Annotated in this window: 94 protein-coding genes and 2 pseudogenes (2 of these 96 running past the window's edge); 39 read left to right on the forward strand and 57 right to left on the reverse strand. The window is 69.5% G+C overall.

Annotation, left to right across the window (positions count from 1 at the left end; translation table 11 throughout):
* Both K7396_RS33985 and K7396_RS33990 read right to left on the reverse strand, forming a co-directional pair.
* A protein-coding gene (locus K7396_RS33985; protein ID WP_086715999.1) for an acyl-CoA carboxylase subunit beta crosses the window boundary here: on the reverse strand, positions 1 to 1,447 show its 5' portion. The gene continues 143 nt to the left of window position 1, outside the view; only the first 1,447 of its 1,590 coding nucleotides appear in the window; its start codon is at positions 1,445 to 1,447; its stop codon lies beyond the left edge, outside the window.
* 97 nt (positions 1,448 to 1,544) lie between these two features.
* Entirely contained in the window at positions 1,545 to 2,840 is a 1,296-nt protein-coding gene (locus K7396_RS33990; protein ID WP_158101084.1) for an AMP-binding protein, read from the reverse strand.
* Between the two features lie 986 nt (positions 2,841 to 3,826).
* Here K7396_RS33990 and K7396_RS33995 point away from each other — a divergent pair.
* Genes K7396_RS33995 through K7396_RS34015 form a run of 5 tightly spaced genes read left to right on the forward strand, consistent with a single transcriptional unit; the run spans position 3,827 to position 9,779 of the window.
* Positions 3,827 to 4,423, forward strand: coding sequence for a LysE family translocator (locus tag K7396_RS33995; RefSeq protein WP_223660308.1), 597 nt, complete (start codon positions 3,827 to 3,829; stop codon positions 4,421 to 4,423).
* On the forward strand, positions 4,423 to 4,746 hold the full coding sequence (locus tag K7396_RS34000; protein WP_086715966.1) for an acyl carrier protein: 324 nt from the start codon (positions 4,423 to 4,425) through the stop codon (positions 4,744 to 4,746). Before K7396_RS33995 ends, K7396_RS34000 begins: the two co-directional genes overlap by 1 nt.
* Positions 4,747 to 4,765: 19 nt before the next feature.
* Positions 4,766 to 6,157 carry a TrpB-like pyridoxal phosphate-dependent enzyme gene (locus K7396_RS34005; RefSeq protein WP_086715968.1) on the forward strand — a complete coding sequence of 464 codons (1,392 nt, stop codon included), beginning with the start codon at positions 4,766 to 4,768 and terminating at the stop codon, positions 6,155 to 6,157.
* A gap of 26 nt (positions 6,158 to 6,183) precedes the next feature.
* Positions 6,184 to 8,097 carry an FAD/NAD(P)-binding protein gene (locus K7396_RS34010; RefSeq protein WP_158101086.1) on the forward strand — a complete coding sequence of 638 codons (1,914 nt, stop codon included), beginning with the start codon at positions 6,184 to 6,186 and terminating at the stop codon, positions 8,095 to 8,097.
* A gap of 11 nt (positions 8,098 to 8,108) precedes the next feature.
* Entirely contained in the window at positions 8,109 to 9,779 is a 1,671-nt protein-coding gene (locus K7396_RS34015; protein ID WP_223660309.1) for an AMP-binding protein, read from the forward strand.
* An 85-nt stretch (positions 9,780 to 9,864) separates the two neighbouring features.
* Here K7396_RS34015 and K7396_RS34020 read toward each other — a convergent pair whose 3' ends face one another.
* The 5 genes from K7396_RS34020 to K7396_RS34040 are packed head-to-tail and all read right to left on the reverse strand — an operon-like array spanning position 9,865 to position 16,098.
* The gene (locus K7396_RS34020) at positions 9,865 to 10,413 is read right to left on the reverse strand and encodes a cysteine hydrolase family protein (protein WP_086715974.1); all 549 of its coding nucleotides are present in this window, start codon (positions 10,411 to 10,413) and stop codon (positions 9,865 to 9,867) included.
* Entirely contained in the window at positions 10,410 to 11,225 is an 816-nt protein-coding gene (locus K7396_RS34025) for an aminotransferase class IV (protein ID WP_086715976.1), read from the reverse strand. The genes K7396_RS34020 and K7396_RS34025 overlap by 4 nt, the downstream gene beginning before the upstream one ends.
* Entirely contained in the window at positions 11,219 to 12,694 is a 1,476-nt protein-coding gene (locus K7396_RS34030; RefSeq protein ID WP_174887022.1) for an AMP-binding protein, read from the reverse strand. The genes K7396_RS34025 and K7396_RS34030 overlap by 7 nt, the downstream gene beginning before the upstream one ends.
* The gene (pabB, locus tag K7396_RS34035; RefSeq protein ID WP_086715978.1) at positions 12,688 to 14,817 is read right to left on the reverse strand and encodes an aminodeoxychorismate synthase component I; all 2,130 of its coding nucleotides are present in this window, start codon (positions 14,815 to 14,817) and stop codon (positions 12,688 to 12,690) included. The genes K7396_RS34030 and pabB overlap by 7 nt, the downstream gene beginning before the upstream one ends.
* A 39-nt stretch (positions 14,818 to 14,856) precedes the next feature.
* Positions 14,857 to 16,098: a 3-deoxy-7-phosphoheptulonate synthase gene (locus K7396_RS34040; RefSeq protein ID WP_086715979.1), complete on the reverse strand. Its 1,242-nt coding sequence runs from the start codon at positions 16,096 to 16,098 to the stop codon at positions 14,857 to 14,859.
* Between the two features lie 375 nt (positions 16,099 to 16,473).
* Here K7396_RS34040 and asnB (K7396_RS34045) point away from each other — a divergent pair, with 375 nt between their 5' ends.
* The 5 genes from asnB (K7396_RS34045) to K7396_RS34065 all read left to right on the forward strand — a co-directional run bounded on the left by asnB (K7396_RS34045) (position 16,474) and on the right by K7396_RS34065 (position 22,333).
* On the forward strand, positions 16,474 to 18,309 hold the full coding sequence (gene asnB, locus K7396_RS34045) for an asparagine synthase (glutamine-hydrolyzing) (protein WP_086715982.1): 1,836 nt from the start codon (positions 16,474 to 16,476) through the stop codon (positions 18,307 to 18,309).
* Between the two features lie 15 nt (positions 18,310 to 18,324).
* Positions 18,325 to 19,026: a methyltransferase gene (locus K7396_RS34050; protein WP_223660310.1), complete on the forward strand. Its 702-nt coding sequence runs from the start codon at positions 18,325 to 18,327 to the stop codon at positions 19,024 to 19,026.
* 27 nt (positions 19,027 to 19,053) lie between these two features.
* Positions 19,054 to 19,995 (forward strand): diiron oxygenase, encoded by a 942-nt coding sequence (locus K7396_RS34055; protein ID WP_086715985.1) that lies wholly within the window; start codon positions 19,054 to 19,056, stop codon positions 19,993 to 19,995.
* Between the two features lie 91 nt (positions 19,996 to 20,086).
* Positions 20,087 to 20,614 carry a hypothetical protein gene (locus tag K7396_RS34060; protein WP_086715987.1) on the forward strand — a complete coding sequence of 176 codons (528 nt, stop codon included), beginning with the start codon at positions 20,087 to 20,089 and terminating at the stop codon, positions 20,612 to 20,614.
* Between the two features lie 663 nt (positions 20,615 to 21,277).
* On the forward strand, positions 21,278 to 22,333 hold the full coding sequence (locus K7396_RS34065; RefSeq protein ID WP_158101087.1) for a helix-turn-helix transcriptional regulator: 1,056 nt from the start codon (positions 21,278 to 21,280) through the stop codon (positions 22,331 to 22,333).
* A gap of 32 nt (positions 22,334 to 22,365) precedes the next feature.
* On the opposite strand, the gene K7396_RS34070 is transcribed toward K7396_RS34065, so the two are convergent.
* The 5 genes from K7396_RS34070 to K7396_RS34095 form a co-directional block, all read right to left on the reverse strand.
* Entirely contained in the window at positions 22,366 to 22,746 is a 381-nt protein-coding gene (locus K7396_RS34070) for a winged helix-turn-helix transcriptional regulator (RefSeq protein ID WP_086715991.1), read from the reverse strand.
* A gap of 35 nt (positions 22,747 to 22,781) precedes the next feature.
* Positions 22,782 to 28,799 carry a type I polyketide synthase gene (locus K7396_RS34075; protein ID WP_086715992.1) on the reverse strand — a complete coding sequence of 2,006 codons (6,018 nt, stop codon included), beginning with the start codon at positions 28,797 to 28,799 and terminating at the stop codon, positions 22,782 to 22,784.
* Positions 28,800 to 28,803: 4 nt separating this feature from the next.
* Complete coding sequence (locus K7396_RS34080) at positions 28,804 to 34,248, reverse strand: type I polyketide synthase (protein WP_223660311.1); 5,445 nt, start codon at positions 34,246 to 34,248, stop codon at positions 28,804 to 28,806.
* Positions 34,249 to 34,265: 17 nt separating this feature from the next.
* Positions 34,266 to 38,552 carry a type I polyketide synthase gene (locus K7396_RS34085; protein WP_223660312.1) on the reverse strand — a complete coding sequence of 1,429 codons (4,287 nt, stop codon included), beginning with the start codon at positions 38,550 to 38,552 and terminating at the stop codon, positions 34,266 to 34,268.
* 772 nt (positions 38,553 to 39,324) lie between these two features.
* Positions 39,325 to 39,951: an SAM-dependent methyltransferase gene (locus K7396_RS34095; RefSeq protein WP_086721934.1), complete on the reverse strand. Its 627-nt coding sequence runs from the start codon at positions 39,949 to 39,951 to the stop codon at positions 39,325 to 39,327.
* An 87-nt stretch (positions 39,952 to 40,038) separates the two neighbouring features.
* Between K7396_RS34095 and K7396_RS34100 the strand changes: the two genes are divergently transcribed.
* Entirely contained in the window at positions 40,039 to 40,665 is a 627-nt protein-coding gene (locus tag K7396_RS34100) for a helix-turn-helix domain-containing protein (RefSeq protein ID WP_086721933.1), read from the forward strand.
* Between the two features lie 49 nt (positions 40,666 to 40,714).
* Here the strand turns inward: K7396_RS34100 and K7396_RS34105 are convergent, their stop codons facing one another.
* The 6 genes and pseudogenes from K7396_RS34105 to K7396_RS34125 form a co-directional block, all read right to left on the reverse strand.
* The gene (locus K7396_RS34105) at positions 40,715 to 41,692 is read right to left on the reverse strand and encodes a helix-turn-helix transcriptional regulator (RefSeq protein WP_086721932.1); all 978 of its coding nucleotides are present in this window, start codon (positions 41,690 to 41,692) and stop codon (positions 40,715 to 40,717) included.
* Between the two features lie 157 nt (positions 41,693 to 41,849).
* On the reverse strand, positions 41,850 to 42,794 hold the full coding sequence (locus K7396_RS34110) for a VOC family protein (protein WP_086721931.1): 945 nt from the start codon (positions 42,792 to 42,794) through the stop codon (positions 41,850 to 41,852).
* A 41-nt stretch (positions 42,795 to 42,835) separates the two neighbouring features.
* Positions 42,836 to 43,963, reverse strand: coding sequence for an FAD-dependent monooxygenase (locus K7396_RS34115; protein ID WP_223660313.1), 1,128 nt, complete (start codon positions 43,961 to 43,963; stop codon positions 42,836 to 42,838).
* Between the two features lie 171 nt (positions 43,964 to 44,134).
* Positions 44,135 to 44,650 carry a flavin reductase family protein gene (locus K7396_RS36050; RefSeq protein WP_373866981.1) on the reverse strand — a complete coding sequence of 172 codons (516 nt, stop codon included), beginning with the start codon at positions 44,648 to 44,650 and terminating at the stop codon, positions 44,135 to 44,137.
* A pseudogene (locus K7396_RS34120) lies at positions 44,645 to 45,859 on the reverse strand (styrene monooxygenase/indole monooxygenase family protein); the annotation flags it as partial. The gene K7396_RS36050 and the pseudogene K7396_RS34120, both read right to left, overlap by 6 nt.
* A gap of 74 nt (positions 45,860 to 45,933) precedes the next feature.
* A complete protein-coding gene (locus K7396_RS34125; protein WP_152105279.1) occupies positions 45,934 to 47,154 on the reverse strand; it encodes a styrene monooxygenase/indole monooxygenase family protein in 1,221 nt (406 codons plus the stop codon).
* Positions 47,155 to 47,671: 517 nt separating this feature from the next.
* Between K7396_RS34125 and K7396_RS34130 the strand changes: the two genes are divergently transcribed.
* Positions 47,672 to 48,652: an AraC family transcriptional regulator gene (locus K7396_RS34130; RefSeq protein WP_152105280.1), complete on the forward strand. Its 981-nt coding sequence runs from the start codon at positions 47,672 to 47,674 to the stop codon at positions 48,650 to 48,652.
* Positions 48,653 to 48,686: 34 nt separating this feature from the next.
* Here the strand turns inward: K7396_RS34130 and K7396_RS34135 are convergent, their stop codons facing one another.
* Both K7396_RS34135 and K7396_RS34140 read right to left on the reverse strand, forming a co-directional pair.
* A complete protein-coding gene (locus K7396_RS34135) occupies positions 48,687 to 49,868 on the reverse strand; it encodes an acyl-CoA dehydrogenase family protein (RefSeq protein ID WP_086721643.1) in 1,182 nt (393 codons plus the stop codon).
* Between the two features lie 120 nt (positions 49,869 to 49,988).
* A complete protein-coding gene (locus K7396_RS34140; RefSeq protein ID WP_086721642.1) occupies positions 49,989 to 50,618 on the reverse strand; it encodes a GNAT family N-acetyltransferase in 630 nt (209 codons plus the stop codon).
* Positions 50,619 to 50,832: 214 nt separating this feature from the next.
* Between K7396_RS34140 and K7396_RS34145 the strand changes: the two genes are divergently transcribed.
* Together K7396_RS34145 and K7396_RS34150 are read left to right on the forward strand one after the other, a co-directional pair.
* Positions 50,833 to 51,861, forward strand: coding sequence for a S66 family peptidase (locus tag K7396_RS34145; protein WP_086721641.1), 1,029 nt, complete (start codon positions 50,833 to 50,835; stop codon positions 51,859 to 51,861).
* Positions 51,862 to 52,112: 251 nt separating this feature from the next.
* Entirely contained in the window at positions 52,113 to 52,928 is an 816-nt protein-coding gene (locus K7396_RS34150; protein ID WP_152105281.1) for an SDR family NAD(P)-dependent oxidoreductase, read from the forward strand.
* Between the two features lie 363 nt (positions 52,929 to 53,291).
* On the opposite strand, the gene K7396_RS34155 is transcribed toward K7396_RS34150, so the two are convergent.
* From K7396_RS34155 to K7396_RS34165, 3 genes are all read right to left on the reverse strand, one after another.
* A complete protein-coding gene (locus K7396_RS34155; protein ID WP_170314314.1) occupies positions 53,292 to 54,797 on the reverse strand; it encodes an IPT/TIG domain-containing protein in 1,506 nt (501 codons plus the stop codon).
* Positions 54,794 to 55,666, reverse strand: coding sequence for a YncE family protein (locus K7396_RS34160; RefSeq protein WP_086720741.1), 873 nt, complete (start codon positions 55,664 to 55,666; stop codon positions 54,794 to 54,796). The genes K7396_RS34155 and K7396_RS34160 overlap by 4 nt, the downstream gene beginning before the upstream one ends.
* A gap of 392 nt (positions 55,667 to 56,058) precedes the next feature.
* The gene (locus K7396_RS34165; protein ID WP_086720742.1) at positions 56,059 to 57,183 is read right to left on the reverse strand and encodes a homogentisate 1,2-dioxygenase; all 1,125 of its coding nucleotides are present in this window, start codon (positions 57,181 to 57,183) and stop codon (positions 56,059 to 56,061) included.
* Between the two features lie 208 nt (positions 57,184 to 57,391).
* On the opposite strand from K7396_RS34165, the gene K7396_RS34170 reads away from it, so the two are divergent.
* From K7396_RS34170 to K7396_RS34180, 3 genes are all read left to right on the forward strand, one after another.
* Entirely contained in the window at positions 57,392 to 58,348 is a 957-nt protein-coding gene (locus K7396_RS34170; protein WP_086720743.1) for a LysR family transcriptional regulator, read from the forward strand.
* 233 nt (positions 58,349 to 58,581) lie between these two features.
* The gene (locus K7396_RS34175) at positions 58,582 to 58,965 is read left to right on the forward strand and encodes a luciferase domain-containing protein (protein ID WP_086720744.1); all 384 of its coding nucleotides are present in this window, start codon (positions 58,582 to 58,584) and stop codon (positions 58,963 to 58,965) included.
* 40 nt (positions 58,966 to 59,005) lie between these two features.
* A complete protein-coding gene (locus K7396_RS34180; protein WP_086720745.1) occupies positions 59,006 to 59,221 on the forward strand; it encodes a three-helix bundle dimerization domain-containing protein in 216 nt (71 codons plus the stop codon).
* A 208-nt stretch (positions 59,222 to 59,429) separates the two neighbouring features.
* Here the strand turns inward: K7396_RS34180 and K7396_RS34185 are convergent, their stop codons facing one another.
* On the reverse strand, positions 59,430 to 60,008 hold the full coding sequence (locus K7396_RS34185) for a DM13 domain-containing protein (protein ID WP_223660314.1): 579 nt from the start codon (positions 60,006 to 60,008) through the stop codon (positions 59,430 to 59,432).
* A gap of 326 nt (positions 60,009 to 60,334) precedes the next feature.
* On the opposite strand from K7396_RS34185, the gene K7396_RS34190 reads away from it, so the two are divergent.
* A complete protein-coding gene (locus K7396_RS34190; protein WP_086720746.1) occupies positions 60,335 to 60,640 on the forward strand; it encodes a hypothetical protein in 306 nt (101 codons plus the stop codon).
* A gap of 91 nt (positions 60,641 to 60,731) precedes the next feature.
* Here the strand turns inward: K7396_RS34190 and K7396_RS34195 are convergent, their stop codons facing one another.
* The 3 genes from K7396_RS34195 to K7396_RS34205 all read right to left on the reverse strand — a co-directional run bounded on the left by K7396_RS34195 (position 60,732) and on the right by K7396_RS34205 (position 63,811).
* Complete coding sequence (locus K7396_RS34195; RefSeq protein ID WP_086720747.1) at positions 60,732 to 61,634, reverse strand: alpha/beta fold hydrolase; 903 nt, start codon at positions 61,632 to 61,634, stop codon at positions 60,732 to 60,734.
* 714 nt (positions 61,635 to 62,348) lie between these two features.
* A complete protein-coding gene (locus K7396_RS34200) occupies positions 62,349 to 62,588 on the reverse strand; it encodes a hypothetical protein (RefSeq protein WP_152105282.1) in 240 nt (79 codons plus the stop codon).
* An 83-nt stretch (positions 62,589 to 62,671) separates the two neighbouring features.
* Positions 62,672 to 63,811, reverse strand: a complete 1,140-nt coding sequence (locus tag K7396_RS34205; RefSeq protein ID WP_086720481.1) for an inorganic phosphate transporter — start codon at positions 63,809 to 63,811, stop codon at positions 62,672 to 62,674.
* 655 nt (positions 63,812 to 64,466) lie between these two features.
* Between K7396_RS34205 and K7396_RS34210 the strand changes: the two genes are divergently transcribed.
* A complete protein-coding gene (locus K7396_RS34210) occupies positions 64,467 to 65,009 on the forward strand; it encodes a DUF4232 domain-containing protein (protein WP_086720482.1) in 543 nt (180 codons plus the stop codon).
* Positions 65,010 to 65,254: 245 nt separating this feature from the next.
* Here K7396_RS34210 and K7396_RS34215 read toward each other — a convergent pair whose 3' ends face one another.
* The 4 genes from K7396_RS34215 to K7396_RS34230 form a co-directional block, all read right to left on the reverse strand.
* Complete coding sequence (locus tag K7396_RS34215) at positions 65,255 to 66,127, reverse strand: SAM-dependent methyltransferase (protein ID WP_425275740.1); 873 nt, start codon at positions 66,125 to 66,127, stop codon at positions 65,255 to 65,257.
* A 370-nt stretch (positions 66,128 to 66,497) separates the two neighbouring features.
* Positions 66,498 to 67,913 carry a DEAD/DEAH box helicase gene (locus K7396_RS34220; protein ID WP_152105283.1) on the reverse strand — a complete coding sequence of 472 codons (1,416 nt, stop codon included), beginning with the start codon at positions 67,911 to 67,913 and terminating at the stop codon, positions 66,498 to 66,500.
* 300 nt (positions 67,914 to 68,213) lie between these two features.
* Entirely contained in the window at positions 68,214 to 68,975 is a 762-nt protein-coding gene (locus tag K7396_RS34225; RefSeq protein ID WP_152105284.1) for an alpha/beta hydrolase family protein, read from the reverse strand.
* A gap of 120 nt (positions 68,976 to 69,095) precedes the next feature.
* On the reverse strand, positions 69,096 to 70,658 hold the full coding sequence (locus K7396_RS34230; RefSeq protein WP_152105285.1) for an FMN-binding glutamate synthase family protein: 1,563 nt from the start codon (positions 70,656 to 70,658) through the stop codon (positions 69,096 to 69,098).
* A 462-nt stretch (positions 70,659 to 71,120) separates the two neighbouring features.
* On the opposite strand from K7396_RS34230, the gene K7396_RS34235 reads away from it, so the two are divergent.
* On the forward strand, positions 71,121 to 71,555 hold the full coding sequence (locus tag K7396_RS34235; RefSeq protein WP_152105286.1) for a VOC family protein: 435 nt from the start codon (positions 71,121 to 71,123) through the stop codon (positions 71,553 to 71,555).
* Between the two features lie 153 nt (positions 71,556 to 71,708).
* Here K7396_RS34235 and K7396_RS34240 read toward each other — a convergent pair whose 3' ends face one another.
* Positions 71,709 to 72,440: a dienelactone hydrolase family protein gene (locus tag K7396_RS34240; protein WP_086721587.1), complete on the reverse strand. Its 732-nt coding sequence runs from the start codon at positions 72,438 to 72,440 to the stop codon at positions 71,709 to 71,711.
* A 235-nt stretch (positions 72,441 to 72,675) separates the two neighbouring features.
* Between K7396_RS34240 and K7396_RS34245 the strand changes: the two genes are divergently transcribed.
* The 4 genes from K7396_RS34245 (at position 72,676) to K7396_RS34260 (ending at position 76,424) form a co-directional block, all read left to right on the forward strand.
* On the forward strand, positions 72,676 to 72,909 hold the full coding sequence (locus K7396_RS34245; RefSeq protein WP_223660315.1) for an Lrp/AsnC ligand binding domain-containing protein: 234 nt from the start codon (positions 72,676 to 72,678) through the stop codon (positions 72,907 to 72,909).
* A gap of 544 nt (positions 72,910 to 73,453) precedes the next feature.
* Positions 73,454 to 74,527: an ABC transporter substrate-binding protein gene (locus tag K7396_RS34250; RefSeq protein WP_174887044.1), complete on the forward strand. Its 1,074-nt coding sequence runs from the start codon at positions 73,454 to 73,456 to the stop codon at positions 74,525 to 74,527.
* Between the two features lie 2 nt (positions 74,528 to 74,529).
* Entirely contained in the window at positions 74,530 to 75,612 is a 1,083-nt protein-coding gene (locus tag K7396_RS34255; protein WP_086721588.1) for a FecCD family ABC transporter permease, read from the forward strand.
* Positions 75,609 to 76,424 carry an ABC transporter ATP-binding protein gene (locus K7396_RS34260; protein ID WP_086721589.1) on the forward strand — a complete coding sequence of 272 codons (816 nt, stop codon included), beginning with the start codon at positions 75,609 to 75,611 and terminating at the stop codon, positions 76,422 to 76,424. Before K7396_RS34255 ends, K7396_RS34260 begins: the two co-directional genes overlap by 4 nt.
* A 69-nt stretch (positions 76,425 to 76,493) precedes the next feature.
* On the opposite strand, the gene K7396_RS34265 is transcribed toward K7396_RS34260, so the two are convergent.
* Positions 76,494 to 76,709: a heavy-metal-associated domain-containing protein gene (locus tag K7396_RS34265; protein ID WP_086721590.1), complete on the reverse strand. Its 216-nt coding sequence runs from the start codon at positions 76,707 to 76,709 to the stop codon at positions 76,494 to 76,496.
* Between the two features lie 220 nt (positions 76,710 to 76,929).
* Between K7396_RS34265 and K7396_RS34270 the strand changes: the two genes are divergently transcribed.
* The 5 genes from K7396_RS34270 (at position 76,930) to K7396_RS34290 (ending at position 82,446) form a co-directional block, all read left to right on the forward strand.
* Positions 76,930 to 78,393 carry an MFS transporter gene (locus K7396_RS34270; protein WP_223660316.1) on the forward strand — a complete coding sequence of 488 codons (1,464 nt, stop codon included), beginning with the start codon at positions 76,930 to 76,932 and terminating at the stop codon, positions 78,391 to 78,393.
* Between the two features lie 15 nt (positions 78,394 to 78,408).
* Positions 78,409 to 80,235, forward strand: a complete 1,827-nt coding sequence (gene asnB / locus K7396_RS34275) for an asparagine synthase (glutamine-hydrolyzing) (RefSeq protein WP_086721592.1) — start codon at positions 78,409 to 78,411, stop codon at positions 80,233 to 80,235.
* Positions 80,236 to 80,847: 612 nt separating this feature from the next.
* The gene (locus K7396_RS34280; RefSeq protein WP_143589281.1) at positions 80,848 to 81,057 is read left to right on the forward strand and encodes a hypothetical protein; all 210 of its coding nucleotides are present in this window, start codon (positions 80,848 to 80,850) and stop codon (positions 81,055 to 81,057) included.
* On the forward strand, positions 81,054 to 81,641 hold the full coding sequence (locus K7396_RS34285; RefSeq protein WP_223660317.1) for a sigma-70 family RNA polymerase sigma factor: 588 nt from the start codon (positions 81,054 to 81,056) through the stop codon (positions 81,639 to 81,641). Before K7396_RS34280 ends, K7396_RS34285 begins: the two co-directional genes overlap by 4 nt.
* A gap of 13 nt (positions 81,642 to 81,654) precedes the next feature.
* Positions 81,655 to 82,446 (forward strand): hypothetical protein, encoded by a 792-nt coding sequence (locus tag K7396_RS34290; protein WP_086721594.1) that lies wholly within the window; start codon positions 81,655 to 81,657, stop codon positions 82,444 to 82,446.
* 110 nt (positions 82,447 to 82,556) lie between these two features.
* Here the strand turns inward: K7396_RS34290 and K7396_RS34295 are convergent, their stop codons facing one another.
* The 6 genes from K7396_RS34295 to K7396_RS34320 form a co-directional block, all read right to left on the reverse strand.
* The gene (locus tag K7396_RS34295; protein WP_086721595.1) at positions 82,557 to 83,618 is read right to left on the reverse strand and encodes a zinc-dependent alcohol dehydrogenase family protein; all 1,062 of its coding nucleotides are present in this window, start codon (positions 83,616 to 83,618) and stop codon (positions 82,557 to 82,559) included.
* A gap of 265 nt (positions 83,619 to 83,883) precedes the next feature.
* Positions 83,884 to 84,990 (reverse strand): PP2C family protein-serine/threonine phosphatase, encoded by a 1,107-nt coding sequence (locus tag K7396_RS34300; RefSeq protein WP_152105295.1) that lies wholly within the window; start codon positions 84,988 to 84,990, stop codon positions 83,884 to 83,886.
* A 413-nt stretch (positions 84,991 to 85,403) separates the two neighbouring features.
* On the reverse strand, positions 85,404 to 86,303 hold the full coding sequence (locus tag K7396_RS34305) for an aldo/keto reductase (protein WP_086719910.1): 900 nt from the start codon (positions 86,301 to 86,303) through the stop codon (positions 85,404 to 85,406).
* A gap of 283 nt (positions 86,304 to 86,586) precedes the next feature.
* Positions 86,587 to 87,555, reverse strand: a complete 969-nt coding sequence (locus K7396_RS34310; protein ID WP_086719912.1) for an alpha/beta hydrolase — start codon at positions 87,553 to 87,555, stop codon at positions 86,587 to 86,589.
* A 265-nt stretch (positions 87,556 to 87,820) separates the two neighbouring features.
* A complete protein-coding gene (locus K7396_RS34315; protein ID WP_086719914.1) occupies positions 87,821 to 88,267 on the reverse strand; it encodes a cupin domain-containing protein in 447 nt (148 codons plus the stop codon).
* A 30-nt stretch (positions 88,268 to 88,297) separates the two neighbouring features.
* Entirely contained in the window at positions 88,298 to 89,029 is a 732-nt protein-coding gene (locus K7396_RS34320; protein ID WP_086719916.1) for an SDR family oxidoreductase, read from the reverse strand.
* Positions 89,030 to 89,297: 268 nt separating this feature from the next.
* On the opposite strand from K7396_RS34320, the gene K7396_RS34325 reads away from it, so the two are divergent.
* The gene (locus K7396_RS34325) at positions 89,298 to 90,296 is read left to right on the forward strand and encodes an NAD(P)H-dependent flavin oxidoreductase (protein WP_107421223.1); all 999 of its coding nucleotides are present in this window, start codon (positions 89,298 to 89,300) and stop codon (positions 90,294 to 90,296) included.
* Positions 90,297 to 90,377: 81 nt separating this feature from the next.
* On the opposite strand, the gene K7396_RS34330 is transcribed toward K7396_RS34325, so the two are convergent.
* The 6 genes from K7396_RS34330 to K7396_RS34350 all read right to left on the reverse strand — a co-directional run bounded on the left by K7396_RS34330 (position 90,378) and on the right by K7396_RS34350 (position 96,195).
* Positions 90,378 to 91,592 carry a cytochrome P450 gene (locus K7396_RS34330; protein ID WP_086719920.1) on the reverse strand — a complete coding sequence of 405 codons (1,215 nt, stop codon included), beginning with the start codon at positions 91,590 to 91,592 and terminating at the stop codon, positions 90,378 to 90,380.
* Between the two features lie 34 nt (positions 91,593 to 91,626).
* Complete coding sequence (locus K7396_RS34335) at positions 91,627 to 93,021, reverse strand: NAD(P)/FAD-dependent oxidoreductase (RefSeq protein ID WP_086719922.1); 1,395 nt, start codon at positions 93,019 to 93,021, stop codon at positions 91,627 to 91,629.
* A complete protein-coding gene (locus K7396_RS34340; protein WP_086719924.1) occupies positions 93,011 to 93,238 on the reverse strand; it encodes a ferredoxin in 228 nt (75 codons plus the stop codon). The genes K7396_RS34335 and K7396_RS34340 overlap by 11 nt, the downstream gene beginning before the upstream one ends.
* 868 nt (positions 93,239 to 94,106) lie before the next feature.
* On the reverse strand, positions 94,107 to 94,238 hold the full coding sequence (locus tag K7396_RS35770; protein WP_263295995.1) for a hypothetical protein: 132 nt from the start codon (positions 94,236 to 94,238) through the stop codon (positions 94,107 to 94,109).
* 168 nt (positions 94,239 to 94,406) lie between these two features.
* Positions 94,407 to 94,919 (reverse strand): hypothetical protein, encoded by a 513-nt coding sequence (locus tag K7396_RS34345; RefSeq protein ID WP_086719928.1) that lies wholly within the window; start codon positions 94,917 to 94,919, stop codon positions 94,407 to 94,409.
* Between the two features lie 313 nt (positions 94,920 to 95,232).
* Positions 95,233 to 96,195 carry an NAD(P)-dependent oxidoreductase gene (locus tag K7396_RS34350; RefSeq protein ID WP_223660318.1) on the reverse strand — a complete coding sequence of 321 codons (963 nt, stop codon included), beginning with the start codon at positions 96,193 to 96,195 and terminating at the stop codon, positions 95,233 to 95,235.
* Between the two features lie 364 nt (positions 96,196 to 96,559).
* Between K7396_RS34350 and K7396_RS34355 the strand changes: the two genes are divergently transcribed.
* Together K7396_RS34355 and K7396_RS34360 are read left to right on the forward strand one after the other, a co-directional pair.
* The gene (locus tag K7396_RS34355) at positions 96,560 to 96,742 is read left to right on the forward strand and encodes a hypothetical protein (protein WP_086715945.1); all 183 of its coding nucleotides are present in this window, start codon (positions 96,560 to 96,562) and stop codon (positions 96,740 to 96,742) included.
* 107 nt (positions 96,743 to 96,849) lie between these two features.
* Positions 96,850 to 97,347: a DUF1003 domain-containing protein gene (locus K7396_RS34360; protein ID WP_086715943.1), complete on the forward strand. Its 498-nt coding sequence runs from the start codon at positions 96,850 to 96,852 to the stop codon at positions 97,345 to 97,347.
* Positions 97,348 to 98,052: 705 nt separating this feature from the next.
* Here the strand turns inward: K7396_RS34360 and K7396_RS34370 are convergent.
* Entirely contained in the window at positions 98,053 to 98,991 is a 939-nt protein-coding gene (locus tag K7396_RS34370; RefSeq protein ID WP_086715941.1) for an alpha/beta fold hydrolase, read from the reverse strand.
* Between the two features lie 212 nt (positions 98,992 to 99,203).
* On the opposite strand from K7396_RS34370, the gene K7396_RS34375 reads away from it, so the two are divergent.
* Positions 99,204 to 99,788 carry a TetR/AcrR family transcriptional regulator gene (locus K7396_RS34375; protein WP_086715940.1) on the forward strand — a complete coding sequence of 195 codons (585 nt, stop codon included), beginning with the start codon at positions 99,204 to 99,206 and terminating at the stop codon, positions 99,786 to 99,788.
* Between the two features lie 534 nt (positions 99,789 to 100,322).
* Positions 100,323 to 101,030 (forward strand): peptidylprolyl isomerase, encoded by a 708-nt coding sequence (locus K7396_RS34380; protein WP_223660320.1) that lies wholly within the window; start codon positions 100,323 to 100,325, stop codon positions 101,028 to 101,030.
* A 105-nt stretch (positions 101,031 to 101,135) separates the two neighbouring features.
* Here K7396_RS34380 and K7396_RS34385 read toward each other — a convergent pair whose 3' ends face one another.
* The 7 genes and pseudogenes from K7396_RS34385 to K7396_RS34410 all read right to left on the reverse strand — a co-directional run bounded on the left by K7396_RS34385 (position 101,136) and on the right by K7396_RS34410 (position 107,298).
* Entirely contained in the window at positions 101,136 to 102,377 is a 1,242-nt protein-coding gene (locus K7396_RS34385) for a serine hydrolase domain-containing protein (protein WP_086715934.1), read from the reverse strand.
* Positions 102,378 to 102,878: 501 nt separating this feature from the next.
* Positions 102,879 to 102,998: a hypothetical protein gene (locus tag K7396_RS36055; protein WP_373866985.1), complete on the reverse strand. Its 120-nt coding sequence runs from the start codon at positions 102,996 to 102,998 to the stop codon at positions 102,879 to 102,881.
* Positions 102,999 to 103,029: 31 nt separating this feature from the next.
* Positions 103,030 to 103,404 carry a peptidase inhibitor family I36 protein gene (locus tag K7396_RS34395; RefSeq protein WP_086715931.1) on the reverse strand — a complete coding sequence of 125 codons (375 nt, stop codon included), beginning with the start codon at positions 103,402 to 103,404 and terminating at the stop codon, positions 103,030 to 103,032.
* Between the two features lie 262 nt (positions 103,405 to 103,666).
* Entirely contained in the window at positions 103,667 to 104,263 is a 597-nt protein-coding gene (locus tag K7396_RS34400) for an RICIN domain-containing protein (protein WP_223660321.1), read from the reverse strand.
* A gap of 189 nt (positions 104,264 to 104,452) precedes the next feature.
* Positions 104,453 to 104,995 (reverse strand): annotated as a pseudogene (locus tag K7396_RS36060) (helix-turn-helix domain-containing protein); the annotation flags it as partial.
* 215 nt (positions 104,996 to 105,210) lie between these two features.
* Positions 105,211 to 106,383, reverse strand: coding sequence for an MFS transporter (locus K7396_RS34405; protein ID WP_223660322.1), 1,173 nt, complete (start codon positions 106,381 to 106,383; stop codon positions 105,211 to 105,213).
* A 69-nt stretch (positions 106,384 to 106,452) separates the two neighbouring features.
* Complete coding sequence (locus K7396_RS34410) at positions 106,453 to 107,298, reverse strand: alpha/beta fold hydrolase (RefSeq protein WP_086715926.1); 846 nt, start codon at positions 107,296 to 107,298, stop codon at positions 106,453 to 106,455.
* A 117-nt stretch (positions 107,299 to 107,415) separates the two neighbouring features.
* On the opposite strand from K7396_RS34410, the gene K7396_RS34415 reads away from it, so the two are divergent.
* Together K7396_RS34415 and K7396_RS34425 are read left to right on the forward strand one after the other, a co-directional pair.
* A complete protein-coding gene (locus K7396_RS34415) occupies positions 107,416 to 108,348 on the forward strand; it encodes a LysR family transcriptional regulator (RefSeq protein WP_086715924.1) in 933 nt (310 codons plus the stop codon).
* 749 nt (positions 108,349 to 109,097) lie between these two features.
* Complete coding sequence (locus K7396_RS34425) at positions 109,098 to 110,723, forward strand: class I adenylate-forming enzyme family protein (protein ID WP_223660323.1); 1,626 nt, start codon at positions 109,098 to 109,100, stop codon at positions 110,721 to 110,723.
* Between the two features lie 36 nt (positions 110,724 to 110,759).
* Here the strand turns inward: K7396_RS34425 and K7396_RS34430 are convergent, their stop codons facing one another.
* Entirely contained in the window at positions 110,760 to 111,104 is a 345-nt protein-coding gene (locus K7396_RS34430; protein WP_174887047.1) for a DUF317 domain-containing protein, read from the reverse strand.
* Between the two features lie 296 nt (positions 111,105 to 111,400).
* Here K7396_RS34430 and K7396_RS34435 point away from each other — a divergent pair, with 296 nt between their 5' ends.
* From K7396_RS34435 to K7396_RS34445, 3 genes are all read left to right on the forward strand, one after another.
* Positions 111,401 to 111,538 carry a hypothetical protein gene (locus K7396_RS34435; protein WP_158101082.1) on the forward strand — a complete coding sequence of 46 codons (138 nt, stop codon included), beginning with the start codon at positions 111,401 to 111,403 and terminating at the stop codon, positions 111,536 to 111,538.
* Between the two features lie 471 nt (positions 111,539 to 112,009).
* The gene (locus K7396_RS34440; RefSeq protein WP_223659499.1) at positions 112,010 to 112,318 is read left to right on the forward strand and encodes a transposase; all 309 of its coding nucleotides are present in this window, start codon (positions 112,010 to 112,012) and stop codon (positions 112,316 to 112,318) included.
* Positions 112,315 to 113,187, forward strand: coding sequence for an IS3 family transposase (locus K7396_RS34445; RefSeq protein ID WP_107421206.1), 873 nt, complete (start codon positions 112,315 to 112,317; stop codon positions 113,185 to 113,187). Before K7396_RS34440 ends, K7396_RS34445 begins: the two co-directional genes overlap by 4 nt.
* Before the next feature lie 93 nt (positions 113,188 to 113,280).
* Here the strand turns inward: K7396_RS34445 and K7396_RS34450 are convergent, their stop codons facing one another.
* The 3 genes from K7396_RS34450 to K7396_RS34460 all read right to left on the reverse strand — a co-directional run.
* Positions 113,281 to 114,438 carry an FAD-dependent oxidoreductase gene (locus tag K7396_RS34450; protein WP_086718756.1) on the reverse strand — a complete coding sequence of 386 codons (1,158 nt, stop codon included), beginning with the start codon at positions 114,436 to 114,438 and terminating at the stop codon, positions 113,281 to 113,283.
* A gap of 233 nt (positions 114,439 to 114,671) precedes the next feature.
* A complete protein-coding gene (locus tag K7396_RS34455; protein ID WP_086718757.1) occupies positions 114,672 to 114,947 on the reverse strand; it encodes a helix-turn-helix domain-containing protein in 276 nt (91 codons plus the stop codon).
* Positions 114,947 to 115,343, reverse strand: the 3' portion of a protein-coding gene (locus tag K7396_RS34460; protein ID WP_086718758.1) for a DUF2975 domain-containing protein. The gene runs 95 nt beyond the window's last position; only the last 397 of its 492 coding nucleotides appear in the window; the start codon falls outside the window, past its right edge — the gene reads right to left on this strand; it ends in the stop codon at positions 114,947 to 114,949. The genes K7396_RS34455 and K7396_RS34460 overlap by 1 nt, the downstream gene beginning before the upstream one ends.

Below are 115,343 nucleotides of genomic sequence, written 5' to 3' on the forward strand. Positions count from 1 at the left end.
GGTGCATCAGCTCGGACCGGTACTCCTTGACCATCCGGGCCCGCATCGCCTCCGGGTCGTCGGCCTCCGCGATCTCCTTGCGGAAGATGACGTTGGCGGCACCCTCGGCGCCCATCACCGCGATCTCGTTCGTCGGCCAGGCGAAGGACAGATCCGCGCCCACGGAGCGGGAGTCCATGACGATGTAGGCGCCGCCGTAGGCCTTGCGCAGGATCAGCTGGATACGGGGAACCGTGGCGTTGCAGTACGCGTACAGCAGCTTGGCGCCGTGGCGGATGATGCCCCCGTGCTCCTGGCCGACGCCGGGCAGGAAGCCGGGCACGTCCAGCAGGGTCAGCAGCGGGATGTTGAAGGCGTCGCAGTGCTGCACGAAGCGGGCCGCCTTCTGCGAGGCGTGGACGTCCAGCACACCGGCGAGCGACCGGGGCTGGTTCGCGACGACGCCGACGACCTCCCCGCCGAGCCGGGCCAGCGCGCACACCACGTTCGTCGCCCAGCGCTCCTGGACCTCCAGGAACTCGCCGTCGTCGGCGATCTCCTCGATGACCTCGCAGACGTCGTACGGCTTCTTGCCGTCCGCCGGGACCAGGTCCAGCAGGCTCGCGCAGCGGCGGTCGGCCGGGTCGGTGGTGGGGACGGCGGGCGGGCGCTCCTGATTGTTGGCGGGCAGCAGCGACAGCAGATAGCGCACGTCGTCGAGACAGGTCTCCTCGTCGTCGTAGGAGAAGTGGGAGACACCGGAGATCTCGGCGTGGACATCGGCGCCGCCCAGGCCGTTCCGGGTGATCTTCTCGCCGGTCACGGCCCGGACGACATCGGGGCCGGTGATGAACATCTGCGAGGTGTCACGGACCATGAAGACGAAGTCGGTGAGTGCGGGGGAGTAGGCGGCACCGCCCGCGCACGGGCCGAGCATCACGGAGATCTGGGGGATGACGCCCGAGGCCCGGGTGTTGCGGTGGAAGATGCCGCCGTAGCCGGCCAGCGCCACCACACCCTCCTGGATGCGGGCCCCGGCACCGTCGTTGAGGGAGACGAGCGGGGCGCCGGCCGCGAGCGCCATGTCCATGATCTTGTGGATCTTGGCGGCATGGGACTCGCCCAGTGCGCCGCCGAAGATCCGGAAGTCGTGCGCGTAGACGAACACCGTCCGGCCGTGCACCAGCCCCCATCCCGTGATCTCGCCATCGGTGTACGGCCTGCGGGCCTCCATGCCGAACCCGCGGGCGCGGTGCCGGCGCAACGGCTCGACCTCGGTGAAGGACCCCTCGTCCAGCAACAGGCCGATCCGCTCGCGCGCGGTCAGCTTGCCCTTGGCGTGCTGCGCCTCGGTCGCCCGTTCGCCGGGCCCGCTGCGGGCCTGCTCGTGCAGGGAGGCGAGTTCGGCCACCCGCCCCCGGGCGTCGTCCGGTACTCGCTCGGCGGGACACTTCTCGCGGTAGGTCATCGGCAGCAGTTCCACCTCTCCACATCAGCGCTTTCCCGCACGTCCCCGCGCGTGCCTACGAGGTCCGCATACGTGCCCGCGGGATCCGCATACGTGCCTACGGGTTCCGCGGCCCCGCGGCGGGCGCCGGCACCGGGGCCGGACCGCGCAATTCCAGCGTGCCGTCGCGTCTCCAGCGTCCGAGCCGGCCCGAGGCCAGCACCGGGGCGGTGTCCTCGGCCAGGCAGGCCCCGTCGGCGCTGCGAATGCTGCCGTAGGGCAAGGCCGGTCCCGTGGCGCGGACTTCACCGGTCTGTCCGGTCGGTACGGGGCTCCCGTCGGGGGCCACCACCTGCACATGGACGCCGGGCACCGGACGGCTCGCCCCGGGATGCTCCGGCCGGGGCCTGCCGGGGCTGAACTTCTGGACCGTCCAGGGCATGGTGCCGTCCGCGGCGGCGAACTCCACCCACAGCGGCGCCCGGGGCAGCACCTCGGCGTGGCGGTCGATCACCGTACGCGGACAGGGGCCGCCGATCAGCACGGTCAGCCGCGGGGACGCCGGGCGGAAGTCCGCGGCGAGGGACTGCAGGAGCCGCGCGTACTCGTCCGGGCCGAAGACCGCGGCGGCATGGCGCTTCGGAGCCGGCGAGCAGGCGAAACCCCCGTCGGGGGACGGCACGTGGAGCGTGCCCCCGCACGCGAACGCCCACCACATGGCGGGCAGTGTCGCCGCGCGGACGGGAGGATGGTGCACGATCACCCCGTCGTGCGCACTGCCGGCCCGCCGGATCCTGGCGGTCAGCGCCAGTTGCCAGGCGCGGTGGTCGGTCAGATAGCCGCCGACCCCCTGGCGGTCCGCGTCGGAGACCAGCAGGTAGGCGGCCTCCGTATGTCCGGAGCGCGGCAGCGCGGGGTCCGGCCGCTGGGCGGCGATCCTGCTCCAGGTGGCCGGGTCGTCCAGCACCCAGGACATACAGCGATAGCTCCAGGCCGGGCGGGTCAGGGCGCTGCACAACACCACCCGCGCCCCGCTGACCTCGACGATCCGGTCGAGCCGCGCACCGCGCGACACCGCGGGGACGGGGACGCACACCCCTCCGGCCTTCAGCACCGCGAGCTGGCCCACGACCGCCTGCCGGTGGTCACCGCAGTGCACGATCACCGGGTCGCCCAACTGCACCCCACCGCGCACCAGAGCCGACGCCAACTGCCCGGCGCGGGCTTCGGCTTCACCGTAGGAGAGGTGGTGCTGCCCTTCCTGGACGGCTCTGGCCATCGGGAACCTGTGGGCCACGCTGGTGAACATGCCGTCAAGGGTGAGCGGCAGGGTCTGCGGCAACCGCCGCCGGTACGACCCCGGCTTCACCTGTCCGGGCCCGCTGCCGTCGGACAGTGTCTGCTGAGCGACCACGTCGTCCCCTTTTCGTGCCGGCCCGCGAAGGAACATCCGAGTGACGTCCGCGCGGAACTCCGGTGCGCGGTCGTGGCCCGACCCGGCGGCCTGCCTTCACCACAGCGGCCGGGAAGGCGCTTTCACCGGCCGCGGCGGAAACGGACCGGCCGGCGCGACCTCTGAGATCCGCGTTCCGGACGCCACGGCGGCGGTGTCCGTGTCAGCAGCAGTCCCTCCCACCGGGACGACCCCTCGGCCGATCGACAGCTTCGCCGCGCGTGGTGACTGCCGACAAGGCCGGGTGCGGGGAACTAGGAAAATTGCTGGTGTCCAGCCGCGCGGGACACGGACCGAGGGAGCGGCCGGCCTGCGGAACCCGCCCGCGCCCTGGCCGCCTGGTTCGTGGTCTCGGCGGTGCTCGGGGCGACGACGCATGCCCTCGGGCTGCCGCTCCACGGGGCGGCCGTGCGGCTGGTGCACCGCCGTACGCGCCGCGCCGAGGCGGCCGGTGGCGGCGCCACGGGGTAGTCGCCGGACCCGCCCGGGCCCGGCGCGACGAGCGCGCGAATCCGCCCGATCGCGGCCTTCTCCAAGAGGCTTAGAGTGCATTTCTCTTCGAAAGGTTCCACGAGAAGCGGAAATGTGGTGATGGACACGCCTGCGGCATATGAGCCAGGGCAGGTGCATGGCCGAATGTGCACTATCGGAGACGAGACTGCGACGTGGTGGGCCCGCCATCGCACCGCGGGGTGACCAAAATTGATTCTTACTGGCTCGTAACTATCCTCGAGGTTACCGGAATTTGTTTCCTCCGGCCCGTTGCCTGGGGTCATCCCAGCGGATAGCGTGCCAATGGTGGTGATCAAGATCCGGGGGGATTTCGAACCTTGGCGGGGGTCGTTTCGATTGGATGTACAAGCGTTGACTGAACCCTCCGGTCGAATGCCGACGGAAACTGTGGCGGCCTTATGGTGACTTGGGTTTTCGTCGCGACGGTTTTTGCAATGGTGGCCGCTCCGGGGCCGTCATTCATGGTGTTGGTGAACGAGACGCTCCGGTTTGGACGCGGGGCCGGGCTGGTGACCATTCTCGGCAGCAGTACCGGGCTGCTCATGTGGGCGGTGACCTCCGCCCTCGGGCTGGCCGCACTGACGCAGACCTCTCCGCTGGTGTTCACCACATTCAAGCTGGTCGGCGCCGCCTACCTCTGCTATCTCGCGGTGATGACGGTGCGCAACCGGCGGAAGTTCGGTCACCAGCCGGAACAGGTGCCCGAGGAGTACGGCGGCGCCGACCTGTGGCGGTCCTACCGTTCAGGGCTGGTCACCAGCGCGGCCAACCCCAAGATGGCCACCGTCTACCTGGCACTGATCCCGCAGTTCCTGCCGGCCGGCGGCGGTTCGCCCGCCGACGTGGTCACCCTGACCGCCGTCCAGATCATGATCAGCGCCGGCTGGTACGCCGTGGTGGTCACTCTGGTCGGCCTGGCGCGGCGGCTGCTGGCCATGCCGGTGATGCGGGTGGGACTGGCCTGGGTGAGCGGAGCGGTTCTGCTTCTGCTCGGACTGCGCACCGCGGTGATGACGGGGCCCATGGCCTGATGACGGGGCCCATCGCCCAGCGCAACAGTCGGAAAAGCGAAGAACTCCAGGGAAGAGAGATTGCCTTGACGTCTCCTGTGAAGGTTGACACCCGGGTGTGCGAGATCATCGCAGCCGCACTCGGACCGTCCGCGCCGGCCGAAATCAAACTTGATGACGAGTTGCGCGGGATCGGAATCGACTCGCTGACCATTCTTGAAATAGTCGTCCGGGTCGAGAAGGAATGTGGCATCACGATCGGTGACAGCGAGATATTCGAGGCCGCTTTGGCTCGGGTGGAAGATCTCGTGAAGCTGGTCCAGTCGCACGTGGAAAATTCCTAGAAACGAGGATCGGAAACGCATGGTGAATTCGGCTGAAGCCTCGCTGACCGCTGAAGAAATCGTTCCCACTCACTGGTACAACGTGCTGTCCGACCTCACCGGAGTCGAGGACGCGGCGAAGCTGCGCCAGGCAAGGCCGGAGGGCCGCGAGGGCGGTGGTACGGTCACCCCGCAGATCCCGCTGTCGATGTACCGGCAGAGCATGGGCCAGGAACGGTTCGTCGAGATCCCGCAGCCGGTGCGTGAGGAGTACCTGCGCTGGCGGCCGACCCCGCTGCACCGGGCACGCCGGCTGGAGCGGCTGCTCGACACCCCGGCCCGCATCTACTACAAGTACGAGGGCACCAACACCACCGGCAGCCACAAGCTGAACACCGCGCTGGCCCAGGCGTACTACTACAAGCAGGCCGGCATCACCAGCCTGACCACCGGCACCGGCGCCGGCCAGTGGGGTTCGGCCCTCGCCGTCGCCTGCCGCATCTTCGGCCTCGAATGCACCGTCTACATGTGCCGGGTCAGCTACGAGCAGAAGCCCTACCGCCGGATCATGATGGAGATGAACGGGGCCAAGGTCATCTCCAGCCCCAACGAGAACTCCGAGGCCGGCCGCGCCGCTCTGGCCCGTGACCCGAACACCGACGGCAGCCTGTCCATCGCCAACGCCGAGGCATTCGAGCACGCGCGCCAAGTGGAGCGCTGCAACCTCTCGGTGGGCAGCGGGGAGAACCACGTCCTGCTGCACCAGACCGTGATCGGGCAGGAGGCGGTCCGGCAGTTCCGTGCGATCGGCGACTTCCCGGACGTGGTGATCGGCTCGGTCGGCGCGGGCAGCAACTTCTCCGGCATCACTCTGCCGTTCTTCCACGAGAAGGTGCGCGAGGGCCTGGAGACCCGGTTCGTCGCGGTGGAACCGGAGGCGTGCCCGAAGCTCACCAAGGGCCGCTACGCCTGGGACTACAACGACTACACCGGCATCACGCCGATGACCAAGATGTACACCCTGGGACACACCTTCGTCTCCCCGGGCATCCACGCCGGCGGCCTGCGCTACCACGGCGCCGCCCCCTTGGTCAGCGCGATGTATCACCAGAAGCTGATCGAGGCGGTGGCCTACCCGCAGCGCCCGGTGTTCGAGGCAGGTCTCACCTTCGCCAACGAGGAGGGCATCATCCCGGCCCCCGAGTCGGCGCACGCCATCCGGGGCGCGATCGAAGAGGCGCTGCTGGCCAAGAAGGAGGGCAGGGAGAAGGCCATCCTGTTCAACCTCAGCGGCCACGGACTGCTCGACCTGTCGGCCTACCAGCAGTTCCTCAGCGGAAACATGACCGACATGGGGGCGTCGGACGAGTTGATCGCCTCATCGCTCGGACGCCTGCCCGCCATGGACGAGCCGGGCGCCGCTGCGCGCTGACGACGAGCCTAAAGAGGGGACAGGTCGTGCAACACCTGACCGACACGGTGCTGGACGTCGCAATCGTGGGCACCGGTCCGCGCGGGATCTCGGTCTTCGAGCGGATCGCGGCCCATCTGAGGGCCGGGACGGAGCCACCACGCATCAGAATCTGGCTGATCGACGCGGTGGAACTGGGAGCCGGCCGGATCTGGCGAACCGACCAGGAGACCAGCTTCCTGATGAACACCGTCGTCGGTGAGATCAGCATGTTCTCCGGGATCTTCGACGGCGAGCCGTCCCGGCCGGGCGCCGGCCTGTCCTTCCAGCAGTGGTTACCCACGCAGCCGGAACCGGAACTGGCCGGACTGGACCATGACGACTACGCACCCAGGTACGCCTACGGCCGGTACCTGCGGTATGTGTACGACTCGGTGGTGCGGTCCATGTCCGGGCTCGGCGAGGTCGTCGAAGTGGTCGGCAAGGTGACCTCGTTGCGGGACAACGGCAGCGGCTACGAACTCCGCCTCTCCACCGCGGACGACGAGCGCACCGTGGCCGTCGACGCGGTGGTGATCACCACCGGGCACGCCCCTGCGGAGCTGTCGGAGCACCAGTCCGAGCTGGCGCGGTTCGCACAGGAGAGGCCCGGACTCCGCTACCTCAGCGGGGATTCGGCCGCCGATCTGGACCTGCAGTCGATCCCGCCCGGCACCGAGGTCGGCGTCGTGGGGCTCGGCCTGTCCTTCTACGACATCCTGATGTCCTTCACCGTCGGCAGGGGCGGGAAGTTCAAGGTGAACGGTGACGGGGCCATGTGCTACGTCGCCAGCGGCAACGAACCCTCGGTGGTCGCGGGCTCGCGCAGCGGACTGCCGATCCGCTCGCGGGGCCGCAACCAGAAGGGGGTGACCGGCCGCGCCGCGCCGAAGTTCCTCACCTCCGCCGCCATCGGCCGGCTGCGCGAGCGCAACGCGGTGCAACGGGGCACCCCCGCCCTGGACTTCGACCGGGACGTGCTGTCCTTGCTGCAGGCCGAAATCAACTACGTCTACTACACCACCCAGGCACGGACCCAGCACGGTCCGGAACGTGCCGAGGCGGTCGGCGCCGAGCTGTGCGCACTCGGCCCGGAACCGGCGAAATGGCGCGAGGTGGTCGTGCGCCACGGACTGGAGGACGTGGAGCCGGTCGACCTGGACCAGCTCTCCAGACCCTTGCACTCCAGACGGTTCGACTCCGGTGCCGACGTGGTCGCCGAGGTGCGGCGCATCCTGCTCGCCGACATCACACAGGCCGGCCGGGGCAACGTGGACAGTCCGCTCAAGGCCGCGCTGGACGCCATCCGGGATTCCCGCGAAGTGCTGCGGCACGCCGTGGACTTCGGCGGCCTGACCCCGCGCTCCCACCGGGCCGACTTCCTCGGCCGGTTCGTCACGCGCACCTCGACCCTGTTCACCGGCCCGCCGCTGGAGCGCACCGCGCAGTTCCTGGCCCTCGTCGACGCCGGGGTGCTCGACGTGGCGGGGCCGGACGTGCTGCACGGATGCGACGCCGAAGCGGGCCGGTTCTTCCTGGAATCCCCCGCCGTCGAGGGCTCGCGCCGGCACTGCGACGTGCTCATCGACTCCCGGATCCCGACCGCGGGACTGATCCGCAACACCGATCCGCTGATGCGGCAGCTCGTCGAGGACCGGATGGCCGTCGACTTCGTGCACGCCGACAGCGAAGAGATGTTCGCCACCGGGGCACTGCACATCACCCCGGCCGAGCGCCGGGTGATCGCCGCCGACGGCCGGCCGCACCGGGCCCTCTACGCACTGGGCATCCCGACCGAGCGGGTGTGCTGGTTCACCCAGATCGGCAACGGCAGGCCGGGTGTGCACACCTCCTTCTCCAGGGACGCCGACGTGATAGCACTCAGCGTGCTGCGCCGGGCCGAGTCCCACACCTTCCAGTGATCGGGGACAAGTTGTCCGGGCAAGACGACGCGTACCGGGAGTTCCGCGCCGCGCGGGACCTCCTTCTGCACCACGCCGACGACCAGGACGCCGCGCGCAAGGCGTTCCGGTGGCCGCGGCCTCGGCACTTCAACTGGGCGACCGACTGGTTCGACCGGATCGCCGAGGGCAACGACCGGGTGGCGCTGCGCATCGTCGGCCAGGGGGAGCGGACCTTCCAGGAGCTCTCCCGGCGCTCCGACCAGGTCGCCGGCTGGCTGCTGTCGCGAGGCATCCGCCGGGGCGACGTGGTGATGCTGCTGATGGACAACCGGATCGAGCTGTGGGAGCTGATGCTCGCCCTGATCAAGATCCGGGCCGTGGTCGCGCCCGCGTTCATCACCATCTCGCCAGAGGAACTGCGCACCAGGATCGGCCGGGCCGGAGCCCGGCATGTGATCGCCGACCACCGGATCGCGTCAGGGCTCGCCGTGGACGGCCTCGGGACCAGGATCATCGTGGGCGGGGAGCGCGGGGGCTGGATCGACTTCGCCTCCTCGGCCGGGCACGAGGGCGGCTTCGTGCCGGAGGGGCCCACCGAGGCCGACGAGCCGCTGTTCTACTACTTCACCTCCGGCTCCACCTCACGGCCGAAGCTGGTGGTGCACACGCACGTCAGCTACGCGATCGGGCATCTGGCGAGCATGTACTGGAACGGGCTGAAGCCGGGGGACGTGCACCTCAACGTCTCCGCCCCGGCCTGGGCGAAGTACCCATGGAGTTCGCTGTTCGGGCCCTGGAACGCCGAGGCCACCGTGGTGTCCATGGACAGTGCCGACGCGACCCCGCAGCGGCTGCTGCAGGTGCTGAGCACCGGGGAGATCACCAGCTTCTGCGCGCCGCCCAGCATCTGGCGGGCACTGATCCGGACCGGGTTGCCCGACGGCCTGCCCGGATTGCGGCACGCGGTCAGCGTCGGCGAACCGCTCATGGGCGACGTGGTCGAACAGGTCCGCGGGCTGGCCGGGGTGACCGTCCGCAACGGGTTCGGACAGTCCGAGGTCACCGCCATGGCCGGGGTCACCGCCTCCTCCCCGGCGGACCCGGTCTCCATGGGCTACCCGCTCCCGGGCTACGAACTGGTGGTGGTCGGGCCCGGCACCGACGAGCCGGCCCAGGAGGGCGAGCTGTGCCTGAACCTGGCCGACGAGCCCGTCGGCATGATGCGCGGCTACCTCGACCCGGAGGACAACGCCACCAGCCACACCCCCGGCGGCCTCTACCGCACCGGTGACCTCGCCCGGTGGGACAGCGACGGCTCCCTGGTCTACCTCGGGCGCCGCAAGGATGTGTTCGAGGGACCGGACGGGGCACTGATCGCCCCGCTCGAACTGGAACACGTGCTGGTGCTGCACCCCGCCGTCGCCGAACTGTCCGTGGTACCGGTGTCCGAGGGCACGGCGCAGGTACCCAAGGCGTACGTGGTGCTCAGCGCCGGCTGGAACGCCAGCCGCGCCACCGCCGAGGCGCTCTTCGCGCACCTGCACAAGGGGCTGCCCGAGCCCAAGCGCGTGCGGTTCCTGGAGTTCGTGGACGACCTGCCCCGCACCGAATCGGGCAAGGTCCAGCGCGAGGCCGTCCGGCGGCTGCGCAGGTCCCGCAGCGTCGAGTTCGCCGCAGGACCGCCGGCCGCCCTGGCGTAGCCTCGCCGGTCATGGCCCGCCGTACGAGCTGTGGCCCTCCCGCGCTACCGGACCGACGGCAGCGCGGGAGGGCCACCTGCCCTCGTCAGACCGTCGCGGAGGAGTGGGCGGAGCCCAACAGGGCACTCACGGTCGTCAGCTGCTCCGCTCCGACCAGCCGTGCGGCAAGCGCGAGTCCCGCCTCGTGGGCCGCGTCGCCCGCGTACGTCCGACTCGCGTCCGTGACGATCCGCGGCCGGAAGCCCCGCTCGAAGGCGTCGACGGCCGTCTTCAGCACACACATCTCGGTCGCTATCCCGCAGATCACGAACTCCGTCCACCCGCGGCGCCGGACCAGCTGGTCCATCTCCTCGGTGAACGCGGAGTACCGGACCTTGTCCACCACGGCGAACGAGCGGGCGGCGTGGTCCGCGAGTCCGGGGATCAGCTCGTTCTCCGGAGCCGACCGGAAACCGGTCCAGTGCATGAGCCGCTCGTAGGGAGAACCCGGAGGGTTGAGGAACCGGGTGAAGACGACATCGCGCCCGGTGTGCTCCCAGCGCTCGACCAGGTCGACCACGGTGGGCACGACGGGTGCCGTCTCCGGCGTGATGAAGCCGTTCTGCATGTCGACGACCACCAGGACCTCGGTCATCGCCGCACCTCGCCGCTCTCGCCGGCCAGCCATTCCTGCCACTCGGGGGCGCGCAGGGCAGGCCCCGGCCATATCGATGTCCCCACCCAGGACCGCACCGGCCTGATGCCGTGCAGTGCGTTCACCAGCCACACCTCTTTTCCTGCCAGCTCTTCCACCGGTACCTGTCGCGGCGAGACCGGAACGCCGAGCCGCGCGGCCCGCTCCTGGATCACCGCCGTGGTGACTCCGCCCAGCACCGGCAGCTCCGGGGACGGAACGCAGAGCCGCTCCCCGTCCCACCACAGCACGCTCGCGTAGCCGGCCTCCAGCACCACGCCCGACTCCGTGGTGAGCAGCGCCTCCTGCGCGCCCCGCTCCACCGCTCGGTCGCGCAGCGCGCCGAGCGCGTCGAGGTCGGGCCCTTTCAGGCGCGGAGCCGTCCTGGGGTCGGCGGTGTCGGACACCCATACGCTCACCGGTCCGCCCCGTGACGGTGCCGGCCGGACCCGCAGACGCAGCTCGCCCGGCTCCCCGGCGGACAGCTCCACGCGCGGGAACCAGTCGCCGGACCGGGGGAGCGTGCCGAGGGCCGCCTGCCAGAACGCCGCGGCGGTCTCCTCTGACACGCTCCCCACCTCGGCGCAGCCCCGCAGGAAGCGCTGCCGGTGCAGGTCGACGCGGCGCACCCGGCCGTCGCTGAGCAGCCAGGAGTCGGCCAGGGACAACCGTGTCCCGGCCGTGGGGAGCGTCCCGTCCGCCGGCTGCAGGGAACCGTCCCGCCAGAGGAACGCCCGCTCCCCTCCCGGGGGCGGGCCCACGTCGCTCACCACTTCCCGGTTCTGAGGATGTGCCTGCGCAGCTTCCCGTTGGGCGTGCGGGGAAGCGCGTCCACCAGGTGCACGACGCGCGGGACCTTGTGGGGCGCGAGCCGTTCCCGGGCCAGGGCGACGAGTTCGGCGGGCAGCGAAGCGGGCCGGCCGTCCGGGTCACCGGGCACGATGAAGGCGTGCAGCTGGGTGACGCCCTGGGCATCCGCGAGCACGGTCACGCCTACCTCCTTCACCGCGGGATGGTCGCCCAGCGCGGCCTCCACTTCCAGCGGGGAGACCGTCACGCCGCCGACCATTTCCATGTCGTCGGCGCGCCCGACGTGCCGGTAGGACCCGTTCCTGCCCCGCACCACGCGGTCGTGGGTGGCGAGCCAGCCGTCCACCAGTGTCCGAGCCGTGTCCTGGGGCCGGTTGAGGTACTCCGTCATCAGCGTGGGACCGCTGACCCACAGGTCGCCCTCGACCTCGTCGGCAACCGGATCGCCTGCCTTGTCTCGCACGTCGAGCCGGTATCCGGGGACGGCGCGGCCGATCGTACCGGGCACGCGGGAGTCCACCCCGTTGGAACAGAACGCGTGGCCGACCTCGGTGGAGCCCAGTTGGTCCAGCACCGGCGCGGACAGGAACTCCGAGATCCGGCGGCCCAGGTCCGGACGCAGGTTCTCGCCGGCCGACACGGCGGCCCGGACGGTGGCGAACACGGCGGGGTCACCGCCGCTGATCAGGTTGGCGTAGGCGGACGGCACGGCGTAGAGGATCGTGACGCCGTGCCGTGCGATCGCCTCACGCACCGCCCCCGGCGTCTGCCGGTCGCCGAGCAGCACGACCGAGGAACCGGTGTACAGCGGGAAGGCGACGGCGTTCCCGAACCCGTAGGCGTAGAACAGCTTCGACAGGGACAGGCCGACGTCGTCCGGACCGATGTGGAAGAGCTCCTCGCCCACCGCACTCGCGTAGACGGCCACGTCCTGGTGTCGGTGCGGCACCCCCTTGGGGACACCCGTCGTCCCCGACGTGTACTGCACGTAGAGACGCGCGTCGGGGGCGACCGGCCGGGGCTCGGCGGCCGGTGCGTGTTCGGCCGCCGTCATCAGCGCCTCGACGTCCAGCACGGCGGTGCCGCCGAAGCCGCCCGCCCGTTGCGCCGTGGTCACCACGAGCGCTGCCTTGCAGTCGTCGACGATGAACCGGTGACCGTCGGCGGTCAGGTCGGGATTGACGAGGACGGCGGTCGCGCCGAGGACGGCGGTGCCGAGGAACGCGGTGAACCACCCGATCCCGTCGGGCAGCGCGACCACCACATGGTCGCCAGGCCGCACCCCGTGGTCCGCCAGAACCGTCGAGGCCCTGGCGGCCAGCTCGTGCACCTGCCCATGAGTCCAGCTGCGTTCGGCGGTGTGTACCGCGGGGCGGTCGAGCCAGCCCGATCGTGCGGCGCGCTCGGCCAGGTCGGCGGCTGTGTTCACCATCGTGCGGTCCTTGTCGGTTCGGTGTCCGGCAGCTCCGTCGGCTGCTCGGGCGTGGAGAACAGCGCACGGAGCGGCGCCGCGGCCTTGAGCAGCACCTCCGCGTACTCCTCGGCCGGGTCGGAATCCAGCACGATCGCTCCTCCGGCGCCGATGTGCATCATTCCGTCGGCGAAGACCACCGTGCGGATGACGATGTTCAGATCTGCCGTGCCGTTGCACGACAGGTAGCCCAGCGTCCCCGAGTAGACACCGCGGGCCTGCGGCTCCAACTCGTCGATGATCTCCATGGTCCGCAGCTTCGGCGCCCCGGTCATGGAACCGCCGGGGAAGCAGGCGCGCACACAGTCCACCGCGTCGGTTCCCGGCCGGAGCTTGCCGCGGACCGTCGAGACGAGCTGATGGACCGTCGGGTAGCTCTCGATCGCCATCAGCTTGGGCACGTGGACGCTGCCCACCTCGCAGACCTGTCCGAGGTCGTTGCGCAGCAGGTCGACGATCATGAGGTTCTCGGCCCGTGTCTTGGCGCTGTTGGCCAGTTCGAGCTTGAGCTCGGTGTCCTTCGCGGGCACGGCATGGCGCGGGGCCGTGCCCTTGATGGGCTTGGACTCCAGGATCCGCTGCCGGTCCAGCTTCAGGAACCGCTCGGGTGACGAACTCGCGATCTCCACGTCGCCCAGCCGCAGGAAGGAGGCGTACGGCGCCGGGTTGTACCTGCGCAGCCGCCGGTAGAAGTCGAAGGCGTCATCGACGGCCGGGAGTTCGGCGGCGGTGGTCAGGCAGATCTCGTAGCTCTCGCCGGCCACGAGCGCGTCCTTGCACCGTGCGATGTCGTCCAGGTACTGCTTCCGGTCCCGCATCAGCCACGGCTCGACCAGAGCCTCGTCCGTGGCCTGTGTGGTCACCAGCCGCACGGGTTCGGCGGGGGGAAGTTCGCGCAGGGAGGTGAGCGTGTCGTCGAGCCAGTGGTTGGCGGACAGTTCGCCCTCCACGCTGTTCTCGGCGAGGCACAGCAGGTAGGTCAGACAGTCGTGGTGGTCCACGACGACGATCCGGTCGGCGAACAGCCAGCCGGCGTCCGGTGTCCGGGCCTCGTGACGGTTGGGTGAACCGAGGCGGCCCTTGAGTTCGTAACCGAAGTAGCCGACGTAGCCGCAGGCGAAGTCGAACGGCAGCCCCGCCCGGTCGACCCGGCGCTGCTGGAGCCGGCCCTGAAGGTAGTCGAAGACGCTGCCGGGTACGCGGCGGGGGAGGTGGCCCTGCCGTTCGACGGTCACCACGTCCTCGGCGCTGTCGTAGCGCACGAACTCGGACAGCGGGCCGCTGCCGTCACCGAGGAAGGAGAAACGGCCACGCCCGGGGTCGGTCTGGGCACTGTCCAGCCAGAAGGCGTGCGAGGAGCCGGCGAACAGGTGGGAGAAGGCCGACTCGGTGTCCACGGTGGACTCGAAGAGGCTGACGTGCAGCCGGTACTCCGTGCTGTGCGGAAGTTCGGCCTCCGCCGCGGCCGGGCATGGCGGGCTGGTGACCGGCACCGGCCGCGACCGGTGTGCGATCGTGAGGTCACGGAAGTTGGCGAAGAGCTCCGTCCCGAATTCGGTGGCTATCGACTCGGGGTGGAACTGGACGCCCCACAGCGGCCGGTGCCGGTGCCTGAGGGCCATCAGGACGCCGTCCTCGGACCAGCCCACGCCTTCGAGCTCGTCCGGCAACGGTTCCCGCACGCACAGGGAGTGGTAGCGCACCGCGGTGAAATCCTGCGGCAGACCCCGGAAGAGATCCTGCCCGTTATGACGGACGGTCGTCAGATGGCCGTGTTTGGGAGCCGGAGCGGGCACCACCTCGGCCCGCGAGCCGAGCGCGATCCCCTGGTGCCCGAGACACACACCCAGCACCGGCACGGTCGCCTCGGCCAGCACGCGCGCGGAGATGCCGAAGTCCCGTTCCCTGCCGGGGTGTCCGGGCCCCGGGGAGATGACCACGTTGTCGAACGTGTCCCATTCCAGCGCGTCGCTTCCGGGCGCGTCGTTGCGCACCACCGTCGGCTCCTCGCCGTTGACGACGGCGAGCAACTGGAACAGGTTGTACGTGTAGGAGTCGTAATTGTCGATCAGCAGAGTCCTCATCGAGGCTGCTCCTCCCGAGCCAAGGGCCCGCCGTTCGGATCAGTGCCGGGCGGCCAGATCCGCCACCGCTTCGGTCACGTGCATCGCCTGCGTGGCGTTGAGGCGGGGATCGCACAGCGACCGGTAGCCGATGGCCACATCGCGTTCGTTGTCAGGGCCGCCGGGGCCGACACACTCGGTCACCTGGTCGCCGGTGACCTCCAGATGCACTCCACCGGGCCACTGGCCCGCGCGTCCCAGTACCTCGAAGAACCCGGTGAGTTCGTCGAGTACGTCCTTGGTGTGCCGGGTCTTGATCCCGTCGGAGGTGACGACTGTGTTGCCGTGCATGGGATCGCAGACCCAGGTCACCGGGTGGCCCGAACGGCGGGTCACCTCGACGAGCTCCGGAAGGCGTTCCCGGACCCGCCGCGCGCCGAGCCGGACGACCAGCGTGAGCCGCCCGGGCCGCCGGTCCGGATCGAGGCGCTCGCACAGCTCCAGCAGGTCCTCGCTGCGGATGCCGGCGCCGACCTTGCACGCGACCGGATTGATCACGGCCGACAGCAGGGCCACATGGGCCCAGTCGGGCTGCCTGGTCCGCTCGCCGATCCACGGCAGATGCGTCGAACCGGCGAACCACTCGCCGGTGACCGGGTCGAAACGGGTCAGGGGCTCCTCGTAGTCGAGTACCAGGGCCTCGTGGCTCGCCCACACGCGGTCCCGCCCCGTCGCGGCGTCGAGCCGGTGCAACCGGTCCAGCACCATACGAGCGGTCTGGTACGCGGCGAGCATACGAAAGGGATCGGCGCGCCTGCTTCGGGCGTCGGGCTCGGTGCCGTTGACCAGCAGGCCACGGAAGATCGGCAACACCGTCCCGTCCACCGTCTCCACGGGCTGCGACCGGGGTTTGGCGAACTGTCCCGCCACCCGCCCGACGGCCACCGCGGGAAGCTTCAGCCGGGCCGTGACGGCGTCGGCCATCCTGCCGATCAGCCGGTGATCGCTCTCGGCGCCGCGCACCGCGTGCCTGCCGAAGGGCTCCGCACAGGCCCCCGCCTGCAGCAGGAATGCCTCGCCGCGCTGCACCTGGGCCATGCGGACGAGCAGGTCTCTGGTCTCGTCGGCGCCGACCAGGGCCGGCAGGGCCGACAGCCGTCGGCGGACGGCGAGTGCGGTGACCGGGTCCGGCCAGTCGGGCTGTTGGGCGGCGGGCGGGGAGCCGGCGGTGGGCGACGTCTTTAACGTGGTCCTTTCCCGTGCATGGGACCGTTGTTCTCCGATGCGGGTCGAGATCGGCATAAGGCGTGCCACTATTCCCCTCTTCCTGCGTTTGAGCCTTGTGACGCAGGCCAAGATTATTTGAACATCCCGTTCAATACGGATTCAAGTAGGTACCTTGAGGTACGCGAAAGGCCGCGAGAGGCTTCACGTACGGGCGCGCATTGTGGGCGCGGGCACGCGTTAAAGGCCCGGTGACCTCCCAACCTGGTACTGGTACCACCTGGTTCGGCCAGGTCCACGCACCTTGAGGTACGTAGTTGTGCGGCTTCGCTCACGCAGGGTACTTTCCTCAGGTATAGCGTCCGCAATTGCGGAATTCCCGGTCGTGCGCAGGCCATCGCTCACATGGCGTTCCGAGGCCGGCGACCAGCGAACTTTTCAGGAGGACGGCAGATGTGCGGTGTTGCCGGATGGGTCAGTTTTCGCCAGGACCTCTCGCACGAGGAGAACATTCTCGCGGGAATGACCAACTCCATGACCTGCCGCGGCCCCGACGCTTCCGGGCAGTGGCTGTCGAGGCACGCCGCCCTCGGGCACCGCCGGCTGTCGATCATCGATCTGCCCGGTGGGACACAGCCCATGACGGTGGATACGCCCGGTGGCCCCGTCACCATGAGCTACAGCGGCGAGACCTACAATTTCGTCGAGCTGCGCGATGAACTGCGCAAGCGCGGACACACATTCCGCACCAGGAGCGACACCGAGGTCGTGCTGCGCGGATACCTCGAATGGGGTGCCGCAATCGCGGAACGCATGGTGGGAATGTGCGCCATCGCGATATGGGATTCCCGGTACGAGCGGCTCACTCTGATCAGGGACCGCATGGGTACCAAGCCCATGCACTACTCCCGGACCAAGGACGGCCTGCTCTTCGGGTCCGAGCCCAAGGCGATTCTCGCGCATCCTGACGCCAAGCCGGTCGTGGACATGGAGGGAATGCGTCAGCTCTTCAGCTTCTTCACCTCGTCCGAGAACGCGGTGTGGGCCGGCATGAAGGTGATGACGCCCGGGACGGTCATCGAGTTCGACCGCAACGGACTGCGCGAGCACACCTACTGGCAGCTGTCCGCCGAGGAGCACACCGACGACCTGGACACGACGGTGGCCCGGGTGCGGCAGATGGTCGAAGACAACGTGCGGCACGAGCTGGTCGCCGATGTGCCGCTGGGCCTGCTGCTCTCCGGCGGCCTCGACTCCAGTGCCCTGGCGGGAATCGCCAGCCGGCACCTGACCGCCAAGGGGGACCGGGCCCGCACCTTCTCGGTGGACTTCCCCGGCCAGAGCGAGAACTTCCAGCCCCACGAGATGGCCGACTCCGCCGACGCGCCCTACGCCAAGGAGATGGCCGCGCACATCGGTTCCGAGCACCACGACATCGTGCTCGACCACCGCCGGCTGTCCGACCCCGACCTCCGGCGGTCCGTGGTGGCGGCCTGGGACCTGCCCTGGGGCATGGGCGATATCAACGGCTCGATGTACCTGCTGTTCAAGGCCGTACGCGAGCATGTGACCGTGGCGCTCAGCGGCGAGGCCGCCGACGAGATCTTCGCCGGCCACGTCTGGCACCAGTCGAAGGCCGCGCGGTACGGCGGCACCTTCCCGTGGCACACCACCTGGCTCAAGCGGGTCGACTGCTCCGCCTACCTGACCGGCGAGTTCAACGCGGCGCTCGACTCCGACGCCTACACGGCCGACCGCTTCCAGGAGGCAACCGCACGGGTCCCGTACCTGGACGGCGAGGACGAGGAACAGCGCATGTACCGGCGGTCCCTCCACCTGGGGCTGAACCACTTCATGCGGGTGCTGGAGGACCGCGTCGACCGGATGGCGATGGCGGTGGGCCTGGAGACCCGGGTGCCGTTCTGCGACTACCGCCTGGCCCAGTACCTGTACAACGTGCCGTGGACGATGCAGACCTTCGACGGCAGGGAGAAGAGCCTGCTGCGCGCTTCCGTCAAGGACGTGGTGACCCCGTCCGTGGTGGAGCGCCGCAAGAGCCCCTACCCGTCCACCCAGGACACGCTGTACGTCGGCGCGCTGCAGGAGCAGGTCAAGATCCTGCTGAAGGAGCCGAGCAGCCCGGTGTTCGACCTGTTCGACCGGAGCAAGCTCGCCGAGGCGGCCGAGCTGTCGCCGCAGCAGATCGCCGGCGCCCCGCGCGCGGCTTTCGAGAAGGCCCTGGACCTGGCTGTGTGGTTCGAGATCCGTAACCCGGAACTGCGGTACTGACCCTACGGAGGAGCAGTGAGCGACGAGCTCAGTCTGACCCGGGGCTACAACCTGCTCCGGATGAACGCGGACACCGAGAACCGTGATTCCACCTTCACCTTGAGCGGCCGCGAATACGAGCTGCTGGAAGGGGTTTTCGCGCCGACCCTCTGCCCGTCCACGGAAATCTACGCGGACTGGCTTCCCTACCCTGCGGGCGGCAGCTTCCTGGAGATCGGGGCGGGAGCCGGCGTGATCTCCGTGACCGCGGCCCTCAGTGGTTGTGCCCGGGTGACCGCGCTGGACATCAACGAGCGGGCCGTGGAGAACACCGGACGGAACGTGGCGCGGCACGGCGTCGCCGACCGGGTGCAGGTGCTGCACAGCGACATGTACTCCGCACTGGACCGCCACGCACGCTTCGACCTGGTGTTCTGGAGCTCCAGCTTCATCGAGCCGTCGACGGGCTTCGCGCACGAGACGCCCCTGCACCACGCGATATTCGACCCCGGATACGCCATGCACAAGGAGTTCCTGCGGTCGGCGGCCGGCCATCTCGAACCAGGCGGCAGGCTCCTGCTCGGCTACAGCAACATGGGAAATCGCAAGCTGCTCGCCGAGGCGGCCGACAGCGCGGGACTGCGGTTCGAGCAGTTGCACGCGGCACCGCACCCTCAGCTCGCCGATGTCGAATACCAGTTGCTCGAGTTTCATGCGGCAGATCGGCCTGGGAGCTGACAACAGAATGGAGACGGGGCGGGTCCAGTGAACCGAACAGAAGAATCCGGCTACCGCTCACTGTTCAAACAGTGGGACAGCCGGTCCTGGGTGCGGTCGAAACCGCGCAGGAACGGAGCGTTCGCGAGCGGTTTGCACTACTTTTCCCCTGACCTGTGCCCGCTGCTCGCCCACCCCGAGGTCCGGGCAGCCCCGGCACAGGTCCGGGAGGAGATCCTGGTGCACTCCCTCTACGTGTACCTGGAGTTCACCGTTCAGCTGGAACTGGGGCCGGTGAACGAGACCTGTCTCCTGCTGCACTCACCGGACTTCTGCCCGTGGCTGCCCGCGGCGATGAAGGAAGACCTCCTGCGCATCTACACCGACGAGGCAGCGCACGCGGAGATGTCGCACACCCTGCTGGCCACGGTCCGGGACCACACCGGTGTGGAACCGGTTCTCCACCGGCCGTACTTCCTGCAGGAACTCTCCCGTCTGTACGCGGCGGAACTTCCGGTGTACCGGCCCCTGGTGAAGCTGTTCTTCTCCATCGTGTCCGAGACGCTGATCACCGGAAGTCTCACCAAGCTGCCGAAGGATCCCTCGGTGCAGCAGGCGGTACGGGAACTGGCCGCCGACCACGCGACGGACGAGGGCCTGCACCACGCCTACTTCCGGCGTCTGTTCAAGTCGCTGTGGCCGAAGATGCCGGCTCCGCTCCAGACCAAGATCGGAGCCCTGCTGCCCGAGATCATCCTGGCGTTCCTGCGACCGGACGAAGCCGCGATGACACGCACGCTCGCCGGCTACCCCGAGATCTTCGAAGACCCGGCGCGCGTGGTGGCCGAGACCGTGGAACTGCCACGGGTCCGCGGAAGCCTGGTCGACAACGCGGCCCCCACACTGAGAATGCTGGCCCAGGAAGGTGTGTTCTCCGACCCGGTGATCTCCGCAGCGTTCGACAAGCACGGTCTGCGCCAGCACGCATGACCCATCGGCCTCGGGCGTGCGGAGGGGGACAGGTGCCCCTCCGCGCCGGCAGGCACGTCGCCGTCCCGACCCGCAGAGGCAGGAGACCGTGGTGATCAACGACTACATACTCGCCCTACTGTCCGCACCCCCCGCGAATCCCATGGAGTTCGCCGACGGACAGCCGGCGCTGTGGATGGACAACTTGCGCAAGTGGCTCGACCGCGCGGCCGAACTCGACCACAGCTTCCGCTTCGACGAACCCGTACCGGACCAGGACAACCGACGGCTCCGTCTGAGGACCCGTCTGCCCCTCGCGTCCACCACGGACTTCGTGATCCACACGTCGGCCGGCTTCGACCGGCCCGGCCCCTCGTGGGCCGGTCCGGCGGATTGTGACCTCGTGGTCCACTTCCTGTGCATGACGGACCGGCCCGCCGCGCCGCAGTCCCCGCCGCGGGAGGACCCCTGCACGCCGTGGGCCGGTCGCGAGGGCCTCCTCGTCGTGGAGCCCCGGTGGGCGGCAGCCGTGCTCATGGCGCATGAGGCCCCGTTGTTCTGGGGTGCGTCAGCACGCGAGGAGAGCAAATCGCTGCTGGACAGCCCGCGTTCCGGCGCCGGCGGGGCGGGCGGCGCGTGAAGCGCGACCGTCCCCCTTCTTGACGGCCAGCCGCACCGCATCCCGCTTGCTCGGCCGCACGGGTCGGCCACCTCGCCTGCTCCCGGGCCTGTAGGGACAGCTCCCGCATCTGCGCGAACGAAGGTGCGCCGGCACGGCCCCTCCCGACCCGGCGCGATGAACTCCGCAAGCGCCGGACCATTCCCGCCTTCTCCCGCGGGCGCCCGGCAGCACTCGGCAGCAAAGGACGGGAAAACCCTGCCGTGTCATCGAGGAGAGAGCTTCGCTCCGCCTCTCCCCTTCGAGCACTTCGCGGCCCGCTGGAACCCCGCCGAACTCCACGGCGTCTTAGTCTCTTTGGCCCGCTATCGCACCCGCTGGCGACACGTCAAGAAAGCGCGCTCATGATCGTGTTACAGGCTCTGAGGAGGTGATAACGTTCCGAACTGTCGGGGGATTCTTCACACTTGGAGCAGGGTCATGCAAGTTTACCCTCATCGTATCCTTCCCGAGGCACGCCATACTGCGCCTGTGGATTGTCCCACCTGGCGGTGCATGCAGTCGTCGATGGAGAAATGGGCCGACGGCCAGCCCAGACAAGCATTAAATCTGGCCCGGGAAGCCGCACGCCGTGGAATTCACTGCACATCCGGTCCGGATGTCCCACTGCAGGCCCATATATGGATGGCCAGACTGGCCATTACCCTGCGTCAAAACAGTGAAGCCGAACGTAGTATTGCGGCCGCTGAGCGTTCCGCTGCGCTTTCCGGTAATCACCATCACCAAGCCGTTCTGGAACTTCTCCGAGCGGCTTTGAACTGGAACCGGGGACGCGTTTCCACGGCGCTCGAACAGGCGCAGGCCGTCCTGGCGGCTCCTGAGGAGACGTCGAAGAGCTGGAAACCGTACGCCCGTGTCCTCCTGGCCCTGGGCGCACTGAGACGGGCGGACCTGGGCACCGCCGGCGCGTATGTACGGCAGGCCGCGATGGACTGGGCACTCGGGAACACCTACGGCCCGGCCTGTGCGTGGATGGTGGTGCAGACAACCGAGGCGGAACACGGGGCGGAGGCGGCCGCTCCGCTGGTGGAGCAGGTCATCTCGCCGGGCCAGGACCGCGAAAGACTCCTGCTGGCGGACCCGGCGGCCGCGGCGTGGCTGACCCGCTTCATGGTGCGCCGCGACGGGAGAAGCGCCGAAGAGATCGCGGTCACCGCCCGGGCGCTCGCCACGCGGAGCGGGAACATGCCCGCGCTGGAGGCAGCCGCCCGCCACGCCGAGGGGCTCGTCCGCCGCAGTGCCGCGGATCTGCTCTTCGCCGCCGACCATCACCCCGACCCATGGGCCGCCGCCTCCGCCAGGGAGGACCTCGGAGTGCTGCTCGCCGCACAAGGGGCCTCGCAGCAGGCCATCACGGTGCTGGAACACGCCGCGACCGGGTACTTCACCGCGCAGTCCCCCCGGGACGTGGCCCGGCTCAAACGCCGGCTCCACCGGCTCGGCCGCACCCGCGACCAGGCGGACCGGCCCGAGGAGCCCGGCACGGGAATCCTCGGGCTGACGAAGACCGAGACCGCTGTGGCCGAGCTGGTCGCGCTCGGACTCTCCAACGCGCAGGCCGCCCAGAGGTTATTCATTTCCCGGCACACCGTGGCCCATCACCTGCGCAGCATCTTCAAGAAGCTCCGCATATCGTCCCGTGTCGAGCTTGCCCGAACCTGGATGGAAAGCTGCAGATAGAAACCCGGGAGCGGCGCTCCAGCGCCAGCACCCTACTCTCGCATGAATTCCATCTCCCGCTTCGTCCAGTCGAAGTCGCTCCGCGCATCGACTATTTTCTGCTCGTGCTCGTCAAGCCATTCCCGGACGCCGCCCACGAGTTGCAGCAGAGTCATTCCCAGCTCGGTCAGTTCATATCCGACCAATCTTCCGGTGGCATTCTTCGACGCAGTGAGGGGGCCTCTGACGTACCCGTCGCGCTGCAGCTTGTGAAGCGTCTCGATGAGCACCTTGTGGTTGATTCCCTCAAGGCGGCGGGTGAGTTCGTTGAACCGGCGCCTACCACCGTCTAATTCGGACATGACCTCAAGTGACCACCTTCCCGAAAGGGTACACAGGACTTCCTTGATGGGAATCTCCGTGCCGTTCTGCATCGGCGTTGATTCATGGATTGACTGTGTCACTGGGATCACCGCTTAGTGCTGTGTCGATCAGTTTTGTTCGCCCGGGAAGAAGGTTCTCGAAGCCAGTCCTCGACGAGGCCGGCTGCGCTGTCGCTGTGCTGTTCCAGCATCGTGAAGTGGTTGCCGGGAGCATCCAGCGCGACGTGCTCCAAGGGCCAGGAGGTCCGCCACTGACGTCCGTCCGCCTCCGTCTCCTGAGCCATCGGTTCCGATGCCCGCAGGAACAAGGTGGGCGTGTCGACGACGGTGGGCTTCCAGCCTTGGAACAGCCGCAGATACGCGCCCATCGCGGTCAGGCGGGTGTCGTCGACCGGCACCTGCACGTTGTCGCGCTCCAGGATCGCCGCCATCAACGCGGGGGCGATGGCGTCCTGGTCGTCACCGCCGGACAGATCGAGCACGTCCGCCAGGACCACCCCGGCCGCCGGCGTCCCCTGTGCCTCCAGGTGTGCGGCCAGCGCGTGCGCCAGAATGCCGCCGGTGGAATGACCGAACAGCACGAACGGCTCCGTGAGGCCGGCCGCGCCGAGCCCCGAGGCCAGTGCTTCCAGCACGGCCCGCTGAGTCGCCGGCACCTGCTCACCGCGGCCGAAGCCGGGCAGGGGCAGCGCCCACACCTCGCGCTCCCCACGGAACGGAGCGGCCAAGCGGGCGTACTGGTGCGGCCCGGAGACGGCCAGCATCGAGGGCACGCAGACCAGGGCAGGCCCACGGCCGCCTTCGCCGAGCCGGACCGGCCTGCTCACCACGCCGGTGTCGAAGGCGGGCCGGAACTGCGACATCTCGGTGAGCAGTGCCAGGAACGCGCCTGCCCTGCGGGTATCGGCGGCCTGCCGCAGCAGCGTGCCCATCAGGTCATCTGACGCCTCGGGGGCGGGCGCCCGCTCGGTGAGTTCATTGCGCAGGTGCCGGGCGAGTGCCCTCGGTGTGGAGTGGTCGAACAGCGCCGCCGGCGCGAGACGCAACCCGGTTGCCGCAGCCAGGCCGTTCCGCAGTTCGACGGTGGTCAGCGAATCGAAGCCCAGCTCGAGGAACTCGCGGTCGGCCGGGACCTCGTGCGTGGGGCCGTGTCCCAGAACCGTGCGGATGTGGGTGCGCAGCAGGTCCAGCAGCACCAGGTCCTGCTGGTCAGAGGGCCTTCCGGCCAGCTGGTCGGACAGGGACGGCCCCGCGCCGGCCGCGTCGGCCGCGACGGCCCGGCGCCCACGGGGGACCAGCCCCTTCAGCAGGGCGGGCGCCAGGACGTCGGTGTCATCGGCGCGCCGCACGGTGGCGAGGTCCAGCCGGATCGGCACCAGCACCGGTTTGCCCGCCGCCCGTGCCGCGTCGAACAGCGCGAGACCCTCCTCGTTGGACAGCGGCCGCACACCGGACCGGATCATCCGGCGAAGGTCGACGTCCGCGAGGTCCCGGGTCATCGCACCGCTCTGTTCCCACGGCCCCCAGGCGAGCGAGAGCGCCGGAAGACCGGAGGCGTGGCGCTGCTCCGCCAGGGCGTCCAGCATCGCGTTGGCGGCCGCGTAGCTGCCCTGGCCCGGTCCGCCGAAGACGCCCGCGGCCGAGGAGAACATCACGAACGCGGACAGATCGAGGTCCCGGGTCAGCTCGTGGAGGTGGAGGGCGCCGTCCACCTTGGGGCGCAGGACACGGCCGAGGTGCTCTTCGGTCAGCGCCGGGACGACCGCGTCGGCCAGCACCCCCGCGGTGTGCACGACGGCGGTGAGCGGCTGGTGCTCGGGCACAGCCCGGATCACCGCCGCAAGCGCCGCGGAATCGGCCACGTCGCAACGCACCTGGACGACGTGGGCGCCGAGCGCGGACAACTGCTCACCGAGCGCGCGGTCCGGTTCGCTTCTGCTGACGAGCAGCAGGTGGCGCATGCCGTGCTCGACTACGAGGTGCCTGGCCAGCAGCCTGGCCAGCGCCCCGTTGCCGCCGGTGATCAGCGTCGTGCCGTCACGGTCCCAGGCAGTCGCCTGCCCGAGGTCCCGCCCTGCCCTGGCCAGCCGGCGCGCGTGCGCCACACCGGCCCGGATCATCAGCTGCGGCTCGGCCGAGGCCAGCGCCGCCGGAACCGCGGTGACGGAGGCCCCGTGCTCGTCCACGTCGACCAGGCCGAACCTGCCGGGGTTCTCCGACTGGGCCGAACGCACCAGGCCCTGGACCGCGGCCGCGGCGAGGCCGGACCCGTCGTCCGCGCTCCGGGTGAGGAACACCAGGCGGGTGGCGGCGAGCCGCTCGTCGGCCGGCCACGCCTGGAGGAGAGCCAGCGTCTTGGCCAGCGCCGTCCGAGCGGAGTCCGCCCGCGATACCTCGACGACGGCCACCTCCGGCACCGCGAGCCCGGACCCGATCTCCGCGACCAGCGCGTCCAGATCGGGCAACGAGCGTGCCCCGATGGGCAGTTCACCGGTGCCCAGCCGCACACAGGACACCGGGGCCGCCGTGACCTGCTCCGGCACCAGGTCCACCTGGAACAGCGCGTTCGCGTGGCCGCTGGACAGCGTCGGGACAGGCCGGGCCGTCAGGGACTCCGCCGCCGCCACCGCCCGCCCGGAGGAATCGGCCACCAGCACCGACACGGATGCCGGTCCCGTGCGGCGCAACCGTACGCGCAACGCCCGGGCGCCCGTGGCGAACAGCGACACCCCCGTCCAGGCGAACGGCAGCCCCCCGTCCCCGCTCGCGATGTGCAGCGCCGCGTCGAACAGGGCCGGATGCAGCCCGAAGGAGCCGGTCTCGTCGTGGCGCTCCTCGGGCAGCGCGACCTCGGCGAACAGGTCGTCACCGTGCCGCCAGGCCGCGCGCAGTCCGCGGAACGCCGGACCGTAGTCGAACCCGTCGTCGGCGAGCCGGTCGTAGAAGCCGCTCAGGTCGACCGCGGTCGCAGAGGCCGGCGGCCACTGCGTGAGTTCCTCGGTCCCGGCCTCGACGGCGGGTGTCAGGACACCACTGGCGTGGCGCGCCCAGACGCCGTGCTCGGTACTGCCGTACACCCGCACTTCCCGCCGCCCGGCCTCCTCGGGCCCGAGGGACACCTGCAGTTCGACCTGGTCCTGCTCGCGCAGTGTCAGCGGTGTTTCAAGGGTCAGCTCCTCGACCGTGGGGCTCCCGACCTGGTCGCCCACGTACAGCAGGAGATCGACGAAGGCCGTCCCGGGCAGCAGGGCCGTGCCGTGGACGAGGTGATCGGCCAGCCAGGTGTGCGTGCGCAGCGACAGGCTGCCGCGGAACACCAGCGTGTCCGGGGCATCGGCGAGCTGTACCGAGTGGGTGAGCAGGGCGTGACCGAGCTCGTCGGCACCCCCTGGCGCGCCGGGCGTGTCGGCCAGCCAGTAGCGCCGGTGCTGGAAGGCATAGGTCGGCAGTGCCTGCCCGCGCGCGCCCGTGCCGTCCCAGAAGGCGGGCCAGTCGACGTGCACACCATGGGTGTGCAGCCGGGCGGCCGCGGTCACGAGGCTCCGGGACTCCGGCCGGTCCGTACGCAGCGTGGGGGCGAACACCGTTCCCTCGACGTCGTACAGGCAGTCCTGCCCCATTCCGGACAGCGCCCCGCTCGCGCCCAGCTCCAGGAAGGCGCGCACGCCCTGGGAGGCGAGTTGGCGCATGCCGTCGTGGAAGCGCACGGCTTCCCGCACGTGCCGGGCCCAGTAGTCCGGAGAGGACAGCTGATCGGCAGTGGCAAGGAGCCCCGTCACATCCGAGATCACCGGGATCCTGGGGGCGTGGAACGTCATGCCGGCGGCCACGCGTCGAAACGCGTCGGCCATGTCGTCCATATGAGCCGAGTGGAAGGCGTGGGAGACACGCAACCGCTTGGTCTTGCAGCCACGGCGCTCGAACTCTTCCTTGATGTCGAGCACCGACCGCTCGTCACCGGAGATCACCACGGAAGACGGCCCGTTGATCGCGGCGATGGACACCTGGCCGCCGGCCTCGGCCACGAACGGAGCGACCTGGTCCTCGGACGCCTGGAGGGCAACCATCGCCCCGCCCCGGGGGAGAGCCTGCATGAGCCGCCCACGAGCCGCCACCAGCGCGCACGCGTCCGGAAGCGAAAGGCATCTGGCGACATGGACGGCAGCCAGTTCACCGATCGAATGCCCCAGCAGGAAGTCAGGCTTGAGGCCCCACGACTCGACCAGCCGGAAAAGGGCCACGGAGAGCGCGAACAACGCCGGCTGGGTGTAACCGGTCTCATCGAGGAGCCGCGCCGGCTCCGAGTCGGGTGCCGCGAACATCACCTCACGCAACGGGACGTCCAGGTGGGGGTCGAAAGCCGCGAAGACCGCGTCCAACGCCTCCGCGAACACGGGGAATTCCTCCGCGAGCTGCCTTCCTGCCCCCAGCCGCTGGCTGCCCTGCCCGGGAAACAGGAACGCCGTCCGCCCGGCTTGCACACGCGTGCTCTTGGCAGCGCTGAGCGCCGCCAGCAAATCGTCCCGGGTCTCACCCACGACCATGGCCCGGTGTTCGAAGTGGGCCCGTCCCGTGGCGAGGGTGTATCCGACGTCGACGGGGTCGAGTTCGGGGTGGGTTTCCAGGTGGGTGCGCAGGCGGTCGGTCTGGTCGCGTAGTGCGTCCGCGCTGCGGCCGGACAGGACCCAGGGCACCACGCTGCCGGTCTTGCGGGTGGGGGGCTGTTCCGGTGGAGCTTGCTCGATGATGACGTGTGCGTTGGTGCCCGATACGCCGAAGGACGAGACGCCGGCCCGGCGTGGTCGGTCGGATGCGGGCCATGGCTGTGCGGCCGTGGCGAGTTCGACGCCTTCGCCCCACTGGACGTGCGGGGAGGGCGTGTCCACGTGCAGCGATGCCGGGACCACGCCGTGTCGCATTGCTTGGACCATTTTGATGATCCCTGCGACGCCGGCGGCGGCTTGGGTGTGGCCGAGGTTGGACTTCACGGACCCGAGCAGCAGTGGGGTGCCGGAGCGCTGCTTGCCGTACGTTTCGACCAGGGCGCCGACCTCGATCGGATCGCCCAGCCGTGTCCCCGTGCCGTGGCCTTCCACGACATCGACGTCACCTGGTCCCAGCCCGGCACCCGCCAATGCCTGTCGTACCACCCGCTCCTGGGCGCGTCCGCTCGGTGCCGTCAGCCCGTTCGAGGCGCCGTCCTGGTTCACGGCGGAGCCCCGCACCACGGCGAGCACGCGATGTCCGTTCCGCACCGCGTCGGACAACCGCTCCACCACCAGCACACCCACACCCTCGCTCCAGCCGGTGCCGTCGGCCGCCGCGGCGAAGGACTTGCACCTGCCGTCCTGGGCGAGGCCGCGCTGCCGGCTGAACTCCACGAAGATGCGCGGGTTGGCCATGACGGTGACGCCGCCCGCCAACGCCAGGGAGCACTCGCCGGACCGCAGCGACTGCACCGCCCAGTGCAGCGCCACCAACGACGACGAACACGCCGTGTCCACCGTCACCGCCGGCCCTTCGAGCCCCAGCACATACGCCACCCGGCCAGAGGCCACACTGCCCGCCGTGCCGATGCCGAGATACCCCTCGATTTCCTCGGGCAGCGTGGCCACCCCGGAACCGTAATCGTGGTACATCACTCCGGCGTACACGCCGGTGCTGCTTCCGCGCAGTGTGAGGGGATCGATCCCGGCGTCTTCGATGGCTTCCCAGGACGCCTCCAGCAGCAACCGTTGCTGCGGATCGACCGACAACGCCTCCCGCGGCGAGATGCCGAACATCTCCGCGTCGAAGTCGCCCGCACCGGCCAGGAATCCGCCCTCGGCGGTGTACGACGTGCCGGCCACGTCCTCGGAACTGAACAGCCGGTCCAGGTCCCACCCACGGTCGTCGGGGAACGCGGAGACGGCGTCCCCGCCCGACATGAGCAGCTTCCAGAGGTCTTGAGGGTTCTGCACACCGCCGGGGTAGCGGCACGCCATTCCCACGATGGCCACCGGCTCGTGCTGGGCGTCCTCGACCTCCTTGAGCCGGCGGCGGGTCTGCCGGAGGTCGGTGGTCAGCCGCTTCAGCGTGTCGAGGATCTTCTTGTCGTCAGCCATCGGCTTACTTCCCCTCCTCGCCTGCTGCGAGACCTTCGAGTTCGCCCTCGGCGAGATCGAGTATCTCGTCGATGGTCGACACGTCCAGGTCGGCGTCGGCTTCGGCGGATTGTTCGGGCAGCCAGGTCGCGGCCAGTTCCCTCAGGCGGCGGACCAGGGCTTCGTGCCGGGCGTCACCGGGGGGTGTGCGCCGCAGCTCGGCCTCGACTTCGTCCAGCCCGTCCCGCGTCGGGCCGGCCTGACTCTCGAGGATTCCGGCGAGCAGGTGCTCGGAGAGCGCCGCCGTTGTCGCGTAGGTGAACACCACAGTGGTCGGCAGCCGGAGCCCGGTCGCGGTGATCAAGCGGTTGCGCAGCTCCACGGCGGTCAGCGAATCGAAACCCAGGTCCATGAAAGCCCGCTCCGGATCGATCGCCGCCGCATCGTCGTGACCCAGGACGGCGGCCACCTCCGCCCTGACGAGTTCGTGCAGTGCCGGCGCCCGCTCGGATTCGGGCAGCGCCGCCAACCGTGCCGCCGACCAGCGCTGGTCGGGCTCGGCCGCTGTGCGGCGCGTGGGCACCCGTACCAGGCCCTGGAGTACGGAAGGCACGCCGAGGTGTCCCGCCTGGGCACGCAGCGACGAGAGGTTCAACTTCATCGGCACCACCGCCGGCACGTCCCACGCCCGCGCGAGGTCGAACAGGGCCAGACCCTCCTCGGTGGACAGCTCCGTGACGCCCGCACGTTCCATCCGCCGTACGTCGGCGTCACCGAGGTGTGCGGTCATGCCGGTGCGCTGGGACCAGAATCCCCAGGCCAGGGCGATCCCGGGCAGCCCCTCCGCCCGCCGGCGCAGTACCAGCGCATCCAGCACCGCGTTGGCGGCGGCGTAATTGCCCTGCCCCGGTCCGCCGAACACCGCTGACGCGGAGGAGAAGACGATGAAGTCCGACAGGTCGAGCCCCTGCGTGAGCAGATGCAGATGGAGCGCCGCGTCCACCTTGGGGGCCAGCACCGCCGACACCTGCGCGGGAGTCATGTCCGTGATCAGCGCGTCATCGAGGACACCGGCGGCGTGTACGACAGCGGTCAGCGGATGCGCTCCGGGCACCGCCGCCAGCACCTCGGCCAACGCTTCCTTGTCCGCCGCGTCGCAGGCCACGATGGTTGCCTCGGCACCCAGCTCCCGCAACTCCGCCGTCAGCTCGTCGGCGCCTTCCGCGCGCGGCCCGCCACGGCTCAGGAGAAGCAGGTGCCGGACGCCGGACTCGGTCACCAGGTGGCGTGCGAGCTCAGCGCCCAGCACACCGGTACCACCGGTGATCAGCACGGTTCCGTCCGGGTTCCACGCCCGGCCGGTCGGCCGGCCGCCCCCACTCGTCCTGGCCAGCCTCGGTACGTACAGCTCACCCTGGCGCACCGCCACCTGCGGCTCGCGGGATGCCAGCGCGGCGGGCAGCTGCTTGCACGCCTCGTGGGTGTCGTCCGCCTCGATCACGACGATCCGGTCACCGTGCTCGGACTGGGCGGAGCGCACCAGCCCCCACACGCCGGCGGCCGAGAGAGCCGGCGTCCGGCCGGTGAGGAGCACCAGCCTGGCACCGGCGAACCGATCGTCGGACAGCCAGGTCTGCAGGATGCCCAGCGTGTGCAGTACGGCGGCGCGCACGGCCACCGCTTCGTCGGGATCCCGCAGCGGCACCGGGACCACCACGACGGCCGGTGCGGAAACGCCGGCGCCGATGTGCTCGGCCAGGTCCTCGAAGCTCTCGTAGGAGCGGTCTGCCACCCCGGCGTCCACCAGAGAGCCGGACTGCGGTTCCACGGCGCCGACGACGACCCAGGGGCCGGTGTCCTGCGCCTGCTCACGGGCACCGAGCTTCGTCCACTCCAGATGGAACAGGGAGTGTTCTCCGGCGGACTTCAGGAGGTCGAGCTGCTTGGCGGGTGCCTTCCGTACCAGCAGCGATTCCACCGACAGGACGGGCCGCCCGGCCGCATCCCGCGCCACCAGCGCCACGGCGTCGGCGCCCTGCGCGGTCAGCTGGACGCGTAGTGAGGTGGTGCCGGTCGCGTACAGCGAGACGCCGTTCCACGAGAAGGGCAGCATGATCTGGCCGGAATCCGAGCCCGTGTGCAGCAGTCCGCCTGCCACCGCCGCCTGGACCGCCGCGTCGAGCAGGGCCGGGTGCGACTGGTACGCGTCCGCCTCCGGGAGGCACTGCTCGGGGAGCTCCACCTCGGCCAGGACGGCGTCGCCGTTTCTCCACACCGACCGCAGCCCCTGGAACGCGGAACCGTAGTGGAAGTCGTCAGCCGCCAGCCGTTCGTACAACCCCGAGATGTCGACCTGCTCCGAGCCGGGAGGCGGCCACGCGGCGTTGTCGACGGCGACGTTCTCCGCACCGGCCGACAACGTTCCGACCGCGTGCCGCGTCCAGCCCTGCCCGAGGTCGGCGCGGCGCGAATGCAAGCTGACCGAGCGCCGCGCGTCGTCGCCGGGCGCGCCGACCACGAACTGGATGTCCACCTCCTTGCCCTCGGGCAGCACGAGCGGCGTCTCGAAGGCCAGCTCTTCGATCCGGTCGCAGCCGGCCTCCTCTGCCACGAAGAGCGCCATCTCGACGAACGCGGTCCCCGGCAGCAGCACGGTTCCCAGCACGGCGTGGTCGTTGAGCCAGGAATGCTCACTTCCCGACAGGGTCCCGGAAAACACCAGGCCGCCTTCGGGCTGCGCCAGCGGGACGAGACCGGTCAGCAGCGGATGGGCTGTCGAAGCGTCCTTCACGGACGCGTTCTCTAGCCAGTAGTGGTCGTGTTGGAAGGGGTAGGTGGGGAGTGCGATGCGTTGGGTTGTGTGGTGGGTGAAGGTGGCGTTCCAGTCGATGTCGACGCCGTGGACGTGGGCTTCGCCGAGTGAGGTGAGGAAGCGGTTCATGCCTCCGTCGTCGCGTCGGAGGGTGGCGAGTGCGACGGTGGGGGAGTTGGTGTGGTTGTCGAAGGTGTCCTGGAGGCCCATGTTCAGGACGGGGTGGGCGCTGACTTCGATGAATACGTCGCGTCCGTCGTCGAGGAGGCGTCGGGTGGTCTCTTCGAAGCGGACGGTTTGTCGGAGGTTGCGGACCCAGTAGTCGGCGTTCAGTTCTGTGGTGTCGATGGGTTCGCCGGTGACTGTTGAGTAGAAGGGGATGCGGGAGGATGAGGGCTGGAGTCCTGTGAGGGAGGTGGTGAGTTCTTGTTCGATGCTGTCGACGTGGGCGGAGTGGGAGGCGTAGTCGACGGCGACCATGCGGGCGTGGATTCCCTCATTGGTCCGTGCGGTGACGAAGTCCTCGACGGCGTTGACGTCGCCGGAGATGACCACTGACCGTGGGCCGTTGACAGCGGCGACCGATAGCCCCTCCAGACCGGCGAGGTGTTCGCGTACTTCGTCCAGCGGCAGGGACACCGATCCCATGGCGCCGGAGCCGGCGAGTTTGTCCCGGATGAGCTGACTGCGCAGCGCGACGATGCGGGCTCCGTCGTCCAGGGAGAGTGCGCCCGCCACACAGGCCGCAGCGATTTCCCCCTGGGAGTGTCCGGCTACTGCGGAGGGGGTGACGCCCATGGACTGCCATAGTCCTGCGAGGGAGACCATCACTGCCCAGGAGGCGGGCTGGACGACGTCGACCCGCTCCAGCATGGAGGCGTCGCCGAGGACGTCGGACAGGGACCAGTCCACGTACGGGGCAAGCGCCTGCTCGCACTCGGTCATGAGTGTCGCGAACCCTGGGGAGGACTCCATGAGGTCCTGCCCCATGCCGACCCATTGCGCGCCCTGTCCCGGGAACACGAAGACGACCTCACGGTGGGCAACGGCCGTCCCCTCGGCCACCCAGGTCGTCAGGTCCCCGTTCAGGGCCACGGCGCGGTGTTCGAAGTGGGCCCGTCCCGTGGCGAGGGTGTATCCGACGTCGACGGGGTCGAGTTCGGGGTGGGTTTCCAGGTGGGTGCGCAGGCGGTCGGACTGGTCGCGTAGTGCGTCCGCGCTGCGGCCGGACAGGACCCAAGGCACCACGCTGCCGGTCTTGCGGGTGGGGGGCTGTTCCGGTGGAGCCTGTTCGATGATGACGTGTGCGTTGGTGCCCGAGACGCCGAAGGACGAGACGCCGGCCCGGCGTGGTCGGTCGGATGCGGGCCATGGCTGTGCGGCCGTGGCGAGTTCGACGCCTTCGCCCCACTGGACGTGCGGGGAGGGCGTGTCCACGTGCAGCGATGCCGGGACCACGCCGTGTCGCATTGCTTGGACCATTTTGATGATCCCCGCGACGCCGGCGGCGGCTTGGGTGTGGCCGAGGTTCGACTTGACCGACCCGAGCAGCAACGGAGTGCCGGAGCGCTGCTTGCCATACGTTTCGACCAGGGCGCCGACCTCGATCGGATCGCCCAGCCGCGTCCCCGTGCCGTGCCCTTCCACGACATCGACGTCACCTGGTCCCAGCCCGGCACCCGCCAATGCCTGTCGCACCACCCGCTCCTGGGCGCGTCCGCTCGGTGCCGTCAGCCCGTTCGAGGCGCCGTCCTGGTTCACGGCGGAGCCCCGCACCACGGCGAGCACTCGGTGCCCGTTCCGCACCGCGTCGGACAACCGCTCCACCACCAACACACCCACGCCCTCGGCGAACCCGGTGCCGTCGGCCGCCGCGGCGAAGGACTTGCACCTGCCGTCCGGGGCGAGGCCGCGCTGCCGGCTGAACTCCACGAACCGTGAGGGAGAGGACATCACGGTGACACCGCCTGCCAAGGCCAGGGAGGTCTCACCGGTGCGCAGCGACTGCACTGCCCAGTGCAGCGCCACCAACGACGACGAACACGCCGTGTCCACCGTCACCGCGGGACCCTCGAAGCCCAGTGCATAGGCCACCCGGCCGGACAGCACACTGGCGGCGCTCCCCGTTCCCAACTGTGCTTCCAGCGCGGCGGGGTAGCGCCTCAGCCTGGAGGCGTAGTCCTGCCCGTTGGACCCGATGAAGAGGCTGGTGTCACTTTCCCGCAGTGTGAAGGGGTCGATCCCTGCGTCTTCCAGGGCTTCCCAGGACGTTTCCAGCAGCAATCGCTGCTGCGGGTCCATCGCCAACGCCTCACGCGGAGAGATGCCGAAGAACTCCGGGTCGAAGTTCTTGGAATTCTCCAAGAACCCCCCGTGCCGGGTGTAGCTCGACCCTGCTTTTTCGCTGTCGGGGTCGAAGAGTGCGTCGACGTCCCAGCCTCGGTCCTCCGGGAAACCGGACACCGCGTCCCGTTCCGAGATCACCAGGTTCCACAAGTCAGCAGGGTTGGAAACCCCGCCGGGGTAATGGCATGCCATTCCCACGACCGCCACCGGCTCACGGCTGCTTTCGGTGAGTTCGCGATTTCGTTGTCGTAGTCGTTCGCTTTCCTTCACAGAGGCGCGTAGTGCGTTGATGAGCTGCTGTTCAGACATCATTACCCCAGGCTCGTGACTCAGATATCGCCGACTTGGTGTGCCATCTCGATGAGTGCGGCGAGATCAGCTGAGTCAGCATCAGCACCGGCTGCCACAGGTTCATCCGGCGCGCTTTCAGGCTCCGTGGACGGGGGAGGACTCGGAAACAGCTCGTCGCACAGTTTCCGCGCCATCGCCTCAGCCGTCGAGTACTCGAAGGCGAACGTGGTCGGTAGCCGCAGGCCCGTAGCCGCGTTCAGCTTGTTGCGCAGCTGCACGGCCTCCATGGAACCGAGGCCGAGTTCGGTGAATGCCGTCCTGGCACCGATCTCGCCCGAGTCCTCCTGGTATCCCAGGACGGCAGCGGCGTTCGTGCGGACAAGGTCCACCAGAGCGCGGATCTTTGCGTTGGTGGAAAGGCTGGCCAACCGGTGCCGGAGGGATGCGTCGGCCGGCTCTTTCGCCTGCTGAGCGCGCACCCTCCGGACGGGCTCGGCAGCTCCGAGCTTCTCGGCGGATATCGGCCGCAGCACCAAGGACTCCACCGATGCCACGGGGCGGCCCGTGGTCTGCGTAATGCTCAGTGACAGAGTGTCCGGCTGCCGCCTTGAGATCCTGCACCGCAGTACGGAGGCTCCCGTTTCGTACAACGACACCCCCGTCCAGGAAAAGGGCATCCGAATCTGTCGCGCTTCCTCATTCAGGTCAGCGACCAGCAGAGACTGAAGGAGCGCGTCGAGCAGTGCCGGGTGCAGGAGAAAGGAGCCGGAACCGCCGGCTTCTGGTCCGGCCAGTGCGACTTCGGCGAATACGTCCTGGTCGTTGCGCCATGCTGCGCGAAGGCACCGGAATGCCGGACCGTAGTCGTATCCGCGCTCGACCAAGTCCTCATAGGCACCGCTCAGATCGAGAGCGGTGGCACCCCTCGGCGGCCACTCCTCGGCTGCGGTGGAGGGGCCAGCGTCCCGCGCGGACGACCTCATCATGGAGCCGACCGCGTGCCGTACCCAGCCCGATCCGCTCTGGGAATGCACGCTGACCGCTCGCCTGCCATCCGCGTCCGGCGCTGCCACGGCAACCTGGAACTTGGCCCTGGCGCCCTCGCGGAAGACCAGCGGCGCCTCCAGGGTCAGTTCCTCGATATGGTCCGCCCCGACTTCCGCGCCCGCCCGGAACACCAATTCCAGCAACGCCGATGCGGGCAAGACCATGACGCCGCCGACTATGTGGTCGGCAATCCAGGGGTGAGTGCTCTCGGAGAAGCAGCCCGTGAGGAGAAGACCATCCGCCTGCGCCAGTTCCACCAGCGCGTTTGCCAGGATGTGGTTGATCGCTTCCTGTCCCGCAGCGTCGACGTCCGGCCTACGACTCCTGTTTTCGAGCCAGTAGTGGTCGTGTTGGAAGGGGTAGGTGGGGAGTGCGATGCGTTGGGTTGTGTGGTGGGTGAAGGTGGCGTTCCAGTCGATGTCGACGCCGTGGACGTGGGCTTCGCCGAGTGAGGTGAGGAAGCGGTTCATGCCTCCGTCGTCGCGTCGGAGGGTGGCGAGTGCGACGGTGGGGGAGTTGGTGTGGTTGTCGAAGGTGTCCTGGAGGCCCATGTTCAGGACGGGGTGGGCGCTGACTTCGATGAATACGTCGCGTCCGTCGTCGAGGAGGCGTCGGGTGGTCTCTTCGAAGCGGACGGTTTGTCGGAGGTTGCGGACCCAGTAGTCGGCGTTCAGTTCTGTGGTGTCGATGGGTTCGCCGGTGACTGTTGAGTAGAAGGGGATGCGGGAGGATGAGGGCTGGAGTCCTGTGAGGGAGGTGGTGAGTTCTTGTTCGATGCTGTCGACGTGGGCGGAGTGGGAGGCGTAGTCGACGGCGACCATGCGGGCGTGGATTCCCTCATTGGTCCGTGCGGTGACGAAGTCCTCGACGGCGTTGACGTCGCCGGAGATGACCACTGACCGTGGGCCGTTGACAGCGGCGACCGATAGCCCCTCCAGACCGGCGAGGTGTTCGCGTACTTCGTCCAGCGGCAGGGACACCGATCCCATGGCGCCGGAGCCGGCGAGTTTGTCCCGGATGAGCTGACTGCGCAGCGCGACGATGCGGGCTCCGTCGTCCAGGGAGAGTGCGCCCGCCACACAGGCCGCAGCGATTTCCCCCTGGGAGTGTCCGGCTACTGCGGAGGGGGTGACGCCCATGGACTGCCATAGTCCTGCGAGGGAGACCATCACTGCCCAGGAGGCGGGCTGGACGACGTCGACCCGCTCCAGCATGGAGGCGTCGCCGAGGACGTCGGACAGGGACCAGTCCACGTACGGGGCAAGCGCCTGCTCGCACTCGGTCATGAGTGTCGCGAACCCTGGGGAGGACTCCATGAGGTCCTGCCCCATGCCGACCCATTGCGCGCCCTGTCCCGGGAACACGAAGACGACCTCACGGTGGGCAACGGCCGTCCCCTCGGCCACCCAGGTCGTCAGGTCCCCGTTCAGGGCCACGGCGCGGTGTTCGAAGTGGGCCCGTCCCGTGGCGAGGGTGTATCCGACGTCGACGGGGTCGAGTTCGGGGTGGGTTTCCAGGTGGGTGCGCAGGCGGTCGGACTGGTCGCGTAGTGCGTCCGCGCTGCGGCCGGACAGGACCCAAGGCACCACGCTGCCGGTCTTGCGGGTGGGGGGCTGTTCCGGTGGAGCCTGTTCGATGATGACGTGTGCGTTGGTGCCCGAGACGCCGAAGGACGAGACGCCGGCCCGGCGTGGTCGGTCGGATGCGGGCCATGGCTGTGCGGCCGTGGCGAGTTCGACGCCTTCGCCCCACTGGACGTGCGGGGAGGGCGTGTCCACGTGCAGCGATGCCGGGACCACGCCGTGTCGCATTGCTTGGACCATTTTGATGATCCCCGCGACGCCGGCGGCGGCTTGGGTGTGGCCGAGGTTCGACTTGACCGACCCGAGCAGCAACGGAGTGCCGGACCGCTGCTTGCCATACGTTTCGACCAGGGCGCCGACCTCGATCGGATCGCCCAGCCGCGTCCCCGTGCCGTGCCCTTCCACGACATCGACGTCACCTGGTCCCAGCCCGGCACCCGCCAATGCCTGTCGCACCACCCGCTCCTGGGCGCGCCCGCTGGGTGCGGTGAGCCCGTTCGAGGCGCCGTCCTGGTTCACGGCGGAGCCCCGTACCACGGCGAGCACGCGATGTCCGTTTCGTACCGCGTCGGACAACCGCTCCACCACCAACACGCCCACGCCCTCGGCAAACCCGGTCCCGTCAGCGCCACTGGCGTACGAACGGCACCGGCCATCCGCGGACAGCCCCCGCTGCCGGCTGAATTCCACGAACGTCGCCGGGTTGGCCATGACGGTGACGCCGCCGGCCAATGCCAGGGAGCAGTCGCCGGATCGCAGCGACTGCACTGCCCAGTGCAGCGCCACCAACGACGACGAGCACGCCGTGTCCACCGTCACCGCGGGCCCTTCGAGCCCCAGCACATACGCCACCCGGCCGGACAGGACTCCGCCGGATTTTCCCGTGGTCAAGTGTCCTTCGAGCTCTGCGGGGACCTGGTCGACCGACGACGCATAGTCGTGATACATCAGCCCGGCGAACACACCGGTACTTGTGCCACGGAGCGAACGCGGGTCCACTCCGGCCGACTCGATCGCTTCCCAGGAAGTTTCCAGCAGCAATCGCTGCTGCGGGTCCATCGCCAACGCCTCATGCGGTGAAATGCCGAAGAAGCGCGCATCGAATTCTGCCGCCCCCTCCAGGAAACCTCCCCGCTTGGTGTAGCTGGTTCCCGAGTGATCGGGGTCCTCGTTGTAGAGAGTGGCTATGTCCCACCCACGATCGGCAGGGAATTCCGTGGTGGCGTCCTTGCCGGCGGATATCAGGTCCCATAGATCCTCGGGTGACCGCACTCCCCCGGGGTAGCGGCATGCCATCCCCACGATGGCGATGTGATCATCATCCGATGCCTTGCCATCTCGCGCGGGAATTTCCTGGAGCGAGTGCGACTCGGCCGGAGTTTCCGTGGTTGCTTCCTCGCCGAGCAGCGTGAAGAGGTGTTCGGCCAGAGCCAGCGGGGTGGGGTGGTCGAACACCAGGGTGTCCGGCAACGAGAGGCCCGTGACGTCATTCAGCCGGTTGCACAGCTGGACGGCGGCGATCGAGTCGAAGCCGGCGTCCTTGAAGGACTGGTCCACCTTGACCATGTCGGGCTGCAGATAAACGAGCACCTGAGCCACTTGGGTGCGAACCAGGTCGATTACGGAGTTGAGATCCGGGAAGCGTCGCATGGCGGAGCGGTCCTCGGCCGGGCTGGGAAAATTCTCCTGATTCACCTGAGCACCTCATCGAAAACATTGATTTCACCCCGGCATCGCAGGGCGAGGGAATCCGTAGTGATGGCACCTTCAACATGACCCGTATGACGACCGGGCATCCGGCGCGGAGTCATGGACTTGTCTGCGAGGACGGTGCCTTCGGTACGGTGTTCGCGGATACATGCGGTCAAGGCGCGACAGGGCAGCGCGACTGTGAGGGAACACCGAATTCGCTGAGCGACCCCCGTCTCACCGCAACGACTTCATATCTCAATCTTCATCAACAGTCGGGCTTGAACCCGGCCTTGCTGGTCAGGCCAGTCTTTCGCATAGCACCCAGGCTTCCAGGAAGTGACTCCAGCGTCAGGTTCATTCTCGAATGATCGACCGTATGGGGGGTTCATCGCTCCCGCAGCTCTTTGCAGGTGCTTGATTTCCTTAAAGTAGCAACGGCTATGGCGGCTTGCCATCATCAACTTTGACGGTTCTGCCCTGGGACTGGCCGGCCCAGGGCTGCCACCGGGCCGCCGTGCCCGGCCCCGGTGAGGCCCCTGGGCGGTCCGCCGCGCTGCTCGGGCGCGCCCTGGCCGAACGCGCGCCGCGGCGTAGCCATCACGGAGCCGGCCCGCACTCCTCGGCGTAGCGGGCCGGCCCCTCGGCCATGGTGGAGAAGGCGGATCAGCGGCCGGTCGCGCCGTCGATGAGCTCGCGGAGGATGCCCGCGTGGTCCGCGTGCCGGCCGGTCTCCTCGTGGTCTCCTTCCTTGTCGGGGCGGGTGCCGGCCGCCGTGTCAGGCGGCGCGGCGGATGACGAGGACGTGGTCGGTGACCTCGGCGGTGCGCCCGTCCGGTCCGGTCGCGATCCGGCGGGGCGCGTCGGCCCGCTCAACGGTCCAGGTCTGCGGCGCCAGGCCGATACCCGCGGCGACTTCCCGCGAGCTCGGGTAGCGGACGTCGGGCTCCTGGTTCCACGACCACGGCGCGGTCGAGCCGTGATCGACGACCAGCAGCCGCCCGCCCGGGCGCAGCGCGTGCGCGGCCGAGCGCAGCACGGTTGCCCGGTCCAGATCGAAGGGGGTGTGGAGGTAGTGGGCGCTGACCAGGTCGAATTCGCCGGGCGGGAAGGACGTGTGCAGGTCGGTCCGTACGGTGGTGACCCGGTCGTCCAGGCCGTGTGAGCGGACGAGGGCCGCGAGCCGCTCGACCGCTACGGCCGAGATGTCGACGGCGGTGACCCGCCACCCCTGGCGGGCGAGCCACAGCGCGTCGCCGCCGTTGCCGCATCCGAGATCCAACGCGTCACCGCGCGGCAGGCCGGCCCCCGTCTCGGTGAGGCGGGCATTCGGCTGCGGGCCGCCGGCTGCCGGTCGGGCCGCGTAGACGCCGTCCCAGAACGCGATCGCATCGGTGGTGTTCATCAAGACTCCTTGTGTCGGGATGCGCTCAGTTTTGCCGGGCACTCCACGACCTGGCACGAAATCTTGCGGTTACGGCAAGATGGCCTGATGGACCGCCAGACGGACGACGAGGTGCTGGACGCGGTGGGGCCGCGCCTTCGTGCGCTGCGCCGTGACCGCGGCATCACCCTCGCCGGCCTCGCGGCGACGACGGGCGTATCGGAGAGCACCCTGTCCCGGCTGGAGAGCGGGCAGCGCCGGCCGAGCCTGGAGTTGCTGCTGCCGCTGGCCCGTACCTACGACGTTCCGCTGGACGACCTCGTCGGCGCTCCGCGCACGGGCGATCCCCGGATACACCTCAAGCCGATCCGGCGGTTCGGGATGACCTTCGTGCCGCTGTCCCGGCGACCGGGCGGGGTGCACGCGTTCAAGATGATCATCCCGGCCCGGCCGGAACCACTCGAACCGACCCCGCAGACCCACGAGGGCTCGGAATGGCTCTACGTGCTCAACGGCCGCCTGCGGCTCGTGACCGGCGAGCGCGACCTGACGCTGCCGCCCGGTGAGGCAGCCGAGTTCGACACGTCCCTGCCCCACTGGCTGGGGAGCGCCGACGGCGGCGCGGTGGAGCTTCTCATCCTGTTCGGCCTGCAGGGGCTGCGTGCGCACGTACACACCGACCCTCATCGGCCCGGTCAGGCTCGACCGGATCAGGGGCGACCCGATCAGGGTTGACCCGATCAGTCGGGGAGGCAGCGGTGAACTCCGTTTGGAGGGACGGCGGTTACCTTCGGGCCGCGGTGTCGGAGGGGAGTTCGGCGAAGCGGTCGCGGTACGTGCTCGCGAAGCGGCCGAGGTGGGAGATGCCCCATCGGTAGGCGATCGTGCCAACGGGGTCGGTGGTGGTGAGGATGTCCGCACGGATCCGGTCGAGGCGCAGGTTGCGGACGTAGGACAGGGGAGAGACGCCGAGCCGGTCGCGGAACGCCGAGCTGAGGGTGCGAGGGCTGCAGTGGGCGGCCCGAGAGAGGTCACCGAGGCTGATGTGCTCGGTGAGGTTCGCCTCGATGAACGCGAGGGCTGCACGGACAGCGCGCGGCCGGCCGGGTGGCGGACCGCCGCGCAGCTCGTCCGTGTGCGAGTGCGGCTGGGCCAGGAGCAGGGCGGTGACGAGCGACCGCAGCTGGCCGCGCTGCACGTCCGGGCGCTGGAAGAGGGGGTCTTCCGAGTCCAGCTGTTCGAGGAGGGAACGGACCAGTAGCCGCACCGCCCGGCCCTTGGACGTGTCAAGGTCCAGGGCGAAGTCGAAACGTATGGGGGACAGTGGCGGGTGCCCGGTCAACGCACTGAACTCCTGGTCGACCAGGGCGGCGTCGAGGCGCAGCCCCAGGAACCGTGTCCCGCGGGCACGCACGGGCCGCAGCTCCTGCGACTCTCCGGGGTTGACGACGCCGGCCGTCGACTTGTCCAAGGTCGCCCGCAGGCTGCCGCGCGCTGCCGAGATCGCGCCGGAGACGCCGAGGTTGACGAAGTAGGACCGGCGGCCCTCGGCAGAGGCGACGCGCACATCGAGCGGCGAGGCGAAGTAGCCCACCGCGAAGTCGTCGGCGGCCACGCCGCGCAGTTCGTGATCGCCACTGCACAGGCCGTCCAGCGGCGAGGTGGCGATGGAGCCGCCGAAGAGCAGAGTGGCGGCGTTCAGCAGGTCGACGGGGTTCCGGGATCTGCTGATGAGGTAGGTGCGCAGCGGCTCCTCCGGCATGGCGTTCCCCTCCCTTGGTGCGCCCGCCGCGGCGCTGCGGAGCGGAAGCGGCGGGCGGGCCGAGTCCGTCGCCAGTGTCTCAGCCATGGGGATCTGCCCGCTGAGCGGTGATCGCCCCTTCAGCCCGTTGCTCTGTGCGCTCTTCGGACGGGCGCGCTCACATCGGTGGGGCGGCGAACAACCCCGGGTCCACGTCGTTGTGGGACTTGGCGGCGATGAACTCGTCCCGCTCGTCGGCCGTGCCCCACTCATCCCCGTTGGCGGGGTCGCGCAGGTCGTAGAGGTGGGGGTGCCAGGTGTCCTCGTCCAGGAGTGCCAGTTCGGTGGTGTACTCGACGGTGTTGCCGGCCCGGTCGAGGAAGTAGCTGAAGCAGTTGTCACCGGCGCGGTGCCGCCCCGGCCCCCACAGTCGCTCGATGCCCATGCGCCCCATGCGGCCGGTGCCGCGCATGAACTCGTCGATTCCGCGCATCTCGAAGGAGGCGTGGTGGAAGGCCGCGTGCGGCCCGCGCACGATGCCGAAGCTGTGGTGGAAGGTGTTGCACCGCAGGAACCAGATGATCTCGCCGCGGCCGCCGAGGCACATGGTGTCCGAGAGCCTGAACCCCAGGTGTCTGATGTACCAGGCAACCGTGGCCTCGGGGGTGGGGGAGTTCATCAGAACGTGGGAGAGGCGCACGGGAACCGGCTCGCGGGCCTCGATCCTGCGGTGCCGGCGCGCGGCGACGCCGGCGGAGACCTCCACCACGCGGCCCTCGTTGTCGAAGAACCGGACCGCGTAACCGCCCCCGGGTGTGTCCAACGGCTTCGGCTCGTGGACCAGCCGCACGCCCTGGCCGATCAGCTGTCCGGCCAGGATGTCGACATCGCCTGCGCCGGCAGCGCCGAAGGCGATCAGGTCGGTGCGCTTGTGGGTGTCCTCGCGCAGGCGCACCACGTACTGCTCCGGGGAGCCTTCGGCCGCCAGGAACGAGACACCGGTGTCACCCGCGGTCTCCGTCAGCCCCCACAAATCGGTGTAGAACTGCCGCTGCTCGGCGAAGTTCGGCATGGCGACATCGATGTGCCGCAGGTGAGTGATCAGACCGCCGCTGTTGCTCATGATGAACTCCCTTGTCGTGTGGGTCAGGTCGTGCCGGAGGCTCACGCGGGAGCGGCCATGAGCCGGTGGCCGGCATCCGTCAGCGGATACGTTTCGCGATGGCGCTGCGCGCGTTCCAGGCCCGCGATCGCCACCGAGGTCTCCACGAGCGTGCGGCACCGCTGCCTGCGCCGTCCCACGAACGCCTCCAGCCCGGCCCCGACCGCCCTGTGCCGCCCGAGTTCCTCGGCCAGCACGAGCCCGTCCTCGATGGCCAGTGCCGCGCCGCTGGCCATCTGCGGCGCGGGCGCGTGCGCGGCGTCACCGATGACGACGCCGTTGCCCCGGTTCCAGGCGCCCTCCAGGAACGCGGTCAGCACCGGGCGGCGCACCACCGACGTGGGCACGGACACCAGGGAGCGGATCTCCGCCACCCGGCCCGGGAAGCCTTCCAGTATCTGCCGCAGGCGCGGGACGAGCTCGCCTTCGGGCAGAACGCTCTGCTTCACGCCGTTCTCCGTCACGAACACGTACGCCTGGCTGACCGAGACGGGCACGAGGCCCGCCGAGTGGGCCTTCCCGGCGAAGTGGTGGATCCCGGTGGCCCACTGCGGGCGGGGTACCAGAGCCCGCCAGACCATCTGCCCGTGAAAATCGAGCGAGGTTTCCAGACCCAGCAGGCTCCGCACCGATGAGCGGATCCCGTCCGCGCCCACCAACAGCGCGACCTGCCGGACGGTCCCGTCCGACAACTGCACGCGGACCAGTTCCCCGTCCTGATCCACCGCCGTGACGGTCACTCCCTGTCGCACGATCACGCCGCGCCGCTCGGCCTCCGCGTGCAGGATGCGGTGCAGTACGGGGCGCGCTATGCCGGCCATCGCCGGTCGCCCGGCGCCGATCAGGCGCGGCAGCCGGTCCCGGCCCGCGGGTTCGCCGTCCACGTCCACGTGCGTGATCACGCTCATGCCGTAGCCCTCGGCCAGACAGCCGTCCGCGAGCCCCAGCACGGCCAGCGCACGCAGCGCAGGACCGGTCAGGCACAACCCCCAGCCGGAGGTCGCCCCCGACGGGCTGAGCTCGGCGATCTCCACCTGCCATCCCGCGCCTGCCAGGGCAGTGGCCGCCGTCAGACCAGCGACGCCCGCGCCCACGATCACGGCCGTACGCGCACCGCGACAGCTGTTCATGTACGCCTCCAGAGCACCTGATGTCTCCGGAACCGTAAGCGCCACCGGCGCCCCGCTCTATCCGAATCAGGCGGCGATCATCCGCTCTCCGCAATCGGCTACCGGGGATCCTGGAGGAGGAGTCCGGTGCCTTAGGACAGCCACAGGACAGTCATGGCACCGCCTGTCCGTTCACAGATCGGGATGCTTCGTCGCCACGTGGTAGTACCCCGAGTGGAACACCAGAGGGGCCCCGCCGTCGGCGTCGTACTGTTCGACCTCGCCGAGGAAGATGATGTGGTCGCCGGCGTCGAGGCGTTGGACGGTGCGGCACTGGAAGCGGGCGACCGCGCCGTCCAGGAGGGGCGTGCCGGCGATGCCGGGGGTGGTGGGGGTTCCGCGGAACTTGTCGTCGGCCGGGGTGGCGAACTGGCGGGAGAGGTGGTGCTGGTCGGCGGCCAGTACGTGGACGGCGAAGTGCGAGGCGTCGGTGAAGTCCGGGAGGCTCGGGCTGTTCTTGCCGGGACACCACAGGACGAGGGGCGGGTCCATCGAGACGGAGGTGAAGGAGTTCGCGGTCATGCCGACGCTGCGGCCGTCGGGGGCGCGGGCCGTCACCACGGTCACGCCGGTGGCGTACTGGCCCAGCGCGCGGCGCAGCTCGCGGCCGTCGAAACGGGCGGCGTGCTGGGCGCGCTTCTCGGCCAGGAAGCGGTGCGCCTCGGCCTCCTCGAACCACCAGCGGTAGAGGGTGCGCGGGTCGTCGAATCCGGCGGCGAGGGCGCCGGCGACGGAGGGGACCTCGGCGGCCGCGGCCAGCAGGTCGCGGTGGTGCGGACTCAGTTCCGCCAGGAGGGAGTTGGTCCAGCCGACGGCCCACTGGGCCCAGCCGCGCCAGAAGTTGTCGAAGGTGCGCTGCATCCACTGCGGGGTGAATTCGGCGGTGCCGTGGCGGAGGATGCTGTCGAGGTAGTGGGTCGCGGCCTGGGCCGCGTTGTTCGAGCCCTGGCCGGTGATCGGATCGTTGAGGACGACGGCGTCGGCCATGCCGAGGACGTGCCTGCCGGAGGCCAGGCGGGCGACGGGGTGCCGGACGGTCGGTGTGACCCTGCCGCGCAACACGCCGCCGTGGTCGGTGAGCCGGGCGTGCCGGTAGCGCGCGTAGGCGTCGGGGAAGAACCGGTGGAGGATCTCCAGTGAGCGGGTGAGATGGCCTTCCGGCGTGCGGATGTCGTCCCAGCAGTCCATCGGACCGCCGGGGACACCCTCGAAGACCATGATGTCGCAGGGGCCGGTGGTGGTGAGGGCCGGGAAGGAGAAGAATTCGCCGACGCCGGGGATCAGGCGGTAGTGGACGGCGTCCTCCCCCTCCCGCGGTGCCGCTCCCGTGACGTACGTCAGGGCCAGCACCCGGCGCGGCCGGTCGTACGGGGAGAGTTCGGAGTTGCGCGGGAAGAGCCGGCTCAGCTCGCCCTTCCCCGTGGAGACCACGACGAGATCGTGCGTGCGGGCATACCATTCGAGGTCGTTGACGCCCGCCTCGTGCAGCACGATCTCGCCGCGGCCGCCGTCCGCGAACTGCTCGATCCAGGCGGCGCACTTGACCCGCTGGTCGACGGAGTGTGCAGGGCCCTCCAGCGGCGCGCGCCAGGAGACGTCCGGAGTGCCGTGCGGACCGATGAGAGAGAACGCGATGCCGGAGATGTCCGGGGCCTGATCCTCCCAGTGGTGCAGGCCGAGTTCGCGCTCGCTCTGGAGCGCGGTGTCGAACATGCACTGACTGGACATGACCGGGCCGCGGCGTATCTCGTCGGGGTCACGGTCGGTGACCAAGGTGACGTCATAGCCGTGTGCCTGGAGTCCCAGGGCGAGTTGGGCACCCGCCTGCCCGGCTCCGACCACCGCGATCCTTCTCATGCCCTGCTGTCCTGCTCTCGTTGCGGAACTATCGCTGACGTTGCGTCAGTTTGCTGCTTGGTCTCGGCAGTCGCTCAGGCGCCGGTCTCCGTCAGGTAGTTCTTCGCGGCGACCGGGTCCATGAACCAGTGGAACAGGTCGCGCGGGTCGTCGAAGCCGTTGACGAAGCGGGCGGCGATACGGGGGTTGGCGCCGGCCGCGCCGAAGAGCTCCAGGACGTGCTGCGGCGGGGCACCGAGCATCGCGTTGGTCCAGACCGTGGCGGACTGCGCGTTGTCCCAGAAGCGGCCGAAGGCCAGCTCCATGAACGCGGCGTCGTACGGGTGCTCGCCGTGGTCCAGGATGGTGGCCAGGTAGGAGGCCGCGCACTTCGAGGCGTTGTTGGACCCCTGGCCGGTGATCGGGTCGTTCAGGACGACGACGTCGGCGAGGCCGAGCACCTGCGCGCCGGAGGGCAGCGTGGCGACGGGCTTGCGGACGGTCGGCGCGAAACGGCCCGCGAGGGTGCCATTGGCGTCGGTGAGCGCGACATCGGCGCAGCGCTCGGCCTCCCACGGCACGTACGTCCGCAGCAGCTCCTGGAACTTCGCCAGCTGCTCGTGCGGGGTGAGCCCGTCGAAGCAGTCGAGCGGGCCGCCCGGGATGCCCTCGAAGAACATGATGTCGCAGGGGCCGGTGGTGGTGAGGCTGGGCATGGTGAAGTACTCGCCCACACCCGGGATGACGTTGAAGCTGACGCCGGGGCGGTCGGGCAGCGCCGCCATGCCCGTGACGTACGCCAGAGCCAGCGCGCGCTGCGGAGCGTCGTACGGGGAGCGCATGGCGTCCCGCTCGAACAGTCCGGCGATCTCGCCCTTGCCGGCCGCGACGATCACCAGGTCGGACTCGGCGGCGTAGCGCTCCAGGTCCTCGATGCCGGCCTCGCGGAGTTCCAGACGGCCGCCGCGGCGCGCGAACTCGCCCATCCAGAGCGGCATCTTGACGCGCTGGTCGATGGAGCGGGCGGTGGCCTCGAGGCGGGCGCCGAAGGAGAGCGCCCGGCCGCCCTGGCCGTCGGCGATGCTCACGCCGAGACCGTCGATCGACGGGCAGGCGTTGCCCCAGAAGTCGAGACCGAGGTTGCGCTCGTGGGCCAGCGCGGTGCCGAACATGGCCTGGCTGGACATGACCCGGCCCTCGCGGATCTGGTCCCCCGTGCGGTTGGACACGAGGGTGACGTCGAAACCGTGGTCGACCAGGCCGATGCCGAGCTGGAGGCCGGCCTGGCCGGCTCCCACGATGGTGATCTTGCGCATGAGGGGGATCTCCGGGTGTTGAGGTGTGCGTTTTCGAGCGGTGCCGTGCGGTGCCGTGCGCTGGGCAGCGTTCCGGCAGGTGGGGGAGTCACCGAGTGAACGGGGATGGGGGGCGGCCGCCCGCCGAGGGGGGATGGCGGGCAGCCGCCCGGGGCCGGGGCACCCGTAGGGCCGGGGGAAGGCCCCGGGTGACCCGGCCGGCTAGAGGGACCCGGCCGAGTCGGCGGGTCGGAGCAGCGGAGGCAAGGATGCCGCGGCGTGCCGGGGTACGGCCTTGGCGGCCGTCGCCGCACCGGTCGCGCGTAATAAGCGCGGCGCAGCCACGACGGGCCATCCGCTGGGCGTGACTGTGCCTCTGGTGAGCGCAGTCCGGCCCGGCACTCCCTGCATTGTTGATTCCCAGGATCTCTCGGGTCCGCGGCGGTCGGGGATCAATCTTGATATGGCAAGATCGCCTGCGCTATCCGGATCACGCGGGTCGCTGTCCCGATCGCGCATATCGGCGGTGGAGGTTTACATGCCCGCTGAAAATTCCCCCCTGGCAAATCACCAGCTGTTCCATACAGCGGACATATGGGAGGCGCGGGCCGAGGTCGGCCGCGCCTTCTGTCCGCATGAGCTGCGCATCACACGGCGTTCCGCGACGCTCGACGCCCGGCTGCACGGCACACCCTTCGACCGGACAGGTCTCTATTACCTCGATTACGGAACGGAAGTCCGGATTACACCGGGCGACCTGGAGAGCTTCTTCCTCGTCCAGATCCCGCTCGCCGGTTACGCCGAAATCGCCTGCGGCCGCGAGGAGATCATTTCCTCCCCGGAACTCGCTTCTGTCCCCTCTCCGACCGGAAAGTTGGACATGCGATGGGGTGACGGCAATCCGCAGCTGATCGTGTGGTTCGACCGCTCGTCGCTGGAATCGCACCTGGGCAGTCTGCTCGGCCGCACCGTGCGCCGCCCGCTGCTCTTCTCCCTCGGCATGAACCTCACCACCCCGGGCTCCAAGTCCTGGCTCAACGTCGTCGACCTCATGCGCCGGGAAGCGGAGGGGCCCGGCGGGATGACAAACCAGCCCTTGGTGACAAAGCAGCTTGAATCACTGCTCATGACTCAGCTGTTGATGGCCCAGCCCAGCAACTACACCGCGGCGCTGCTCGGCGAGCAGCCGCGCGTCGCGCCGCCCGCGGTCCGCCGCGCCATGGAGGTCATCGAGGGACACGCCGACGAGCCGCTCACGGTCGCGGAGATCGCGGAATGCGTCGGCGTCGGCGTACGGGCCCTTCAGGAGGGCTTCCGCCGGCACCTCGACACCACCCCGCTCGCGTACCTCCGCGACGTCCGCCTGGACCGCGTACGCAAGGAACTCCTGGCCTCCGACCCGGGTGCCACGACCGTCACCGCCGTCGCCTCCCGCTGGGGCTTCCTGCACCCGGGCCGGTTCTCCCTCGCGTACCGCCAGCAGTTCGGGGAGTCGCCGTCGGAGACCTTGCGGGTGTAGTGGCGAGTGGCTCCTTCGACCGCCGCCCTGCCGGTCAGGGCGTCAGGTCGAGGAATTCCCAGTGTGCCTGCGGCTGCGCGCCGCTGAGCCATTTCCCGCAGTTCTGCAGGACCGTGGGGCTTGAGGTGATGTGCTGGGTGCCGGTGCCGAGATCACGCAGGAACCGGTCGATCGGCCCGCGCCGGATCGCCGCCGTCCCCGCCCATCGGTGCACGGTCCGGCCCACGTCCTGCACGGTCCACGTCGCGTGGTTGAGCACCAGCCTGAGGAGCGTGTCCTGCTCGGTGCTCAGCGACTCGCCGGCGTCCAGGGTGCCTTCGATCTCTCGCCAGACCTCCATCGCCCACGCCCGTGCCGAACGAAGCCCGGCTTCGGCGGTCGCGAACTCCGCGTGGAACTGCGCGGTGTCGACGGCGGCGTTACGGGTGCCGGACTTGGCCGCGGCCACCCGCTTCATTTCGTCGAGCAGGCGCCGCCCCACACCCAACGCCCACCCCGTGTGTCCGATGGCGGACATGTTGACCAACCCGAGGTGGTAGATCGCGCCGCCGTTGGCCGGGTCCGTCGTCGTGGCGAGATACGTGTACGCCGCCGGGACGAGCACATCGGCGCAGTGGTAATCGATACTGTGCGTCGCGCGCAGCCCGAGCACATCCCAGTTGTCGACGAGTTCCACCTGTGATTTCGGCATCGCCAGGACCCGCAGCTCCCCGGTGCCCTCGACCTGGATCGCACTGTGGATATGGGTGGCGTGCGCCATGCCGGACGCGAACTGCCAACTGCCGCTCACCAGAAAGCCACCGTCCACCGGGACGGCCCGGCCGGGCCGGGTGCCGTGCCCGGACAACAACGCGTGGTCCCCACCCGCGACATCCGGGAACAAGTCGGCCGCCGCGGCGGCATCGAGATAGGCCGCGGTGGTGCCGGTCATCAACTGCAACGCCATCATCGTCCAACCGGCCGAGGCGTCGTGGTGACTGACCCGCTCGACCGTCTCTATCAACTGGCGTGGGGAGAATTCGTAGCCGCCGAGGCTCTGGGGCAGTGCGGCCCTCACGACCCCGGCTTCCAGCAGCGCCCGCGCGGTGTCCTCGGTGAGCCGGCCGAGTTCCTCGGCCGCGTCCGCGTTCTCGTCCAGCGCCCCGCCGAGTGCGTCAATCCGCTCGAGCATCGCGGGAAATTCCGGGCTGACATGCAATCCGACCGAGACCGCCATGGAAGGTTGCTCCTCGCTATCAGTACTGAGTCAGCGTCACCATAAGGGAGCGACCGTACTGTTACTCCGCCTCCCGGCGTTTGTGGGTTCGACCACCCGCGTACGGCCGACGTACTTGCTTCAGGGCCGGTAGCTGTACTCCGCCACCGTCGTGTGCTTTTTCCAGCCCAGCGTCTCGTACAGGGCGCGTCCGGCGTCGGTCGCGCCCAGCACGCCGAGGACCGCGCCCGTCTCCAGGGCGTGGTCGGCCAGCGTACGCATCACGAAGTCGCCGAGCCCGCGCCGCCGATGGGCCTCCCCGGTCACCATCCGGTCCACGACCACGGTTTCCCCGAGGGATGCCATCTGCCCCTGGGACGCCTGCTCGCCCGCCGCATCCAGCACCCGAACGTAGGTGACGGCTCCAACGGTCTCCACGGTGACGGCGTACCCCTCCGGCGCGACCGGGTTCGTGGCCATCAGGTCAACAGCCATCAGATGGCCGGCCTCCTCCCTCGCCCACCCCCGAGGCAGCCAGGACTCGATCTCCTCCGGCTCCGCGGGCATCTTCATCCAAGTCCGCGGCACGGACACCGAGGCAGCGGCACTGCGAACCAGCGACTCCTCGGCCTCGGGCAGGACATGGCGTCCCACTTCATCCGGGTTGCCGGCCACCTCGATAGAGAACCCCCAGGGCTTCCTGACCGGCGGGGGCGTCTGCCGGGACAAGGCCCAGCCCGCCACCCACGTCCTGACGATGTCCGCAACCATCAAACCCTCCCGAAGTGGTGACCGCGCCAACGGCCAGGTAATAGACAGTAGTTGGTTTCACACGTTACGTCGCGACGCGGCCCGCGGCATCTGCTTTCGGCCGGAGGGCCGGCCCGGAGGGGCAGCCGTGAAAGATCACGAAGAGCACAGCAGCCGACGACGTGCGCGGAAACCCGCTGCCCAGCCGGCCCGGTGCCGTGCCAGAATCCCGCGCATGCCCATTCGCTATCCACGCCCGTTACGCTCCGGCGACCGCGTCGGCGTCACCGCACCGTCCAGCGGAGTCGACGAGAAGCTCCACGCGCGCCTCCACCTGGCCCTCCGCGACGTGGAGGCCCACGGATACGAGGTGGTCCTCGGCCGGTGCATGGACGGCTCGGGACACGTCAGTGCTCCCGCGTCCGAGCGCGCGGACGAGCTGATGTCCATGCTGACCGATCCCGCGATCAGGGCTGTGGTGCCGCCATGGGGCGGGGAGCTGGCGATCGACCTCCTGCCGCTGCTCGACTGGGATCGACTGCGCGCAGCCGAACCGACCTGGCTCGTGGGGTACTCCGACCTGTCGACCCTCAGCACCCCGCTGACCCTCCTCACCGGCATCGCGACCCTTCACGGCAACAACCTCATGGACACGCCTTACCGGGTGCCCGAGGGGCTGGTCTCCTGGCTCGACATCGTCGGGGCGCCACGGGGGCACCGCTTCACGCAGATCCCGCCCGGTCGCCACAGGGCCACGGGCTGGGACGACTGGGCTGTCCAGCCCGAGGTGCGGGAACAGGCGCTCGACGTGCCGGGAACATGGACGCGCTTGGACGGGACGGGAGACCTGGAGGTCGAGGGCCGGCTCATCGGGGGCTGTATCGAGACGCTGTGCCACCTCACCGGAACCGGATACCTCGACGCCTCCGAGTTCGCGCGAGCCGAGGCCCCGGAAGGGCTGCTGGTGTATGTCGAGGCCAACGGTGACGATGCCTTCACCATCTGCCGGGCCCTGCACGGTATGCGGCTGGCCGGCTTCTTCGACTCGGCGAACGCGGTGCTCGTCGGACGGACCTCGGCACCAGGCGCCCCCTCGCTGTCCCAGCACCAGGCCGTGCTGGACGCGCTCGGCCCCTTGAACGTGCCGATCATCGCTGATGTGGAATGCGGTCACGTCCCGCCGTACATGCCGATCGTCAACGGGGCACACGGCCGCCTGATCCACACCACAGGGCGAAACGAACTCACCCAGACCCTGCTCTGAGAACACCCACTCACCTCACCGGCCCCCGCAGAGCGGCGGGAGCAGCCGGCCAGGCGACCGCTGCCGCTGTGCCGGCCCGACCGCATCCGAACGCGCGACGCACGAGACCGGAGCCACCTGCGGTCGTTCTTCGCCGCGCACCCGGCCGCGGTGCCGACGGGAGCGGCACCCGGTCGGCCCGGCGGTGCCGGCGCTTCGTATGCTCGCGGCGCGGGGAACCGGAAGCTGACCACCTTCGGAGGCGAACGACCATGTCGGAACAGCGAGTTGTCCTGGTGACGGGCGGGGGAACGGGAATCGGAGCCGCCACCGCCCGGGTGCTGCGCACCGCCGGGCACCAGGTGGTGATCTCCGGACGGCGGCCCGAGCCACTGCGCCGGGTGGCCGAGGAGACCGGAGCCCTGGCTCACCCGTCCGACGTCGCCGACCCCGAGGCCGTGCGCGAACTCGTCGAAGCGACGGCGACGGCTTACGGGCGACTCGACGGTGTGGTGCTCAACGCCGGAATCGGGCGGGGCGGCGCGGTCGGCGACACCACGGCAGAGGACTGGGAGGAACTGATCCGGACCAACCTCACCGGCCCGTTCCTGCTGCTGCGCGCCGCGCTGCCGCATCTGCTGGCCTCCCGCGGCGCGGTGGTCGCGGTCGCCTCGGTCGCCGCGCTCCGCAACAGCGCCGGCAACGCCGCCTATGCGACGTCCAAGGCCGCTCTGCTCCACCTCTGCCGCTCCCTCGCCGTCGACTACGGCCCGCAGGGGCTGCGGGCCAACGCGGTGTGCCCCGGCTGGGTGCGTACGGAGATGGCCGACCAGCGGATGGCGCGGTTCGCGGCGGAGGCGGGGTTGGCGGGCGGTGCCGAGGCGGGGTACGAGGAGGCGAACCGGCTGACCCCCGCCGGGCGGCCGGGTGAGCCGGAGGAGGTAGCCGAGGCGATCGACTGGCTGCTGTCGCCCGCCGCGTCCTACGTCAACGGTGCCGTCCTCACCGTCGATGGGGGAGTGACCACGGTCGGCGTCGGCGGAGTGGCCTTCGACCACCGGGTCGAGGCGCGCGCCCCGCGCGGGTAGCGGAGGGGCCGGCGAGACGGGTCTACCGGACAGGCCCGTGTCCCAGGGCCCGTGGCGCGGCTGGAATCCGTGGCGGGGCACGGCGCGGAGGGAGGCCGGGCCTGGACGACGCTGGCCCGGCGGCAGCCGTGCTCGTCGCAGTCGATCTTCCCGCTGCGGGATGTGAACCCTCGGCAGGCAAGAGGGAAGCCCCGCCCGGTACGTGACCGGACGGGGCCTCCTGGTTTCCTCGCGGCGGGACAGTCGCCGTGCACCTCGCCAGAGAAGAGGCGCGCGCCACGTCGGGCCCTGCGCTCGCCCAGCAACGCGCTCTTCAGCGCTCCCCGTGTCCGAGGGGGATGTCTCTGGCGGCGGCTGGTGCCGTCACAGGGTGATGACGGCGCCGTGGGCGGTGGCGGGCTGGTTGTTGGCGCTGCCCGCGTAGGTGGCGGTGTATCCGCCGTTGAGGATGATCAGCGGCAGCGCCAGGATGGCGGGGCAGGTTGCCACGCCTTGCGCGTTGGTGGTGGACGTGCACAGCGTGGTGCTGCCGGTGGTGAAGGTGATGGGCTGTCCGGCGAGGGGCTGCCCGGTGTCGAGGTCGGTCAGCGTCGCGGTCAGGATCCCGGCGTAGGGGTGGGGCGGGAAGACCTGGACGATCGCGGGCGTTGCGGTGAGTTGGGTGCGGTCGCGGGTGTAGGTGAAGGGGATGCTCGCGCTGCCTCCGGGGGTGGTGACGGTGACCGTGACGGTGCCGGCCGCGTGCGGGGGCAGGGTCGCGGTGATCTCGTTGTCGGAGACGACCGTGAAGGGCACTGGGGAGCCGTTGACGGTGACGCTGGTCGCGCCGGTCAGACCGGTACCGCTGATGGACACCTGGGTGCTCGCGCCGGCCGGCCCGCTGCTGGGGAAGATGGCGGTGACGGTCGGAGCCTGCGTGACGTAGGTGTAGTTGGTGCCGCTGATGGCGGTTCCACCGGGGGTGGTGACGGTGACCGGGCCGCTCCCGGGTGCGTGCGGCGCCGTGATGGCGACGATGGTCGTGTCGTTGAGCACCTGGAAGCTCGCGGCGGGGGTCCCGACGAAGGTGACCGCGGTGGCGCCGGTGAAGCCGGTCCCGGTGATGGTGACCTGGGTGCCGCCCGTGGTGCTGCCGGAGGCGGGGGTGAATCCGCTGATCGTCGGGGCCGGGGTGACGTAGGTGTAGGTCACCGGTCCGGTGGCGGTGCCTCCGGGAGTGGTGACGGACACCGGGCCGGTACCGGGTGCGTGCGGCGCGGTGATCGCGGAGATGTGGGTGTCGTCGATGACCTGGAAGCTGGTGACCGGGGTTCCGGCGATGCTCACGGCGGTCGCGCCGGTGAAGTTGGTGCCGGTGATGGTGACCAGGGTGCCGCCGGAGGTGGTGCCCGAGGACGGGCTGATGCTGGTGATCGTGGGCGCGGGCGGGACGAAGGTGAAACTGCCGCCCGTTCCGGTGCCCAGGGGAACGGTCACGCTGGCCTGGACGGTTCCGGCGGCATGCGCGGGCGTGGTGGCCGTGATGGTGTTGTCGTCGACCACGATGAAACCGGCGACGGGGGTGGAGTTGAGCGTCACGGCGGTCGCGCCGGTGAAGCCGCTGCCGGAGATCGTGATCGGATCGCCCCCGAGCGTGGTGCCGGACCCGGGGGTGATGCTGGTGACGATCGGCCGGATCTGCAGCACGCTGACGTTGTTGCTGCCGTTGTTGGTGACGTAGAGGAAGTTGCCGTCCGGGGTCACCGCGGCCCGGGAGGGCTGGGTGCCCACGGCCAGGGTGGTGAGGATCGTGTTGGTCCCGGTGTCGATCACGCTGACGTTGTTCCCGCCGAAGTTCACCACGAACACCAGCGTGCCGTCCGGATTCACGGCCGCACCGGCCGGGGTCGCGAAGCCGTTGATGGTGGTGACGACGCTCGGGGGGCCGGTGGTGGTGTCGATGACACTGACCGTGCTGGAGCCGTTGTGGCCACGTAGGCGAAGTTGCCGTCGGGGGTGAACACCACGCCGATCGGGGTGCTGCCGACGCCGACGGTGGCGGTCACCAGGTTCGTCGCGATGTCGATGACACTGACCGAGCCGCTGCCGGAGTTGCTGACGTAGACGGTCAGGCCGTCGGGGCTCACCGCCACGCCGTTCGGCAAGCTGCCGACGGTGATGGTGGCGATCGACAGGTTGGTGCTGGTGTCGATGACGCTGACGGTGCCGCTGCCGTGATTCGCCACGTAGGCGAAGGCCCCGTCCGGGGTGATGTCGACCTCGAACGGGTTGGAGCCGACGACGATGGGGGCACCGGTGATCGTGTTGGTGCTGGTGTCGATGACGCTGACGGTGTTGCCATTGCCGTTGGTGACGTAGACGAAGTTGCCGTCCGGAGTGATCGCCACGTCGATCGGCCCGTTCAGGCCCGTGACGGTGGCGGTCACCAGGTTCGTCGCGGTGTCGATGACGCTGACCGTGTTGCCGCCGTTGTTCGCCACGTAGGCGAACGCCCCGTCCGGCGTGATCTCCACGCCGATCGGCCCGGTTCCCACGGGTACCAGGGCATTGGCGAGCAGCGTCGCCACGCCCGGCGCCGCCGCCGTGACCGGTCGTCCCGGGAACGGGAGAGCTCCGCATCCCTGCGAGAGCATCGAGGCGACAGCCGCCGCGTAGGTCTCCTGCGCCTCCGTGCTCATCGGCGTCGCCTGACCGCCGGCCGCGGCTGAGGCGAGCGACCGATTTTCTGCGTTTTCCATGACAGCCTCCTTCCATCAGGGGCCATCGGCCACCCGGGCCGCCATGTTCGTCACGGCTCAGCGGGTGGTGGGATTTCCTCATCCGGGCGCGCGTACGGCAGCCGGACCCGGAAGTCACGTTTCTTCCACGGCACGGCCGTCCACCCCCGGTGAGGGATGGACGGCCCGCCGGATTTACACCTCCAGTAGTAAGGCACCGTCGGCAATCCGGCGTCCAGACGGCGGATCGCATATGGCCCGAATGGCCGAGCGTGCAAAACCGTCGCCGAACTCCTTCCGGCCGGGACGCGGTGCGTCGCCTGACCGCCGGTCCTGACGGACAGCTGACCACCAGAGCCGGGTCCGGGATCCCCCGCGCCGGGCAGGCGGGCTGTCGGCGGAAGAGGCCGGCGTCAGCCGCGGTAGCTCTCGTGGCGGGCGAAGTCGGGGATCTCGACGGCTTCGAAGGCTTCGGTGCAGCGCAGCGGGCGGACGGTGTCGACGTTCCACACGTAGAACGGCAGCCGGGTACGCGGGTTGGCGTGGCGGACCTGGTCGGGGCCGTGGTTCATGCCGGCCGGTGTGACGCTCGCCAGCCCCGCCGGCGGGCCGGCCTGGCTGCCGTCGCCGGCGCCGAGGAAGACGAACAACTCGTCGTAGTCGGCGTTGCGATGGGCCGGCTGTGCCGTGTCCGCGTCGTCCGCGGTCTGGGTGGGCCGGGGTGCCATGGTGACGAACCAGTTCTGCCCGGCCTGGAAGGTGGCGTGTGCCACCGGCGGCATTTCGAGGCCCTCGCAGGAGAGCGGGCGGAGGTCGGCCAGGCGCAGCCGGAAGGGGGCCAGGGTGCCGGTCCAGCCTTCCACGTCGGCGGGGTCGAAGGCGTAGAAGATCGAGGACAGTTCGCCCGCACGTTGGACGAGTACCTCCCACTCGCCGGCCCGGTTCTGCGCGGAGGGGACGCTGATGTCGGCGTCGAGCCTGGGGACGTCGAGGACGCCGCGGTCGAAGGGCAGGAAGTGCCCCAGCAGCCCCCGCTCGGGGAGCGTGATCGGCTCCCGCGTCTCCACCACGTAGGTGACGTGCCGGTCGGCCCCGGGGTCGGGGACGATCCGGTAGTTGGTGCCCTTGGGGATCACCAGGTACTCCAGCGGCCCGTAGACGAGGGTGCCGTAGTCGGTGACGAGGGCGCCGCTGCCCGACTGGACCAGCAACAAGGTGTCGCCGTCGGTGTTGCGGAAGTAGTACGGCATCGGCGCCGTCCGCTTCGACACCGAGACCGTGAGGTCCTCGTTGAACATCAGCGGCGTCGGCAGGGCGCGCTCGTCGTGCTCATCGGCGGCGGGAACGTCGGTGAGCTGAACGCCCCGTGGCCGGATCGGCCCCTCCACCCGCAGCCAGTCCGTCGTCGGGTGGGCGTGGTAGAGCTGGGAGACCTCACCCTCGAACCCCTGCCGGCCGTGGTGCTCCTCGAAGGTGCCCTCCGGCACCCGGGCATGGGCCTGGCGGGAGATCCGGCCCTGAACGTGCTTGGCGAACATGCAGCGACTTCTCCATCGGGCACCGGCGAACGCCAAGTGCCCTATTGAGTAGGTGAGTTGGAGGTGTATGTGGTGTGGCGGCGGGGCCGGGAAGGGAGCCTGTGCCCCTGCGGCGTCATCACTCCAGCAGTCAACAACCGCAGCGTGCCGCCGGTCCAACACCGTTCCTCGGATACCTGACAGCCTCAGACTGTTACGGTGGGGATTTGTGGACCTCGACCTGCGCCAGGTGCGCTACGCCGTCACCCTCGCTGACGAACTCCACTTCGGCCGCGCTGCGGACAGGCTCACCATCGCCCAGCAGACCCTCTCCGCCCAGATCAGAACCCTGGAGAAGCGACTCGGCGTCCCGCTGTTCACCCGCGACCGCCGCCACGTCGCCCTCACACCCGCCGGCGAGACCTTCGCCGAACGCGGCCGACGCCTCCTCGCCGACGCCGAGCGCCTGGTCGACGAGATCACCCACACCCGCACACCTCTGCGCATCGACGTCGTCGCCGAGGGCCTGCCCTCCACGCTCCTGATCCCTCATCTGCGCAGCCAGGCCCCCGACCTGCCGTTCGAGGTGCTCCAGAGCCACGGCCTGGCCGCAGCACTGCCCCGCCTCCTGGCCGGCGACCTCGACCTTGCCTTCGGCCGCCCCTTCGGCCTCGGCCGTCCCCTCGGGGCCGCCCTCGCCACCATGCCCGTGGGCCTGGACCCGATCGGCGTCATCGTTCCCACCGGCCACCCCCTCGCCGACCGGGACGAGGTCCCCCTCGCCGCCCTCACCGATCACCCACTCCTGATCCACTCGGCGGACGAGTCCGCCGAGTGGCACGACTGGGCCGACCAGGCCGTCGCCGCCTTCGGACTGAAGGTGGCGACCCGCGTACGCGGCCAGGGCCGCACCTCCGCTCTGGCCGCCGTCCAGGCACTCCGCCAGCCGGCCTTCGGCCGCACCTCCGCGCACCTCCCCGACGGCCTCACCGCCCGGCCCCTGACCGACCCCGTCCCGCTCTACCCCTGGCACGCCGTCTGGAACACCGCCACCCCGCACCCCGCCGTCAACCAGGCCCTGGAACTCATCCACACCTACGCCCGGACCCACCACTGGCACCGCCCACCGAGCGCCAACTGGTGGCTCCCCGAGCCCGATCGCGACTCACCGCGGGCCACGAACTGATCGCGACGGGTCTCTGGGCGGACCGCGGACCGCGGGCCGCGGGGTGCTCCGGTGCTCCTGCGGGGCGTCCGCGCCCGGCGCGGCAGCAGCGACGACGGCTGAACGGCCTTGGCGCTGTCACACGCCGACGAGCCCTGGGCTCGCTGTCCGATCTCAGACATTTCATGGTCAGGGCCAGGTTGCGAACTACTTGCGCATGGGTGTCCTCATGGTGAGCGCCCCATGATGGAGCCATGGCAGCGGCCTCGCGTGCCATGACCCAACTTGTGAGCTGGCCGGACCTTGTGGTGGCTCGGCCCAGTTGCGGCACCGGGTGGGCCCTGCGCTCGGTCAGGGCTGAGATTGCGCACTTCCACTCCGACCGAAGCGCCGACCTGCACCTCACGGCCGGGAAGATCCGCCGCTTCGAGAACGACCTCAAAGACTTGTCCGCCATCCGGCTCGTACCGGACTCGCACTGGGTGACCATCTGCCTGGAATGCGACGCGGACATCGACCTGCTCCTGACCTTGGTGAGCGTCGCTCTCCACGCACACCAGGGATGTCCGGATCCCGGCAGCGTGCCGCCCGCCCGGTGCAACGATCAACATGGCGGTCGTGCACGAGACTTCCCGTGACGACCGAGCCGGACCATGTCCCAGGTCAGGGGAGAACAGCATGGCGATCAACGTACGTGAGGAAGAAGCCATCCAGGCCGTTGTCGAACGCCTCACGGATGCGTACCACACGACACGCACCCGCATGGAAATCGAGGCAGCCGTCACCGAGGCCCATACCTTCTTCAAAGGCCGGCCTGTCCGTGACTTCGTTCCCGTCCTCGTCGAACGCAAGGCCCGCGCTGCCCTCGACAACGCAGCCTCGACCGGGCATTAACTCCCCTGTGGAGTCACAGATCGACGTCTTGGGCGAGACCTTCCAGCAGCCACAACGGTTCGGCCCCATGCCCAGATCGAGCAGCCAGGCCGGGGCGTAGCCGCGCGCCCGGTTACGGATCTGGGCGGACCGTCCGGGGGATGGTGGGCGATGCCCCGGCGTCGCAACCAGGCGCGGGACGACCCAGAGCTGCGGGCTGTTCAACAACTCAGCCGGTCACCTGGGCGAGGTCGGCCGCGCCGAAGGAGACCGAGAACCGCTCGCACCAGATCACGGCGCTGCGGAACGTCGACAGGTCCGTGCCGGCGGGGACGGAGTAGTTCTGGTTTCCGAGGTTGCCCTTGAGCTTCCCGAGCTCGACTGCCCCGTCATCGAGCCCGGTCTTCGCCGTGTCGGCGGTCCGGGGCGAGAGATAGACCCGTACATCCGGCCCCTCGGAGGTCTTGAGGTCCTCCAGCCGCAGCACCTGGCCGCCGTCCGCCAGCCGGACCGTACGGGCGGTGCCGCTGGTGTCGTGTTCGTGGGTGACGAAGTGGCCTTCCGCGAGGGCCTTCGGCGTCCTGCTCGGCGCTTCCCCGCCCTTCGCGCCGGCGTCGTCTCGCCTCGGCTGCCCGTGCCGCCCGTCCTGCTCCTCCTGCGTCTTCGGGGCGGAGGCGGTGGGCAGTGACTCGTTCACCGTGGTGTCGGTGAACGCCTTCCAGGGCTGGAAGAGGCAGAGCCCGATGCCGGCGGCAACCACCAGCCCGAGGAGGAGGGGCACGACGCTACGGCGGGACACTCGGGACACCGGGATCTCCTGAAGGGGACAAGCGGGCCGAACGTGATCCGCCGGCCCATCATGCGTACAGCAAACCCGCACTTGTCCTGTTCGGGGTAGCGGGGAAGAGGCCCTGTAAGACACCGGTAACCAGCCCGCTGCAGACCCGACCTGGGCAGCGCATACGGTCCTTGCGCCTGGCGTCATCGTCGCCCTGGCCGAGCAGGTGGGCCGGCTCACGCCGGCCTGCACCGTCGACCCGGGGGAGTCACCCGTTCGGCCGTCCGCGCGGTGCGTTACGGCAGGTCTCCGGCCGATGCTGCTTTCAACCCAGTGAAAAAGGAGTGGTACCGGTGATGCCCTTGGCCGATGACTGGCTGGCTCCCTGGGTCGCGCAGGCGCACTCGGCCCTCGAAGGGGTACCGCTGGCCGGCTTCCTGGCCGACCTCGCCACCGCCGCCCCTGCGCTGGGCCGGGCCACGGCGCACGTCATCAGCCTCCCCCTACGCCCGGCCGCAGTCGCCCTGCGCACATCCCCCGAGATCCTCACCGCGGCCCTGGCCCAACTCGGCGCGGCCGGCCTGCTCACGTGCTCCTTCGACGGCGACCCCCACGCAGCACAAGCCACGATCACCCTGCTGCCCATCGGCACATCGCCCTGATCACGAGGCAACAACGCACGGGCCCGCGCCGGTGAACCGCCCGTACCGGCACTTTGGGTACGGGCGCCGCCCGGTCCGCCCCGGTGCGCCGTCAGGGCGTGGAACGTCTCAGCCGGCGGCTCAGGAAGAGTGCTCCTGCCCCCGCGATCAGCGAGGCGGCGGCGATGCCGGTGAGTGCGGTCGCCGCCCGGGAGTCGTGGGAAGCCCCCGTGGCGGGCAGTGACGGGCGGACGGAATCGTCCGCGGTGGCGGCCTGGAGGACGAGGTCGGTGACCTCTTCGGGGTGGGAGATCATGGCCACGTGGGAGGAGTCGATCTCCACCGTGTGGGACCCCGCACGCTTCGCCTCGAAGCGTTCCTGATCGGGGTTGATGGTCTTGTCCTGCTTCGCGACGAGGAACCACGAGGGGATGTGCCTCCAGGCCGCCGCTGTGGCCTTCTCCGAGAACGCGGTGGTTGCCACCGGCCGTTGGGTCACCGCCATGAGGCTCGTGGCGCTCTCCGGCAGGTCGGCGGCGAATACCTGATGGAGCCGGTCGGGCTTGAGGTAGAGGTCGGTCCCGTTGACGCCGTCGGCCTGATAGGGAACGGACCTGGTGGCAGTGCCGAGTTCGCTGGGGAACCTGGCGGCCAGGGACATACCGTTCTCGCCCACGTCGGGCATGAGCGCGGATACGTACACCAGGGACTTCACCCGGGGGTTTCCGGCTGCCGCCGAGCTGATCAGGGATCCGCCGTAGGAGTGGCCCACGAGCACGATCGGGCCCTTGATGCTGTCCAGCACGGAGGCGATGTAGGAGGAGTCGTTGTACAGCCCGCGGAGCGGGTTGGCAGGGGCCATGACGGCGTAACCACGACGTTCGAGCCGCTCGGCGACCCCGTTCCAGCTGGAGGCGTCCGCGAACGCCCCGTGCACCAGCACGATGGTGGGTTTGGTCGTGGTCGTGCCCCCGTCCGCGGCGGCAGGCGGTGCCACGGACGAGTACAGGGCCATGACGCACCCGGCCGCGAGGGCATGTGTGCGACGTATTCGGTGCGGTGAGCCGGGTACCGGAGCTGCTGCCATGGTGTTCGTACCTTCCGTGAGACCTATGGCACCTGAGTGTTCACGGCTCCGTACCGGCAGGCGCGGCCACGCACACCAGCCGGGTCACGGGAGTGGGCCATGGAAGTGAATGGCGGGGTCGTCGGGCAGCGGTCGGCACAGGGCGATCGCGATTCCGTACCGCGTCAGTTGTTCACCGAAGGTGAGATGCCATGTTCCCGGGGCGACCATGCGCCGGATTCGGCGCGGCCGCGCGCCGCCTCGGTGGCGCGGCCCCTCGGCATTGCCTGCGGCGATACGGACTGGCGGGGACCGGGTGGGGAGCCGTTGGCGGCTGCATGGCAGAGCCTCTCCATGCGCGCTCGTAGCCGGAAGCGTTTCGATCCGAACGACATCCCTGCTGGGGCGCCGCCCGGCCGGTGCCGGCGGCGGGGTGATGGTGTGGCGGCGGTCATCGGCGTGCCCTTGGTTCCATCGCCACGTGGCCGGCCCAGCGGTCTTATGCCGAGGTCGTGTGCTGTGACCGTGCGCTGTTCTCCACGGAAAGACGTCGCCGCGGAAAGACGCCACCCCGGAGACCGGGTTCCGCGGTCAGCGGCAGGCTGACCAGGCAGGTGGAAGCGGGCGCCGGGGAGCGGGGAGCGGGGAGCGGCAGGGGCGGGGTCAGCCCGGAATGATCAGGTCGATCCCGTAGGCCGCGACCGTGAGGGAGGCGGCGAAGCACAGCACCGCGGTGGCGGCCGCCACCTTCTGCGGCCGGCCCCGTGGCACGTCGGGGGCGGGCTCTCCGTATCCGGCGCGATCCCATGCGGCCAGGCCGAGCGAGAACATCACGATCACCACTACCGTGACCCCGAGGCTGACGCCGACGACCCCGGCGAGAGCGCCCCAGTCGATTTTCATTGTCCCGCATCCCCTTTCCTCTGCCCGCTTCCTCTGTCCTGCCCTGTCCTGTCCGGAACGGCGACGGGGCAGGTCGGGCCGCCTCAGGCGACCGGCTTGACGGTGGGCTCCGGAGCGGATTCCGGCGCCTCGTTGACGTTCTCCGCGCTCACCGGGCGGCGGCGCGAGAGCACGTAGAAGGCCGCCGCGGCAGCCAGCGCGACGCCGGCCACCAGCGCCACTCCGGCGTCGCCCTGATCGGCCACCCACGCCGCCACGCCGCCCACGGCGGCCGCGGCCGGCAGCGTCAGCAGCCAGGACACCGCGATCCGCCCGGCGACGCCCCAGCGCACGTGTGCCAGCCTGCGGCCCAGCCCCGCGCCGAGGATGCTGCCCGTGCACACCTGGGTGGTCGACAGCGCGAACCCCATGTGCGACGAGGCCAGGATCACGGCGGTCGCGCTGGTCTCGGCGGCGAAGCCCTGCGGCGCCTGGATGTCGGTGAGCCCCTTGCCCATGGTCCGGATGATCCGCCACCCGCCCACGTACGTGCCCAGGGAGATCGCCAGGCCCGCGCTCAGCACCACCCACCAGGGCGGCCCAGCGCCATGGGCGAGCACCCCGCTCGAGATGAGGGCGAGGGTGATGACCCCCATCGTCTTCTGGGCGTCGTTGGTGCCGTGCGCCAGCGCGACCAGGGACGCCGATCCGATCTGCCCCGCGCGAAAGCCCTTCCCGACGACGCGGCGCGACGTCCTCCGGGTGATCACGTAGGCGAGGTAGGTGGCCAGGAGCGCGATCAAGCAGGCCACCACCGGTGAGGCGATCGCGGGGATCACGATCTTCTCGATGATCGCGCCGAAGCGCACGGCGGAGCCCCCCGCCCCGACCCACACCGCGCCGATCAGCCCGCCGAACAGGGCGTGGGACGAACTGGAGGGCAGTCCGAGGAGCCAGGTGACCAGATTCCAGAGAATCGCCCCGATCAGCCCGGCGAAGATCATCACCAGGGATACTTCGCTGTCCTGGACGATGCCGCCCGAGATCGTCTTGGCCACTTCCGTGGAGAGGAAGGCTCCGGCCAGATTGAGCACCCCCGCGACGGCGACGGCGACCCGGGGGCTCAGCGCCCCGGTGGCGATCGAGGTGGCCATCGAGTTGGCCGTGTCATGGAATCCGTTGGTGAAGTCGAAGGCCAGGGCGGTGAGGATCACGGCCACGAGCAGGAAGGAGACAGAAGCCATCCCGGTCCTCCACGTCGAAGGCGGTCCGGCCGTGCGCACTCCGAAGGGTGTGTGCGAACCGCCGTCTCTCCCACGCTAAGCGCCCCTCCGAATCGCTGCCAACGCGGCGGCGTGGGCCCGTCGATGGAGGTATGGATGTGGGCGGGCGGGTCCGTGTCCGATCCCGCGCGTCTGTGCAGCCGGGCGCATGGAGTCCGGACGAGTCCGCCCCTCTCGCGTGGCAGCCCAGGTCCATGCCGCGACAGCACGGCGCACCCGGACCCGGCGCTCCGTACGCCCGACCCCTCGACGCGGAGGGGTGCGGCCGTTACGCGGGGTGCGCTCGTTCTCCGACCGGGACGAGGACGGACGGGGACGGATGAAGACGGACGAGGGCGGACGAGGGCCTCAGGAAGGCGTATCCGCGCAGGTGTCCGCTGCGCCGGCGTACGGCTTCCCCGGTCCCCCCCGTGACGGCGGCTACCCGGAGCCCCGGGCCGTAGCCCGTGAGCAGTGCTGTCGTGGCCGGCCAGGCCCGAAGCGGAGACGCACGCCCGCCCCTGACTGCCGGAAAAGGTTCTCCGGCACACCGAACCTTCCCCGGGCATTGCACATCTTCAGGTGCGCAGGCGCGCGTTGACCTCGCGCGCCGATTCGCCTTCGAGGGGAACCCGATATGAAGAGCAAGCTGACCGCCCTGGCCCTAGCGGCCCTCGCCGTCGCCGGCACTGCCGCCACCGCCGCCCCGGCTTCGGCGGCCCCCGTCAAAGCCGAGCTGACCCGCTGCCACACCGCCGACCTGAAGGCCGGCTTCGCCACGGGGGAGGACGCCAGACCGGAGATGGAGCGGACCGACAAGCAGACCCAGGCGTACATCTGGTTCACCAACCAGAGCAAGCGCACCTGCACGCTGTCCGGCTTCGCCGGTGTCGACATGATCGGCGCTCAGGGGACCGACGGCACCTGGTCGCTGGCACGCTCCTCCACGAAGCCCGAGAAGATGACCCTGGAGCCGGGGGACACCGTGGACTTCAGCATCACCCTGCTCCCGGTGGCCAAGTCCACGCCGCAGAAGGAGAAGTTCGTACCGGCGACGTTCCTGGTCACCCCGCCGAACGAGACGGCGCACTTCACCCTGAAGTGGCCGTTCGGCGGCCAGATCCTCAAGCAGGACGGCGCCACCCACCCGGCCACCTACCTCAACCCCGTCGGGCGGTAACCGACCGGACAACCACTGAGCAACCCTTCAGCGTCGCTGGTGGCCACCGCAGGACCCCCGGAACGAGTCGCAGCCTCCGGGTAGTGCGGTGGCCACGTCTGACGCGCGGCACGCCCGCCTCCTGAAGTGGAGATGCCGTTCTCCCGACAGATCGGGCCAGTTGCAGCGCGGCATCGAGACGGGGATGCCGCGCCCCATGCACAACGTCACGAGTCAGTCGTGTCCGCGGCGGACGTGTCCATGGCTCATGACTTACGGGCGACGCCGCCGGCGATGCACCGCTGGGCCGCGCTCTTCTCCTTGAGCTGCGGGCCGTCCGGCCACCAGTCGCTACAGGGAACCAGGCCCGGAGGGACCATCTCCAGACCGTGGAAGAGCTCCTGCAGTTCGGCCCTGGTGGAGAAGGTGCCACTGCCCATTGTGCTGTGCAGGAACATGTACTCCATCTTCCGGGCGACCTGGCTGTGTTCGTCCTCCGGGTCCAGGAAGTGACTGATCGCCACGTAGGAGCCCGACGGCAGCGCGTCGATGTAGGCGCGCATGATGTCCTTGCGAGAGCGCGTGTCCTCGTCCGTGCAGTGGTGCAGTGTGCCCATGTGCAGCAGCGCGATCGGCTCGTTCCAGTCCAGCTTGGACCGTACGAGGTCGTTCTGCAGCAGCTTCTCCGGTTCGAAGATGTCCTCGGAGACGAGGACGGTGTTCTCGTTCTCCTCCAGGAGCGCCCGGCCATGGGCCAGCACTGCTGGGTCGTTGTCCACGTAGACGACCCGCGAGTCCGGGTTGACCCGCTGCACCACGTGATGGGTGTTCTCCGCGGTCGGTAGGCCCGAGCCGCAGTCCAGGTACTGGGTGACGCCTGTCCGGCCGGCCAGGAACCGGCAGGTGCGGATCAGGAAGGCGCGGTTCTCGACTGCCAGGTCCGGCACCTCCGGAACGGCCTTCCGCACACTCCGAACTACCTCGCGGTCCACCTCATAGTTGTCTTTGCCGTTGAGGAAAGCGTCGTACACCCGCGCGATACTGGGTCGTGTCGTATCGATATATGCAGGCGCGGAGTTATCGGACGTAGCGCTGGATATGGGGCACCTCGCTGGAAGTCTCGTAGACGGGACGGCGATCGCAACGCGGTGGTGGTGTCACTGCGTATCGAAGGGGCCGGTTGACCGACGGGCTCTTATCCGGGAAACCTACCGAAAACACTTCCCTGGTTGCCGCAACAGGCCGCACTCACCCCTTCGCATGGCCTGGAGCAACACCACGGCAGCCACGCAGATTTGAGCCCGGAAGCAGGCCGCGGATGGACCGCCGCCTCGTCGGGCGCCGTGAAGAAGGCACGTGCTGCCGGACACCGGCGAATTGAGCTGCTGTTCCGGAGTTCAGAGGCATGCTGATGTGCCGTCGACCGGCGCATGCGATGCCGGCCTGGGCATCCCGGGGGCCACGGCAGCCCTTATGCGATCAGGAATGTCCGGCGATGAGGGCCGGCTCTCAGCCGCCGCGGCGCACCCGGGCTGCCTTGCGGGCCTCGGCGAGCTTACGGGCCTCGGCGGCCTTGCGGGACTTGCCGCCGCCGGCGCGGGAGGCGTCCTTGCTGGTGCCCAGGCCACGGAAGGGGGTATGGGTGTTCTTTTCGCGGCGGGCGGCGGACTTACCGTCGAGCGCGGCGCCGGAGGGGGCCTTGGCCCCGGTGATCCGGCTCAGCTCCGCCTCACCCGAGCGCACCCTGGTCGTGGTCGGCTCGATACCGGCCTCTGCCATCAGGCGGCTCATCTCCCTCCGCTGGCCCGTGAGCACCAGCGTGACGACGCGGCCGGACCCACCGGCCCGTGCGGTGCGGCCCGCGCGGTGCACATAGTCCTTGGGGTCGGTGGGCGGGTCGACGTTGACCACGAGATCGAGGTCGTCGACGTGCAGGCCCCGGGCCGCGACATTGGTCGCCACCAGGACGGTGATCTGGCCGTTCTTGAACTGCGCGAGGGTACGGGTGCGCTGCGGCTGCGACTTGCCGCTGTGCAGGGCGGCGGCATCCACCCCGCTGGCCCGCAGGTGGCGGGTGAGCTGGTCGACCGCGTGCTTGGTGTCCAGGAACAGCAGGACGCGGCCGTCGCGGGCGGCGATCTCCGTGGCGACGGCATACCGGTCCGGGCCATGAACGACCAGCACGTGGTGGTCCATGGTCGTGACCGCGCCCGCGGACGGGTCGACCGAGTGGACGACGGGGTCATGGAGGTAGCGCCGGACCAGGTGGTCGACGTCGCGGTCCAGGGTGGCGGAGAACAGCATCCGCTGGCCGTCGCGGTGCACCTGATCGAGCGCCCCGGTGACTTGCGGCAAGAAGCCCATGTCGCACATCTGGTCAGCCTCGTCGAGGACGGTGATCCGCACCCGCCCCAGGCCACATGCCTTGCGCTCGATGAGGTCGTGCAGGCGGCCAGGGGTGGCGACGATGACCTCGGCCCCGTCGCGCAACGCAGCGGCCTGCCGGCCGATCGACATGCCGCCGACGATCGCGGTCATCCGCAGCCGGAGCGCGTCGGCATACGGCGCGAGTGCCTCGGTGACCTGTTGGGCCAGCTCCCGGGTAGGCACGAGGATCAGGGCGAGGGGCTGCTTGGGCTCCGCGCGCCGCCCGGCCGTCCGTGCGAGCAGCGGCAGGCCGAAGGCGAGGGTTTTGCCCGATCCGGTGCGCCCGCGCCCCAGGACATCGCGTCCCGCGAGGGCGTTGGGCAACGTGGCTGCCTGGATCGGGAAGGGCTCGCGCACGCCGCGCTCGGTGAGCGTTCGCAGCACCTCGGCCGGCAGTGCCAGGTCGGCGAAGGAGCCGACCGGGGGCAGCGTCGGGGTGGGGGGCACCGGCTGGGCGGGGGCGCCGTGCGAGGTGTCGAGGTGGTCCGGGTGGTTCACGGAGAGCCTTCCGTATGCGGAACGTACCGAGGAAGGCCCGGCAGGACATGAGCAGCCGACGAACAGGCGGGGGAGCGGACGAGCGGAATCGCCGGCCGTCACAGCCGTCACAGCCGTACAAACGCCTGAGGGTAACACAAAGTGACAGGGTGCCCTGGTGCCATGGCCCCCGGGAGTCACCGTGCGCAGCCCGTTCCGACGCGCCCGGAGCACCCGCCGCTGGGACGACCGCCCCACCCGCCCCTGCCCCCGCACCTATCCGCGCGACCGCTTCACCACCTGAGAGGTGTCTCCGGCGGGCTAAGGTCCGGGGATGTACTGATCGGCCCAGGCGCTGATGATGTGGGCGGCTCGCTGTGCTTGTCCCCGGGCGGTCAGGAGGTGGTCGGCTCCTTCGAGTGAGACGAAGCTTCGCGGGTGCCGTGCCTCGCGGAAGATCTCTCCGGCGTTCTCGATGTCGACGGTGTTGTCGGTCGGTGAATGCAGGACGAGCAGCGGCAGGTCCAACTCGCCGATCCGGTCCCGCAGGTGGGCACGGCGGACGTCTTCGACGAAGGCGCGCTTGAGTACCAGGGTCCGCCCGCCGACGAACCACTCGTGCGATCCTTCACTGAGCACGCGATCCACGACCGCGTCGTACTGCCGCTCGACGTGGCTGGGATCGACCGGCGCCCCGATCGTGGCGACCGCGCGGACGCCGGTGGCCTCGGCCGCCGCGGCGAGGACCGCGGCGCCTCCCCACGAGTGCCCCACCAGCAGGTCTGCCGGGGTCCCGCGCTCCGCCATCATGGCCGCGGCACGGATCGTGTCCTGGACCTTGACGGTGAAGGAACCGTCCCCCCAGTCGCCGTCGGAGTCCCCGATCCCGAGGTTGTCGAAGCGCAGCATGCCGATCCCCTCACGTGCCAGCTGCTTGCTGACACGCGACGCGGCCGGCGACCCCTTGCCGAGGGTGAATCCGTGCACGAAGATCCCCCAGCCGCGGATCTCGCCGTCCGGCAGGTCGATCGCGCCGGCCAGTTCGGGGCCGACGACGCTCGGGAATCTCACTTTTTCGTTCATGTTCTGATCACCTAGGCAGGGGCTGTTCGTGGAGCAGAGAAGACAAGGGTGCCACCAGCCGGCGCCACGCGCGCACCGGGCAGGGGAGCAGCGAGCGCGGCGCCTGCCGTGACCGGCGCGTCAGGCGGTCGGCATCTGGCCTGCGGTCGGCTTCTCGTCGGAGGGGCGCTCGGTGGTGAGCAGCGCGGTGATCTCCTCGGCGAGGTCCGGGCCGAGCTCGCCCCAGCCGTCCTTGTAGCCGTACACGCCGGCCAGGGTGCGGGCCTCGTAGTCGCCGTTCATGATCTCGATGTCCGTGGCCGTGATCAGCGCCGGGTGGGCGACACCGACGGCCGCCGAGACCTTCAGCAGTTCCTTGCGGAGAGTACGCAGGTAGACGGCGGCCCGGGTGGCCTTCGAGGCCGGGTCGAGGCCGTGGGCCAGCCACGGGCTCTGGGTGGCGATGCCGGTGGGGCACTTGTCGGTGTGGCACTTCTGCGCCTGGATGCAGCCGATCGACAGCATCGCCTCACGGGCCACGTTGATCATGTCGGCGCCCAGAGCGAAGGCGACCGCGGCGTTCTCGGGCAGGCCGAGCTTGCCGGAGGCGATGAACGTCAGGTCGTCGGTCAGCCCCCGTTCGGCGAAGGCGCCGTAGACCCGGGAGAAGCCCATCCGGAAGGGCAGCGACACCGAGTCGGAGAAGGTCAGCGGCGCCGCCCCCGTGCCGCCCTCGCCGCCGTCGATGGTCACGAAGTCGACGCCACGGTCACCACGCGCCATCAGCGTGGCCAGCTCCTGCCAGAACTCCATCTCGCCCACGGCGCTCTTGATCCCGACCGGCAGGCCGGTCTCGGCGGCGAGCAGTTCGACGAAGTCGAGCATCGAGTCGACGTCGTCGAACGCGGTGTGCCGCGACGGGGAAGCGCAGTCCTCGCCGAGCGGGATGCCGCGGATCTCGGCGATTTCCGGTGTCACCTTCGCGCCCGGCAGCATTCCGCCCAGTCCGGGCTTGGCACCCTGGGAGAGCTTGATCTCGATCGCCTTGACCGGGGCGCCGGCGACCACGTCCTTGAGCTTGTCGATGTTGAAGCTGCCGTCCTCGTTGCGGCACCCGAAGTAGGACGTCCCGATCTGAAGGACGAGGTCGCCGCCGTTGCGGTGGTACGGCGAGAGACCGCCCTCGCCCGTGTTGTGCAGGGTGCCCGCCAGCGCCGCCCCCTTGTTGAGCGCTGTGATCGCGGCGCCGGAGAGCGATCCGAAGCTCATCGCCGAGATGTTCACGACGCTCGCCGGCCGGAACGCCTTGGCGCGCCCGCGCGGCCCGCCCAGCACCTTGGCCGACGGCAGCGGGGCCTGCGGGTCGTGCAGGTCGGGCAATGCGCCGGCGAACGTGCGCTGCTTCAGGTACGCGTGCCCCTGCATGTGCTCGACGTCGTTGTCGGTTCCGAACCCGAAGTAGTTGTTCTCCCCCTTCGCCGACGCGTAGATCCAGGTGCGCTGGTCGCGGCTGAACGGGCGCTCTTCGTCGTTGGAGGTCACTATGTACTGCCGCAGCTCGGGACCGATCGTCTCCAGCAAGTACCGGGCGTGCCCGAGCACGGGGAAGTTCCGGAGCAGTGCGTGCTTCTTCTGGACAAGATCACGAGCGGCCACCAGTGCCAGTGCAGTTGCGGTGGCCGTGGCGATGCTCCGGGCGCGCATGAACGTTCCTCTCCTCGATGCTCGACTCCTCGGCCATGCCGTGGAGTCGTCGTGCCGGGTGCGGGGCGGCGGGCACGACCCAGCGGGCGTCAGCGTCCGTCGGAGGACGCCCGACGATAGTAGGGGCTCGCCCGGATGGAGGGTCGCGGGCGGGGTGGGCTACCCAGTGGAGGTGGTGCGGGCGTCCGGAACGGGCTACGGGCGGTGACGCTCGCGCGGCACGCCGTAACGTCTGGGTGTTGGCGATGTCTGAGCGTCGACCGAGTGGGGCCGGGCCGGGCGGGGCGAGCCTGCTGGACGGTCTGGTCCGCACCGCGGGCAACCCCTCGGAGGCATCGACAACGGTTCCCCCGCGACCGCACGGCACGGCAGGGCAGGGCAGCGGCCCGCAGGGACTGTGCGCCCGACAACATCGGGAAAAACGCCGAGAGTTGAGTACAGGCCCCCTGCTATGGTGCGCCGATGTCATCGATCAAGCAGTTCCAGGTCACCTTCGACTGCGCAGAACCCGCGCGCCTCGCCGGCTTCTGGTGCGAGGTGTTGGGGTACGTCGTACCGCCGGTTCCGGAGGGGTTTGCCACGTGGGAGGAGTACCACCACTCGCTGCCGCCTGAGGAGCAGGTCAACTACTTCGCCTGCAGTGATCCCTCGGGTGCGGGCCCGCGCCTGCTCTTCCAGCGGGTTCCCGAAGGGAAGATCGTCAAGAACCGGGTGCATCTTTGCGTGCGGGCCGGCACCGGACTCGTGGGCGACGAGCGCCTCGCCACGCTGGAGGCCGAACGCGCACGACTCTCGGCGCTCGGTGCGGTACACGTGCGCACGATGCTTGCCGATGACGAGAACGAGTCGTGCATCGTGATGCAGGACATCGAGGGCAACGAGTTCTGTCTCGACTGAGCCTCTTCCGTGACGGCGAGATCGACGCGGGCCCGGACCTGCGGTGGGACCTCGGTGACAAGGAAGTCCGCCGGCTGCGCCGACCGGTGTTCGCTGAACGCGCCGATCGGGAACGGATCCCGATCGGCGCGCCGCGGACCGTGGGTGACGCTGTCAGCCGAGGTGCCGGGCGAAGAACCGTAGCGTGCTCTCCAGTTCGTAGGCCGGGATCTCCCCGTGCTTGCCGGGGTTGGCGTGGAGGGTCTTCTCGGTGGAGGCCAAGGCGTCGAACAGCGTCAGGCTCTGGGCCCGCGGCACCCGCTCATCGTCCCACTGCAGCAGGAACTCCACCGGGACAGTGATCCGCGCGGCGGCCTCGGCCGTCGCGTGCGCGCCGCCCAAGCCCAGCACCGCTGCACGGACCCGGGGTTCGGCGGCTACGAACGGAACGCCGAGTCCGCAACCCAACGAGACCCCCCAGTAGCCCACCGGACCAGGGCCGACGTGCTCAAGCCGTTGGACCGCGTCCAGGACCGCTCGCCATTCCGGGACGGTCTGGCGGGCCACGAGCGCCTGGAAGCCGGCGATCAGCGGAGCCACCTCTTCACCGGCCTCCACGCGAGCCTGGTTCTCGGTCGCGATCCGGTCGTACTCCTCATCCGTCGGCCGGTCGCCATGGCCAGGCACGTCGACCGCCACCACCGCGAAATCACATTCCGCCACGAAGCGACGCGCACGGGCCACGACGTCGGGAGCTTTCTTGTGCCGGCCGCCGCCGTGTCCGATCAGGATGAGGGGCCGAGTACCGGCGGCACCTTCTGCCGTCCAGAGCACGCCGGGAATCTCGCCGAGGGTAAAGAGTTGTTCGCAGATGCCGTCGGACGACGTCTCAGAGGTGAAGCGCATAGCGTTGCAAGCCTTTCGGGATGCCTTCTGCGGGCACTCCCTAGGCCATGCGAGAGAGGGAGCCCCGACCTGTCACAGCGTTGATCGGTCTCACCTCCTCAGTTCGCAGCAGCGCACAGCGGCGCAGAACATATCACGGAGGACTCATCCGCTTCCGTGCAAACCCATGAAGGGGCCTCGCCGTTGACGGCCAGTCCGCGGATCATCCGGCTGGCGGACCGAGGCGTTCGTCGAGGTGTACTGCAAGGGCAACCCCACCCCCGCCGCTCCGCAGCGGGCTCTGGAGGGGATCCTGGAGGCCGTCGAGGCGTGCACGGTCTCCGGTGCTGCGGACGCGATGCTGCACATGCTCGCCCGGGACCTCGCGCACCTGGAGCAGGCCGTTCAGCGGGTCCGGGAGGCTCCCGTCATCGACCGCACCGAGAGTGTGATCGTGCTGTCGCGTCTGCTCGACCGGCCCCGGCTGTGAGCGGCAGCGGCCGGGTGGTCGTCGGCGGGGCGGGGAGGTCAGGCCGAGGATGCCGCTTCGCTGAGGATGAGCAGGCCGATGGTGATGAGGACCAGCGGCAGCAGGACGTGGCCCCAGCGGGCGAGGGCCCAGGTACTGACCGAGCACGATGCGGAGCGTGGAGCCGCGATTCCCCGCGCCCTGGGCGAAGAACAGCGCGAGGATCAGGAGGTCGTCGACGTTGGTGACGGCGAACAGCCCTGCCGCCTGCCCGATGATGCCCGAGTGCACGAGGAGGCACTTTCCTTCGGTGGTGTGATGCGCTCGGTGACGAGACCGGGAACTCGCACCAGCGCTGCTCGCGGGGTGAGGTGCAGTCCCGCGGGGGCGAGGTGCCGTGCCGTCCCTCACCAGGTCCGGAGGCCGGACGCACCGGAGTCACGTCACGCCATCCACGTCAGCCCACCTGCTGACGGGTGGTGGGAACTCGGCAGCAGGTTGTCCCGACTACTCAGGCAGGTGGCGGAGGTTCGTCCGCACGCCGAGTGGATCTGGGAGGGTATCGATGCGATCTCGTGTGTGGGGCGGTACGGCGGCCGTCGTGCTGGGCGGCCTGCTGGCTGCCGGCTGCGGCGGCGGGGAGAGGAACGCGGCGGACGGGCGTACCGGGAAGTCCGGGGCAGGGGCCTACCCGGTCTCCGTCACCGACTGCATGGGGGCCAGGACCACCTTCTCCGACGCCCCGAAGGCGATCGTCACCAGCAACGCCTCCAGCCTGGAGCTGCTGCTCCGCCTCGGCGCCGGGGACAAGGTGGTCGGCACCGGCTTCCCGCCCGGCAAGGGCACGCTGCCCGGCGCGCTGGATGCGCAGGGGCAGCAGGTCAAGGTGCTCAGCCGGAACGTGATCCCGAAGGAGAAGCTCCTCGGCTCCGGCGCCGATCTGTACATCGACACGTTCGCGTCGATGGGAGGCATGAGTGGCGGGGGAGGGATGGGCGATGCGCCGACCGAGGAGGAGTTCACGGCGGCGGGCATCAAGCACATCTACCTGAAGTCCACCGCCTGCGCGGCGCGGAGCAAGAAGCCCGTGCGGGATCTGTCGGCGGTGGAGGCCGACATCACCTCGCTCGGCGCGGTCACCGGCACGAGCGCCAAGGCGGAGGAACTCGTCGCCGGGATGAAGGAGAAGGTCGGCGCGGTCCAGAAGGCGGTCGGTGGTACGGCGGCGGGCAAGCGGCCGACGTACTTCTTCTTCGACTACGACGCCGGCACCAAGCAGCCCACCGTCGTCTGCAACCGCCAGGTCGCCAACGCGGTGATCACCCTGGCCGGGGCCCGCAACGCCTTCGCCGACTGCGAGGGCGACAACAAGCAGGTGGGCTGGGAGGACGTGATCGCCAAGAACCCGGACTGGATCCAGCTCGGCGTGCGCGACCGGGGCAGCCAGGCGGCGAACAAGAAGGCGTTCGACGAGGCCCGGAAGTGGCTGGAGACCAACCCGGCGACCAAGGGCCTGAAGGCGGTCGAGGAGGGGCACTTCGTGCGCATCGGATCCGAGCCCACCACCATCGCCGGCGTCCGGAACGCCGAGACGGTCGAGAAGATCGCCAAGACTCTCTACCCGGGCAAGGTCGGCTAGCCGTGCTGTCCACGTTGTCCGCGTCCCGCCGCAAGACCACCGGCGAGACCCAGGACGCCCGCAGCCTGCCCGCCGGACCGCTGGCGCTCGTGCTCGGCCTCGCGCTTCTCGCCGCGCTGACGGCCGCCGTGGCCTGGGGATCGACGTCGATCCCGCCCGGCGAGGTGTGGAGCGTGGTGTGGCGGCGGCTGTCCGGCGAGGCGCCGCGGCCGGGCACGAACGACCTGATCGTGTGGCAACTGCGCGTCCCCCGTGCCGTGCTGGCCGCGCTCGTGGGCGCCGGGCTCGGCGTCGTCGGCACGGCGGTGCAGGCACTGGTGCGCAACCCGCTGGCCGACCCCTACCTGCTGGGCATCTCCAACGGAGCGTCCCTGGGAGCGGTCGCCTCCCTCGTCCTCGGCCTCGGCACGGGCGGGGTGCTCGGCTTGGGGCTGTCGGGTGCGGCCTTCGCCGGAGCTCTGGCCACCTTCGCCCTCGTCTGGGCCGTCGCCCGGCGGGGCGGAGGGTTCGCCCCGCTCCGACTGGTGCTGGCCGGCGTGGCGATCGGCCAGTTCCTGTCCGGCTTCACGAGCTTTCTGGTGCTGCAGGCCGGGGACGAGCAGCAGACGCACAGCGTGCTGTTCTGGCTCATGGGCAGTCTGAGCGGCGCGAGCTGGCCGGTCCTGGCCGTGCCCGCGATCGTGGTCCCGCTCGCCCTGCTGTGGCTCCAGGCGCGGGCCCGGGGGCTGAACGCCCTGATGATGGGCGACGAGACCGCGGCCGGGCTCGGCGTCCACGTCGCCCGGCTGCGCCGGGAGCTGTTCACGGTGACCAGCGTGCTGACCGGCGTCCTGGTGGCGGTGTCCGGCGCGATCGCCTTCGTCGCGCTGATGGTGCCGCACGTCTGCCGCCTGGTCGTCGGCGGCGACCACCGTCGCCTGCTGCCGGTCTCGGCGCTGTTCGGGGCGCTGCTCCTGGTGGTGGTCGACATCGTCTGCCGTACGGCGATGGACTCGCAGGAACTGCCGGTCGGCGTGGTCACCTCACTCATCGGGGCTCCGGCCCTGCTGTACCTGCTGGACCGGCGCCTGGGGAGCGGCAGTTGAGAATCGACATCGAAGACCTGAGCGTCGCCTACGCCGGCCGTACGGTCGTGGCGGGGGCCCACCTGGTGGCGGCCGAGGGTGAGATCACCGGTCTGGTCGGGCCGAACGGCAGTGGCAAGTCCACGCTGCTGCGCACGGTCTACCGGCACCTGACGCCGACCGCCGGACGGGTTCTGCTGGCCGGTACCGACCTCCGCGAACTGTCCGCGGTCCGGTCGGCCAGGCACGTGGCGGCGTTGCCGCAGGAGAGGCAGAGCGAGTTCGAACTCACCGTCCACGAGGTCGTCGCGATGGGCCGCACACCCTATAAGCGGGCCTTCGCGGGGGATGACGCCGCTGACCGGGACATCGTCGCCCGGGCGCTCGCGGACGTCGGCATGGCCGCGGCGGCCGGGCGCCGGTTCACGGCCCTGTCCGGCGGCGAACGCCAACGCGTCCTGCTGGCCCGCGCGTTCTGCCAGGACCCCGACGTGCTGGTGCTGGATGAGCCGACCAATCACCTCGACATCCGCCACCAGGTCGAACTCCTCGCCCTGCTGCGTGCCCAGCGCCGTACGACGCTGGTCTCGCTGCACGACCTCAACGCGGCCGCCTCCGTGTGCGACCGACTGCATGTCCTGCACGCCGGAGCGGTGATCGCCTCCGGGCCACCGCGCGAAGTCCTCATTCCCGCCCTGCTGGCCGAGGTGTTCGGCGTACGGGCCGCGGTGGTCGACCACCCGCTCACCGGTGACCCACTGATCGCCTTCGACCACCGGGCGCCGGCCGGCACGGAGACGCCCGCACCGGCGGAAGTACCGACCGGCGGATGAACACGGCCGGCGGATGAACACGGCCGGGCAGGAGGCGACAACGTCCTGCCCGGCCCGTGGGGGTACGGGTCAGGCGGCGACCGAGTCGGCCACGACGTAACCGGCCTCGACGATGGCAGCGCGCAGCCGCCCGTCATCGAGGTCCGTGCCGTGCACCGTGACGCTGTTCGCCGCGAGGTCGACCACGACCTCGCTCACCCCCGGCACCTCGGAGACTTCTTCCGTCACGCTCGCCACGCAGTGCTCACAGGTCATGCCGGTGACGTGGTACCGCTTCTGGGCCATGGGGGACTCCTGGGGTCAGGGGCTTTCGCCGGTGTGGATCTGCGGACGGGGAGCATTCACGTCGACTCCCTCGCCTCAGCAGTCGGCTGAGTGGAGCACGGAGTTCCTCATCCCTTCGGTCATGTTCTTGGACAGCACCGGGAACTCGCCACAATCCCTCCCCGACTTATGGGGCGAGGCTGCTGCCCGGCAGCTCACTCGTGGCGGTGAGGGGAGAAGGGTGACCCACGACGGTCCCGGTACGGAACAGGCCGGTCACATACCCACCGGTCACATATCCAGGGGCGAGGACCGCTGGCCACTGGTCGCCGTGGCGGGCGTGCTGGCGTTCGTGGCGATGCTCGACATGAACATCGTCAACGTGGCCCTGGCCGACATCGCCGATGGTCTGGGGGTGTCCACAGCAGCCGCGCAGTGGGCGGTGCTGGGCTACCAACTGCCGGTCGTGGCCTTACTGTTGCCGGTGGGACAGTGGCTCGACGGGCTGGCGCTGCGCTCCGCCGTGCTGGCGGCGACCTGCGGCTTCGGCGTGTGCAGCGCACTGGCTGCCGCGGCGCCCTGGATGGCCTGGTTGACCGCCGCCCGCCTGCTGCAGGGCGCGTTCGGGGCGGTGCTGTTCGTGCTCATGCCGGTCCTCGCGCTCCGCTCCGTACGACCGGAGCTGCGCGGACGGGCGATGAGCGTGCCCGCCACCCTGGGCCCACTGGGCGCGGTGATCGGACCCGCCGTGGGCGGCATGCTGCTGGACCACCTGGGCTGGCGTTCCGTGTTCCTGGTGAAGATTCCCTTCTGTGTGCTCGCCCTGGTCGTGGTCTGGAGGACGATGCCCAGGGACGGCGGACCGCGTGCTCCTGAGCGTCGGTCGGTGGCCGACGCACTGCTGGTGGGCACGGGTACCGCGCTCGTGCTGCTGGCGTTGACGCTGACGCCGGAAGGCCCTGCCTGGCTGCTGCTCGCCCTCGCCGCCGTACCCCCGCTGTGGTGGTGGCTGCGCGGGCCGGGCGGGCGTCCGGTGGCCGGCGCGCTCCGGACGGCGGGCCTGTTCCGGGCGCACGGGGCTGTGCTGGCCCTGGCCGCCGGATTCGCCGCCATGCACTACGTCGTCGCCCTCCACCTCCAGCGCGATGACGGCGTCAGCGCCACCACGACCGGGCTGACCGTGCTCGCCTTCCCTCTCGGCATGGCGGTGGCCGGGCCACTCGGCGGGCGTCTCGCCGACCTCTTCCGAGTCCGCGGCTCCGCTGCAGCAGGGGGGACCGCCATCGGCGCCCGGCCGGTCGCGGTCACCGGCGCCGCCCTCACCGCCGTCGGCCTGCTCCTGCTGCTCCCCCTGGGCGGCGGCTGGACACCGCTGGACGTCGCCTGGCGGCTGGCGCTCGCGGGCATCGGACTGGGCCTGAACGGCGGCCCGACCCAGGCGCTCGTCATGGGCGCGGCACCACCGGACCGGATCGCGACCGTGGGAGCCACGGTGCAGCTCGCCCGAAGCCTCGGCTTCACCCTCGGCCCCGCGCTGGCCACCGCCGCCTGGGGGCTGACCGGACCTCATGCGGGCGCACGGGCCGCGCTCGCCCTGGCCGCCCTCGCCGCGTGCCTGTCCGTACCCCTGCTCGCCCTGCCCGGCAAAAGGCCCGCTGCCGTCCCCGAGAACGCGACCGACACCGCGTCGGCCGCCCACGACTGACCCAGGAGCACTCCTATGTGCGGAATCACCGGATGGGTGTCCTTCCACCACGACGCCCGCACCCAGGGCCCGGTACTCGACGCCATGACGGCCACCCTCGCTCCACGAGGCCCGGACGCGTACGGTGCCTGGCTCGGCGAGCACACCGCGCTCGGTCACCGTCGCCTGGCCGTCATCGACCCGGGCGGTGGCGTACAGCCGATGACCGACCGGCCCGACCACCCGACCACCGTGCTCAGCTACAGCGGCGAGGTGTACAACCACCACCACCTGCGCGCCGAACTACGCGGCCGGGGGCACCGCTTCCACACCCGCAGCGACACCGAGGTGGTGCTGCGCGCGTACGCCGAATGGGGTGCGGATCTCGCCGACCACCTGGAGGGCATGTTCGCCTTCGCCGTGTGGGACGACCGTGCCCAGCGGCTCCTGCTGGTACGCGACCGCCTCGGCGTCAAACCGCTGTACTGGGCCGCCGTCGACGGCGGCCTGGCCTTCGCCTCCGAACCCAAGGCCCTGTTCGCCCACCCGGAGATCCGGCCACGGGTGGACGCCGACGGGCTGCGGGAGGCGTACGGCCTGCTCTTCAACACCGGGCCGACAGTGTGGTCCGGGGTGCGCGAGGTGGAACCCGGCGGCCTGCTCGCACTGGACCGCGACGGCATCCGCGAGCGCCGCTACTGGCAGCTGGCGGCCGACGCTCATGACGACGACCGGGACACGGCCGTCGAACGGATCAGTGAGCTGGTCGGCGCGGCCGCCCGCAGCCAGCTGGAGGCCGATGTCCCGCTGTGCAGCCTGCTGTCCGGCGGCATCGACTCCACGGTCCTGACCGCGCTGCTCGCCGACGAACTCCGCCTGCGCGAAGGCCCGGACGCCCGCATCCGCTCCTACGCCGTCGACTACAGCGACCAGGCCGCGCAGTTCACCGGCGACGTCCTGCGCACCGGCCACGACACCCCGTTCGCCGCCGAGGCCGGCACCTACCTCGGCACCGACCACAGCACGGTCGTCCTCGACCCGCTCGCGCTGCTCGACCCCGAGCACCGTAAGGCGGTCGTGGTGGCGAGGGACTCACCGATCGGCGTCGGCGACATGGACACCTCCCTGTATCTGCTCTTCGGCGAGATCCGCAAGCACTCCACCGTGGCCGTCTCCGGCGAGGCCGCGGACGAGGTCTTCGGCGGCTACCCCTGGTTCCACTCCCCGAAGGCCCTGAACGCCGCCACCTTCCCCTGGCTCCTCGTCACCGGCGACGAGGCCGCCATGCCGCTCAACCCGGCACTCGACCTGCGCATCGCGGAGTTCCGCGAGGACACCTACCGCAGCGCGCTGGCCGCCGTACCGCACCGCGACGACGAAACCCCCGCCGAGCACCGGCAACGCGAGATGCAGCACCTGTCCCTGACCCGCTGGCTGCGCCAACTTCTGCACCGGAAAGACCGGTTGAGCATGGCGCAGGGCCTGGAGGTCCGCGTCCCGTACTGCGACCACCGCCTCGTCGAGTACGCCTTCGCCACGCCGTGGACGCTGAAGAGCTTCGACGGCCGGGAGAAGAGCCTGCTGCGCGCCGCCGGCGCCGGTCTCGCGCCCGGCTCCGTGCTGCACCGGCCCAAGAACCACTACCCGGCCACCCACCACCCCGACTACAACCGCGGCCTCCAGGGCCTAGCCCGCGACGCCCTGGCCACCGATCAGGCCCGGGCCCTGGCCGACGAGACCCAGCTCAAACCCTGCCTCGACACCCCGCCCGACCGACTGGAATGGGGCCACCGCCTCCGCCTCGAACGCGTCGTCGACCTGGCCTTGTGGCTGGACCACTACCGGCCCGAACTCGCCCTCTGAGGAGCCGTCGCATGCCGCTCCCCGAACGTCTCACGTCACGGCACTCGCCGCCGTCTGCCGTCATGGGCTCGGCGGATGCCCTCACCGCGGCGGCATCCGGCGAACCGGGAGACCGTCCACCCAGCGACGCCGTGCCAGAAGGGCGGCGCGCCGCTGGTGGCAGCGCCGGTGCTCGCAACTCGTGACGCCCGGGGCACTCACTGATCCCCCGCAGGGTGGCAAGCCAACGGTCCACCCGTGGCCTCGCTCGCCAACGCACGGTTCGGCATAGCTGCCACCGCGAATTCATCGCCGCACCGCACTGTGATGCACATCACTCTTCATCGGCCTGTCGGCGGAGTCTCGACGTCAAGGGATTCGCGCCCTCGAAAAAGACTTGGTCACGGTAAGTGTCCAGATCTTTGCTGTGCGTCTACCGGTCGGTAGGTGTCGCGCAGTGGGCGTCTTCGGAAGCTCAGCTGCCACGGTCGATCGAAATTCCTCTGAGGGGACTTCCACGTTTGGCCATCCTGGGCCGCTTAGCTGTTCCTTGAGGGCAGTGAAGTCCTCCGGCACGCAATGCAGTTGGGCTTGCGGGGGCTGGCCCGGTGCCGACTACTGGAAGGAATCATCTTGTTCAATCTGCTCATTGGCGCGCTGGTGATAGCCACGGCTGTGCGTGCCTTCGCCCCCGATGCGGTGCGTCTGGCAAGGCGGGGGCTCGCAGTAGTCGTCAAGGTGGGGGCCGCTTCGCTGGCTGATCACCGGCGTACCGAGGGGCCGCCCCGTCGGCTCACGGAGATGTCCCTGTCCCTTCCGGTCGGCGAGGGGGAGGAGGCGTGAGGGAGAACAGGAAGATCGGCGCGATGGCGCCGAGCGCTGGCGTGCATGCACCGCAGCGGATCCCGCTGGCCTTCTGGGTCTTTCATGGTCGCTTCCACGGGGCCTACCGGAAGTACGCGGAACTCCATCTCGGCGACGAGAGGCTCGCCGGCCGAGTCGTCCACGCGGTCTTCCTCAACCTCCTGCAGGGCTGGACGCGGCTCATGGAGGAGGCCAGCCCTGCCGCAAGCGCCTGGGCGCATCTCAAGGAGACCGTCGACGACGTCCTCATGGCCCAGGGGCGGGATTCCGCCATGGCTGAGACGGCCGTCTTCCGGCGAGTGGCCCGCGCGGTGCTGGAGGATGCACGGGACGAATTCGCCGCCATGGAGAGCAGCGTCGGACTGTACCCCGCCATCGCCCGTCTGCCTGCACGGCAGTTCGATGTGATGGTGCTGCATTACGTCCTCGACTGCAGCACGGCCAAGACTGCCAGCATCCTGGGAATCTCCGAAGCCACGGTGCGCTCACACCGCTTCCACGCCCGCAACCGGATCGCTCGCGAACTGGGCCTAGAACCCGACACTGAACACCACGAGGACTGAGGAGTACCGCCCCATGCGGCAGCCGCGCACCCTGGATGACCTCCTGGACGATGCCCGTGCCTTTCCCGACGACGACTTCGGGGCAGATGAGGAACGGGAACGACGCCAACTGGAGGAAGAATTCGCCGACTCGGTCCGGCGCGGCACTGCCTGGGGCGGCTACCCGTACCCCGCCGTCCTCTGTCCACCCGCGGCCGCGGCCGGGCGCCCCGCTCCGGCACCCCGTAGAGAGCGGGCAGCCCGACAGCTTCGAGCGCTGTCAACCTGGACTGTCCGAGGCCCGTATGCCGCCCGGCACATCGCCAGCCTGGCCACGACACACCAGATCGACACCGACAGCTCCATGGCCTTCGCCTGCTTGCTGCATCTGGCCGGCCGTGACGAGCAGGCCGAGTTCCTGTGGCAGTTCGCCGCAGGTGCCGGCAAGGCAGCCTCAGCCGAATGTCTGTACCTGCTGTACGTCACTCGCGGCGAGTTGCGCCACGCGCGGCACTGGGCCCGTCAGGCAGCCGATCTGGACGCGGGCGATGCGGAACCTCACCGCCGCATCTCCTCTTCGCCCCCTTGCCGGGACCGTGAGCCCTTGACCTCCCTCATGCTCCTACGCGCACTACGGATCCTGCGTCAGAACACCCACACCACCGGACGCTGGACGAGGGAATCCTTCTGCGGGCGCGCCGGGACGATTTCCCGATCCCTGACCGTCGCCGTCCAGGGGCTCACAGCCGAATCCAGCGCCGAAGCAGATGCCCTGCCCTGGCCCGACCTCGCGCTCGCCGACCAACTCCACGAGTGCCGAGCCTGAAATGGGATCGTGGCTTCGGGAACGTGCGGAAGCCTGAAGGTGTAGGTCCGCCGGCTCTCAGGGGCAGGGGTGTCTCCTCGGCTCACGGCACTGGCCTGACCACCGGCGTCCTACCTGTCGTCCTCGTCGCGGCTGTCCTCGAAGACGAAGAGCGGCTTTGCGCCGTGCGCGGGTGCTTCGGCGAACGCGACGGCTTCCGCGAAGCGTTCGAGCGGGAACGGCTCGCCTCGGGGGATGCTGAGCACTTCCTCGGCGACGAGACCGCGCACCTCGGACAGTGCGCGCACGACATCCGCGGGTGAGGCGGCGCCGAACCAGCGGTTCAGCCAGAAGCCGCGGACCGTCTTGGTCTCGTAGATGACCGAGCGCGCCGGCAGCGGGATCGTCAGCGCTGCCGGGTCGGTCTGCCGGTGGGTGGAGAGCGCGCCGTAGACCACGACCTCTCCTCCCGGGGCCAATGCCTGGGATACCTGGGCACCCACGGGGCCCGCGACACAGTCGATGGCTTTGCGCACTCCGGCCGGTTCGGCGATCTCGGCCACACGCTGCAACAGGTCCTCGTCCGCCGTGCAGATGGCCTCGTCGCCACCGAGCGTCCTGATCTCCTCGACGGCATCGCGCCGGCGCACGACATTGATCGTGCGCACACCCAGATGCCTGGCAAGCCGTATGACGATCCGGCCGACGGTGGAGCCCGCGGCCGTCTGCAACAGCCATTCATCCCGCTGTACGTCGAGTTCGCGCGTCACCAGGAGCAGCGCGGTCAACGGGTTGACGGCGAGCTGACAGGCGGTGGAGTCGCTCAGATGATCGGGGACCGGCAGGATCCTTCGTGCATCGGCGACAAGGTATTCCTGCCACGTGCCGGCCACCTGCGGCGGCCCGGGTATCGCCGGGACAACAACGGCCACCACGCGCTCGCCGACCTTCAGCCCCTCGGTATCCGGGCCCAGGGCCTCAACACGGCCCACACATTCCATGTGCCCCCCGACAGTGGGGAAGTCGGGGGAGAATCCGTAACGGCCACGCAGCACATGCAGGTCACTGGCGTGAATCGGCGTCGCCTTCACCCGGATCAACGCCTGCCCGGCTTCCGGCGTGGGAACAGGACGGGATTCCAGCCGCAGGACATCGGCCGGCTCACCCACTCTTCCGGCTACGAGCGCGCGCATGGATTGTGGTGGCATGAGTGACCTTTCGTCTCTCCCCGACGACATTGATCACCTTGACGGACCGGACCCCGGCACATGCCCTGCCACATCCGCCGCACGCACCGCACCGGAGAGCCCTTGGACCCTGGACATCACGCTAAGCGTCTCTGGCAGGCCCCGCAATCCAGCCTCCGACAGGTCCGCCTCCCGCAGCTCACCAGTGCGCCGCCGGGCGCGCGGCCGGCCGGTGCGGAGACAGGGCCGCGCCACAGTCGATTGCCTGACTTCAGGAGCTCTTGGCGATCGCGATGATGACGGCGTCGTCGCCGAGGTTTCCCCCTGCATGACGGAGCAGGTCGGCGTGGAGGTGGCGGACGAGGGCGTCGGGGGCGGCCGCGCTGCCGGCTGTGACCCGATCGGCCAGAGGATAGAAGGCGCCACTCCGGTCACGGGCTTCGATGACCCCGTCGGTGTACAGCAACAGCAGGTCGCCGAGCTCGAACGAGAAGGTTTCCACCTTGTAGTCGCTCGCCGAGGGGGCGGTGAGGCCGAGGGGGAGGGCGGGCTCGTCGGCTTCCAGAGTCCGGACCTTGCCGTCACGGAGCAGCAGCGGCGGCGGGTGACCGCAGTTCACGAGCGCGATAAAGGGGTCGTCATCGTGGATGTCCAGAACCAGCGCGGTGGTGAACGACTCCTCGGCTTCGGGATCGCCGTCGGCGCGGTGGCGCGTGCTCCAGTACGCGACGTTTCCCAGGTGCGCCACGATCTCGGGCAGAGGAAGCTCGCGGTAGGCGGAGCCCCGGAAGGCCCCGAGGATCGACGCGGCCTCGTCCACGGCAGGCAACCCTCTGCCGCGGACGTCGCCGACGACCACGCGGGTGGCACCACAGCAGGGCACCGCCGCGTACAGGTCGCCGCCGATCTGGGCCTCGGACTCGGCCGCGAGGTACCTGGAGGCGATCCGCAGTCCTCCGACTCTGCGAGGCAGAGGCCGTACGAGCACCCGCTGTGCCGTGGTGGCAACGGTACGTATCTCTTCGAGCTCCCGCTCGCGCCGGTCGCGCACGTAACAGAAGACGGTCACCAATACTGAGATGAGGAACAGGGCGGCGACCTGGGCCAGGTGGTTCGCGGTCATCAGGCCACCGTGCAGCTGCCCGATGAGCACTTGGGCCGCTACGGCGAGGGCGCCGATGGCGGCGGTGACGCCTGGACCGGCGAAGGAAGCGGTGATCGCCGGCGCGGCCACCAGAAACGGGCCCAGGTGGATGGCCTCCGGGATGTTGATGTCGATCACTGTGACCGCCGCGATGATGGCGAGGGGGATGGTGATCAACCCGGTGCTTGGCCGCCAGGGTCTCCTGAAGCCGGTAAGGCCATGCCGGACGCGCATATCTCCTGCATACACCCCGGAGGCTTCCTGCGCTCCGAACGGCGTGGGGTTGGTGTGCCCCGTTGCCGGGTGCCTTCCGGCGCGACACACGTCTCCGCGCACTCCTCGGCCCTGAATCGTGGGGACTGGCCGTAGGCGAGCCACGGGTCGTAACGGCGGAAAGCGAAATTGACGTCGTCCCACACGACGGGGGACTGCTGGTGACCGGCACAGACGCGATCCCGCACATTTAAGCGCCGAGTCGGCGACGGCGATGCCGGCGAACGCACCAGAATCGCGGCCGTCTCGCAGTCGGTGACTGGAAGTTGGCCTGATCAAGGCAATCACCTTGCCGAATGTGCCGACGACATCGCCCGACGATTACTCACTGGTTGAATGCCTGCAGCCGATCACACATCTGCTGGCAGCCGATATCAGGGTGCAGTGGAGTTGATCGAATCGAGGAGTTCGAGGTCTTCCCTTGTCAGATGCAGTGAGCCTGCCGCCAGGTTGTCGATGAGGTGGTCCGGGTTGCCCGTTCCCGGTATGGCCAGGACATGTTTGCCCTGCCGCAGGGTCCATGCCAGACGCACCCGCGTCGGCGACACTCCGTGCGCACGGGCGACAGCGAGGATCTGTTCCTGCTCGGCGTGGACGGCGCCTGCTTCGCGTCCCTCGCCGGCGATGGAGAAGAAGGGCACGAACGCGATGTCGTGTGCGGCGCACGTGTGGAGCATCTCGGTGCCGGCACGTGCGTCGATGCCGTGGCGGTTCTGGACGCACACCACGGGGGCGATCGCTTGGGCTTGGGCCAGGTGACTGGGGCGTGCGGCGGAGATGCCGAGGTGGCGGATGAGTCCGGCTTCACGCAGCGCGGCGAGGGCGCCGAAGTGCTCGCTGATCGAGTCCTGGCCCTTGAGGCGCAGGTTGACCACGTCGAGGTGGTCGCGGCCGAGCTGACGCAAATTCTCCTCGACTTGGCCACGCAGCTGATCGGGCCGGGCCGGGGTCGTCCACGCACCGGACGCGTCCCGCGTGGGGCCGACCTTGGTGGCGATCACCAGGTCGTCCGGATACGGAGCCAATGCCGAGTTGATCAGCTCGTTGGCGGAGCGTAGCCGCGAGAAGTAGAAGGCAGCGGTGTCGATGTGGTTGACGCCGAGTTCCACCGCGCGGCGCAGTACGCCGATCACCTGGTTGCGATTGCGCGCGATGCCCTGGTGGAAGGCGGCCCTGCCGGTCAATCGCATGGCGCCGAATCCGATCCGGTTGACCGTGAGGTCCCCCAGAAGCCAGGTGCCCGCGTTCCCCGCAGGGACTCTCTCCAACGTCATCTCTTCCCCCAGTCCCTTCACAACAGCCCACGCCCGTCGATGATGTGAGGCGGAGCAGGCATGGAGTATGCCCAGGTGAGAGCCGTGACGAGAAGGCTCCCAGTGGTGGAGGAACGTCACAGCCGAAATGGGAATCTGCGCGGGGACCACACGGTTGTCACTGGTGTCGCTTTCACCCCCGTGAACTCGGTCAGCGGCTCCAGCACAACCCATTCGCCGTCCGCCAGGCCCCTCTTACTGAGGATGCCCGGGGCGACGACATATCTGATCGTAGAGACACGACCTAGTCCTGGGTGGTTCCGAGGGCGTCGCGCAGGAACGCCGTTGCCTGGTCGATGGCCCCGCGGGCGGCTTTGGAGTCGCTCAGCGAGTTGAGCATCATGAAGTCGTGGACCGTGCCGTCGTAGCGCACCGTGGTCACCGGGACGTGGGCTGCTCGGAGTTTGGCGGCGTACGCCTCGCCCTCGTCGCGCAGCACGTCCGCCTCATCCACGATCAGCAGGGCCGGTGGCAGGCCGGACAGCTGCTCGGTGGTGGCGGCGTTGGGAGAAGCGGTGATCTCCGCGCGTTGCTCCGGGTCGGTCGTGTAGGCGTCCCAGAACCATTCCATCAGCCTGCGGCTCAGGTAGTAACCGGTGGCGAACTGGTCGTAGGAACCGGTGTTCATGGCCGCATCCGTGACCGGGTAGTACATCGACTGCTGAATGAATGTGACGTCGCCGCGCTCCTTGGCCATGAGGGCGAGAGCCGCGGTCATGTTTCCGCCGACCGATTCCCCGGCCACTGCCATGCGCTGTGCATCGAGCCCTTTGGACGCCCCGTCGCGGACGATCCACTGCGCGGTGGCGTAGCCCTGCTCGATGGCCACCGGGTAGTGCGCCTCGGGTGACGGCGTGTACTCGACGAAGGCCACTGCCGCGCGGGCGCCCACCGCCAACTCCCGCACCAGACGGTCGTGGGTAGCGGCATTGCCCAGTACCCAGCCACCGCCGTGCATGTACAACACGACGGGCAGTGTTCCGATGGCGCCCTGCGGCTTGACGATGCGTACCCGCACATCGCCCACCGCCGCCGGAACCGAGACCCACTCCTCGTCGACCGGCAGCTTGTCGACCGGCGCGGCCTGGAGGTCGTCGAGCACCTTGCGTGCCGCGGTCGGCTCCAGCTCGTACAGGAACGGATGGTGCGAGGTCGCGTCGGCGAGCTCCTGTGCCTCGGGCTCAAGGACGATGGAGGCAGTTTGACCAGCCATGGGAATACTCCCTGGGAATTCCGAGAAGCGCGTGGTGCAGCGCGCGGGCGCTGAAGAGGCCGCGCTGCGCTCGGGCTGCGGGGCGGTCGGCAGAGCCTCCGCCGCCTTGTCCAAGCACCTGATGGGTGTATTTGTCCATTGTAATTGCCCGTCCTCCGCAGCCGCATTCCAAGGAACCGCCCTCCGCTGGGGCCTCGGCTCGGTGGCGACACGGCTTCCTCCGCGACGGGCGCACCGACGATCGGTCCCGGCTGTCAGTGCCGGGTCAAGCGCCCGGACGCGGAGCTCGTAGGTGCCGCCGCTGGGCCAGTTCGTCGTCCTCGACCAGCGTGAGCATGGGCTGGCCCGGTGCGCAGAGCATGGTGACGACGAAGCGGCTGCGGACGTCCGACCGGTTGTTTCCGTCCTGGTAGTGGATGACATCGCCGCCCGGTTCCCAGAACGTCTCCCCGGCCTTGATCACTCGCTCCGGCTCGCCTTCCAGCTCGAAGAGCATTTCCCCCTCCAGCACGTAGCCGAAGGCGGGTCCCGAGTGCCGGTGCGGAGGGGTACCGGGGTCGCCGGGAGGGAACTCGACCACAACCGTCATCGCCTCCGCCCCTTCCGGAACGAACGGCGGTTTCGCCGACTGCAGCACGGTGAGCGCCGTCTTCCATGCTTCCGAGCGCGGTCGGCTCCCGTCGCTGCCTGCTGCCCGTTCGTTGTTCGACATGGCGAGGTCTCCAGTGGTGGGCCGGCCGGGTCAGGTGAGCCAGTCGGTGTAGTGGGTGGGGGCGATGCGTGCGTCGCCCTTGGTGGTGAGCACATCGCCCTCGACCGCGGCGAACATGCCGGCGGTGTCGTCGGTGACGACCGTGCGCCCGTCAGGCCGGGCGTTCAGGGTGATCCGGCCGAGCTCGTCGAGGGGATAGACGTCGGGTCCGCCGACGCTGAGGGTGGCGTTCAGAGGGCTGCCGGCGGCGACTTCGGCGACGGTGTCGGAGACGTCCTGGGCGGCGATCGGCTGGAGGGGGGTGGTGGGCAGGCGGACGGTGTCGCCCTCGGTGGTCCAGGACATGGTGGCCTCCATGAACTCCATGAACTGGGTGGCGCGGACGATCGAGTAGGGGAGCGGCCCGGCCTTGAGGAGGTCTTCCTGCAAGACCTTGGCGCGGTAATAGGCGAGGTTTTGTACCCGGTCCGCGCCGACGATCGAGAGGATGACGAAGTGCCGCACCCCGCCCTTGTCGCCGGCGGCCAGGAGGTTGTCCATCGAGGTCTGGAAGAAGGCGGGGGAAGCATCGTCGAAGGTCGGTGAATTCGTCAGATTGACGATGCCGTCGGCTCCGGCCACCGCCTCCTCCACGCCCTGACCGGTGAGCACGTCGACACCCGTGGACGGCGAGTGCGGTACGGCCTCGTGCCCCGCGGCGGTCAGCTTCTTCACGACCTGCGATCCGATCAGACCGGTACCGCCGATGACTGCGAACTTCATGGGTCACCCTTCGTCGCGAACCGATAGGTCATGCGTCCAGACTGCGGCGATCCAGGGCGCGACGCACTCTGGCCGGTGCCCTCCTGGGCATGTGGTGACGCGGCGCGCTGGATGAGCGGACCTACCGTGCGGTGTGATGCCGGCTCCGGAACCTGCCGCCGATCTGCTGCCACGGGTTGCGCACAGGGCGCCGCCACGGTTGCCCCGTCCTCCCTGCCGGCCGGGCATGTCACCCGGCGGTATTTCACCGATCCATTAGTGTGCGTGCATGGTGCAGACGAGATTCACCGAGATGTTCGGGCTTGCCCATCCGGTGATGTCGGCCCCCATGGCGCTGCACAGCGGCGGGACACTCGCTGCCGCGGTGTCCGTCGCCGGCGGGCTCGGCTGCTTCGGGGGTACGCACCCCTGGAAGGGGCCCGACTGGATCCGAGCGGAGATCGCGACGATTCGTGCCGCGACGGACCGGCCGTTCGGCGTCGGGTTCATCACGCCGCTCCTCCCGCTCACCGAGCCGCTGTTCGACGCCACGCTGGAGGAACGGCCGGACGTCGTCGCCTTGTCGTTCGCCGATCCGCACCCGTGGCTCGGCCGCGCCAAGGAGGCGGGATCCCGGGTGATGTGCCAGGTCCAGAACTACGAGGACGCCGAGGCGGCCGTTGCCGCAGGGGCCGATGTCCTCGTGGCGCAGGGCACCGAGGCAGGCGGCCACACCGGGACGATGGGCCTGCTGCCCTTCCTCGCCGGGGTCGTCCGGAGGTACCCGGCACTCCCGGTGCTGGCCGCAGGCGGCATCGGCGACGGACGCACGCTCGCCGCCGTCCTCACCGCCGGCGCGGACGGTGCCTGGCTGGGCACGGCGTTCCTCGCCACCCCGGAGGCCGTCGAGGTGCACGACGTCCAGAAGCGCCTGATCGTCGAGAGCGACGGTGGCGACACCGTGTGGACACGGACCTACGACATCGTGTCGGGACTGCCGTGGCCCGCGAGCATCGGCGAACGCGTCCGCCGTAACCGCTTCACCGACGAATGGTCGGAGCGCGAATCAACGCTGCGGGACCGCGCGGACGAGATCAAGCCCGCGGAAAGCACCAACCCCTTCGGTGCCCCGCCCGACCCCGACACGAGCGAAATCATCTACGGCCAGTCGGCAGCCTTCGTCGACGGCGTGCGCCCGGCCGCCGACGTGATCCGCGCGATCTGCGACGAGGCCGAGTCGATCCTGGACTCACGGCCTCGCTCGCTGCTCGGCCGGCCGACCACCTGAACGGCATGGCGACCGGCCCCGAGGGAACGGCCGCACACGCCCCTGTTGAGTCGCCGGCACGACGACGGTGCCTTTGCCGGTTCAGGCGACAAGGCCGTCGATCGCCAGGGGAAGATGGCGGGGGCCACGCAGGACAGGGTTGACGCGGTAGGGCGGCGGGTCCGCCAACAGCCGCGGGTTCTCGATGCGTCGGAAGAGCTGGGGCAGGGCGAGCTGCGCCTCCATCCGGGCCAGCGGGGCGCCGAAGCAGTAGTGGATACCTGTGTAGAACCCGAGGTGCTGGTTGTCCTCGCGATCAGGATCGAACCGGTCGGGATCCGCGAAGCGCTTGGGGTCGCGGTTGGCCGAGGCCAGCAGGAGCCACACCTGCGAGCCCTTGGGGATGGTGGTGCCGGCGATGTCGATGTCGGACAGCGCGATGGTGAACGGGACGAACTGAACCGGCGGTTCGTACCGCAGCACTTCCTCGATGAGGGGGACGACCAGGCCCGGCTCGCTCTGGAAACGCTTGAGGATGTCGGGGTGCCGCATCAGCGTGAGCGTCGTATTGCTGATCAGGTTGACGGTGGTCTCGTGGCCCGCGATCAGGAGCAGCATCGAGGTGGCCACCAGCTCCGCCTTCGACATACTGCCGCCGGGCCCGGTTTCGCGGGCGAGGGGGCCGAGGATCCCGTTGCCGGGGTGGCGGCGCCTGGAGTCGATCAGGTCGGACAGGTAGGCGCCGAGCTCGACGCGTGCCTGGCGCGGTTTTTCCTTGCCCTGGCTGGGATCGAGGCCGGACGCCACGGTGTCGGCCCAGCCGTGGAAGAGCGGTTCGTCCTCGCGCGGCACCCCGAGGATCTTGCAGATGGCCGTGACGGGAAGGGGGTAGGCAAAATCGTCGACGACGTCGACCTCGGTCTTGCCTTCGAGCGGGTCCAACAGGTCGGTGATGATCTTGGCGAGGTCCTCTCGCATGTCGTGGAGGAACCTGGGGCTGTGCGGGGGGCCGAACTGCCGCATGGCCGTGTCGCGCAGCCGTTCGTGTTCCGGCGGGTCGTGAAAGATGAAGCTGGGCGGCTGGTTCGGGTCCTCCTCGGCCACGGCGGGGCCGCCGGCGCCGGGAGGCCGGTTGCGCAGGTCGTTGCTGAGCCGCGGGTCGTTCGCCAGGCTCCGCACCTCGTAGTACGTGCTGACCAGGTAGGAGCCGTCGTCCTGACGCGTGACCGGTGACTCGCGCAGTGCGGCGTAGAGCGGGTACGGATCGGCGCGATTCGCGAAGTCGGTGATCTGCGCGGACATGGTGGCGAGAGACATGGTGCCTCCTGAAGGGCGACGCCTCCGGCGAGGGTCAGGCATGGGGTGCGACGAACTGGACGCGCCGCTCGGTCGGCGAGTGCCCCGTCACGGTGACGGTCGGCTCGTGGGTGGGCAGGTGGGGGTCCGGGAAGGCCGGATCGACGGGCTGCAGTGTGTCGGTGCGGCGGTCCACGAGTGCGTAGTCCGGCGGGAACGGCGCTCCGGCCTCGATCTGCTGCTGGTAGAACCCGAGCCACTTCCCCGCGTCGAAGGAGGCCGCGGCGATGACCCGGCCTCGATACCCGTACACCGCGACGAACCGCGCCTCGTCGAGCGCCCCTTGGGCTACGACCAGCTGATCGCCCAGCGTGGGCACACCCACCGACTTGATGTTGACGCCGAACTGGACGGACCAGAACATCGGCACCCACAGATGCGGGCGACGGTCGGTGCTCGCGCAGAGCATGTTGTGTGCCGCGATCCGGGCCTGTTCCACCGCGTTGCCCCAGTGCTCCAGTGACAGGAACTGGTATCCGAACAGCGGATGGGGGCAGCGGGCGACGTCACCGGCGGCGTAGATGTCATCGGTGACGATGCCGTTGGCGTCGAACACCCGGCACCCCGCGTCGCAGGCAACACCTCTGGGGCCGGCCGCCAGCCCGGAACCGGCGAGCCATTCGGTGTTCCGGAGGGCGCCGAGGCAGACCACTGCCACGTCCACATCGATCGCCGATCCGTCGGACAGGTGGGCTCGCCGCAGGCGCCCGGCGGGGTCGCCCTCCAACGCGGTGACGCTGACACCGCAGCGCAGATCCACTCCGTGATCGCGTTGCAGCCGGGCCGCCACTGTCGCGACCACCTCACCGAGGGCGCCCACCAGTGGCGCCGGAGCGCGTTCGGCGACGGTCACCTCCACGTCCCGCTCCCGGCAGACGGACGCGATCTCGGAGCCCGTGAAACCGGCGCCGATCACCAGCACCCGGCGCGGGCCGGCGGCGAGTTTCCGGAACAGCCGAGCGGAGTCGTCGCGGGTGCGCAGCACAAAGACCCCGTCCAGCGCGGCCTCTTCGGGATGGAACCAGGGCCGGGCCTTGGTCCCGGTCGTGATCAGCAGGCGGTCGTAGGGGAGCGTGTCGCCGTTCACCAGGCGCACGTCCTTGGCCGCCCGGTCCAAGCCCGCGGCGGCCACACCGAGACGCCATTCGGCATCGATGTCGCGCGTGCGCGGCAGCGCGGTGTCCTCGGCACACTCCAGCCCCAGCAGCACCTGTTTGGACAGCGGGGGCCGGTCGTAGGGCTCGTACGGCTCGTCTCCGACGAGCGTCAGCGACCCGGTGAAGCCCTGGTCACGCAGCGTCTCCGCGGCACGCAGGCCCGCCAGCGAGGCGCCGACGACAACGATCCGGCCCTTTCGGCGGAGGGCCTTGACGTCGCCGTCAGCCGACACGGCCCTCTGCCCCCTTGGTCGGTTCGTCGGAGAAGTCGACGAGAATGGCCTGGACCGGGCAAGCGGCCGCAGCCTGTTCCACCTGGTCACGCAGTGCCTCGTCGAAGCGGGAGGTGAAGAGCAGTGCCTCCCCGCCGTGCAGTGCGAAGACGTCCGGGGCGAGAAAGGCGCACTGTGCAAACCCCTGACACCGGTTGAGATCGACCACAAGCCTCATCTGGAACCCCGCTCCTCGCTCGGGCCACGATGACGGCAGGCGCCGCCGCCCTCCGCGCTCGGTTCACTCGAATGGTCGGCATGCCTCCCCTTCAGGATCAGCGCGGGGGGAGGGCCTCGCAACGCGAGGCAGCGCAGTCGACGGCGCACCGGATGCCCGCTGCGGCAGCACCGCGAAGGCGGCGAGGCACGAGGGCGTCGTACGCAGCTCTGGTGCGGCCCCCTGGTGCGGCGGCCAACCGGCGCAGATACCCCATCCAGTTTCTCCTCGACCCTCCACACCGGCCTGTCCGCACGGCCCACGTCCGGTTGCTCGGTCGTAGATTCCGTGTCGCCCGCTGCGGCGGGTTGTTCCTCACGGGCCGCGGCCACTGATGAGGATGGCAGTGGAACGAGGCGACCCGGTCCTCGTTGGGGCGGCGCAGCGTCATGTGCACGGCCCGGCGAGACTTTGTCGCCGGTTGGGCCGAGACACAGTTCCGTTACCGTCAGTGATTGAACGCGATCAGTGCCGTGCATCGCGAGGTCGTTCTCGAACTCCTTGGAGGCGAAGCTCTCGTCCGCGCTGACCAGCAGCCCAGGGCGGTCGGTGGCCAGATGACGCTCGCGCTCCAGCATCGAGCCCAGGTTGGTATGGGCGAACCGCAGTCAGTGGGCATCCGAGGCGAAGCCCGGCAGAGCCTGTGCGACGGCCGGGCAGACCAGTTCGGCGTCGCTCAACTGTGGTGTCCTGCCTAGGTACCGGAGGTCTCCGGTCTCGTCTGGGTTTCCCCCTCGAGCCAGCTGCAGTCACGGTTCCACCACAGCCTTCCGGCCCCGGCTCGTGCCAGGGCCGGAGGGGCCGGAGTCAGTGTCGAGTCAGTGCCGGTTCACAGCCTCTGCGTGCCCCCGCCACCGACGTGCTGCACGTCGTTGTCGGACTTGTTCTCCGCTCCGGCCGTGCCGCCGGCGGCCAGGAGCAGACCGCAAGCACCTGCGATCACGAATGTGACGCGTGGCATGTTCTTCACTGTGTGCTCCTGGGCCTCGCAGTTGGTGCCTCGCGCCTTGCTGCCGGCCGTGCGCCCCTGCACCAACTCTGAGCAACGGCCCGTCCTGTGTATTCACTCGTACCGATCGGCGAATTCACCGTGACAGCCCTCCATCCGAGCGAGGACATCGCCGTAGCCTTACGCATTGTCAGGAGTCGTGCTGCGAGCCGCGGGTGAGAAGACTGCCGCCGTTGCCGTGAGGCGTAGCGCCTCCAGCGTCTCGATCTGGCCCCGAGCCCGGTCCAGCAGATTGTGGAGCTGAGATTCGTCCAGACGGGGTTCCTCCGCAGCCACGACGAGGAGTGTGCGCCAGATAAGGCTCTTCCCTTCGACGCCCAGTCGCAGGGCCTCAAGCTCGATCAACGTGCTCAGCCCCGAGCGCCGGTACAGGGCACCGTTCGGCTTCAGACGCCCGAGCCTCTCGGCCGTCCAGCCACCGTAGATCTTGTAGTGGCGTGCGGGGACGCCGAGCGTGTCCATGACTTCGAGAAGGCTCTGCCGGTCCTGAGCGATCTCGTCGGCGATGCGCTGCAGGTCGGTACTGCGTGCCGAGTGCCGGTGCTGGTGGGCAATGCGCTTCGCCAGCCCGATACCGAAGGTGGCACCGGCCAAGTGGTCATTCAGATAGATGCCGAGCTTGTCGCGATGCATCCTGGGCCCCGTTCTCGTTTGTCCTCGACGATCTCCGCGACGGTGCGACCGCGTGCACAAAGCAGGCTGGAAACACCAGCGCCGGACTCCTTTGCACCATGACAGCCAACCGCGAGAGAACGCAGTCGACGAGGCGAACTGCCGAGAACGGACCCGAACGGCTCAGGACCCAGGCACTGGGGCGTTGCACCGGAGCCCTCGGCGCCGACCAGGCACTGCCTGCCCGAGTTGGCTCAGCTGTGGACGGACATCGCTGGTTGCGTGACGACCCGGCGCAACAACGACGGGTCGTACCGGTGGTGTCGGCCGGCGGTCAGTTTTGGAATGACAGGTCATCATCCACTGGCACGCTCTGGGGTTCCAGCGTGACACCGGAGCTCCTGGCCTGCCCGAGAATCAAGGAGGCGAAATCCTCTTCGACATGCCCCGCCCCGATGGCACCCGCGACGAGCTGAGCGGTGGCGGCGGCAAGTGGCATCGGGACCTGCAGCTCGCGGCCCGCGGCGAGCCCGAGGTCGAGGTCCTTGCGCAGCAGGGGCATGGTGAACGTCGGCGTGAAGTCCAGGTTGACCAGCGCGGGTGACTTGTAGCGCGTGAAGGCCGAACCCATCACGGAGTCGTTGAGGAATTCCAGGAAGGCGGCACGGCTGACACCGCCCTTCTCCGCGAGGACGGTGATCTCGGCGAGCGACTGGGTGACGACACCGAGGAAGACGTTGTGCGCGATCTTGACGAGACGAGCGGCTTCGCCCTCGCCGACGTAGGTCACCCCACGCCCCAGCACTGCGAGCAACGGCTCGACCCGGCTGAACACCTCGGGTGAGCCGGAGACCGCGACCGTCAGCTTGCCCGCGTTGATCACCTTTGGGTTCCCGCTGACCGTGGCGGCCAGGAAGTCGGTCCCGTGGTCGGCGGCTTTGTTCCGGATCAGTGCGGACACCTGGGGGGACACCGTGGAGGTGTCGATCAGGACCCCCGGCGTGGTGTGTGGAGAGGTCAGCACGCCGCCGGGGCCCGTGGTCACCGCTTCCAGTGCGGCCGAGGCGGTGACCATGGTGAGGACGATGTCCCGGTCGACGCCTTGTTCACCATCTCGCCCGCGCTGTGAAAGGACTGTTCCGACTGGGGCCTGTCCGGCCTTGTACCGTGCGGCTTCGAGTACGGCCGCGTCGGCCGGGTCGTACGGTTCGGGCTGGAGAGCGATCGCGCCGGACAGCAGACGGTGGGCGGTGTCGACGTCGCCGTAGCTGTTGAGCAGGTACAGCGCCGTGGCCACCGCGCCGGGTCAGGGACGCGCCGTCCGGTGCGGCCCGGCGGGCGTCGTCCAGCAGACGGGGTACGTCGCGTACCCCACCGGTGAGGGGCGTGCCGAGGTACGCCGCCTGGGCCGGCCGCCGGCCCACTCGGCAGCCGCCGGACTCAGCTCGGCGGCGCACACGAGCGCTGCCACCGCGTTGGGCCCGTCACCGCGCCGGGCGCTGACGCCGGCGGTGTCTTCGAGGAGACCGGCGATCTGCTCGTCCGGGTCGACCGCAGCTTGCGCCAGGTGCCAGGCCCGCTGCTCGGGGACACCACTCCAGGCCTCCGCGAGCGCACGGTGGGCACTGCGGCGCTGGTCGCTCGCCCTCGGGGTTCCGTCCGTGATTGTCCGCACCGCCCTGTACCGGCTCGCCGAGGCCGGCTTGGTCGGCTTTCACGCGGAGGGTCACCCGGACGGACTGCAGATGACGGTCACTCTCCTGCCACCGGATTCCGGCGACATCAACGAACAAGAGAACCAGGCGCAGACTCCGACGTTGCACGGTACGGAAGACTCACTCTGATGCGTACGAGCTGACGGTGGATCTCCGTTCCACCGGCCCGGGGTATCAACGCGCCGACGGGTGCGCTGTTCCGTTGCCGACGCCTGCGGCGGATGCACTATGACGTAATGACGTCGCATCGCGGTGGTCCGGCGGGTGGCCAAGGGCCTCACCCCGTCATCCGCCTGCCGCATGAGCAGGAACTCTTCGCCCATGGGCGCGGTGTGCAGGACCACCTTGCGGACAAGATCACCGCCTTCGCGGGGTCGATGGTCTTCGTCTATGTGCACATGGTCTGGTTCGCCGGCTGGATCCTGATCAACGAGGGGATCTTCGGACAGGCCGCGGTCTTCGACCCGTTCCCGTTCGGACTGCTGACCATGATCGTCAGCCTTGAGGCGATCTTCCTGTCGACGTTCGTCATGGTCAGCCAGAATCGTCAGGCTTCACGGGACACCATTCGCGCCGATCTCAACTTCGAAGCCAGCGTGCGCTCGGAGGTCTGGTCGACGAACCTGGGGCGCGCCCTGGGACTGGACCCCGAAGAGATCGAGCGGCAGGCACAACAACTCCTGGCGGCCAGCCGGGACAAGATGAACAGCGACCTGGGGCGACCTTCGGCCTGAAGACCGGAGAGGGCGCGCGGGCGTCGATCATGACGCGCTTGCCGTGGTCAGGAACAGAGTTGGCGGTGTTCCTTTCCTCTTGTGGTTCCTTTGGCTCAGCCTCCATGTGATGCGGTGTGAGCCGTGCTTTCTCACGGCACAATGCCTCCCATGACGCACTCCTATTCGCCCGTCTTCGGAGGTTCCGCGCTCTCCTTGTGGTCGAGGGACTCCTTCTTGTCGATCGGCTCCGCGGGGTCCTTGCTGTCCATCGGGTCGGTGGGGAGCGTGCTGTCCATTGGTTCAATCGGCTCCGCACTCTCCATCGGCTCGATCGGGTCCGCCATGTCGCTGGTGTCGTTCGGGTCTCTTCAGAGCACCGGAAGCGCGCTGTCCGTCCAGGCGCGATGTTCCCTGTTGACCGCCGGCCCGTGCCGTGCGCTCGGCTCGCGCGGCACCTTCACCTTGCTCAGCGTGGGCGGCCTCGTCATGGCCGGCGCGCTCGCCTTGGGCACACGGGGTGTCGGGCGATAACAGGCCCGGACCGCACGCGTGCAGTCATCGGGTATCGCCCCGTCGCGGGAGCCGCTGCGCCGGCCACGACAATCCCGCGAGAGGCTGCGCACGCATCTGCGGCAAGTGGCTCGGCCGACCATGGGCGAGCGCGCGGTTGGAGACGGCCCAGTTTCGCGCGGCCTGGGACGGCGCGGTCGGGGGCGACGGGTGTCAGTGGTCGTCGGCGATGAAGTCTGCTATCGCGGCAGCGATCGCTTCGGGCTGCTCGTCCGGGATGAAGTGGCCGGCGTCGGGCACGACGATTCCGGTGGTGTTGTCGGCCCATGGGCTGATGGAGGCGGCCATGTCCGGAACGGAGCCGTGGCTGCTGGAGATTCCGAGGATCGGCACAGTCAGGTGCCGCCAGTTGAGCGCCTCGCGGTTCTTACGCGCTGACTCCGCCGCGTCTCGGTAGTACGCGAGGGAAGCGCGCAGGCCGCCGTCGGCGGCGACGGCCGCCGCGTAGTGGTCGATCTCGGCGTCGTCGAACGTGTCGGGAGACAGGGCCTTCACCTTCAGGAACCAGGCGACGTACTCGCGTTCGCGGCCGGCAAGCAGCGTCTCGGGCAGGTCGGGCACGATGTGGAAAGCGAAATGCCAGGTTTTCCACGCACGATCCGGGTCGGTGGGAATCGCCTCCGGGAGACTGATGCCGGGAATTCCGGCGTCGAGCAGAGCGACCCCGCGCAGGTGGCTCTCGAAGTTGAGGGCGAGGGAGAACGCGACCCAGGCGCCGATGTCGTGGGCGACCAGGGAGTAGGTCGACACGCCGAGAGCCTTCACGGCGGCGTGGACGTGCGCGGCGACCGCGTGCGTGTCGTAGCCGCGCTCCGGACGCTCGGAGTGGCCCTGACCCGGCAGGTCGATCGCGATGACGCGGAACCGGTGGGTGAGGCCGGGCAGCACCTTTCGCCAGGCCCACCAGGTTTGCGGGAATCCGGCGAGCAGGACGACGGCCGGGGCGCTCCGCCGTCCGCCTTCGACGGCATGAAGGCGGACGCCGTCCGCGTCGACCCAGCGGTGAGTGAATCCGGCCAGGTGCTGCAGGGGCAGGTCGCGGATGGGGTTGCTTTCGGAGACATGCGGAGTGCTGGTTGCTGGGCCGGTCACGGGATCCTCCGTCGGTGTCAGGTGCGCGGTTGGGACGGTGTAGCGGACGGCGGTGGCTGGGACCACGTGGTGTGTTTCTCGCGCGGTCGCGAAGTACGCGGTATGCCCGGCCATGGCCACGCTTGAAGGCTACACATCTTGAACTGATCGGTTCAAGATAGAATGGTGCGCACCACGGTCCGAACCATCGACGCATCGCAAGGAAGTGCCGCGTGGCAGGCAAGAAGCAGTTCGACATGGACACGGTGCTCGACGCCGCGATGATCCAGTTCTGGCGCGATGGCTACGCCGACACCTCATTGGACGATTTGTCTCGGGCAACCGGCCTGAACCGCAGTTCCATCTACTCCTCCCTCGGCGGCAAGGACACGCTCTTCCTGCGCTGCCTGGATCTCTACGCCGCGCGGTACGGCGAGAAGTACGACGCCGCCCTGTCGTGTGCAGCCTCGGAACCCGTTGCCGCTGTTCGTGCGTTCTTCGACGTCACCCTCGAGCGCATCGCCGATCCCGAACTACCCGACGGATGCCTGATTGCCCAGTCGGCCATGGCGATCCCCGTGCTGAGTCCGAGCGTCGCAGCGCACGCCGAGCAGGCGCTCGGCTTCCAGCGCCTGCGCCTGCGCACCGCGCTGAAGGCCGGCCGACTGACCGACCAGGACGCCGAAGCCTTCGCCGTGCACGCGGCGGCTGTGAACCAGTCGCTCGCCGTCATGAGCAGGGCCGGGGCGAGCCCGGCGCAGCTCCTGGCCATCGTCGGCGTGACCCTGGACGCGCTGTCGCAGGCGTTGCGCGCCTAACGAACCTGATACGGCCGTCGGACTCGCAGCCTGGTACGCCTCCCGACAGGCCGCCGAGCACCTGCGAACCGCCTACCGCCAGGCCGCCGCCCCACCCATGCGAGCACTGCACGACGAAGGCCGGGCTCTCCCCGAAGCCGTACGCCGAACCCGAGGACCGTGCTACGTGGTGATCGAGGCGAACAATGAGGGGGAGGTGCCGCCGTCAAGCCGATCAGCATCCCCACGGACTTCCAGGAAATCCAGCTGGATCTCTATGAGCACCTGTGCGAGGACAACTGCGAGCCGTGCTTCGACGGAGGCGCCAGCTATCCGTCGTCGCAATTCTGGGCCCCTGCCCAGCACGATCACACGTGGCGGACCTTATGCCAGTCGGGCTGTGCCACATCCGAAGTGGCTTGCGGCTGCAGGCTGACGGCTGAGAGGCGGATGTGGCTGGCGGGCGGCTTCTCGCCCGCCGGGCCGCGCTTTAGACTGCGACCGCTCCGAAATCTGGCGATTTTCTGGAGGGTGTGCAGGATGAGGCGAACTCTCATGACCGCATTGGCTGCGGCGGCGCTGGTCGTGTCCTCGGGCAGTGTTGCCTCTGCTTCCGGCACCCCGCCGCGAACCACGCACGGTCCTTGCCAGTATGCCCAGACCCCGGACGAGCCGGCGGCGCGGCGGGTTTCCCTGCCGCCCGATCCGCGGCACACCCCCAGTCACGGCACGGTCGGTATGGCTGTCCGGACCAGCCAGGGCCCGCTTCCGCTGCGTCTGGACCGGGCGAAGGCGCCGTGCACGGTCCAGAGCTTCGTACACCTGGCGCGGCACCGGTTCTACGACCGTACGGTGTGCCATCGGCTGACGGCGTATCCGACGCTGAAGGTCCTGCAGTGCGGCGACCCGACCAGTACTGGCGAGGGCGGGCCGGGGTACGAGTACAAGGACGAGCTGCCGGTGGACCTGCCGCCGGCACCGAGCGATCCGACCGGCGTCCGTCGCCTTTACGGGCGCGGCTTGCTGGCGATGGCCAACGCCGGTCCGAACACGAACGGTTCGCAGTTCTTCGTCGTCTACGGCGACTCCGCGCTGCGACCGAACTACACGGTGTTCGGCACGGTCGGTGCCGCCGGCCTGAAGACTCTTGACAAGATCGCCGCTGGCGGTATCGAACCAACTGCGCAGGACCCGGCCCCTGTCGATGGCACGCCCGTGCTGCGGACCGAGCTGCTCAGCGTCCGGCTGTCCTGCCTGCCCTGACGAATTGTGGCGCGTTCAGCGCGGTTCAGCTACGTGATGAAGGGGCTGAGGGGCCCGGACGTCACGCCCGGTACATAGGTAATGTCCCGGTCCCTGCCTACCTGCCTACCTGGCCGCGGGCTCCGCGGGCAGGTTGAAGACGTGGCCCGGCGTGACGATCTTCGTGATCTCCTCGCCGAAAAGCGTGGTGGGCTCCTGGTTGTCATGGTCGATGTCGGTGTTCAGCAGGACGACGAGGGTCGCCCGTGCCGACGGCAGATAGACCACCAGGGACTCGTAGCCCGGCAGCGAACCGTTGTGTCCGATCCACCCCTGGACGCTGAAGACACCGAGGCCGTACCCGATGCCCGGGATGGGCGTCGGGGGTGTGGTGAGACGCTGCTTCTGCAGGTCGGGACTGATCAGGTCGCCGCCGCCGGGCAGTTTGCCCGTGGCCACCGTACGCGCCCATACGCGCAGGTCCTGCAGATTGGAGATCATCGCGCCGGCTGCCCAGGCCCATGAAGGGTTCCAGTCGGCCGCGTCCTGGACGTCCCCGTTCGCGGTCTGGGTCGTGTATCCCTGCGCGTGCGGGATCGGGAACGTGGCGTCGACCGGCAGGAGCGTGTGGTCCAGGCCGGCCGGTTTCAGGACGTCCTTCTTGATGTAGTCGCGCAGTTGCTGACCGGTGACCTTCTCGATGACGAGGCCGAGCAGGATGAGGTTGGTGTTGGAGTACTCGAACTTCTTTCCCGGCGGGAAGAGCACAGGGTGCTGGAAGGCGTAGTCGAGCAACTCCTGCGGGACGAAAGGCTGGTGTGGATCGGTCTTCAGCGCCTCGTAGAAGGCCTCGTCCTTGGAGTAGTTGAACAGGCCGCTGCGCATTCCGGCCAGCTCGCGCAGGGTGATCTTGCTTCCGTTGGGTACGCCTTCGACGTACTTCCCGATCGGATCGTCCAGGTTCACCTTGTGCCGGTCGACCAACTGCAGCAGCGCCGTCACGGTGAACGTCTTGGTCACGCTCCCGATCCGCATGTGCAGATCCGGCGACATGGCCTGGCCGTTGCTCTGGTTGGCGAGCCCGAAGGACCGCACGTAGTTGCCGTCGGGCGTCCACAGTCCCACGGTCGCACCCGGGATGTTCGCCTCCTGCATGATCCGCTGGACGACGGTGTCGAGTTGCTGCGTCACGCCAGGGGTGATGTCACGGACTTCGTCCGGGGACGCCGATGTGGAAGCGGACGGCGACGGATTCGCCGACGTGGCGGGGCCACCGCATCCGGCCACGCCCGCGATCGGCAGTGCGAACATCCCTGCCGCGGCAGCCGCGGCAGCCGCCCGACGCAAACGTATTCGGAAATGCGTCATGGAGTGACTCCCCACCATGCGAGGCCACGTTCCGCAACTCCGAGCCCGAGCGTGTGTGCACACCCGTGTGAGCACGAGCGCGGGATGAACATGTGTCCGCCTGCGGCGCGACAGCACAGAAGCCGCAGGTCACGGCAGTGCCATGGGACACGGGCCGCAAGGTCCTGAACCTCCAGCATAGGAGCGCCCGCGCCCTGTCGCGCGTCGGCGCCCGGCGCAATCGGGTCGGCGCCGTCCGGGTGGTCCCCTCAGCCTTGGGCCCTCAGCCCGGAGCCCTGGGCCCTCTTGTCGGCCTCGCGCCTGTCGGGCGACGCCTGGTCTGTCCCACGGGCGGACGGCGCGAGTTACGACAGGGCCCGGCGCGGCGCCGCCGTGGTCGCGCGGACCACGAGTCGCGGCGCGATGACGGTCTCGGGGCCCGGCGCCCCCTCTGCATCCATTCGGGCGATGGCCCGGCCGACGGCGCCTTCCGCAAGGGGCGGGAGGTCCTGTCCGACAGTGTCAGATGTGGTCGGCGAGGCCGTGGCGGGTCATCGCGGTGCGGTAGCCACGGCGGCGGTCGGCGGTGCCCGGTACCCTGCTTCCGTCGATATGAGCGATGTCGCGGTGTCCGAGTGCCACGAGGTGGTCGACGGCCTGGCGGGCGCCCTCGTCAGCACCTCCAGGCGCTGCGCGGCAGGAGCGACTTGAACGGGTGAAAGGTCACCGACACCTTCTCGCCCGGCTTCACGACCGACTTCCCGCCGCCTGCGTAACCGGGCTTGTACCACAGGCACCATGCCTCGCTGGTGCGGTTCCACGCTGACCAGCCGCCCCGCGTGAGGCCTTGGCCGGCCACGTTCCGGCTGCCCTTGGTGTAGGAGGCCATCGGTCCTTCGAACTGCCCGCGCCCCCACAGGCAGAAGTGCTCCACATAACAGGGCTCGGCTGCCTTCGGCGGCGGTGCGGCCAAGGCGGACGGAGAGGTGGCCAGGATGAGCGAGGCGGCGGCCAGGGCGACTTTGCGGAACAGAGGGAACACGGGCACGAGGCCTCCGGGGACTTGGGTGCCGTTTCAACGCCGATCCTTCCGGACGGCCGCAGGCGCGCCTATCACCTCCAGGTGGAATGCCGTGCTGCTCCGTGTTGACCCCAATCCAGCGAGAGCTGCTGACGGCTTTGTGGTGCCTGAGTCGGCGATACACACGTGAGGTGCAGCCGAATGGTGTCGAGTGGCTGCCTGGAGGCCAGGGAGTCGTGGTGGGGGGCTTCCACGCCGGTGGGCGCAGTCGGGTCAGTGCGCGGTCAGGTCAGTTGCTGGTGATGGAGGGGATGGCCGTGGGTGGGGGGTGGCTGTCGAAGAGGAAGAGCTGGCCTGGGTCGTCCGGGCGGCAGGGGAGCTGGAGCACGGGGGTCCATGGTGTAGGTGGGCCTCCGGGGACCGAGGTGCAGGCGCTGGTGTGGGCGGGGAGAAGGCGGTAGCGGGCGTGGCCGGCGGGTTGGAGCTGGAAGCGTTCGGCGCTTCCGCGGTGGCCGCAGTAGTCGTCCATCAGTTGGGCACCTGCGCGTGTGCTTCCGCCTGTCACGCCAAGGCAGCCGTAGCCGAAGACCGGGTGGAGGGAGCGGATCCGGTAGGCGCCGCCTTCAACCGGCTCCACGGAGTAGACCGGGACGGCTTTCGCGCAGGTGGCCTGGTAGACGCGGCCGCCGCCCTCACCTTCCCGTTCGGACAGGCAGAGTGACGAGGCGGCGGAACGGATGCGGTAGACGCCCGGCTGGGGACCGGCCGGCGCAGGACGAGGCGTGATGGAGGCGGAAGGCGCACCGGTGACATGGGACAGGGCTGTTTCGTCCCCGGTGAGGTGCGTGACCGCCAGGGAGGCGCCGATCACGGCCAGCAGCGCCAAGGAGGCGCCGCCGATGAGACGACCGCGTGCCGACCGTCTCGGGCCCGCCCCCTTCCTCGTTGGGGGGACAGGTTCCGCCTGGTGAGCGCGGCTTGCGGCCGTGCCGTCCACCACCGGGGCGTCCTCGGGGCCGGTGTGGTGGAGACCGCCGCAGGTCAGGTCGCGGTGGGCGGCCAGCCAGCGTTCGACGTCCTCCGGAGAGCCACCACAGGCGCGGACGAAAGCCTCCACGACCTCAGAGCGGGGAAGCGAACCGCGGCTGAGTGCCCCGGCAAGGGTGCTGGCCGGGAGCACGTCCCCGTGTTCTTCGGCGCGCACGGCCAACTGCCGGTACGTCAGGCCGGAACGGTCCCTCATGGCCCGCATCACCAGGACGAACTCACTTGGTGTCCTGGCTCGCTGGGGATCATGTGACGGCTTATCGGGCATGTCCGCCCACCCCCTCCACTTTCCTCTGATTTCGCAACACCGGACAGGCTTGCAAGCGTGAGTTGGACACACAAGAGCAAAACGAGCTGTTCGGGGCACAGAGTTGGAAATCAGGGCCGGGAAGGTGGGCTGCCCGTACTGGGACCACAGGCGCTCTCGCGCTTCCCGACCGGACCAATGGGGGCTGTCGACGCGCCGATCGGCGGCAGCGGACGCGGACAGCAGTCCCCGCACCTGGCTGACCAGCCCGGACAGGTCCGGGGCCTGTTCCGAACATGTCCCGGACAGGTTGTGTGCTGACATCCCGAGACCCAGGAAGCAAGCTCGGAACACCCGATCCGACGGGAGACCCCATCCGACGGGAAACCCGATCCGACGGGAAACCCGAACACGGGTAACCGTCCAACATCCCGCACTACAAGTGGAGTCCACCTATGAGAATGCGATTGGCCGTCGCGGCGGCTGTTCTGGGTGCTACCGCCGTTGTCGCCGTGCCGGCGACGGCGACTGCTGCCCCGTCAACGATCTCTTCGTCCTGGTACGACACCGGAGAGGACTTCAACAAGAAGGCCGCGTGCAACCAGCGCGGCCAGTGGTACGTGGACAACCACACCAACGTCATACGGTGGCGCTGCGACTGGACGTCGACCAGCAGGTACCACCTGGACGTGCTGCTCCGATGATCCATGCAGTTCAAACGGTCCGTCCCTCTGCAAGAGGGGCGGACCGTCGACGTGTTGGCGGCCGGTGACGTGGTGGGCAGCAGTCCGGTGTGCAGGTCTGCCATCAAGTTTCCGGATCAGGTGAGGCCGCCGTCTGCGCCGCAGCGGTGCGAGAGCCAGGGCCGTCCCCGCCAATACCAGCGCCGAGACCGTGAGCACGGCCGACCCGTGTCGGCGGGCCAGCGCGGGTGCGCTACGGCTGCCCAGCACGGCCGCTGCCGCGAAGGGAGCCGACGTCAGCGCGGCCGTGAGGGCGGGATACCCGAGGGCCGACTGCAGATGCAGGAACAGCAGATACGTGAAGGACGGCACCCCGGAGTTGAACGCGAACACCAGCAGCACCCCCGCACGCGCCCTCCGGTCGCGGAACAGTGACGGATGTACCAGGGGATTCGGCCGGTGCGGGAGAGTCAGGGCGAAGTAGCCGAGAACGGCCGCGGAAACGGCCAGAGTCGCCCATGTCCACCAGGGCCAGCCGGCTTCCCCTCCCAGCGTGAGCGGCAGCACCAGCGCACCGAAGCCCACGCTGGTCAGCAACACGCCCAGCCCGTCCATGCGTTGTCCGGCCGTGCCTCGCGTGCGAGACAGTACGGTCGCGCCCGCGAGCGAGACGAGTGCCACCGGCACCGTGACCAGGAACACCGAGCGCCAGCCGAGACCGAAGAGGTCGGCGCCGACGAGGAGTCCGCCGGTCAGCGGCCCGGCCAGCGACGCCACTCCCACCGTGGCACCGAACAGGCCGAGAGCCCGTGGGCGCCGGGCAGCGGGGACGGCGACCTGGATGATCGACAGAACCTGCGGGGCGACCAAGCCGCTGCCCGCGCCCTGGACCAGCCGGGCCGCGATGAGGAACGTGGCATCGGGAGCACACCCGGCGGCTACTGAACCGGCCATGAAGACGACGGCGCCCAGCACGAACAGCCGCTGGTAGCCGTACCGGTCGCCGAGGCGCGCGGCCGTGATGAGCATGCCCGCCGCCACCGGCCGCGAGCCGTCCCGCGCTCGGGGACGGGGAACCCGTCACGGGCCGAGGCCGGCTCACGAGGCGAGGACCGCGGCGAGCTCGCCCGGCCGGGCTGCGAACGGGCTGTGGCTGCCGGGCAGGGTACGCACAGTGAACGGGTTACCGGGGAAGGCACGGTCGGCTTCCGCGATCATCAGGTCCTGCGCGGCCGGTGCCAGCGCCCGGTCCTCGGCGCAGCGCAGGAAAGTTCGTGGAATTCGTCCCCACCGTGCCGCGGTCAGGGTGACCGGAGCCGTCGGGATCGCCAGGGGCAGATCAGGGCTCAGCGCGGACCGCCACCGGTCAAAGCGGTCCAGCGGGGTGTCGTGGTAGTGGGTTTCCCGCAGTTCGTCGAGGTAGGCGGGATCCGGTGAGAGCGGATTGATCCTTACGGCGCCCAGGGCCTCGGGGTCGCCGAGGTTCAGGTTCTGGCCCAGCGCGGTGGCGTTCTCGGGTGAGCCCAGGTAGTCGAAGAACCGCGGCCGCCCGGCCGGGACGAACGCGGACAGGTAGACGATTCGGTCCACCAGCTCGGGCGCCCGCTCCGCGGCCAGGGACGATGGACCGCCGCCCGCGCTGTGCGCGACGAGCACGACAGTGCGATGGTGACGCACCTGGCGCAGGACGCTCAGTACTGCCTCGGCGCAGTCGTCCATCGTCAGGGGGGCGAGCCGTGACTTCTCGGTCAGCAGGCCCGGCTGGCCGGGCAGCAGGTATCCGGTGGGCAGGGGTGCGTCGAAGCCGTGCCCCGGCATGTCGACGGCCACGCTCGCAGCGCCCAGTCCGGCCAGCGCGCGCTGCGTCGCTGCCCACTGTCCGGAGCTGTGCCAGGCGCCGTGCACGAAAACGAAGACGGTGTCGGTCAGGGATACGTTCTTCATGGCTCCATTCCAGACAGGAACCACAGCGCCATCCATTCATAGATCTGGTAAGTGGCGTGGCAATATCTTTGAGGTCTTGTCGGCAGCCGATGGGATCGATGGGATGGAGGGCGAGTCATGGAAGCGCGACACCTGCGGTACGCGGTTGCTCTCGCCGAGCACGAACATTTCGGCCGGGCGGCCGGCGAACTGGGCATCGCGCAGCCGCCGCTGTCCAAGCAGATCGCCGACCTGGAGCGCGAGGTCGGGGCCCGCCTGTTCGACCGCACACGTCAGGGGGTGTTCCCGACCGCCGCCGGTGAGGCGTTCCTCGCGCGGGCACGCCGGGCGCTCGACGAGATCGCGGCGGCCACGATCGACGCGGGCCGGGCCGCGCGCGGCGAGACGGGACGTCTGCGCCTCGGCTTCATCGCCTCGGCACTGCTCGACCCGCTGCCGGGCGTCCTGAGCCGGTTCGGCCGTGAACGGCCCGACGTGAGACTGGAACTGCACGAGATGGCGACCAGCCGCAGCAGCTCAGCTCTCGTCGCCGGGGAGCTGGACGTGGCCCTCACCCTCGGCCCGCCACGGGGTGCCGGAGCCGAGCATCTCGCGTCCCTTCCGATCGGACGCGACCACGTGATCGCTGTGGTAAGTACGGTGCACCCGTACGCGGGTCAACAGTCGGTAAGTGCCGACCAGTTGCGGCGACAGCCGCTGATCGTGTCGGCCGGCGAGGACGAGCCCGCTGTAGTCGCCGGACTGCGCACCCTGCTGGGCACGGACTCATCGGCTCTCGGCGGCGCGACCGTCGCGAGGGACGTGCACACGATCATCGGCCTCGCCGCCTCGGGCGTGGGCGTCGGCCTGGGGCCGTCCCGTATGAGGGCGGTCCCGCGTCCGGGAGTGCGGTTCTGTGAAGTGACCCCGCGCACGTCCCTGCCCGATCTCGTCCTGTCCTTCGCGGCCCGCGATCACTCCCCGGTGCTGCGCGCCTTCCTCGACACCATCCGGAAGAACTGCCCCGACGTCGGTGCCGCACTCAACGACCGGCTCCGGCTCCACACTTGATTCGGGTCGGTCATCCCTTCGCCTGCGCGTGTCCGGCCTTCCGGCACGGGTCGGCCTCGGCGTGAGGCGCCCGGCGTACACGAGCGCGTCTCAGAACGCCGCATCGGCCCGCAGGCCAAGTACCTGTCACCGCTCGCCGCAGTCACCGAAGAGGCTGAGTGCAGACCTGACGGGGCATCCAGGCGTCGGGGCTTGCGCCGGAGGCGTCCGCGAAGTCCCCCGATCGGTGCGACCGCGTCCAGCAGTGCCAGGAGTTGGGTGCTGTCGTCGCGGTTGCCGCCGGTGAGCGTGACGGCGGGTTTCGAGGCCGAAGCGGTCGGAGGAGATGCGCAGACGGGCTCCCGGCCGCTTGTGGGCGCAGGCAGCCAGGTGGTCGTAGAGGTTGAGGGTGACCTGGCCCCATGGGCGTGCGCGGGGACGTCGGTAGCCCAGCAGGGCCAGGAAGGCCGTCTGTGGAGATGCTGGTCATGCGCGAGCTTCACACCCCCGCAGGGCAGCGGCCAGTGGTTCTCGCGGTGCGTCGGGCCAACCTTGCTGTCGGTCCGGGGCTCTCCGTGCAAGGGCCTGCTGGGACCACACCACGGGGAGCGATACTCCGCCATGATGACGGGCGTCCGGTGCGCTCTCTCAGACGCTCAACTGACCTGCGAATACCGGATTTGCATTGCGGGGATGATACTCCACCGGGCGATGGCCGAACGTGGCCCCCATGAGATCAAGGCCGCTGAGCGGCATGTTTGCATGTGTTGGTGATCGTTAACGCACAGGAAATATCCGAGCCGCGGACGTACGTGGACCGCATTCTGGAGCACTGGAACAAGGACGAGGACGCCGAGGCGCTCGTCCAGGGGGCGCAGCGGCTGACCAGAGGGGAAGCCCGGCGGCAGCTGTTCAGGCTGGGGCATGCGCTGCGGGGGCAGGGGCTCGCGCCCGGTGACGGGGTGGGGCTTTTTCTGGCCAACCGTGTCGACTCGGTCCTCGTTCAGCTCGCCGTCCATCTCATCGGCTGTCGCGTCGTCTTCTTGCCGCCCGAGCCGGGGCCCGGCGAGCTCGCCGCGCTCGTCGAGCAGTCCCGGGCGCGCGCCGTGGTCACCGACCCGCTCTTCGCGGAACGGGCCGCCGATGCGGCCGGCCGCAGCGTCCACGCCCCCGCACTGCTCAGCCTCGGCCCGTGTGAGCAGCGGTGCGCGGACCTGCTGGCCCTGGCGGCCGAGTGCCCGGACGCGCGCCCCGACGGTGTGCCCGCCCCGGGAGCGGACGAGGTCGTCACCGTCCTCTACACCGGCGGAACCCTGGGCCGCCCCAAGCTCGCCGCGCACACCCACCGGCTCTACGACATGCTGGTCGACCTGATGACGGACGCCGCGGAGGACTCCGGCCCCGCGTTCTTCCCGACCATGGACCCGAGCACGGACAGGGTGCTCGCCGCCACGCTGCTCACGCACGGCAGCGGCCATCTCACCTCGATCCAGGCCCTGGTGACGGGGTCCGCCCTGGTCGTGCTGCCCGAGTTCGAAGCGGGCGCGGCGCTGACGGTGCTGCGCGAGGAGCGGATCACCGCCACCATGTTCGTGCCGCCCATGATGTACGCGGTGCTCGACCATCCGGAGTGCAAGCCGGGCGTCCTGCCCGCGCTGCGGCGGATCGCCGTGGGCGGCGCGGCCACGTCGCCCAGCCGGCTGCAGCAGGCGGTCGAGGTCTTCGGGCCGGTGCTCGGCCAGGGCTACGGGCAGTCGGAGGCGCTCGCCATCGCCGCGTTCGGCGCGGAGGAGCTCGCTTCGGAGTGTGCCCTGCGCCCCGAGCTCTGGCGCAGCTGCGGTCGCGCGATATCCGACACCGAGATCGAGATCCGTGCCGAGGACAGCACTGCGGCGTTGCCCGTCCGGCAGGTCGGCGAGGTGTGTGTCCGGGGCAACGCGGTGATGCTCGGCTACTACGAGGACCCGGAGCGCACCGCGGCGGCACTGCAGGACGGCTGGCTGCGCACCGGCGACCTGGGCTACCTCGACGCCGAGGGCTACCTCTATCTCGTCGACCGGGCCAAGGACATCATCGTCACCGGCAGCACCAGCGACAACGTCTACTCCAGAGTCCTGGAGGACTTCCTGCTCACGCTGCCCGGTGTGCGCAACGCGGCGGCGCTGGGCGTCCCGGACGAGGAGTACGGGGAAGCCGTACAGATCTTCCTCGCCACGGCCGAGGGTGTCGAGATCGACCCGGAGGCGGTCGGCGCGGCGGTGACCGCCGAGCTGGGAGAGCTGTACACGCCCCGGAAGACGGTGCTGCTTGACCAGCTGCCGACGACCAAGGTCGGCAAGGTGGACAAGAAGGCGCTGCGCGCCGCGTGGACGAGCGGCGCCTTGACCACGCCATAGGCTCTGCTGATATGGAGGCACCCGGCCGGTTCGGAGTCAAGTGCGCTGTGAACACAGGATTGCAACCCCCGCGTCCTCGGACAGGTTCGTCCAGCGCATCCAGCGCCCGTCGATGCCGTGCTTCCAGCCAGCTTCCACGAGTGGCCTGGTTGCGGCGGTGACGGACTTCTCGTCCACGGCACTGCCGACGGCTATGTCCCATCCATCACCGGCGAGGTGGGCCGGCAGCTCCTGCAGCACGGGGGCAGGGGTTGCACCAGTCACGGTGAGAGGCCACATGTGGTCCGAGACGCGAGTCTCGTACGCGGCGACGGCCCAGGCGCTCTCGTGGGCGGGGACGGCGTGGATGCGCTCGATGCGCAGGGTCTGGGATTCGTGCATCGCGTGGGGGGGGCTCGTCGGGCCAGGCGCGTTCCCTGCCAAGTTCTGCGTGTTGAGCTGCGGATATGAACAGATGAGGGGCGGGTGAGCTGCCGGAGGCCGCTCACCCGCCCCTCGTTCCACCCGCGTCAGTGCGGCTCGGTCGTCGCCCAGGCTCGGGCGTGGAGGTACGGCTCGAGTCGTCGGCGGGGATCCCGTCCTGCAGGGCCGAGGCTGCCAACGCACTGCTTGTTGACGCAGTCCTACGACATCTGAAGGGCTGACTGCTGTGGCTGGGGCTTGGTACGTTCTGGGGCGTGACGCTGCGTTCGGTGGATCTGCGCAAAGAGCCTGTGGAAGCCGTACTGGATCGTGCGGAGCGCATGGTGCTCGACGTCGTCCGTGCCGACCGGGACCGCGTCAAGGGCCGGACGCCGCGAGCCAGACGGGAATGAACTGGCAGGAAGCCGCGCTCCTCGGCGAGCCACCCACAGCTGGGGCGTGGTCTGCTGACGGCGCTACCGCTGGGCGGAGCATGTCACCGGTTGGCCTGCTGCTCCCTTCTTTTGGTCCAGAACGCGGTCGTCGCCTTCCTGCAGGAGGCAGTGCGCCACGCCTTTGCCAGTGGGTACGACCTTGAGGCGTGGAGTGTGGCCGCCGTCCTCCTGGGTGCTCCATGTGGCTCCGTTCACCTTGGCTGGCATGCTTACCGCGCCATTGGGCCCATCGATGTAGTCGTGCCTGACGGATTGCAGGTTGCCTCCTTCGGTCCATGCCTTGTACGTCACGTCGGGACTCTTGGCACCGCAAGCCGTCAGGAGTCCGCAGGCAACAGCCAGCCCCGCTATCGTGGTGATGAGCTTTGGGTTTGATCCGCTTTGACGGACATCCGAGATCAGGGGCCCTGCCCCGGAAGGATGTCCATCATGGAGAGCATGGGGAAGAAGAAGCCACGCCCTCGCCGCTCGTTCACGCCGGAGTTCAAGGCCGAGATCGTCGAGCTGTGCCGACGCGGTGACCGCTCGGTCGGCCAGGTGGCCAAGGACTTCGACCTGACAGAGACCGCGGTGCGGCTGTGGGTCAGCCAGGCTGAGGTCGACGCCGGTGAGAAGGATGGGCTGACCAGCAGCGAACGCGAGGAACTGGCCGCCTTGCGGCGGGAGAATCGCCGACTGCGCGAGGACGTCGACATCCTCAAGCGAGCCACGGCTTTCTTCGCGAAGGAGACCCGGTGACGGTGCACCCGTTCATCGAGGCGGAGAAACGCGCTGGTCACAGCGTCAAGCGCGCATGTGAACTGCTCAAGGTCTCCCGAACCGCCTTCTACGCCCGCCGTAGCGGCAAGCCCGGTCCCCGCACCGTCCAGGACGCCGAGCTGACCCGGCGGATCGCCGCAGTCCACGAGCATTCACGCGGTACCTATGGGGCCCCGCGCGTTCATGCGGTACTCAAGCAGGAAGGCGCCGGCTGCGGCCGCCGCCGGGTTGCCCGGCTGATGCGGGCGGCCGGTTTGGAGGGCCGGCACCGCAGGCGACGGCACACCACCACGATTCCTGATCCTCGATCCGCCCTCCGGCCCGACCTCGTGGTCCGCGACTTCGCCCCCGACGCCGCGGGACTCGATACCCGCTGGTGCGGCGACATCACCTACGTCCCGACCGACGAGGGCTGGCTCTATCTGGCCACGGTCATCGACATCGCCTCGCGGCGGGTGGTGGGCTGGGCCACCGCCGACCACCTGCGGACCGATCTGGTCGCCGATGCTCTGCGATCTGCCTGCCAGCAGCGTCGCCCTGCCCATCCGGTGATCTTCCACTCGGATCGCGGCTGCCAATACACCAGTCAGCAATTCGCCGCCCTGGCATATGAGTTGGACGTCCGTCTCTCTGTCGGACGCACCGGACAATGCTGGGACAACGCCCTTGCCGAGTCCTTCTTCGCCACCATCAAACGTGAGTTGCTCGGCACCGCCGCCTGGCCCAGTCGGGCCTCTGCCCACACCGCGATCTTCGACTTCATCGAGGGCTGGTACAACTTGCACCGACTGCACAGCAGCCTTGGTTACCGCAGTCCCGCCGACTACGAGACCGCCCTCGCGGCCTGACCACCACACCAAGGGTGTCCGTCAAAGCGGAACAAGCTCACTTCGTGGCTGCTGGCACGGGGAATGTGGGCATGATGTGGCCTCTCAGTGAGTTCACTTGGGTGTGGGGTCGGGGAAGGATCTGTCGCCGAAGAGGACTCGGCTTGCCGCGGCCCGGCCGAACGGTGTGCGTAGCAGGGTGAATCCCGCTGCTGCTGTGGCAGGCGTCCGTACGCGGGCCAAAATCCCGCGCAGCATGAGTCGTCCGCGGAAGTGGGGGCGGAGTGCGGCTCCGTCGTAGTTGGCCATCGTGTCGGGTTTTCCGGTGCGCAGTGCGTCGTCGAGGACTTCGGCTGCGAGTTGCGACTGCCGTAGGCACGGGTCCAGGCCGCCGGCGGTGAGGGGGGAGACCGCGCCTGCTGCATCCCCCACGAGAAGCCCGTCGGCGCAGCTGATCCTGCGCAGCAGGCCGCCGACAGGGATGGGGCCTGCGCGCCGCTCCACCGTTTCGGGACGTTCGACTCCGGTCAGCCCGGGCGCTGAGGCGCTGAACTGCTCCATCGCACGGCGAAGACCGTCTGGATAGCGGTCGGCGTAGCCCGCGACCCCGACGTGGGCGTGTTGCCCGTCGTTGATCACCCAGGCCAGGTAGCCGGGGGCGAGTGAGGGGTCGAGTACGCAGTGGAATGTCGGTGGTTGGTCGCTTCCGGGGAGTTCGAAGACCTCTTCGGCGCCGACGATCAGGTGGTGGTTGCGGTCGAGAGCGAGGTCGCGGGCGACTCTTGAGCGGGCCCCGTCGGCGCCGACGATGAAGCGGGCCCGGACCGTGGTGGGTCCGTCGCGACCGGCAAGGTGGAAGGTGTTGCCCTGCCGGCCGGTGTAGCGCGTGCCCAGTGCGATGCGGACGCCGGCGTCGACCGCGGTGGCGGCCGTCGCTTCGTAGAGTGGTCCCATGTCGCCCACCCGGTATTCGTCGCGGGGGCTGGTGAGGCTGACCGGGCGGCGCAGGTCAGGGGGGTAGAGGACCACGCGTCGGATCGGTGGTCCGAGGCAGTCGGGGGGCAGCGGGAAGTCGTCGAGGGTCTTCCGTACGAAGATTCCTGTGGTGCGGATCGCGCCGGCAAGGTTCGTTCGGCGTTCGACCAGGAGCACGTCGTGGCCTTGTCGGGCGAGGAGTGTGGCGGTGTTGAGTCCGGCCAGGCCGGCCCCGACCACCAGTACGTCGGCGCCGTCTGTGCCCCCGAGGCGGCAAGCGAGGCGTGCTGTCGTCATATCTGCTCTGTTCGTTGTGGAGTCCGTCATCGGTGCGTGCGGCGCGCGGCGGGCGCCGACCGGCGACGGGCAGTAGTACGGCTAGGCCCGTGCCGCGATGAGGTGTGCGGATGTCGTCGTCAGGTCGTCACTCGGGAGCTTGCTGACGATCAGGCGGAGGGGTCGCGCAGCAGGGATGGCCGGGGGCGTCGTACCTGGTGCGCGTGTGCAGGTGGCCGGCTACCGTGACTGGGTCACCGCGGCGGGGAGGGGGCTGGGACGGATGTTCCGGATTCTTGCGCAGCCTTGTCCCCGTCCCCGGGGCCGTCGGGCTCCCAGCGCAGCAGGTCTCCGGGCTGGCACTCAAGCACCTCGCACAGCGCGGCGAGCGTGGTGAAGCGCACCGCCTTGGCGCGGCCGTTCTTGAGCACCGCCAGGTTGGCGGGTGTGATCCCCACGCGGTCCGCCAGTTCGCCCACGGACATCTTCCGTCTGGCCAGCATCACGTCGATGTCGACGGCGATCGGCATCAGATCACCTCGGCCAGCTCGGCCCCCAGCTGCGACGCCTCGACGTCGCGTGCGACGGCTTGTGCGAGGAGCATCCGCAGCACGAGCACGATGAGTGCGTTCCCGAAGATCGCCAGGCTGATCCCGCCCAGCAGGGCCACAACGCCCGGGGGGACGACAACGCCAGGCGCCAGGACCGCCCCGAGCGCGAGCACCAGGAGCGAGGCCGCCACGAACGCGCCCATCACGAGATGGACGTAGCGGAATGCGGCGTGGGAGAACACGGTTCCGCGTTGCGCCATCGTTACCAGCCGCCACACGCAGACCAGGACCACCTGAACCGTCACGACACCCAGGACCATGATCACGAGGACCGGAGTGCGGCGGTCCACAAGGATGCTCTCCTCCATGGCGCCC

The organism is Streptomyces angustmyceticus, assembly GCF_019933235.1.
GTDB classification, from domain to species: Bacteria; Actinomycetota; Actinomycetes; order Streptomycetales; family Streptomycetaceae; genus Streptomyces; species Streptomyces angustmyceticus.

Bases quoted from the DNA above. Each gene is read 5' to 3' on its own strand.
- K7396_RS33995 (WP_223660308.1), top strand. From the start codon at position 3,827: ATGGTGGCCGCTCCGGGGCCGTCATTCATGGTGTTGGTGAACGAGACG.
- K7396_RS34000 (WP_086715966.1), top strand. From the start codon at position 4,423: ATGACGGGGCCCATCGCCCAGCGCAACAGTCGGAAAAGCGAAGAACTC.
- K7396_RS34005 (WP_086715968.1), top strand. From the start codon at position 4,766: ATGGTGAATTCGGCTGAAGCCTCGCTGACCGCTGAAGAAATCGTTCCC.
- K7396_RS34020 (WP_086715974.1), bottom strand. From the start codon at position 10,413: ATGACCGAGGTCCTGGTGGTCGTCGACATGCAGAACGGCTTCATCACG.
- K7396_RS34030 (WP_174887022.1), bottom strand. From the start codon at position 12,694: ATGGTGAACACAGCCGCCGACCTGGCCGAGCGCGCCGCACGATCGGGC.
- pabB (WP_086715978.1), bottom strand. From the start codon at position 14,817: ATGAGGACTCTGCTGATCGACAATTACGACTCCTACACGTACAACCTG.
- K7396_RS34040 (WP_086715979.1), bottom strand. From the start codon at position 16,098: ATGCCGATCTCGACCCGCATCGGAGAACAACGGTCCCATGCACGGGAA.
- asnB (WP_086715982.1), top strand. From the start codon at position 16,474: ATGTGCGGTGTTGCCGGATGGGTCAGTTTTCGCCAGGACCTCTCGCAC.
- K7396_RS34065 (WP_158101087.1), top strand. From the start codon at position 21,278: ATGGCCAGACTGGCCATTACCCTGCGTCAAAACAGTGAAGCCGAACGT.
- K7396_RS34070 (WP_086715991.1), bottom strand. From the start codon at position 22,746: ATGCAGAACGGCACGGAGATTCCCATCAAGGAAGTCCTGTGTACCCTT.
- K7396_RS34075 (WP_086715992.1), bottom strand. From the start codon at position 28,799: ATGGCTGACGACAAGAAGATCCTCGACACGCTGAAGCGGCTGACCACC.
- K7396_RS34080 (WP_223660311.1), bottom strand. From the start codon at position 34,248: ATGATGTCTGAACAGCAGCTCATCAACGCACTACGCGCCTCTGTGAAG.
- K7396_RS34095 (WP_086721934.1), bottom strand. From the start codon at position 39,951: ATGAACACCACCGATGCGATCGCGTTCTGGGACGGCGTCTACGCGGCC.
- K7396_RS34100 (WP_086721933.1), top strand. From the start codon at position 40,039: ATGGACCGCCAGACGGACGACGAGGTGCTGGACGCGGTGGGGCCGCGC.
- K7396_RS34105 (WP_086721932.1), bottom strand. From the start codon at position 41,692: ATGCCGGAGGAGCCGCTGCGCACCTACCTCATCAGCAGATCCCGGAAC.
- K7396_RS34110 (WP_086721931.1), bottom strand. From the start codon at position 42,794: ATGAGCAACAGCGGCGGTCTGATCACTCACCTGCGGCACATCGATGTC.
- K7396_RS34115 (WP_223660313.1), bottom strand. From the start codon at position 43,963: ATGAACAGCTGTCGCGGTGCGCGTACGGCCGTGATCGTGGGCGCGGGC.
- K7396_RS34125 (WP_152105279.1), bottom strand. From the start codon at position 47,154: ATGCGCAAGATCACCATCGTGGGAGCCGGCCAGGCCGGCCTCCAGCTC.
- K7396_RS34130 (WP_152105280.1), top strand. From the start codon at position 47,672: ATGCCCGCTGAAAATTCCCCCCTGGCAAATCACCAGCTGTTCCATACA.
- K7396_RS34135 (WP_086721643.1), bottom strand. From the start codon at position 49,868: ATGGCGGTCTCGGTCGGATTGCATGTCAGCCCGGAATTTCCCGCGATG.
- K7396_RS34140 (WP_086721642.1), bottom strand. From the start codon at position 50,618: ATGGTTGCGGACATCGTCAGGACGTGGGTGGCGGGCTGGGCCTTGTCC.
- K7396_RS34145 (WP_086721641.1), top strand. From the start codon at position 50,833: ATGCCCATTCGCTATCCACGCCCGTTACGCTCCGGCGACCGCGTCGGC.
- K7396_RS34150 (WP_152105281.1), top strand. From the start codon at position 52,113: ATGTCGGAACAGCGAGTTGTCCTGGTGACGGGCGGGGGAACGGGAATC.
- K7396_RS34160 (WP_086720741.1), bottom strand. From the start codon at position 55,666: ATGGAAAACGCAGAAAATCGGTCGCTCGCCTCAGCCGCGGCCGGCGGT.
- K7396_RS34165 (WP_086720742.1), bottom strand. From the start codon at position 57,183: ATGTTCGCCAAGCACGTTCAGGGCCGGATCTCCCGCCAGGCCCATGCC.
- K7396_RS34175 (WP_086720744.1), top strand. From the start codon at position 58,582: ATGGCAGCGGCCTCGCGTGCCATGACCCAACTTGTGAGCTGGCCGGAC.
- K7396_RS34180 (WP_086720745.1), top strand. From the start codon at position 59,006: ATGGCGATCAACGTACGTGAGGAAGAAGCCATCCAGGCCGTTGTCGAA.
- K7396_RS34190 (WP_086720746.1), top strand. From the start codon at position 60,335: ATGCCCTTGGCCGATGACTGGCTGGCTCCCTGGGTCGCGCAGGCGCAC.
- K7396_RS34195 (WP_086720747.1), bottom strand. From the start codon at position 61,634: ATGGCCCTGTACTCGTCCGTGGCACCGCCTGCCGCCGCGGACGGGGGC.
- K7396_RS34200 (WP_152105282.1), bottom strand. From the start codon at position 62,588: ATGAAAATCGACTGGGGCGCTCTCGCCGGGGTCGTCGGCGTCAGCCTC.
- K7396_RS34205 (WP_086720481.1), bottom strand. From the start codon at position 63,811: ATGGCTTCTGTCTCCTTCCTGCTCGTGGCCGTGATCCTCACCGCCCTG.
- K7396_RS34210 (WP_086720482.1), top strand. From the start codon at position 64,467: ATGAAGAGCAAGCTGACCGCCCTGGCCCTAGCGGCCCTCGCCGTCGCC.
- K7396_RS34225 (WP_152105284.1), bottom strand. From the start codon at position 68,975: ATGAACGAAAAAGTGAGATTCCCGAGCGTCGTCGGCCCCGAACTGGCC.
- K7396_RS34230 (WP_152105285.1), bottom strand. From the start codon at position 70,658: ATGCGCGCCCGGAGCATCGCCACGGCCACCGCAACTGCACTGGCACTG.
- K7396_RS34235 (WP_152105286.1), top strand. From the start codon at position 71,121: ATGTCATCGATCAAGCAGTTCCAGGTCACCTTCGACTGCGCAGAACCC.
- K7396_RS34240 (WP_086721587.1), bottom strand. From the start codon at position 72,440: ATGCGCTTCACCTCTGAGACGTCGTCCGACGGCATCTGCGAACAACTC.
- K7396_RS34250 (WP_174887044.1), top strand. From the start codon at position 73,454: ATGCGATCTCGTGTGTGGGGCGGTACGGCGGCCGTCGTGCTGGGCGGC.
- K7396_RS34265 (WP_086721590.1), bottom strand. From the start codon at position 76,709: ATGGCCCAGAAGCGGTACCACGTCACCGGCATGACCTGTGAGCACTGC.
- asnB (WP_086721592.1), top strand. From the start codon at position 78,409: ATGTGCGGAATCACCGGATGGGTGTCCTTCCACCACGACGCCCGCACC.
- K7396_RS34290 (WP_086721594.1), top strand. From the start codon at position 81,655: ATGCGGCAGCCGCGCACCCTGGATGACCTCCTGGACGATGCCCGTGCC.
- K7396_RS34295 (WP_086721595.1), bottom strand. From the start codon at position 83,618: ATGCGCGCGCTCGTAGCCGGAAGAGTGGGTGAGCCGGCCGATGTCCTG.
- K7396_RS34300 (WP_152105295.1), bottom strand. From the start codon at position 84,990: ATGCGCGTCCGGCATGGCCTTACCGGCTTCAGGAGACCCTGGCGGCCA.
- K7396_RS34305 (WP_086719910.1), bottom strand. From the start codon at position 86,303: ATGACGTTGGAGAGAGTCCCTGCGGGGAACGCGGGCACCTGGCTTCTG.
- K7396_RS34310 (WP_086719912.1), bottom strand. From the start codon at position 87,555: ATGGCTGGTCAAACTGCCTCCATCGTCCTTGAGCCCGAGGCACAGGAG.
- K7396_RS34315 (WP_086719914.1), bottom strand. From the start codon at position 88,267: ATGTCGAACAACGAACGGGCAGCAGGCAGCGACGGGAGCCGACCGCGC.
- K7396_RS34320 (WP_086719916.1), bottom strand. From the start codon at position 89,029: ATGAAGTTCGCAGTCATCGGCGGTACCGGTCTGATCGGATCGCAGGTC.
- K7396_RS34325 (WP_107421223.1), top strand. From the start codon at position 89,298: ATGGTGCAGACGAGATTCACCGAGATGTTCGGGCTTGCCCATCCGGTG.
- K7396_RS34330 (WP_086719920.1), bottom strand. From the start codon at position 91,592: ATGTCTCTCGCCACCATGTCCGCGCAGATCACCGACTTCGCGAATCGC.
- K7396_RS34340 (WP_086719924.1), bottom strand. From the start codon at position 93,238: ATGAGGCTTGTGGTCGATCTCAACCGGTGTCAGGGGTTTGCACAGTGC.
- K7396_RS35770 (WP_263295995.1), bottom strand. From the start codon at position 94,238: ATGCCACGCGTCACATTCGTGATCGCAGGTGCTTGCGGTCTGCTCCTG.
- K7396_RS34345 (WP_086719928.1), bottom strand. From the start codon at position 94,919: ATGCATCGCGACAAGCTCGGCATCTATCTGAATGACCACTTGGCCGGT.
- K7396_RS34360 (WP_086715943.1), top strand. From the start codon at position 96,850: ATGACGTCGCATCGCGGTGGTCCGGCGGGTGGCCAAGGGCCTCACCCC.
- K7396_RS34380 (WP_223660320.1), top strand. From the start codon at position 100,323: ATGACCGCATTGGCTGCGGCGGCGCTGGTCGTGTCCTCGGGCAGTGTT.
- K7396_RS34385 (WP_086715934.1), bottom strand. From the start codon at position 102,377: ATGACGCATTTCCGAATACGTTTGCGTCGGGCGGCTGCCGCGGCTGCC.
- K7396_RS34405 (WP_223660322.1), bottom strand. From the start codon at position 106,383: ATGCTCATCACGGCCGCGCGCCTCGGCGACCGGTACGGCTACCAGCGG.
- K7396_RS34410 (WP_086715926.1), bottom strand. From the start codon at position 107,298: ATGAAGAACGTATCCCTGACCGACACCGTCTTCGTTTTCGTGCACGGC.
- K7396_RS34415 (WP_086715924.1), top strand. From the start codon at position 107,416: ATGGAAGCGCGACACCTGCGGTACGCGGTTGCTCTCGCCGAGCACGAA.
- K7396_RS34430 (WP_174887047.1), bottom strand. From the start codon at position 111,104: ATGCACGAATCCCAGACCCTGCGCATCGAGCGCATCCACGCCGTCCCC.
- K7396_RS34440 (WP_223659499.1), top strand. From the start codon at position 112,010: ATGGAGAGCATGGGGAAGAAGAAGCCACGCCCTCGCCGCTCGTTCACG.
- K7396_RS34450 (WP_086718756.1), bottom strand. From the start codon at position 114,438: ATGACGACAGCACGCCTCGCTTGCCGCCTCGGGGGCACAGACGGCGCC.
- K7396_RS34455 (WP_086718757.1), bottom strand. From the start codon at position 114,947: ATGCCGATCGCCGTCGACATCGACGTGATGCTGGCCAGACGGAAGATG.